The organism is Oceanobacillus luteolus, assembly GCF_042678205.1.
Taxonomy (GTDB): Bacteria; Bacillota; Bacilli; order Bacillales; family Amphibacillaceae; genus Oceanobacillus; species Oceanobacillus luteolus.
Genome location: NZ_JBHUDE010000166.1, coordinates 1 through 87,237 on the forward strand (window position 1 = coordinate 1; position 87,237 = coordinate 87,237).

The following is an 87,237-nucleotide window of genomic DNA, read 5'->3' on the forward strand; positions in this document are numbered from 1 at the left end:
AGAATAACCTCCCAATCTTATATGTTTATTCTAACAATAAAAAAATAAACTGCGAAGCAAGAGCCGTACGCTCTCTCACTTACACAGTTTATTTTACACTCCCTTTTATTTGAAATAATCCTCAAGTCCATAGCTTTTAACTATTTGTTCGAATAACAATTTAGCTTTACTTGCTGTTTGCTGATCTGTTATCTCTGCTAATTTTACATATGCCTCATCCATCGCTTGTTTGGAAAAGATGTCAAGGTCACTTGATTGTAAATAATGCAATATATGGTGAGCTTCCTCTCTTGTTATTGAAAAACCATATTCTCCTGCGTAATGTAAGAGTTCATTGACAGTAAGCTGTCTTAACCTGTTTTTAACAATTTCTTTAATAAAAAAAGACATGTTCCTCCTCCTTTTTATCCTTCTATACGTAAGTTATGCAGGACCACACCCATTCTTGCCAGGAAATAACATCATAAGTATGCTTTGATTCCATAAAATAAAGATGCACCAACTATAAGAGGAGGTCAAACTATGGATGAAAATAAACGAAGCTCCGACATCCAGCCAGCTCCGCATCGAGGCGAAGATAACGACAAACGCAGATATGATGAAGAATACGCAGCAGAAATTGTAGGTCGGGATGTTGGTGTAAATAAAGGAACAGAGACCATCAGCACCTATGGATGGATAGGGATTGTCTTATCCTTTCTTTCCTTTTTAATATGGCCGCTATTATTGGCTGTAGCGGGAATTGTCCTTGGGTTTATGTCTCGTAGTAAAGGCGCTGACACACTAGGTAATATTGCAATAGGTATTGGTGTGCTATCCATCATACTTCGACTATTCATATAACCGAAGAATGTAGAAGAGGTTGTTCACGCAACCTCTTTCTTATGCTAATTATTAGAAATCATTGTATAATGGAAAGTAGTAAAATGAATGAGGAATTATTGTCTCGCTTGTGGTACCCGGGTTCAAGTATTCGAAATCAGATACAATTTTATCGATATCAAGTTCATCCATTTCATTAATCGATTCTGTAATGGAAAGAACTGTATCACCTGGTTTTACCTTAATATGAGCAATCTGATAGTCGGTATGAACATTTGATTCAGCTGGTTTATCATGCGTTACAGATTTAGGTTTTGATAAGTCATCCATTACACTCAAAATGATCAAGAAAAATAATAAAATCAAAGAAAACCTCTTTAAAGCGGACATATTATCACCTTTTTATTTGAAACAAATTTAAAATGTAATACGTAGTACTACTGAAAGGGGGAATTGTTATGGCGATATTTGATTATGAATGGATTGGGTTAATTATTACTTTCTTTGGTACACTTTTTTTGATTGGTGAAGTATTAGTTAATATGCGCGGATTCTTTGCATTACTTGGAGTTGGCTTTATTTCCGTTTATTTTGGTGCTTATGCAGGAACTGATTCGGTTATACTTATGCTTATTATTTATTTTGTTGGATTAGTACTGATCGTTATAGATGGTAAAATAGCTAATGATGGAACTCTTGCCACCATCGGGCTCGTAACCATGTTAACAGCAGTAGGTGTTGCAGCCCCTGACTTGACTACTGCGTTATATGCTATCATTGGAGTGATAATCGGAACTGGAGGTGCCTTTTTCTTTCTCAAAGTATTCAAAAAGAGAGAGATGTGGACGAAAATTGCTCTTAAAGATCAGCTTAGTAAAGAGGCTGGGTATAATTCCATGAACATGGAGTATCAAAAGCTGCTAGGAGAAGAAGGAATTACAATGACCGATTTACGTCCTGTGGGGACGATTAAGGTCAGAGGAAAAACATACAGTGCTCAATCAGATGGAAAATGGATCAAAAAAGATACAAAAGTTACTGTAGTAACCGTAGATGGTACAAAAATACAAGTGGAAGAAAGTTAATATGCAGTTAATATCAGGAAATGCTTAACCCTATTAGGGTAAGCATTTTTTTTGATATTATTCAACAATTAAGTGTCGAATAATGATTATTAATAATAAAAAATGGATATTGTATTAAAATAAAGTAAAATATATAAACAACACTTTACAAATTGGTACATTTAATTTAATAATAGATAGGGTGATTTCGAAAAGAATGTATTTTATGCTCGAAAGGATGAATATGATTGGACATTGATTTACAGTCGCTTATATTTGAATTTATTGGTGGCTTAGGGATATTTCTCCTAGGTATTAAATTCATGGGAGACGGGCTACAACGTACGGCTGGAGATAGACTAAGGGACATTCTTGATCGATTTACAAGTAATCCATTCTTAGGCGTACTAGCAGGGATTGTAGTAACAGTATTAATTCAAAGCAGCTCTGGAACGACAGTTCTTACCGTCGGACTAGTTAGTGCAGGATTTATGACGTTAAGACAAGCTATTGGTGTAATTATGGGGGCAAACATTGGGACTACAGTTACTGCATTTATCATTGGGATTGATATCGGTGAATATGCACTACCTATAATAGCGGTTGGTAGCTTGTTGATTTTCTTCTTTAAGAACCAGAAAGTAAATGCAATCGGACAAGCAGTATTTGGATTCGGTGCATTATTCTTTGGACTGGAACTCATGAGTAGCGGAATGAGTCCACTACGGTCGTTGGAAGCTTTTCATGAATTAACAGTCAGTATGAGTGACACACCTGTTTTAGGAGTCGTAATAGGAACTGTATTTACATTAATTGTTCAAAGCTCATCAGCAACTATTGGTATTCTGCAAGGGCTATTTGCAGAAGGTGCCATCGAACTAAAGGCTGCCTTGCCAGTGTTGTTTGGTGATAACATCGGAACAACCATTACAGCAATTTTAGCTTCTTTAGGTGCTTCAATAGCAGCAAAGAGAGCAGCGTTAACTCACGTTGTCTTTAACTTGATTGGAACAGTTATTTTTCTGGTATTTTTAGGGTTATTTACTTCCTATGTTGCATTTCTACAAAGTCAATTATCATTAAATCCTCAAATGACTATTGCATTTGCTCATGGATCATTCAACATTCTCAACACGGTTATTCAGTTTCCGTTTATCGGTGGTTTAGCGTGGTTGGTTACCAAATTGATTCCAGGTGAGGATACAGTCATTGAATATAAGCCAAAGCATTTAGACCCACTAGTAATACAACAATCTTCTTCTCTTGCATTAGAACAAGCCAAAAAAGAAGTAGTGCGCATGGGAGAGTATGCTTATCATGGGCTGGATGAAACGTTGAAGTATACGACAACTTCTGATAAGAAGCATTCAGAACTTGCTATGCAGATTGAGGGAGCGATCAATAACCTTGATCAAAAAGTAACGGAATATCTTGTTGATATATCTGCAGATTCCATGACAAAAATGGAACGAGATAAACACACATTTTTAATGGATAGCGTACGAGATATTGAACGGATAGGAGACCATTTCGAAAATATTATAGAACTGAACGACTATAGAATTTCACATAAAGTCAATTTGACTGAACAAGCAATGGAAGATTTGAATGTGATGTTTGACTTAACAATTCTAACGGTCAAACAAGCGGTAAAGAGTCTTGAGAATAACGATAGAGAAGCAGCACTAGAAGTTGTTCGTAAGGAAGATCAGATTGACCAAATGGAAAGAAACTACCGTAAGAAACATATCATTCGTGTAAATGAAGGATTATGTAGTGCAACAGCAGGTATTGTATTCGTTGATATGCTCAGTAATCTAGAACGCATTGGTGACCATGCGGTTAATATTGCAGAAGAGATATTAGAAAAAGAAAATTGATGCATTAAATTATGAGGAGGGTTTCCTCCTCATAATTTAAATGCATTTTTTTAATTTATCATGTATAATAAGTCTTGGATATTTTTTAATGTACTACAGGAAAATTGACGAAAAGACAAAAAGATGTTGACATATTTCTTCCTACATGATAAATTATATCTTGTTGACTCTTAAAATTAATTCTTATTCCACAGTAGCTCAGTGGTAGAGCAATCGGCTGTTAACCGATCGGTCGTAGGTTCGAATCCTACCTGTGGAGCCATGGCGGCGTAGCTCAGCTGGCGAGAGCGTACGGTTCATACCCGTGAGGTCGTGGGTTCGATCCCCTCCGCCGCTATAAAGGAAGGCTAAGAAGCTAGGTCTTGTAAATGATACTTGCTTCGATGCCGAAATTAGAAAGTTTGAGAACGCGATGACGCGTTCTCGGCTATCTAATAAAGTTTAGAAATATAAACACAGAGCCACGTATCTTTCGACATTAATCTGCATGATGTTTTATTTATACAAAAGCTAGTAATCTTACTATGATGGCGGTCGTGGCGAAGTGGTTAACGCACCGGATTGTGGCTCCGGCATTCGTGGGTTCAACTCCCACCGGTCGCCCCATATATTTATAAAACGGACCCTTAGCTCAGTTGGTTAGAGCTATCGGCTCATAACCGATCGGTCGCAGGTTCGAGTCCTGCAGGGTCCACCATTTTTTATTCGGAGGTATACCCAAGTCTGGCTGAAGGGGTCGGTCTTGAAAACCGAAAGGCGGGTCAAACCGCGCGGGGGTTCGAATCCCTCTACCTCCTCCATTACATATATTTAAAACATAGCTCAGTCGGTAGAGCAAAGCGTAAACCTCATTGGATATTCTTCTTTGTAGCTTTGCGAGGAGTGCTGCATCGTTGCATGTGCTTGCAACACGACGAGCAACAAACATCTTCGAACTTGCTTCGAAACCATTATGAAGCGAGAAACAAACTCTATATAAATACTATAAAGGCTCGGTAGCTCAGTCGGTAGAGCAACGGACTGAAAATCCGTGTGTCGGCGGTTCGATTCCGTCCCGAGCCACCATTTGAACAACAAGCTTATTGCTTGTTTTTTTATTTAATAATTATTATTTATAACTGCTATAAAAAGCACTACTCGAGAAAAGTGGAAGATAATCGAACTGAAGAATTCCAATTGAGGCAACAACTTTAAATTTGGTTAATTTATAGCTTTGATTAAAATTGTTTAAAATAATAAATTAGGTGCATAAAATTTGCAACAATTTTTAAGCTTTGATACGCTACATATATAGGTAATAAATATATTTTTAGGGAGGAAGATTAGATATGGCAAAATTTGAATTACCAGAATTACCGTATGCATATGATGCACTAGAAAAATCATTTGACAAAGAGACTATGAACATTCATCATACGAAACACCACAATACGTATGTTACAAACCTTAACAATGCACTTGAAGGGCATGCTGACCTACAAGAGAAGTCCCTTGAAGAGCTGATCAGCAACTTGGATGCAGTACCTGAAAGCATTCGCACGGCTGTCCGTAACAATGGTGGAGGACATGCTAACCATAGCTTGTTCTGGGAAATCCTATCTCCTAATGGTGGTGGAGAGCCTACTGGTGAATTAGCTGATAAAATTAATGAGAAATTTGGCAGTTTCGACAAGTTCAAGGAAGAATTCTCAACTGCAGCAACTGGCCGTTTTGGTTCAGGTTGGGCATGGCTAGTCGTTAACAATGGTGAACTTGAAGTTACAAGTACTCCAAACCAAGATTCTCCATTAATGGAAGGGAAAACTCCACTTCTTGGTCTTGATGTGTGGGAGCATGCATATTACTTAAGATATCAAAACAAACGCCCTGACTACATTGCATCTTTCTGGGATGTTGTGAACTGGGAAGAAGTTTCTAAACGCTATAATGAAGCTAAATAAATAATTCTTTGAAACGTGGGGAACTTTTCCCCGCGTTTTATTTTTACGGTGAAAATTAATAAGTCCTCTATTACATCTACTGTTATTATTAATCCTTCAAAATTTCATCGAAAATAACGAAAATGTTAAGATACTATGGTAAAATAAAATGATAATAAACTGTAAAAAAATTAACAGAGGGGAATCATTATGAAAGAAAAGAAGAAAAAAAGAGCACAGCTTCCCTTTCGAACGAATATTATCTTTTTCATTATCTTCTTATTGTTCTCTGCCCTTATATTCCAGCTAGGTGTTGTGCAAATATTGAATGGGGAGGAATTTCAAGAAGAAATTGACCGGACTATTCAAGACATAACTAAGATACCAGTGCCGCGTGGGAAAATTTATGACACGAATGGCAATCTTGTAGTCGATAATAAGGCGTTATATTCCATTACATATACGCCGCCAAAAGGTGTGCAAGCACAAGATAGACTGGAAGTTGCTGAAAAACTAGCAGAATTTATTTCAATGGACAGCAAAGAATACTTAGACAAGATTACTGATCGAGATATACGGGAATATGTTTATCTTAAGGACCTTGAAAAAAACGAAGGGAAAAGTACTGAAGAACAGGAAGAGACTTATGAAGAACGTATTCCTGATGAAAAAAAGGAAGATCTCTCCAATGCTGAACTATACCGTCTAGTTTTGGATTCTATACCGGATGAAGATGTAGCTGTAGAGAACTTTACGAAACAAGAGCTGGAAGTAATCCGAATCAAAAAGGAACTTGATAAAGCTTATTCTCTAACACCGCAAATTGTAAAAAATGAAAATGTAACCCCAGAAGAATATGCACTCGTCTCGGAAAATCTGGATAAATTACCTGGAATTAATGCTACGACGGATTGGGATCGGGAGTATCTATATGATCAAACACTCCGCGGCTCCATTTTAGGAAACGTTACTTCCCATGAAGCCGGTATTCCAGCAGATGAAATTCAGCAGTATATGTCTCGTGGTTATAGTAGGAATGACCGGGTAGGGACGAGTGGTTTAGAAAAACAATATGAGGAAGTTCTAAGAGGAAGAAAAGAACAAATAGAATATACAACAACCAAAACAGGGGTAATCATTGACTCGGAGACGATAGTGAAGGGTGAAAGAGGAAAGGATCTTGTCCTTACCTTGGATATGGAATTTCAACAAGAAGTTGACAGGATTCTAGAAGAGGAATTGGAGAAGGCAATTAAGCTTGATCCATATAATAACAAATTTTTAAATGACGCCTTAGCAGTAGTCATGAATCCGCAGACTGGTGAATTGATTTCCGTATCAGGAAAGACATATAATCGTGAAAAGAATCAAGTTGTAGACGCGGCGAATAAAAATCTTCAAGCAACCTATCTTCCAGGCTCAAGTATTAAGGGAGCGACAGTTCTTGCAGGATTTCAGTCGGGAGTAATTAAACCTGGAACAACTTATTATGATAAACCGATACAAATTAAAGGTACACCACCAAAAAGATCTTTAAACCCAAATATTGGTTATGCAAATGATATTAAAGCACTAAAACAATCATCCAACGTTTATATGTTCAATATTGCTTTACAAATGGGTGGAGAAACACGTATTCCTTTCCCGAATAATAGTCCTACGTCTATTGATATTAATGCGTGGCAGGAATTCAGAAATTATTTCCGTCAATTTGGACTTGGAGGTCCCACTGGAGTAGATTTTCCATATGAGGAACCAGGATTAGTTGGTAAGTCCGAACCGAATGCCGGTCTACTAATGGACTTTGCCATTGGCCAATATGATCAATATACTACATTACAACTAGCGCAGTATGTATCAACCATTGCAAATGGTGGTTATCGGGTTCGTCCGCATTTTGTCAAAGAAATTAGGGAACCTATTGCATCTCAAGAAGAATTAGGTCCTGTTTATAAAAGTATTAATACGGAATACTTGAACCGAATTCAAATGAGCGAATCTGAATTGGCACGTGTTCAAGAAGGTTTTAGACAAGCATTTCAATCGCAAGGTGGAACTGCATATAGCTATTTTGCAGGGAAAGATTACGATGCTGTTGGAAAGACCGGTACTGCGGAACATTCGGTTTGGGAAAATAAAGTTGAATATAAAACAATTAACCGAAGTATTGTTGGTTATGCTCCTCAAGACGATCCCGAAGTAGCTTTTGCGGTAATTGTACCTAATATTGGTATTAATGCCAAAGAAGATGGGAATGTTAGTAATCGGATAGCTGAACGTATTCTTGATACTTATTTCGAAATGCAAGAGGCAGATGAGGAAGATTCAGAGGATGGCTCAAATGAAGATAGTGATGAGTAATTTTATTATCTCATCCTATCTATCCTTCAAATTAGATTTTTCGTAAAATTAACACTGTTTTAATAATCTTCCTGTATAATTAAGTAAATCACATTGATAGGAGGAAGGATATTGACTACTACACGTGAACAATTTCAAACAGAGTTGGATCAATTAAAATCAGATATTATTACGATGGCAAATTTATCTGGAGAAGCCCTTACTAAGGCGGTTGAATCTTTATATGATCAAAGTATAGACCAAGCAAAAGAGATACTGGAAGAAGATAAAAAAATTGATGATCTTGAAGATGATATAAATGATAAATCTGTCTTATTAATAGCAAAACAACAGCCGGTTGCTACAGATCTGCGGCGGATTATTATGTACTTACGTGTCGTTACAGATATTGAGCGGATGGGGGATAATGCTAAAAATATTGCAAAGGCGACAATCCATTTAGATAAAAACCACACGACCATTCCAGAAGGTTTGCGTCAAATGCATGAGATTACAATGGAAATGTTGAAAACGGCAATGCATGCTTTTAAATATGAAGATATCACTATAGCAACTAAATTAGCCGAAACAGATGATAAAGTAGACAAGATGTATAAACAGATTGTAAGTGAGTTGTTGGGAGAAACTGCAACAAATCCTGATAAAATCCAGTATGTCATGCAAGTGGCATTTTGTGCCCGTTATCTAGAGCGTTTCGCTGACCACATCACTAACATTGGAGAGAGTATACTTTACTTAGTAAAAGGAAAAAGCACTAAAATAAATTAAGAAAAAATCCAGTACCCTGATGTTGGGCACTGGATTTTTTTAATTTGTTAACCGCTCAGCAATTTCGTAATGGGACATGCCAGTCTCTAATTCATGGCTGCCCATTTGTATACGTAAAGAATAATCATGCTCATCTAGATACTTACTGAACTCTTTAGCATCCTCAATAATTCCTAGATCTTCAAGCATGTCACTAATTTGGGAAGATGCCATTCCTGGTTCCACCGTAAACGTTACTGTGGAAGCGGTTTGTTTTTCTTTATTTTTCTCTTTCTGTTCTTTTTCTTTGTCTTCCTTTTTATCATTGTCTTTCTCGGAAGCTTTTTCAGTTTGCTTTTCTTTCTCTTTATCGTCTTTAGATGAATCGGCTTTTTCTTTCTGAGTAGACTTATCTTCCTCTGAAGCATCTTCATCATCTACTGTTTCTTCAGCATTTTTTTTATTAGAATTATCTTGTTGAGTAGAAGCTACTGAATAACTGATATACTCCTCTTCAGTTATCACGCGATAACCATCTTCTTCAATTTTTGTAATCATTTCCTCTGTGTTTAAATCTGCTTGTCCACTATTATCTCCCCCAGTGAAGTAAAATACACCAAGTAATATGAGGCCTGCAGTAACTAAACCTACAGAGAATGCTCGCATTGTATGTTTCATACATAACTCCCTTTCTTAATCATGGTTTTTCATTTTCAACCGAACTGGCCGCTTGATTCATGTTACCCGGGAGCAATTCTTCTTCCAGTATTTTAATTTTCTTCTTCATTTGATATGTATCTTGCATTGATGTGATTGAATAATGCTCCAATTGGCTTTCAATTTCCTCTATACGATCATTCATAAAGTAAGAAAGAACGAACAATATCACACCTATGACAAGTATGGTTACAATCGCAATCATCATTTTATTTCCCTCCCTTTAACCACATATTTAGTTATATCATAGATTAGCTCTGGTGAAAACCATTAAAATTTTCTTGGAGTTCTTGAATATTAATTCGAATTCTGTTATTATTGATAAGGTCTAATGAATGCTTATATGTTGAAGATAGTTTGAATAGTTTGGAGGGAAGACCATGCGCGTTAACATTACGTTAGCTTGTACAGAAACAGGAGATCGTAACTATATCACTACAAAGAATAAGCGTACGAATCCTGAGCGTATCGAGCTTATGAAATATTCACCACGCCTTAAAAAACACACATTACATCGTGAAACTAAATAAACAAAAATAAAGCTCTTATCTTCGGATAAGGGTTTTATTTATTTTGCGGCGATATATTAATATATTAAGCAATGATAATCTGCTATGATAAAGGGAAGGAAGGTGAATACATGTCTTTAAATGAACAATATCTTCTATATACTTATGCAGAGGAACTTATCAAGAATCATCAGTTCAATCTACTGTATATGAATGAAAAAAACGATGAAATATGGTTGGAGAAATACGAAAATCGTTCATCAACGGTGGTACGATTAATACATAAGGGGTTTGATTGGAAAAATCATTTAAAACAGGATGTCTCTTTTCTAGTTCAACGAATACAAAATTTAAAGAGAATGTTTGGTAAGAATATCGAAGTCTATAACTTGTATTTCACCACCCATCAACCTGTGGATACGTGGGAAGTATTAAAAAATCCTTTAAGTGCTGAGGGTAAACCGAAAGTAAGTATGAAGGTATATTACTTTGATAAAGATGATTATGAGCAAGAAACGGAAAGATTCCAGCGAGATTTGCTGAATAATCCAGTCAGTTATGATCTTAGTTTACCTGATGCAGCGAAAGAAAATATAATCGCAAAAACAAAAGTCAACTTCATACATTTGATAAATAGTAAAAAGAAGGAAATGCAAAATATTTTCAGTTTTGGTAAACCTGTTTTTACTTACATTTTTATGGTGATTAATGTACTGTACTTTATTTACATGGAAATGAACGGTGGTACAACTTCTACTGAAACGTTGATTCAATTTGGAGCCAAGTATAACCCGGCAATTATATTAGACGGAGAGTGGTGGCGCCTTGTCAGTGCAATGTTTATCCATATTGGTTTTATACATCTTGCACTAAATATGCTTGCCGTTTTTTATTTAGGTGTCGCGATTGAGAAAATCTTCGGTAATGCCCGGTTTGTTTTTATTTACTTTATTGCAGGTATAGGTGGTTCACTCGCCAGTTTTTCCTTTACGACCAGTATAAGTGCCGGAGCTTCAGGAGCTATCTTTGGTTTATTCGGAGCCTTCCTATATTTTGGTGTAATTCACAAGCGATTGTTCTTTCAAACAATTGGAACGAGTATCTTACTTATTCTTGCTATTAATTTAGTGATTGGACTTTCTTTTGAGCAAGTAGATATGGCAGCACATGTTGGAGGCTTGTTAGCTGGTTTCCTTGCTGCAGCAATTGTTGGGATGCCTGGTAAGAAAAGGGCACTTAATCAACTTGCAATAGCAATTGTGACATTACTGCTTTTTATTTTTATTGGTTATTATGGTGTTTCTGCAAATGAAAACAGCCAGTCTTTTCAACTTTTGGAGATACAAGAACATTTGATGAAAAATGAGTTTGATGAAGTAATCAACAAAGCGACAGACGCTCTAAGTTTAGAAGGAGATATGGAAAGTGCACTATTGTTCCAGCGTTCCTACGCCTATATCCAACAAGGCCGCTATAATGAAGCATTGATTGATTTGGAGAAAAGTGTAACGTATCATAATCCTCTTCCCGAAGCATATTATAACCTTGCCTTATTGTATGAAATGAATGGGGAAGATGAAAAGGCTTCGAAAGCAATTGAAGAGGCTATCCGTCTCGATCCAAAAAACGAGGATTTTATTGAAATTCAAGAAAAAATAAAAGGTAAGCCATCGATTGAATGAATACGTGACTGCGAACTAATTAGGATATAAATAATAAAATTAATGATTCTACGTATGAGGAATACCATATTAAAGTAAATTGATTAGTTCGCAGTTCCCGCTTTGTATAAACCCTCATAACTCTTCTTAAACAATCCTTCCTGCCTATTTCCTTTATTGTGTAGTTCCATTATACTTTTCTGTACATATATTTATTTGGTATAATATAAAGTGGTGAAAATATGAAAACAGTATATGATGTTCGTATGCTTCTAAAAAAATTTGGCACATTCATTTATTCGAGAAATCGGATAGGTGACCTTGTATTAATGGAAAGTGAACTTGAAGAACTTGCTAAAATGAATTTTATTTCAAAAGAAGAATATATAAATGGAAAATTAATTTTACAAAAAGAAAAGAATGAGGAAATGGCCAGGGAGAGGGACTAAACATGGAGAAATATATGATAGGTATGGATATGGGCGGTACATCAATAAAGTTTGGTTTATTTACAAGCGATGGAGAATTAATTCATAAATGGAGTATACCAACAAATATAGATAATAATGGATCCGCTATTTTAGATGATAGCTGGAACTCTATGAAAAGTAAATTATCAGAAATGAACATTTCGACAGACAAAGCACTGGGCATCGGTGTCGGCATACCAGGTTATGTGGATAGTCAAACAGGTGTCGTCCACGAGGCGATTAATATTGGATGGAAGAATAAATTGATTACTGAAGAGTTAGAGGGATTATCAGGATTACCTGTTTTTATTGAAAATGATGCCAATATTGCTGTATTAGGCGAGAACTGGAAAGGTGCCGGAAATCAAGCACAGCATGTCATTGCTGTGACACTTGGAACTGGAGTTGGTGGTGGTGTCATTTCTGCAGGGAAAATCCTTAATGGTACCAATGGTATGGCTGGTGAACTCGGACATATATTAATTGAAGAAAATGGTGCATATTGCAATTGTGGCAATCATGGTTGTTTAGAGACTATCGCTTCAGCTACAGGTATTGTTAGACAAGCAAAGGAAGCGATTAGTAAATATCCCGAGTCTTCACTTGCAAAACATTATGAAACTAATAAAAAAGTCACAGCCCGTGATGTTTTTGAATTGGCTGCAGAAGGGGATGTAGCAGCAACAAGTATCGTTGATCGGGTTTCTGATGTTTTAGGTCATACATTCGCTAATATTGGAGTGATATTGAACCCAGAGAAAATTTTGATTGGTGGGGGCGTTTCGCAAGCAGGTGAGCCTTTTGTAAATCGCATCAACTCATATTTCCAGCATTATGCCTTGCCTCGTGTTAAGGAAAGTTGTGAAATAAAGCTTGCTGAATTAGGGAATGATGCAGGCATAATCGGTGGAGCCTTTCTGGTTAGCCAAAATATGGCAGGAAATTAACTCTGGATTTTTTCCTCTTTATCTAGTAAAATATAATCTCAGAATAAAATATTGATAAAATGTAAAAAATATGAAACTTATGCTGCCTGTAATACGTCATATATATAGCTGATTGTAAATGAAAGTTTACAATCAGCTTAAAGAGGGAATAGATTTGTGCTTTTCTAGCCTCAGTCTGTTCTTTTTACTTTTTTGGGAGGATTTAATATGCGAAATAAACAATTAAAAATACCATTATATATGTTAGCCACCTTACTATTTGGCTTAAAAACATATATAGTTTACCGCTTTATGTTTAATATCGAGCTTGAAAATGGAATGCAGGAATTAATTTTATTTATCAATCCGTTTGTATCTGCATTTCTGATCTTTGCAATATCAGTTTGGTTTAAAAAGCAATCGAGACAAATGAAATATCTGCGGTACACCGCATTTATTTTCAGTTTTCTCGTTTTTGCCAATCTAGTATTTTACCGACAGTTCACGGACTTTATTACACTTCCTCAGTTGTTCATGGGAAGTAATATGGCTGATCTAGGTTCTAGTATTCTGACATTGATAAAACCATATGACATTTTATTATTTGCTGACGTAGTCATTATTTGGTACTTCAGTAAAAAAGATGAAAAAATTGGTTCGGTACAATACTTGAAGCGCGGAAAAGTTTTTGCTTTAGCAATGTCATTACTTCTATTAGCAGGAAACTTTTTCCTTGCAGAAATGGAAAGACCACAATTATTCACACGTGCATTTGACCGGGAGTACCTAGTCAAGAATATTGGGTTATTCAACTATCACATCTATGACTTAGTTATTCATTCAAAGGCTGAATCGCAACGCGTATTCGCTGATGGAAATGAAATACCTGAAATTAAAAAATATGTAGATGAAAATGTTATTAGCGAAGAAAAATCTGATCTTTTCGGAGCGGCCGAAGGGAAAAACGTCATTTTTATCAATGCAGAATCCATTCAAAACTTTGTAATTGGTAGGGATGTAAATGGTCAAGAAATTACACCTTTTTTAAATAAGTTGGTTGAAGATGAAGACACGTATTATTTTGACAATTTCTTTGAGCAAACTGGTCAAGGTAATACATCCGATTCAGAGTTTCTTGTAGAAAATTCATTATATCCTTTATCTCGTGGTGCTGTATTTTTCACCCATGGTGGAAATGAGTATCATGCACTACCTGAGATTATAAGAGAAGAAGGATATTATTCTGCTGTGTTGCATGCAAATAATAAAAGTTTCTGGAACCGTGATGGGATGTATCAGAGCCTAGAATATGATCATTTCTATAGTGAAGATGCATATGAAATAAATGAAGAAAATTCAGTGGGCTGGGGATTGAAAGATAAACCGTTCTTTGAACAGTCCATAAAATATTTGCAAGCAATGGAAAAACCTTTTTATACTAAATTTATAACTTTGACAAATCATTTTCCTTTTGAATTAGATGAAGAGGATAAGTCAATAGAACCTTATAATTCCAACTCCAACACACTTAATAATTATTTCCCGGCAGTACGTTATGCAGATGAAGCGATGGAAGAATTTTTCAATCATCTGAAACAAGCTGGTCTTTATGAAGACTCAATTATTATTATAATGGGAGACCATATTGGAATTAGTGCAAACCATAACCGTGCTATGAGTATGTATTTGGATAAAGAAGAAATAACTCCATTTGATCAAGTACAACTTCAAAAAGTACCATTATTTATCCATATCCCAGGGCATGGCGAGGGAGAAGTGATTTCTGAAGTTGCTGGACAAATTGATTTGAAACCAACAATTCTTAGTCTATTAGGTATTGAGCATAAATCAGACATCTATTTCGGTAATGACTTATTTTCCGAAGATAGAAAAGGCTACATTGCTTTAAGAAACGGTGACTTTATCAGTAACGATTATGTCTCTACTGCAGGCATGTGTTACGACGTGAATACAGGTGAACCGATTGAAAGTGAGGAAACAGAATCTGCAGAAGAAAATGATGCAGAAACAACATTTCCTTGTGATGAGATTGAAGAAAAGGTTGATTTGGAATTAAATTATTCCGATGATATCATCTATGGAGATTTATTCCGTTTTGTAGACTTTGGCAAGGAAGAAAAGGTAGAGAATGACTAACATTCTCTACCTTTTTCTTATATAAAAACAGCAGAAGATCTATTGATCTCCTGCTGTTTTCACACGCTATATTTATTAACGCTTTAATCTTAAAGATTAGACAGCTCGGAAATGATTGTTGCGATTGAAAAGAAGCCAAAAGATAATGCTGTAATCGCTGAGAAGAGCAGTGCCAAATAGTTTTTAAATTTTAATTGACGAATAACGGAAACTACCGCAAGTAATGCAACTAACAAGAAAATGATTCCTAATATAATATGGCTCATGAAAAGTTCACCCTCCTTATGTCTATTCTCCTTAGAATAAATTGGAACACTAAGGAATTCCTTTATATTATTATGTAAATACTCTATACTCATTTTAAAGCATATTAATATTTTTGTCGAGAAATAACCTAGCCGAATTGTTTTTGGTTAGACTCTCGATTGGTAGAAGGAGATGGATATAATGGATATTAAAACGATGCCTGTTGGAATCATAGGTGCAAATTGTTATGTTCTTTCTAAAGGGGAAGATGCATTAATAATAGATCCAGGTGGGGATGCGGAACAGATTATTCAATACATTGAAGCAAATAAATTACGTCCGTTAGCTATATTATTGACCCATGCACATTATGATCATATCGGTGGGGTAGAAGAGGTTAGAAATAAGTACCAAACTAATGTTTATATTAATGAAGCTGAGCAAAGCTGGTTAACTGATCCGATGTTGAATGGTTCGTATAAACTAGTGAGTGGAGGGATCACTACTTCTGAAGCAGAAATTGTACTAGAAGAAGGGGAGCTTTCAATAGGACCTTTCAATATTCATGTTCTTCATACGCCAGGTCACTCACCTGGAAGTGTAAGTTTTGTATTTACTGATACAAAACAAGCGATTAGTGGCGATGCTTTATTCAGGCAAGGGATTGGCCGTACAGATTTACGTGGAGGCGATTTAGCGACGTTAGAACATTCCATACGTCAAAAATTATATCAATTGGATGATGACTATGAAGTATTCCCTGGTCATGGACCAAGCACGATGATAGGCTTCGAAAAACAATACAATCCATTCTTTCGTGAGTAAATAGTAGTTCGAAACCTTTGATTTATTGTATTTAAGAATAAAAAATTTCTACATGAGGACCGAGTCAAATCCCTTTCGCTTTCCGCAGGTGGCCGTGAGCTTCGACACAAAGGAAGTGCTAATGCAGACGTTGCCACAGGACGTGGTCGATTTTAGTCTGCCTCGCTACGCTGCGGGGTCTCCTCTGGCCTGTCCTCCTGCACGAGTCTCGAAATATTTGGACTGCTCCTTGTCATAATTTATTGGTCTCACTGGATTCCTTCAATTTCTAAAGCAACGGATGAAACTTAGATGCATATGTATTAATTGTTTTAATAAAATTAATTCCCTTATTCAATGAACCAAATCAACATATTTGCTGGAGCTGCACCCGATACACCGGAGACTCCTGTGGGAGCAGAAGCATCGGTGAGACCCCGCAAGGTGCTTGCTCCTGAGGAGGCTCACCAGCCGCCCACGGAAAGCGAAGGTGTATCGGGGGCGGCGAACTTCGGGAAAAGAGAATCCATTAATCAACAGTTTAAATATATCGTGCAGGAGATATTTTTCATAATAAAAAACCATGCATTCGAACCATGCATGGTTTTTTGGGGTTTTTTAGCTTCCGAAACCTGGTACAAGGATAAATTCGGAGTACCACGTATAACCTACGATAAATACAGTTAAATAAGCTCCGAATAAATACATATACGTCCGTTCAGATAATTTCAAATAGCTTACTGTAAGGAAAAATACTGTTTGGATCAGGGATAAAACCGCTGGTACCATCATGTCGCCAGTATAGAACATTACTGCGAAGATACCTGTCCAAAAAGCAAGCATACGAAAAACACGATCCATGCCCTTTCCCCCTCCTTCTAGTTGACATCTCATAGTTATTATAAACGAGTAAACAAATATTGTAAACGTTTGACCCTATACAATTAAAAGTTTTGCAGTATATGCACAATTACTACATTTATTGACAAACATATTTTGCTTTTCTATCAAGTCAATCGACGTAAATAAAACTTCAAACATACCTTTAATAAAAATACGATGCATCTCACATACCATTTTATGGTTGTTAGTGGCAATTTCCTTGAAAGGGCAGTTATTGATTGAGAAAGAAATACTATTCGTGTTGCTCTCGTATTCGAAGTCCGGATACATTCCGAGAATTCTGCTTGCGTTTTCCAATAGCTTGATTTTATCTTGGATTGTTAACTGTTCGCCCAAATGGTTCAAACTCTTGCGCATTGCTTCTTTTCCATATTTTTTCCCTGTTTCGTAAAGGGCTTTTTTTCCTGGATCACCTAGATCCATCAACGCTTCTAGAGCAATGGATGAAAGAATCTTATAATCACGGGCTGGAAAATTCAATTCAATCACTTCATTCGACAATTGATAGCGTCTCCCAGGTCTTCCACCTTTTCCTGTTTTCTTTAGGTAGGAGGTGACAAGACCTACTTCCTCAAGTTTAGATAGGTGAAGTCTTGCTACATTCGGGTGAATGTCAAATGTATTGCCAATATCAACTACGCTGACATCCTGATGGTTTTCAACTAAATATTGATAAATATAGAATCTGGTAGGGTCACTCATTACATTTGTCACCTTTAATGTGTTTTCCATTTTTTCACCCCACATCATACACATTGTATATACTTTAATTATATTAGAAAATTAATTTGAAAGGTGGTACAGATTGACTTTGTTGAAAAGTTTACATAATTTATGGGGTGAAGAATTCCGCACTAATCAAGTGATTGATTGAGAAAAATTCTTGTTGAGATTGTAGTCTTATTTGAAAGTTTAAATTTCGATAATGTTCAGTAGCATTTCCCAACGTGATCTCGACTTGACCATAGGGAAAAGTATATCTTGCAGTTCGTAAGATTTCTTCTGATTTTCTCTGCTCTTCTATATATTTTACACGAGCCATTTGGAATAAGGTTTCTATTTGATTCTGTTCTATCTGTCTATCTGTGATAAAAAGCTCATTACGATAGGCGATAATACTAGTGCTGATTATGATAAATATAATTGATATGGTAAATAAAACGTGAATGAGAAAAAATCCATTAGGTTTCATTGTAAAATGTGAATGTTCGTTCAAACCTAGCACCTTCTTCGACAGTAATCACTATTTTTATGCCATAAGGTTGACTATAAAATTCTAATCCCTCTATATCACGCAAATAAATTTCATGTCCTCTGTTTTCAACCTGTCTACGAATTAGATTATCGTATTGGCTGATAATAACGATTGCATCATCTTCTTGGATAAGGTGTAAGGCATCTTTCTTAATAAAATAAGAATGTGATGAGATGATGTCATCCCGGATAAAACGGAAAAATTCATGAACAGATAGCTCTTCGTAACTATCGGATGGTTTTGTTGTGATTTGGAGGACATATCCGAGAAAAGGCAGGGTAATAAAAATTAGACTTATCATCGTAAGAAGTGTAACAAGGTTAAATCCTTTTTCATTTGTAAGGTAAGCCATATAGGCAGAAGGATTCTGTCGTTTTTTTTGCATTAATCCAGTATACACATCCTTTCACATAACCTTCTTCCTCGTAAAAATGTAAGCTGAAAACCCTATTCTTAAGTTCTGTTTCAAATGTAGCAGGGAGGAGGGGAGCATCCTCCCATATAAAATGTTGGATTTCTTCATGTAATATAATAGAAGCCCATCTCTTATCTGATAATGTGTCTGTTGCCATCTGCAGTTGTGAATGGATGGGTATAAAAATTAAAATGACTTGAAAGAAGATGGTTGATGCAACTAGTACCTCAATCATGGAGTATCCGTTTTTCCCTCTCAACGTAAAACCTCCCTTTACCGAGCGGAAATACGAAATGTATCCGATCCGTTGGTGTATACATGGGTATCCTGCGAGGTTCAAGAAACGTTCCAGTTTCTTTAAATCTTATCGTTTGTCCTGCTATGGTCGACCAGCCAGCTGGATAATCTCGATCTGCGTAGGTAGGATTTCTACCGTGTAATACACGGTAATAATGATCGTGAAATCTGATGGACATTTGATTTACTCCATGATGACTCGTCTGATTTTGGACGAGTAAAACATCCAATTTCAATTGTTCAATAAATTGTTCCTCTTTTAGATTATTTAAAGTGTTAAATTGAAGTGGAACAGTAAGAATCATCAAGAGAGCTACTATGCTTAAAACAATGAGCATCTCAAGAAAGGTAAATCCATTTTTATTCATTTCAATTTTGAGGTGATTTAATTGTAGCTTTTCCGTTAGAAACCGTTATTTGCGAATCCCCACAAGTCTTCTGATTTTCCTCAAGATAATTGTTTTCAATTAAGGTTTGAATACTGCTGGCAGTCTGACCTTTGTCTAAGTAGTAAGCATCCGCTTGAGCCTGAACAACAGCTACTAACGCATCACACCCCTTATCGTTTACATTTTTCGACTGAGATGTAAGATTGGGAATGATTAGTATCAACAAGACAGAAATAATCAACATAACGATTAACATTTCAATCAACGTAAATCCCTTATTATTTTTAAGCATTTTACATTCTCCTTTTCTAAAAAGTGTTCATTAGTTGAAACATTGGCCACATTAAACTGAGGTAAATGAAAATAATAAAAATGCCCAATATGATATAAAATATCGGTTGAATAACGGTTATTATCTTAATGGTCATCCGTTCCATCTCTTCTAAAAGCATATCGCTATATAAAGTTAAATCCCTCTCAAGTACATCAGTTGTAGCGTTTTTTTGAAAGATGATGGCTAACTGTTCTTCAATCAAAGGAAACTCTCTAAGTAAATTACTAATATGAAAACCATGCTCCAAATTATTTATCAAGAGTGTAGCGTAATAAGAAATAATCGGAAGTCGCTGTTGGTTGGATAATTCATAGAGAATTTCTTTTAAGGAAAGACCTGCTTTAAGCAGTGAACTGAAATGCGTGGCAAATTGAAAGGAAGTTTGTATCCGCAAGTAATGGCGGTAGAGTGGAACTCGTTGAGTCACTTTAACCTGCTCTTCGATTGGCATCTTCTTACTGTAATAATTCCAAAGAATTGTTAATGCAAGAAGTAGAATCGAACAAAATATTAAAGAAAATTGAAGAAAGTCCATGATCCATTTTACAACGGTTATTGTCGTTAGTGCTTGCGATGAGGTTAGGAAAAGTGATTGAAAAGCAGGCAATACATGATAGTTAATGAAAAATAGAATTAAGGAAAAGAAAAACAGAAGCATTAAAGGATAACGTATGATCAATTTGAGTTTCTTCATTGTATTAAACCGTTGTTCCATGACTTCGATGCATTTCTTTATTGCCTCTCTTAGATTGGAGTTTGAGTGGATAAAGGATAGAAACGCACTGACAGAAGAATGGAACTTTGTTTCTTCAAAAATAAGTTCCAATCGTTCACCCTCTTTTAACCTAAAGAGAAAGTGGGAGGAAATATCTGCAAGGTCCTTGTCCCATGCTATTGCTTCTAGTGCATCTTGTAAGGCATAACCATTTGAAATAAAGTGCTCCAATCGTTTAAGAAACCTCATTTGAATTTCTTCTGGCAACATATCTCGTTTCTTTGTCATAAACTTCAGAGAAGAAACCATACGCATATGCTTTCCTCCTTAAGTGGTCAAAAGAATGATACTTATTCGTTACATCTTCTAGTCGAATTGCTCTCGCCAATTCGTCCCCATCTAATAACTCCAAAATTGCTGCTCGTTGAAAGGAATCTTTTCTTTTGATGGGGACTAATTCAATACTGGCAACCGCAAGTAACGATTGTAATAAATCTTGCTGATTGATTCCCATCTCAAGTAAACGGTAAATCGTTCCTGTAGTATTTTTTGCATGTAGAGTGCTTAATACTAAATGGCCTGTCAATGAAGCCTGAAATGCAAATCGGGTTGTAGTTGCATCTCTAAGTTCTCCAATCATCAACACGTCCGGATCATGTCGTAAAGCTGCTTTCAAACCTGTCTGATAAGTGATTCCTGCTTGTTCATTAATTTGGACTTGTATCACTCCATCAATCAGTTTTTCAACTGGATCCTCCAGCGTTATCATTTGATAGGTGTTATTCTCCATTAAGGCTTTTATTAATGCGTAAAGCGTGGTTGTTTTTCCACTTCCTGTAGGTCCGGTAATTAAAATTATCCCTTCTTTTTTTGTCAGCCATTTTTTTAAAGTATTGAGTTGATTTGGGAAAAGAAAAAGTTTATCCAGTGGCAGGAGATTCTCCTCTGGCAAGATTCTGATTGCCAAGCTTTCGAGTGAAGCGAGGGGGAGTGTTGAAAGTCTAAGGGAGTAGCTGCCTAGTGATGAAAAATGGTGGAAAATACTACCGTCTTGTGGCTTTCTTGATTCTCCAATATCCATACCAGCTGTAAATTTAAAATAGGTTAGCAATAGCTCATATTGACTAGTCTGGATGGAGCGGTGGTATACGCGTTTGCCATGAATGCGAAAAAATACGTTCGTTTCCTTACGAGCGGGGAAGAAGTGAAGATCGGTTGCTTTGGTAGTGATAGCGTTATGGAGCAGCTCTTCAACTAAAGGTAAAGCCGGGTTCAAGCCTGAGTCACCTCCTTTTGCTATATGTAATTCGACAACGTTTGCAAAATTCCTGCTTTATTTTTATTTTTTGTATAAAATTTTTTTTGAGGTGTAAGCTATTAAAAAAATCAGGGAGGTTTTATCATGTCTACAAATAACTACTTGAAGTTTATGACAGAGGAAATAGTGAGATATTTAAACAGTTCAAAAGAAGAAAGGAAAGTGAGAAAGGAAGCGGGGAAACAATCGGATTCTGCTATTCTGAACCGTTGGTTTGGGGTGCTTCCATTCTCCTTCAAATTATTCATCAGAGGAAAATAAGTTAAGATTTAGGAAAGTTGTCCAATAAATAAACTATACCACCGCTGATCACTTCGATATTAATTTCTGGAGTATAGCGGTTATTCAATTCCTCAACTTCTTTTTTTAGAATCTTATCGTCCAAATCGTCCTGGTAAAAGTGCTGTAGAAGGGCGATTTCTTCATTTAATGTCTCCATTGCTTCATTTGCCCATTCTTTTGGTTGGTTGTCGATATAATTCAATATGATTTTCTCAAGGCGTTTATATCCGCTTGATAAAGTAATAATAGGGGTGATTGTATAACATAAATCGGAAATTTGCTGTTTGAGGGTAAGTTTCTCCAATTCATCCATCATGTTAACAATCATTTTTCCATTTAATAGGTGAATACCAAGGGAGATTAATTCTTCCTTTTTTTGTCGTCCGCTATAGCTGATTTTAAAGTTGGCCAGCAGCCAAGGGTAGAGGGGTGTATTTATCTCTGCTTCCACCTCTTGAAACAGTAACACATATTTTTCTTGAGATGTGACATGGTTAAATATTTGTTGGAGGCGCGGACTGCCGATATCAATCCATTCTCCCTTCATGTCCCTTTTATCAGGGTCTGTAATCAACGTCAGCGACATGGGGACCCCTTGCTGATTGAGACTCTTCATATAATGCCAGTAGAACGGGCGATTCATCAATGCTTTATCCAATTCCTCAGTAAGCTCCACTTGGATAACGCCAGATTCTTGATTTTGGACATTACACCCATAAGCATTAAAAAATTCGACGATAAAACTTTCTAAATTAGCGATTGTCATAATATTCACCTGCCGCCTTATTTTCATTAGCCATTTGATGAACGATGGATGCTAAGTTTTCCAACTTGATCTTAGCTTCTCCTAAGGAATCAGATTCTGCATAAATCGATTCAATTTCTTTATCAAAGTTATTTATATTTAATTCAGATAAAATTGCATCCAGTTCACCTATAACATTCTCAAATAGTTGTATTTTTTCATAAAGAATGGTCAGTATATGTTCTTCGATTGTATTTTTAATTGCTATATTATAAATTTTGACATCGTTTTCTTGTCCAAATCGATGGATTCGGCCAATCCTTTGTTCTATCTTCATTGGATTCCATGGTAGGTCATAATTAATCAAGTGATGACAAAACTGTAAGTTGATTCCCTCAGCACCTGCTTCAGTAGCTATTAATACTTGTGCACGATCCCTGAATAACTGAATCATCCAATCTTTTTTTCCTCGTTTAAACCCTCCCTGAAAAGGCACGGAGCTGATACCGTGTTGTTGCAAATACCATTGTAAATAAAGCTGAGTCGCTCTATATTCTGTAAAAATGATAACTTTCTCATCACCAATGGACTGGATCAATTCAACGGCTTTATCTGCTTTTGAATGGGCAGGCAATTGACCGATATCTTGTATAATGGATTGGATATCTTCATCTTCCCCATGAGATTCAAGCAACTTGTTTAATGATAAATAACACGCTTCTCTTGAAGAGCACATCTCTCGTAATAATGTCATTTTTGTAAACATATCATTTACTTTTTTCAAGTTATTTAATCGATCGTATACACTGGCTTCATCCTTTGAAAAGTCAACCCAAATTGTATTGATATGGCGATTCGAGGGTTTTAAATCTGTATTTTCTCGCGTGTTTCGAATCATCACCCTTTCTATCAATTGTTTCAAATAAGTATCTGCTTCCACTTTACCTTTATTTCCAGTATATTTTTGTTTGAAAGTTGTCATATCACCAAGGTGACCTGGACGAAGTATCGCAATTAAATTAAATATCTCCATTAAATCATTTTGTATCGGTGTTGCAGTTAATAGTAAACAATATTTTTTCTTAATTTGTCTTACAAATTGATAGTTTTTCGTTTTATGGTTTTTCAGCTTATGTGCTTCATCAATCAAAACAAAATCATATTCATTTGCTAGAATTGCTTCCCGATGTGGTGAACGTTTAGCAGTATCAAGGGAGGAGACGAGTATATAATTTCCATCCCAATTATAATTTTTTCTATGGGAAACCGCAGGGATATAAAATTTTTGATTTAATTCATTGACCCATTGATTAACGAGTGAAGCTGGCACTAATATCAGCGCATTTTTTACGAGTCCACGCAACATATATTCTTTAAGTATCAATCCCGCTTCTATTGTCTTTCCAAGTCCTACTTCATCTGCAAGAATCGCTCTACCATTCATCTTTTCTATTGTTTCCTTGGCCGTCACCAATTGATGATCAAGAAAAGACATATGTGGAAGAAAGTCCAGACTTCTTAATCCAGTAAAGGAGGGGATTATTTTAGCCTGATCTGCCTGGTGTGCAAGTGAAAAAAGTTGATGAGAAGTGAACGGACCATCACTTTCCACTCTCTTCTCTAACTCTTTAATAAATGTCTGATCTGTTTGTAATTTAATAAAATCCATATGATACACCCTTTTTAGCTAATTAAAATTTGGATTTCACTATACCTTTCCTAAAAAATATGGTATTATTCAATGCAAGAATAGAAATTTTCTTATTATAGATGTAGTTTTACCATTAACTGAAAATATATGCCGTGGATGAAGATAAGGGGAGAGATTACATCATTTGATGTAACGCCGAAGGAGCAAGTTGAAGACGAATCTCTCAGGCAAAAAGACTCTTATTGGACACAACTCTGGAGAGCGTTTACATATCCTGTAAACCACCCAAGAAGCAAGTATTTACTTAGAAGATTTTCTATGTAAATATGCAACTTTCTGGTACAAGGACAGAGATTTCTTTAATAAGGAAATCTCTATTTTTTTGTTAAAAAATCTGAATATACTATAATTATTCAGGTTTCATTATTAATGCATAATAAGTTTATTAATTATTTGAGGGGAGTGGACATTAGGTGACTACTTTAAAAAAGACACCAGTTTATCCGGAGTATGAGAAATATGGGGCTAAGACGATTGATTTCGGAGGCTGGGATTTACCGGTTCAATTTTCTGGGATTAAAGAAGAGCATGAAGCGACAAGAACAAAAGCGAGTCTATTTGACGTATCTCATATGGGCGAAATTGTTGTCAGAGGGGAAAAATCTGTTGAATACCTTCAAAAGATGACTACTAATGATATTAGTAAACTATCACCGAAAAAAGCACATTATACATTTTTATGTAATGAAAATGGTGGAGTAGTTGATGATCTGATCGTTTATATGTTGGAGGAAAATAATTACCTTCTTGTCGTCAATGCGGCGAATACTGATAAAGACTACGAGTGGCTCACAAAACATAATAGTTATACGGAAAGTGAACTGGAAATCGTTAATGACTCTGATAACTATGCACAACTCGCCATTCAAGGTCCTTTAGCGGAATCAATTCTGCAAAAACTCACAGAAACGGATCTCTCAGATATTAAGCCGTTCCGATTTGAATCGGATGTGGCTTTTGAAGGAATTGCTGATAAAGCTTTAGTTTCACGTTCTGGATACACCGGTGAAGATGGATTTGAAATTTATATAGCACCAGCAAGTGTCGCTGAACTTTGGAACCTCATTTTAGAAAGTGGTAAGGAAGACGGAATTGTTCCAGCGGGGCTTGGTGCACGGGACACCTTGCGATTTGAAGCCAATTTGCCATTATATGGTCAGGAGCTTTCCGAAACAATTACACCAGTTGAAGCAGGTCTTAAATTTGCAGTAAAAGTGGATAAGGAAGCCGACTTTATTGGGAAAGATGTACTTAAACAACAGATTGAGAATGGTGTAACGAGAAAATTAGTAGGTATTGAGATGATTGATAAAGGAATTCCACGTACAGGCTATGACGTAGTATCTGATGAAAAGGTAATTGGACATGTTACGACAGGTACACAATCACCGACTTTAAAGAAAAATATCGGTCGTGCTCTCCTTGATATCGACTATACCGAAATCGGAACAGAAGTTTTAGTGCAAGTAAGAAAGCGCCAGTTAAAAGCAAAAGTGGTAGCAACACCATTTTATAAACGAGATAAATAGGGAGGACATAGTAATGGAATTTCGTTATTTACCAATGACTGAAACCGACAAAAAGGAAATGTTGGATAAAATCGGTGTATCATCCACTGAAGAGTTATTTTCCGATATCCCACAAGAAGTAAGACTGGACAGGGAATTAAATCTTAAAAAACCAACAAGTGAATATGAGTTGAAAAAAGAACTTACAGAAATGGCAAGTAAAAATGCGAACTTAACAGAGTATCGATCATTTTTAGGGGCGGGTGTATATGATCATTTCATTCCATCCGTTGTTGACCACGTCATTTCAAGACAAGAATTCTATACAGCTTACACACCATATCAACCGGAAATCACACAAGGCGAATTACAGGCTATGTTTGAATTCCAGACGATGATATCGGAATTAACGGCAATGCCTGTCGTCAACTCTTCCTTATATGATGGAGGAACGGCTGTAGTCGAAGCAGTCAATTTGAGTGTTGGCCAGACAAAACGCAAAAAAGTCCTTGTTTCAGCTGCCTTGCATCCGGAATATCGTCAGCTTGTTGAAACCGCTGCGAATGGACAGAAATTAGAAATCGTTGAGATCGATTATAAAGATGGTGTGACTGACTTAGAACAATTGGAAAAGGAACTGGATGAAAATACTGCTGCAGTTCTTGTTCAATATCCTAACTTTTTCGGTCAAATCGAGCCATTGGCAAAGATTAATGAACTGATTAAACAACAAAAGAAAACGATGTTTGTCGTTTCCAGTAACCCATTATCACTTGGGTATTTGACTCCTCCTGGTGAATTTGGCGCAGATATTGTTGTAGGTGATACACAAGTGTTTGGTATTCCAGCACAATTTGGTGGGCCACATTGTGGTTATTTTGCAACGACTCAAAAGCTGATGCGAAAAGTACCTGGTCGCTTAGTTGGTCAAACGGTAGACCAAGATGGAAAACGCGGGTTCGTTTTAACTTTACAAACAAGAGAACAGCATATTAGACGTGAGAAAGCAACATCGAACATCACATCAAACCAGGCGTTGAACGCTTTAGCTAGCTCAGTTGCGATGAGTGCTCTAGGTAAGAATGGTGTTAAAGAAATGGCTAAATTAAATATGCAAAAGGCAAGATATACAAAGCAAAAGTTAGCAGAAGCAAATTTATCAGCTAAATTTGATGGACCATTTTTCAATGAATTTGTAGTTAAACTTTCCAAGCCGGTATCTGTTGTAAATGATGAGTTATTTGAAAAAGGATTTATTGGCGGATTTGATCTTGGCAAAGTATACCCAGAATTGGAAAACCACATGCTGATTGCGACAACAGAAATTCGTTCTAAAGAAGAAATCGATGCTTTCGTAAAAGAAATGAGGGATATCAATGGCTAAAGAGAACTTTCCATTAATATTTGAACGTAATAAAGAAGGTAGAACGTCATTTAATCTACCGCCGCTTGATGTTCCAGAAGTTGATTTGGAAGCGGAACTTGGAGATGAATATGTACGTAAGACGGATGCTGCATTACCAGAAGTCAGTGAGCTGGAATTAATGCGCCATTATATCGGATTATCCAATCGTAACTTCGGTATCCTTTCCGGATTCTATCCGCTAGGGTCTTGTACGATGAAATATAATCCGGTAATCAACGAGGATATTGCAAGACTCCCTGGATTTAGTCATATCCATCCTTATCAGGATCCGAAAACAGTACAAGGTGCACTTGAATTGATGTATGATTTGCAAGTCCATCTTGAAGAGATTACAGGTATGCATGAAATCACTCTACAGCCTGCTGCCGGATCACAAGGAGAGTGGACTGCTTTAATGATGATTAAAGCTTTCCACGAAGCAAACGGTGATCACCATCGTAATGAGGTTATTGTGCCGGACTCTGCCCATGGTACAAATCCTGCTTCTGCTGCAGTTGCAGGTTTCAAAGTAGTTGAAGTGAAGTCCAATGAAAAAGGGCTAGTGGACGTTGAAGATTTGAAAAAGGTCGTTAATGAAAATACTGCAGCACTTATGTTAACAAACCCTAATACTTTAGGTCTGTTCGAAACTGAAATCTTGGAAATGTCAGAGATTGTTCATAATGCTGGTGGAAAAATGTACTATGATGGTGCAAACTTAAACGCAATTATGGGTTATACTCGTCCTGGAGATATGGGGTTTGATGCGGTCCACTTGAACTTGCATAAGACATTTACTGGCCCACACGGTGGAGGGGGTCCAGGATCAGGACCTATTGGTGTATCTGAGGAGCTCGCGCCATTCCTTCCAAAACCAGTAGTCCGTGAAAATAATGGTGAATATGATCTGGATTATGATTTGCCGCAATCTATTGGTATGGTGAAAGGCTATTACGGAAACTTTGGAATAAATGTGCGAGCATATATGTATATCCGCACGATGGGTCCTGAAGGCCTGAAGAAGGTAAGTGAATACGCGGTACTAAACGCAAACTACATTATGCGTAGCCTTGAAGGAGAATACGAGCTTCCGTTTACGCAACATTGTAAGCATGAATTTGTCTTATCTGGTAATAAACAGAAGAAAAACGGAGTGAAGACATTAAACATTGCTAAGCGTCTGTTGGATTTAGGAATTCATCCACCTACAGTTTACTTCCCATTAATTGTGGAAGAGGCAATTATGGTTGAGCCTACTGAAACGGAGTCGAAAGAAACATTGGATGGTTTCATCGATGCAATGCTCCAAATTGCTGAGGAAGCGAAGACTAACCCGGAGATTGTGCAGGAAGCTCCACAGACTACAGCTGTAAAACGTTTGGATGAGGCCACAGCATCGCGTAAGCCAATTTTGCGCTACGTAAGTGAAGAGAATAATTAATCATTCTAATGAAATACACCTGCCTATGAATAGGGCAGGTGTATATTTGTTGATATTATGAATTTATCGAAATGGTAATCGGATAAAAGAGCTATACCGGAAATTATTTTCGCCGGTATAGCTCTTTATTTTGTTCTTATTTTGCCTTGATTTTACCTGTCCAGTTTTTAAATCCGCCTTTTAATTGATAAAGCTCTTTGTAGCCATTTTTATGGAGGATTTGCGCTGCACGTGCAGAACGGCTGCTTTTTTGGCAATATAAATATACTGGTTTATCTTTACGAATTTCGATTAATCGTTGCTTTAATTGAGTAACAGGTATATTTCTGGCGCCTAGGATGTGTCCTGCATCAAATTCTTGTGGCTCCCGGACATCAATCAATTGCGCTTTACGATATCCTTCGATCCATTGATCTTGTGTCAGTACACTTAGATACATTTTCTGTCTATAATAACGGAAAATTGATATAGCTAATAGTACTACTAAAACAATAATTAATACTTCCATTTAATTTCCCCCGTCTTTCACATATCTAATCTGTTTTATTATAAAATACTTTTAATTACATGGAAAGTTTTTGTGCTGTCATTATTTAACTCCATAGTTTTTATTCTTAAAATGTCGAGTTATGTTGCTTATTGGTGTTTTACATAAAAAAACTACGGGATTAAACGATTGACAAAGGTGTTAACACAATATATAGTATGACTTATACATTAATACTACAACATGTTGTTTTAAAACATTGAAGATGTGGTACTTAGTAATTATAACATAAATAATAGAAAAAGATGAGTAAGGGAGCGATTTAATGTCGACAGTTTTAGAAAAAGTAAATGGAATTGATATTGCTTCATTGAATAAGGACATTGAGTTGTTTGATGCTGTCCATCCGATAACCGAAGATATGAAGCTTACCCATTCAGGCGTTTCCAGATTGGTAATGCTTGATAGGTATGCTTACAAGGATACAGAGAAAGTGACACTAAAAGTCGGGGATTTTGTCGTTTTGACTGTAAAATCTGATCCGAAATTCCCAGCAAGAGGATTAGGATTTGTACAAGCGATTGATTGGGAAGCAAATGAAGTGAAAGTCAAAGTCTTAGATGAGTTTTTATCAGCGTTGGACAATGAAGATGAAGTAAAAACTGGTATCATCACCCGTTCCCTAGATGTTATTGATAAACCATTGGAAATCTTTTATGAGCAAATCGCAAAACGAAATGCAACAGGTTTATCAGTTGTTGAAAAATCTGAAGAAAAACAAATGAAATCCTTCGATGAGTTTTATAATGAATTGGCAAGCTTAAACTTTGTACCAGCTGGACGGGTTCTCTACGGTGCTGGGGCAAATACAGAGGTAACTTATTTTAACTGTTATGTGATGCCTTATGTAAAGGATTCAAGAGAGGGTATTTCTGATCACCGCAAACAAGTGATGGAAATCATGTCACGCGGCGGTGGCGTAGGAACAAACGGTTCGACTCTCCGTCCTAGAAATACACTAGCTCGCGGAGTAAACGGAAAATCATCTGGTTCCGTTTCCTGGTTAGACGATATCGCAAAGCTTACACACCTTGTTGAACAAGGAGGTTCACGACGTGGAGCTCAAATGATAATGCTCGTAGATTCGCATCCAGATATTATTGAATTTATCATCTCTAAAATGCAAAATCCACGTATTCTACGATATTTGATTGAGAATACAGAGGACGAGCAAATTAAACGATTAGCTAAAGAAAAGTTGAATTTTAAACCATTAACTGAAACAGAAATAGATCTGTACACAAGTGTTGTGAACTACAAACATTTCCCAGGTTTAGGTGGCTTCACCGAAGATGCTATGCGCGAAGCAGAATTGAAATTGAAGGAAGGCGGAACGTACAGCGTTCATAATCCTGAATTCTTAACGGGTGCAAACATTTCTGTTTGTATTACTAAAGAGTTCATGGAAGCTGTAGAGAATGACGAAATGTATGAACTGCGCTTCCCGGATGTGGAAAATTATTCACCAGAAGAAATGAAGGCATATAATGAAAAATGGCATGAAGTCGGTGATGTGCGTAAGTGGGAAGAAATGGGATATGGCGTTCGTGTTTACCGTAAAATTCGTGCAAAAGAACTTTGGAATTTAATTAATGTTTGTGCAACATATTCCGCAGAACCAGGAATTTTCTTTATAGACAATGCCAATGATATGACAAATGCATCAGCATATGGCCAGCAAGTTGTTGCAACAAACCCATGTGGTGAACAACCATTGGCACCATATAGTGTTTGTAACCTTGCAGCAGTAAACCTTGCTGAAATGGCAGATAAAGAAAATAAGACGGTTAACTTTGAAAAGCTTAAACAAACCGTACGAACAGGTGTGAGGATGCAGGACAACGTAATCGATGCGACTCCTTACTTCTTGGAAGAAAACCGTAAACAAGCACTAGGCGAACGTCGTGTAGGTTTAGGGGTAATGGGGCTGCATGATCTATTAATCTACTGTGAAACGAAATATGGTTCAAAAGAAGGTAACGAACTTGTTGACAAAGTGTTTGAGGTAATTGCAACTACTGCTTATCGTGCATCCATTGAACTCGCAAAAGAAAAAGGAAGTTTTCCTTTCTTAGTTGGAGAGACGGAAGAAGAGACAATGAGATTGAGAGAAGCTTTCATTAATACAGGTTACATGAAGACAATGCCTGAGGATATCCGTCAAGATATCTTGAAATACGGAATACGTAACTCTCACCTGTTGACGGTAGCTCCAACAGGAAGCACAGGTACAATGGTTGGGGTTTCCACAGGACTTGAACCATACTTCTCCTTCTCTTACTTTAGAAGTGGGCGTTTAGGAAAATTCATCGAAGTAAATGCAGGAATTGTTGAAGAGTATCTACAAAATAACCCTGATGTTGATCCTAATAACTTACCAGATTGGTTTGTTTCTTCCATGGATCTAACAGCGGAAGAGCATGCAGATACACAATGTGTAATTCAGCGTTGGGTAGATAGTTCAATCTCGAAGACTGTTAATGCTCCAAAAGGATACACTGTAGAGCAAGTGGAACAGGTGTATGAACGTTTATACAAAGGTGGAGCAAAAGGTGGAACGGTTTATGTAGATGGTAGTAGAGATTCCCAAGTTCTGACTCTGAAAGCTGAAGAAAACACAGTTGGAGAGCAGACAGAGTTATTTGATGAGGAAAATGAAATCGATAAACCGAAAGTAGTATTAATGGACACCATTCAAGAATTAGACTCCACTAATGTTAAAATCGGATCGGAAATCGGGGATACTTGCCCAGTTTGCCGTAAAGGTAATGTTGAAGAAATTGGTGGATGTAATACATGTACAAGCTGTGGTGCCCAATTAAAATGTGGTTTATAATAGCTAATTAAAAGACTTGTTAGTTAGGAAGCAATCTTACGTTAATCATGTAAAGTTGCTCCTTCTAACGGGTCTTTTTTTCATTTCTAAGGATAATTACTTGTTCCAACATAATTTTTACGATATCCTTTATGTAATAGAAAAAATGTTGCGCTATATAAAAAAAGATGCACAATGAAATGGAGTGTTATTATGCCAACGCCAAGTATGGAGGATTATATTGAACAAATATACATCCTCATTGAAACTAAAGGTTATGCCAGAGTATCGGACATGGCAGAAGAACTGGATGTCCATCCTTCCTCTGTTACAAAAATGATTCAAAAACTGGATAAAAGTGAATATGTCAATTATGAGAAATATCGTGGATTCGTTTTAACATCGAAAGGCAAAGAAATGGGTGAAAGGTTGTTATATCGCCATGATTTGCTTGAAGAGTTCTTGGAAATCATTGGAGTGGATAAAGAGAATATCTACAACGATGTTGAAGGAATTGAACATCATTTAAGTTGGAATTCAATTGATCGCATCAGTGATTTAGTCAATTATTTTAAGGCAGATGAGAATCGATTGAAAGATTTAAAAGAAATACAGCAATTATCCAAAAATAAATAAACACGCAAGTTTAGCAGACTCATCCTAACTTTTGCGTGTTTTTTTATGAATAATTTAAATAGATTGCTGATAAGTGAATTTAGGCCTATGCCCCGCACACCCAAAACACCTTCGCTTTCCGTGGGCGGCTCAGTTAAGTATGTAAAGGGTTCATATATGAAAAAATAGTTCTAAAACAACATCTCACCCTAGTAAATATAATACTATCTAAACATTTAGGGGGAGAGTCATGCGGATTGATGCAGTTTTCTCGGGTGGTGGGGTGAAAGCCTATGCCTATATGGGAGTACTGGAGAGCATCGATAATCACCAACTTCAGCTCGAACGCACTGCCGGTACATCGGCTGGTGCGATTGTGTCTGCATTAATAGCTGCTCGCTACTCATATGAAGAAATCGAAAAACTTATTTATGAATTGGATGTTAAATTATTTATGGATCCACCATTAATTACCCAATATCTTCCATTACTAAAATGGCCTTTATTATATTTTCAAATGGGTATCTATAAGGGAGATAAGTTGGAAGAATGGCTCACGGAAAAGTTAGCTGCGAAAAATATTAGAACATTTAAAGATATTAAGGAAGGTTATTTAAAAGTTATCGCCAGTGACTTGTCAATGGGGAGAATTGTCGTTTTTCCGGATGATTTAATGGCATATTACGGAATCCACCCGAATGATTTTCCAGTTGCAAAAGCGGTGCGTATGAGTGCAGGTTTTCCTTTTTTCTTTATGCCTAAGAAGCTTCCAGGAAAAAAAGGAACAAAGAACATTATTGTTGATGGTGGTTTATTAAGTAATTTCCCTCTGTGGTTATTTGGACAAAAAAAGCATCAGCTGCGCCCGGTATTAGGTATAAAATTGACTGAACAAGATAGTGAAGGAAACCAAGAAGAGAAAATTACAAATGCATTCAATATGTTTTATGCATTATTCCATACAATGAAAAAAGCACATGACATGAGGTATATCTCAAAGTCGGAGGAAAACAATATACTTTTTATCCCTGTTGAAAATATTCTAGCTACAGATTTAAATATATCTGATGAGGAAAAGTCGCATTTGGCTGCAGTGGGAAAAGCAAGAGCAGATACTTTTTTAGCAAGATGGCCGAGATGAAGATAGCAAAAACATACCGAAACAGTCTATAAAACCAAATAAAAATGACCGAGTTACTTAGAAAGTTGCTCGGTCTTTTTCTTTAGATTTATTGCCTTCAATGACACGTAAATGGGTAGGTCGTTTTTTCACTTTACGTGCCGTAGCGGCTTTTTTATTTATTGCAGGAACGTGTGCAGTTTTTTTTGGTGCAGCTTGATTGTATTTTGATTTTGATTGTTTGACTGCTTGTTTGTACTTTTTCATTTCGTCGGACGAACCTCTTGATCGGTTGACAAGAAAATAAAGTAACGCAAAAATAGCTACAGCAAAACCAAGCATCATAAACATACTAGTCAAGAAACCTCGAGTATTTCCAAACAACTGCGTGACGAGTCCAAATCCAGCAAGAATCATGATGAGGTAGAATAGGTAAGCTATTTTTTTACGCTTCATGAAGAAGTCCTCCTTTCCATCGAACAAATAATACATACTACTAGCATATACCACAACTTCGCTTTTAGGAAACTCAGAAATTTCCATGTGCTCAATAGGTAAAACCATTACCAGTCTTGACTATCTGCAAAAAACTATACATGAAAGAATGTGAAAGTCTGAATCCCGTAGGAGAATAGGTCCCTTATCTTAATTGTACTAAAAACATCATAATAAAACTATCGGTTTTCAGAATTTTAATTCACAAAATCATGACATTTTAGTCATTCTTCCAATGATAGAAATAGAATTGATTGGTCATACTACAAATGGAGGTGATCGAAGATGGAAAACGACAATAAAAGTGCACAGATTCCTAGTACGGGAACGTTATTTGTGCGAGCGCTAGTTATTGGATTGGTTGGTGGTTTCATCTGGAGTGCATTATTAGCTGTTTCCTATTACTTTAATTTCTCCGAAATTTCACCAAAGACATATTTATTGAAGCCTTGGGTTCAGGAAGGGTGGGTTGACCGCTTCTCCGGACATGTGATAGCGATTATTATAGCAAGTATTTTATCCTTAGTTCCCGCAGTTATTTACCATATGATATTCAGAAAAATAGATTCCATGTGGGTTGGTGTCGGTTATGGAATTGTACTATGGACAATCGTATTCTTTCTTCTGCAACCAATTTTTCCATACACGAAGAGAATGCTGGAACTTGATGCAAATACATGGATAACTACATTATGTGTATTTATATTATATGGTCTGTTTGTGGGATATTCTATTTCCTACGATTACCATGAGATGCAGATAAGGTCCTTGGAGCAAAAGACGGAAAGCTAACGTTACCATTCCTGCAAACATTATGATAAACTAAAAAACATGATATATTATCGATGTATGCGCAGGGAAGGAATGAGAAAATGGTTAAATTACAAAAGCTACGGCAGCAGTTTCAGGACCATGGACTAGATGCTATTCTAATCGCTAGTCCAATAAACAGAAGATACATTAGCGGTTTTACCGGAACTGCTGGTGTAGCAATCATTTCGGAAAACAATGCATTATTCATTACGGATTTCCGCTATACAGAACAGGCGGCAGCGCAAGCTGAAGGTTTCGAGATAATCGAACATAAACAAGGCTTGGAATCAGAAATCAAAAAACAATTGAATGCTCTACAGGTAAAACGTGTTGGATTTGAAAAAGACCATACTACATATGGACAATATGAAACCTATAAAAAAACATTTGATGTAGAATTGCTTCCAGTAAGTGGGCTTGTAGAAAGCCTACGTACAATTAAATCTCCTGAAGAGCTAGCTGTTATGAAGCAGGCAGCAAAAATAGCCGACGATGCTTTTACACACATACAATCCTATATTAAACCAGGGGTAAAAGAAATCGAGATTGCAAATGAGCTGGAGTTTTTCATGAGAAGAAATGGAGCAACCTCCTCAAGCTTCGATACGATTGTTGCTTCTGGATACAGATCAGCAATGCCACATGGCGTAGCATCTGAGAAAGAAATCCAATCTGGCGAATTAGTGACGCTGGATTACGGAGCGCTATACAATGGTTACTGCTCCGATATAACTCGCACAGTAGCGGTTGGAGAAGTCAGCGATGACCTTCGGAAAATTTATGATATTGTGTTAGAGGCAAACATACGCGGGGTAAATGAAATCAAAGCGGGTATGACCGGTAAGGAAGCAGATGCGATAACAAGGGATTATATCAAGGAAATGGGATATGGTGTAAACTTTGGTCATTCCACAGGACACGGCCTGGGAATGGAAGTACACGAAGCACCAAGACTCTCTCATCTATCTAAAGAGACGCTTAAGCCTGGTATGGTAGTTACAGTAGAGCCTGGTATTTATGTTGCAGGTCTCGGTGGTTGTCGTATTGAGGATGATATTGTAATCACGGAAGAAGGAAATGAGCGATTGACCTTCTCCACCAAAGAATTTATTCAACTGTAGAGTTCAAGGAGGAAAATTATGATTTCAGTAAACGATTTTAAAACTGGCTTGACCATTAAAGTAGATGGTGATCTTGTACAGGTTATTGAATTCCAACATGTAAAACCAGGAAAGGGTGCAGCGTTTGTTCGCAGTAAATTACGTAATTTACGAAATGGGAACATTCAAGATAAAACATTTCGTGGCGGTGAAAAAGTAGAGCGGGCACATATAGAAACAAAAACGATGCAGTACCTTTACGGTTCAGGAGATTCATATGCTTTCATGGATACGAATACGTATGAACAAATTGAAATCCCTGCCAACAGATTAGAGCATGAATTGAAATTTATTAAGGAAAACATGGAAGTTTCTATTGTATCCTATGAGGGAGAAATTTTAGGGATTGATCTGCCTAAAAACGTAGAACTTGAAGTCGTGGAAACAGAACCTGGCATAAAGGGAGATACGCAAAGCGGCGGCTCTAAATCAGCTACATTAGAAACGGGCCTGATTGTCCAAGTCCCACTCTTTGTAAACAAAGGTGACAAACTAGTCATCAGTACAGACGAAGGAAAATACGTTTCACGTGCACATTAATACTATATAAAATGAGGGTAGCATGAACATCATGCTGCCCTTTTTGTATTTCTACCCCAAATCCTCTCACTGAATTTTCCTCTATGAATAGATGTAATAAGCATATTTTAATTTGTTCTTCATACATTTTCTATATAGTCTTCAACCGAGAAAGGATAGGAGAAAAAGTTATATGAAAGAGATATTGCGAATTTTTCCACCAGATTTAAAAAGCTGGGTTGCCCTAAGAGTTGGGAACCGCTGGGACAAGCTTGAAGAAATTCGCTGCAGAATCAATCAGCCCATTGAATTGATCTTTGAAGATGAAGTGGAGTGGATAACAGAAGTTTTACCTAGTCAAAATGACGGTATGTTTTTGTTGAATCAATTGAGCGAGTACTCCTTATACCGGTTAGAAAACGAATTGCGAGAAGGTTATATCACCATAGAAGGTGGTCATCGGGTGGGGATTGCGGGAAGAGTCAACACCATGGACGGTTCCGTAAAAACCATACAGAACATCTCTTACTTTAATATTCGTGTAGCAAGACAAAAAATAGGTGTTGCCGAGCCCTTTATACCATTCATTTATGAAGACAACTACGTAAATACATTAGTAATCGGCCCACCCCAGTCAGGGAAAACAACGTTGATCCGCGATATAGTTAGAATTATTTCTTCAGGTTGGAAAGACAAATTTGCAAGGAAGGTTGCCGTCATCGATGAACGTTCGGAGATTGGGGCTTCTATACTTGGCGTTCCACAACATGACCTTGGATTACGGACCGATTTAATGGATGGTTGTCCAAAAGCAGAAGGAATGATGATGATGATTCGTTCTATGTCACCAGAAGTTTTGGTAGCAGATGAAATCGGTGGGGAAAAGGACATCCATGCACTTTGGGAAGCGATCCACTCTGGAGTAACGATTATTTGTTCCATCCACGGTCAGGCTTTAGATGATATTAAGCGACGTCCGCTACTAGAAAATATGGTTAAAGCGGGAGTTTTCAAACGGTTTATTGTTCTTGGCAAACGCACATCTACGTATCATCAAGTGCAGGTTTTCGATTCGAATGGGAAAAGAATTCAACATTATGGGGACAGATGGAAATGAAGTGGCTTGGTGCTGTATTACTGATTATCGCTTCCACATGTATAGGGATGTATATAAGTAATCGATTTGAGAAAAGACCAAAGCATATTAGGCAACTGCAAAGTGCATTGCAGCTTTTGGAAGCTGAAATAACGTATAGTCAATCACCCCTCCAAATGGCGTTTCGTACAATTGCAAACCAGCTGCCATTCCCAGTCAGTCAATTTTTCCATCTGCTTAGTGAAGATATGAAAACAGCTGAAACAGATTTTACGATACTTTGGAATAAGAGGGCAGAGGAGTTGGCCGAATTAGCCAGTTACAGAAAGAATGAGGTTGAGATTCTTAAACAATTTGGCAGTTCACTAGGTCAACATGATTTTATCCAACAGCAAAAACAAATACGTCTTGCTTTGACTCATTTAGAACGTGAACTTGAAGATGCGCGGGACGAGCATCATAAATACAGTAAACTAGCCAGAAGTTTAGGTGTGCTCTTAGGTGTATTTATCGTGTTACTGCTCGTCTAGTCAGAAAGGGGTAAGAGCATGCTCACCGATATATCTGTTTTATTTCAAATCGCAGGCATTGGCATCATCCTTGCTCTGATCCATACGATATTAAAGCAGATGGGCAAGGAAGAAATAGCACAGTTCGCAACTTTAGTTGGATTTATTATCGTTCTCTATATTGTCATTAATGGGCTGAGTGATTTATTTAATCAGATAAAATCGGTTTTTCTATTTTAGGAGAATAGAAGATTTATGAAATTATTCCAATACACTTGTTAATAGCCGAAATGACTTTTATTGGACAAGTAATAAATCCTTAGGAGAAAAATATGGATATATTACAATTAGTTATTATTTCAATAGTTGCTAGTGTAATCTTTATTATTTTAAAAGATATTAATCCAGGTTTTGCGTTTTTTATCATTATTTTAGTGGGAATCATCATTTTCTCTAGTGTCATCCAACAAATCCGTTTAATATTTCAGGTCATCCAATCATTGGGAGAGCAAGCGAGTGTTCCCGGATTATATCTCGAAACCATATTGAAAATTATTGGTATTGCTTATATAGCTGAACTGGGTGCGAGCATGACGAAAGATGCAGGGCTGAACTCGGTTGCTAAGAATATTGAACTTGCTGGAAAAATATTTATTCTTCTACTTGCCATACCTATAATTACAGCAGTAATTGAAGCAATTGTAAATTTTCTGCCTACGGTTTAAGGAGCAAGCATATGACTAAAAAATTAGTTATGGGTTTCATCATCTTATTCATCACTTTATGGTTTCCCATAATCGTTAAAGCAGAAGATGGGGATTTGCAAATCCAAGAACAACTAATTGATGATATCTCATTAGAATCTGTAGAGGAATACTGGGAAAACATTGGTAGTGAATACGGAGGGTATTTACCAGAGGTTGATCGTACGTCGCTGAAAGATTTTATTCGAAATACAGACAGTTTTTCCTTCAAACAAGTTTTCCGAGGGGTTATGGATTTTTTGTTTCATGAACTAATCTTCAATGGTAAATTACTTGGAAGCTTATTATTGCTAACTATATTTTCCATGATCCTTCAGTCCATGCATGCAGCTTTTGAGAAAAGCACCGTAAGTAAAATTGCGTATTTTGTCGTGTTTTTAGTTTTGATTTTTATTGCTCTTTCCAGCTTCTTTACGGTTGTCACTTACGCAAAAGATGCAATCGATACGATGAGCAGTTTTATGATCGGTCTATTGCCACTGATTTTAGGAATCATGGTTACCTTCGGGAACATATTTGCTGTATCGTTTTTTCATCCAATAATTATTTTTCTCATTCATTTCACTGGCGTCTTTATTTCATATTTTGCAATTCCCCTGTTGTCATTTGCTGTGCTTCTAGTCATTATAAGCAGTCTATCTGATAATTATAAAGTAACGAACCTAGCGAATTTGCTTCGCTCTGTAGCGATAAGCAGTCTTGGTGTATTATTTACAGTCTTTCTTGGGGTCATGTCCGTACAGGGTGCAGCTAGTGCGATTCAGGACGGAGTAGCAATGAAGACCGCAAAATTCATCACAGGCAACTTCATACCGGTAGTCGGTAGAACTTTCACGGATGCAGCAGATACTATTTTATCTGCCAGTCTCCTCTTAAAAAATTCTTTAGGTATAGTCGGACTCGTCGTAATACTATTCATTTGTTTGTTTCCAGCTATTAAGATTCTTGTCATTGCTTTTATTTATAAATTGGCAGCGGCAATCTTGGAGCCGCTTGGCAAGGGGCCGATCATTACTACCCTACAATCACTGAGCACGTATATTTTGTATGTATTAGCTTGCCTTCTCGCGGTCTCTTTCATGTTTCTACTTGCGATTGTGCTAATTGTTGCGGCAAGTAATCTGACACTCCTTCTAAGGTAGAGTGATGATAATGGAATTTATATCAGATTGGATTACACAAATTATTATATTTATTTTATTAGCGACTATCATTGATTTACTTACACCAAATCTTGCAATGAGTAAGTATATCAAACTCGTATTAGGTTTAATCTTGATTTTAATTTTACTCACTCCAATCTTTTCGCTCTTTAATTTGGACTTTGAGGGGGCCATAAATAATAACTACAGAAATCTATTTGAAATGGATGGGGAGATGGAAAGAATGGAAAGTTCAATAGAAATGCAAAAAAGTGAAATAGAATCAACACATGATGCATATATTTTAGAAGAAATGGCTGTCCAATTAAAATCTCTCACAAACGAAGAACTGCTTGACGAACATGATGCTCACATAACAGATATAAATTTTCAGTTTGAGGACGAGACAACCAAGACATACGAAGGACTGACAGAGGTTATCGTTTATTTAGAGAAAGGGGCTGACGGGGAAGGAAATATAAAACCAATCGAACAAATCGTGATCAATTCATCAGAAATTGAAGAAGATGGAGAAATGGATGAAAGCATTATCAAACTGTTGAGAGATAAATGGGAGCTGGAAGATAAAAAAATTACTATTCACTGGGAAGGGGGGACATCTTGAAACGACTTCTTGATAAGTTGCTTTCAAATGATTCTGGAAGAGAAAAGATGACTCTAAAACCAAAATACTTTTTGATTATAGGATTAGTTGGCTTGTTGTTAATTTTAATGAGTAACCTGTTGTTTAATAAGAAAGATGAATTAGAACCACAATATGAATCACCGGTAACAGAGCAAAAAACACAGGCTGGAGAAGCAGCAACGAGTCCAGCTTCAGAGATTGACGAATTGGCCCGCAGTTATGAACAAGATTTAGTAACGATGCTCAACAAAATTCAAGGGGTATCAGAAGCTGAAGTAATGGTTAATTTGGATTCATCTGATATAAAAGTGTACGAGCATAACCTCATTTCTGGCACGCAAACGACTAGTGAAGAAGATCAAAGTGGTGGTACCAGACAAGTGGAGGATCGTACAGAAGATATGCAAACGGTTTTAGTCAGGCAAGGGGATACCGAACAGCCTATACTTGTACAAACGAAACGTCCGGATGTAAGGGGTGTTTTCGTTGTAGCAAAAGGTGCTGAAAAAGCAAATGTAAAAAGTTGGATTATTGAGGCAATATCTAGTGTCCTAGATGTTCCTACCCACCGAATTTCTGTAATGCCTAAAGATTAAGGAGGAGTATCATGTTAAAAAAACAAACGGTTTGGTTACTTACGATGTTAAGTTTATTGGTTGTGTTAAGTGTCTTTTATATTATGTCTCCAAATGACGATTTAACCTTAGTGAATCAAGGAAGCGATGAGAATGAAGAAGTAGTGCAAACTGAATCAACCACAGAGGATTCTGCTGAAGCAGAGGTAACTGATATTACAAATGTCACGAGTGATGAATTATTCGATATGATTCGAATGGAAGTGCAAGATGATCGCAGTATGGAAAAATCCCGTTTAGAAGCGATTGTTTCCTCAAGTACGGCTTCAATAGAAGAAAAAGATAATGCTTTAAAAGGGATTGACGAACTGGAAACAATCCAAATGAAAGAGAAGATTCTGGAACAATCCATCGTCTCAGAAGCGGGTTATGAAGATGTCTTGGTTAGAAGTTCCGACGACGATAAAGTGCATGTCCAAGTGCGTGCGGACGAGTTATCCAGCGAAGAAGCACTAAAAATTATGCAAATGGTAAGAGATGAATTTAATCGCGATGTAACTGTTGAAGTAAACTATCAATCTGCTTCTGCTAGATAAATAATCTATTAAAATCCAGACGAATATTCGTCTGGATTTATTATTTCATAGCCGATTCACGAATAACAATCCGTATCCTATGCTCATCGTTCCCCAGGACTGCGTAGCTTAATCACAAATGAAAAGTATTTTAGTTCGATCAGTATTTAATTTATGCTCTATTCCTTTATAGCACCAGCTTCTAATTGTAACTTATAATTTTATTAGCTATAGTCATTCACTACTGATATAATGGATAGATGGAAACCATACTACATATTTCTGTTGTTACACTTGCCTATCGATAAAGCATTGGCTTAGAATAAAGTGAAATGGCATAGGCATAGTGAACATCTAAGTTTTCGATGTAGTTGTGAGGTTTGCATGAATTAAGTAAAATATACCGTATACAAAACATATAAGGGGTGCGTTTACTGATGTTAAAAGTACAAGAGATACGCGAAATCATCAAACTAATTGATGAATCTTCTATTACAGAATTCAATTATGAGTCGAATGGTACAACAGTTACTTTGAAGAAGGGAACGGAAGTTGTATCTAAGGCTGCGAGTCCAGCAACACAAGTGATTGAAGTGCCGGCAACAGCACAAGCTCAAGAACAAACAGTGCAAGTACAAAAAGAAGTGAAACAAGAAACCGTAAAACAAGAGAAACAAGAAGTATCGACAGAAACGGTGGATTACGATTATGAAGTAGTCTCACCAATGGTTGGTACATTCTATTCTGCACCATCACCTGAAGATGATCCATATGTGACAGTTGGAACGAAAGTAGAACCTCAATCCATTGTCTGTATCGTAGAAGCGATGAAGTTATTTAACGAAATTGAAGCTGAAGTGAGCGGAGAAATCGTTGAAATACTCGTGCAAAATGGAGAATTAGTGGAATATGGTCAGCCATTATTCCGTGTAAAGAAATAATAAGGGGATGGAGTAATGATTAAGAAAGTATTAGTCGCGAATAGAGGCGAGATTGCTGTTCGTATTATCCGTGCTTGTCATGAGATGGGCATTGAGGCAGTCGCAATCTATTCGGAAGCAGATAAAGAATCGTTACATGTTCAATTGGCTGACGAAGCGTATTGTATCGGGCCAACATTAAGCAAGGATAGCTATCTTAATTTTACTAATATCTTGAGTCTCGCAACATTGACAGATGTGGATGCGATTCATCCAGGATATGGGTTTTTAGCTGAGAATGCTGACTTTGCTGAAATGTGTGAGGCATGTAATATTACGTTTATTGGACCTACACCTGAAGCTATTCAACGTATGGGCATAAAAGACGTCGCTCGTGAAACGATGAGGCAGGCTAACGTGCCGATTGTTCCCGGTTCAGATGGAATTATTGAAACTGAAGAAGAGGGAAGGGAAGTAGCCGAGAAAATTGGCTACCCAGTTATAATTAAAGCTACTGCAGGTGGCGGTGGTAAAGGTATTCGTGTAGCAAGAAATGAGGAAGACCTGATTAAAGGAATTCGGGTTACACAAAAGGAAGCGGAAACTGCATTTGGCAATCCGGGAGTATACCTAGAGAAATTCATCGAAGACTTTCGCCATGTGGAAATTCAAGTTCTTGCGGATAAACATGGTAATATCATTCATTTGGGCGAACGTGATTGTACCGTTCAACGTCGATTGCAAAAATTAATTGAAGAGACACCATCTCCAGCGATTACACCAGAAATTCGGAAACAGATGGGTGAAGCAGCTGTTAATGCCGCTGCAGCAGTTGACTACGTTGGCGCAGGTACGATTGAGTTTATTTTTGACCGTCAGTCACAGGAATTCTATTTCATGGAAATGAATACTAGAATTCAAGTGGAACACCCTGTTACGGAAATGGTTACCGGTGTTGATCTGATAAAAGAACAAATCAAAATAGCAAATAATGAAAAGCTTAGTCTGAAGCAAGAGGATATCACATTTAATGGATGGTCTATCGAGTGCAGAATCAATGCGGAAAATCCGTACAAGAACTTTATGCCGTCTGCCGGTATGATAGATATGTATCTTGCGCCAGGTGGGTTCGGTATCCGTGTGGATTCAGCAGCATATACCGGTTATACAATTCCACCATATTATGATTCGATGATTGCAAAACTTATAGCATACGCTCCAACAAGAGGCGAAGCTATTAAAAAAATGAAACGTGCGCTCGATGAATTTATTATTGAAGGAATTCATACAACCATTCCATTCCACCGTCAAATCATGGAGCATGAAGTGTTCCAAAATGGAGATTTTAATACGAACTTCCTTGATGAAAACCCAATCGTTGAGAAAAAATGACAACTTACTAAAAAGGTGTGATTTCATGAGTGAACAACCATTATTGAATGTTAGTGACGACACGTCCTTAGGTAAAGTGGAAATTGCCCCAGAAGTAATTGAAGTGATTGCAGGTATTGCAGCAACGGACGTTAAGGGATTATATGCCATGCGTGGCAACTTTGCATCTGGAGTAGCAGAACGATTTGGAAAGCAAACTCATAACAAAGGTGTGAAGGTTGAACTTACGGACACCGGAATTAACATTGACGTATATTGTATTCTACACTTTGGTTCCTCCATACCTAAAGTTGCTCAGGAACTGCAAACGAATATTAGACAAAGTTTGAAGACGATGACTCAACTTGATATTTCGGAGATTAATATCCATGTAGTCGGCATTCATATGGATGAAAAAGAAGATAAAGAGTAAGACACCAAGGCCAGAGCTAATCACTTTGGCCTTCTTTTATTCTGATATGATGGGAATACTATTACATAACGGGAACGTAAGAATCTCCTGTGAGTAGCATTCAAACTGTAAAACATGTTATTATTTGTGAAGAAACGTGTAAAAGGAGCAATAGGATGAAACGAAGAGAAGCAAGAGAAAAAGCATTTCAATTTCTTTTTCAAATAGATATAAATGATGAGGTCGACAATCACATCGTACAAGATTACCTAGAAGAGCAAAATAACGATAAATTCCTCAAGCAGTTGATTGAAGGAGTAATGGATAAAAAGCAGGAAGTAGACGATACAATCTCCAGACATCTTGAAAATTGGTCTCTAGATCGTTTAGCTTCTGTAGAGAGAACAGCTTTACGTCTTGCTGCTTTTGAAATTGAATATCTGGACGACATTCCTACGAATGTTTCAATCAATGAAGCTGTAGAGCTGGCCAATCGTTATGGTGATGAGAAATCAGGGAAATTTATTAATGGTGTGTTATCTAAAATCGTTCAAAAGTGAGGGAATGGAAAATGACTGCTGATATTATAAGTGGAAAAGAATTATCTGCTCAAATTAAACGCAATTTATCTCAAGAGATTCTACAATTGAAAGAAAAAAATCTGGTACCGAAATTAGTAGTTGTCTTAGTAGGGGATAATCCCGCATCTCTGTCTTACGTAAAAGGAAAAGAAAAAGCAGCGGCAGAAGTTGGAATGGATTCTGATTTAATCAGATTACCAGTTGAAACTTCTGAACAAGAACTTTTATCCTTGCTCGATCAATTAAATCAAGATTCTTCCGTTCACGGAATACTTGTCCAGCTTCCGTTACCTGAACAAATTGATGAACAAAAAGTCATTGATCGAATCGATCCTAAAAAAGATGTAGATGGCTTCCATCCTATCAATATTGGAAAAATGATGACTGGTGAAGATAGTTTCTTACCGTGTACTCCTTATGGAATCATTGAGATGATCAAGTCAAAAGGTATTGAAATAGAAGGAAAACATGCTGTTGTCATCGGCAGAAGCAATATAGTAGGAAAGCCTGTAGGACAATTGTTGTTAAATGAAAATGCAACAGTCACTTATTGTCACTCAAGAACAAAAAATATGCGGGAATTTACTCAAAAAGCAGATATTCTTGTAGTTGCGATTGGAAGGGAAAACTATATTAAATCCGAAGATATAAAAGAAGGGGCAGTTATCATCGATGTAGGCATCAATCGGACCGTGGAAGGAAAATTGACTGGTGATGTTGACTTTGAAGGTTGCAAGGATAAAGCAGGATTTATCACACCTGTTCCTGGCGGAGTTGGTCCGATGACAATCACAATGTTATTATCGAATACGATAAAAGCTGCAAAAGGATTGACTGGTATTGAAGGATAAATACTTAACAGTCACTGCATTGACAAGATACATCAAACGCAAGCTTGACCTCGACAGGCATTTACAGGAAGTCTGGTTGAGGGGAGAAATTTCTAATTTTAAACATCATAGCCGTGGTCATATGTACATGACGATAAAAGACCAGGAAACACGCATTCAGGCAGTGATGTTTGCTGGTAACAATCGAAGCTTAAAGTTTTACCCAGAGAATGGGATGAACGTTTTAATTCGGGGTAATGTTAGTGTTTATGAGGCAAGCGGCCAATATCAATTGTATATATATGAAATGGAACCTGATGGAATCGGTGCACTTTATCTAGCTTACGAACAACTGAAAAACAAATTGGAACAGCGAGGTTATTTTTCTGCTGAACGCAAGAAGCCAATCCCGCTTTTCCCTAAGCGGATAGGTGTTATCACTTCACCGACTGGTGCAGCAGTTAGAGACATCATTACAACGATACATAGACGATTCCCTTTGGTTGAAGTAGTGGTTATTCCGGTTCAAGTTCAAGGAGCTTCAGCTGCTGTGTCTATAAGAAACGGAATTGAGACGGCGAATCGAATAGGTGGGTTTGATACTTTGATCGTCGGCCGTGGCGGTGGTTCTATTGAAGAACTATGGAGCTTTAATGAAGAGAACGTTGCAGATGCTATTTTTAATTCCAGAATACCGGTCATTTCTGCAGTCGGGCATGAAACGGATACAACAATCAGTGATTTTGTAGCAGACCTACGTGCACCTACTCCGACAGGAGCGGCAGAACTCGCCGTACCTTCTAAGGATGAATTGAAACAAACGACTATACAGCTTACGCAAAGAATGAATATAGAAATGAAGCGATTAATAGAGACGGAAACCAAACATATCCAAAACCTGACAAATTCCTATGCTTTCCGTTATCCAAAGGAACTACTCAGACAGAAAGAACAGCAGTTAGATCAGAGGATAGAAGTATTAGGCCGAACATTCCAGAATGGAATACAAAATAAAACTTTAATCTTTGAATCACTGTTAAGAAGACTTAATATGCAGCATCCAAAAGAACAGGTTACACAGGCTGCCAAGAAATTATTTGAACTCAAGGATAAAAACGAACGTTATATGAAGCGGATTGTAGATGGAAATAACCGTGAGTTAAGAAGTCTGATCGATAAATTGAGCCTTGTGAATCCATTAGAGATCATGAAACGGGGTTTTGCTTTACCTTATAATCAAGAAGGAGAGCTCATAAAATCCGTAGGTCAAGTGAGGGAAAAGGATACCATCAGCATTAAACTTACGGATGGAAAGATAAAAGCGGAAGTGCTAAAAATAAAGGAGAATCCAGATGACGAAGAAATATGAAGAACTTTCCTTTGAAGAGGCAATGGAACAGTTGGAAAAAATCGTTGATAAATTGGAAACAGGAGATGTTCCACTAGAAAAAGCAATTGAATACTACCAAGATGGTATGATCCTATCCAAATTATGCAGTGATAAAATCAACAATGTTCAAGAAAAAATGGCGAAAATCTTAAATGAGCATGGGGAAGTCACCACTTTCGAAGTGGAGGAGGAAAACTAGGATGCAACTTCAATTAGACAATTATTTAAAGGATTATAAATTGTTATTAGAGAATGAAATACAGAAGCGTTTATCTGTATTGTCTATTCCTGAACAGCTCAAAGCTTCCATGTTCTATTCCTTGCAAGCGGGCGGTAAACGGATAAGACCAATTTTATTGATAGCAAGTTACGAGGCTTTTGACCAAAATATTGAGAAAACAATGTCTTCCGCAATCGCTTTAGAAATGATTCATACATATTCCTTAATCCACGATGATTTACCAGCGATGGACGATGACGATTATCGCCGTGGTCAATTGACAAATCATAAGAAGTTTGATGAAGCTACAGCTATTTTGGCAGGGGATGCATTACTTACCCACAGTTTTGAATTGATTGCAGCAGATCCTCTTTTATCAGATAGAGAAAAAGTTGAATTGGTGAAGAGACTTTCTCAGGCCAGCGGTCCATTGGGAATGGTCGGTGGACAGATTCTTGATATGGAAGCTGAAAAAAATACCGTCTCTTTGGAACAACTTGAAAAAATTCATGATCTTAAGACAGGGGAATTATTAAAATATGCTGTATATGCCGGAGCTTATTTAGGAAAAGCGACAGATGAACAATTAGTTCATTTAACGAATTATGCATATTACTTAGGATTAATTTTCCAAGTACAGGATGACATTTTGGATATTACAGGAACACAAGAGGAAATTGGCAAGCCGGTTGGCAGTGATGAAGGTAATGAAAAAAGTACTTACCCGAAACTCCTCGGTCTTGATGGAGCAATTCAACAAAAAGAGAAGTATGTAAACAAAGCAAAAAGTGAATTGCAATTAGCTGGTGTAACTGATTCGCTTTTAGGTGCTTTAGTCGATTATATAAGTACTCGTAATCATTAATCTAAAATTCAGCCGTTCAATCAAGATGAGCGGCTTTTTTCCTGCTTCATCTAACTAACGGAATTGTATTTGTTTTCGCAGGGACAAGAATTCATGTATAATAAATCAGAATAGCTTATTAATATTAAATGATGAATATAGGATAAGGGATAGGTATATGGCTAAAAAGCGATTAGACGAATTATTATTGGAGCGAAAATTAGTAGATGACATAGATAGAGCCAGAAGATTAATTATGGCTGGTTTGGTTTTTTCGAATCAAGAAAGACTCGACAAGCCTGGAATAAAGGTGGATGAGTCACAGCCACTCCGGATAAAACAAAAGGAAAAATCATATGTAAGCCGCGGAGGATTGAAGTTGGAAAAGGCGATAGAAGAATTCCAACTTGATCTTAAAGAAAGAATTGTTTTGGATATCGGCTCATCCACTGGAGGATTTACAGATTGTGCCCTTCAAAACGGGGCAAAGCTGAGTTATGCCATTGATGTGGGGTATAATCAATTGGATTGGTCATTACGGAAAGATGAACGGGTTATTGTAATGGAACGTACGAATTTCCGTTATGTAACAAAGGAAATGCTAAAGTATGGTGATCCAAACTTTGCTTGCATCGACGTTTCATTTATTTCTTTACGGCTCATATTACCTGTGTTGAGAGAGCTTTTAACCCAAGAAAATGATGTGGTTGCACTTATTAAACCTCAGTTTGAAGCGAAAAAGGAGCAAGTCGGTGAAGGCGGCATAGTGAGGGACCCTGAAGTTCATTTAGAAGTCCTGGAAAGAATAATTGGTTTTGCTGAAAGCGAAGATTTTCTGTTGCATGGTATCACGTATTCTCCAATAAAAGGTACCCAGGGAAATATTGAGTTCTTGGCGCATTTCAAATATCAGCCTGGGATGAAAGTGAATGAACGTACTTTTGATTTGAAAAGTTTAGCCAATAGCGCCCATCACCGTTTGTTGGATAAAGAATGAAGGAATGGTGGTCAGATAAATGAGTAAAATCCAACGTCATATAAAAATACGGGAATTGATTAATGAACATGAAATTGAAACTCAAGATGATCTTGTCGATGAATTGAAAGCACTTGGTTATAATGTGACTCAAGCAACTGTTTCAAGAGATATTAAGGAATTACATTTAGTTAAAGTTCCAACATTAACGGGTAAATATAAATACAGTCTGCCGGCAGATTTGAAGTTTAATCCGGAAGAAAAGCTTAAAAGACTCATGATTGATGCGTTTGTTAATATTGACAATGCGAGTCATTTCATCATCCTGAAAACTCTTCCAGGAAATGCGAATGCAATTGGTGTACTCATTGATAATTTAGACTGGGAAGAAATCATGGGAACCATCTGCGGTGATGATACCTGCTTAATTATTTGCAGAAAGGAAAAAGACGCGGAAGAGATTAAAAACCGCTTTATTAGTATGCTCTAACGTCGAAGAAAAAGAGGTGAACGAACATGCTAACGGAATTATCCATACAAAATTTTGCTATTATCGATGAAATCTCAATAACGTTTAATGAAGGATTAACGGTTCTATCGGGGGAAACGGGTGCAGGTAAATCAATTATAATTGATGCGATCCAGTTGCTTGCTGGAGGAAGAGGTTCCGTAGATTACGTTCGTCATAAGTCAAATAAAGCTGAGATTGAAGGGTTATTTACAATCGAATCCGAATCGCACCCTATATATGATATTGGAAAGCAGTTTGGAATAGAAATATCTGATGAGCAAGTCGTTTTAGAACGAACGATTACAAAGAGCGGAAAAAGTATTTGTAGAGTAAACGGTAAATTAGTTACGCTTGCCATATTAAGGGAATTCGGTAAAACGCTTATTGACATACATAGTCAGCACGAAACCCAATCATTGATGGACGGAGATAATCATATTCAACTATTAGATTTGTATGATTTCCACAACATCAAACAGGCGAAGGATGAGTATACCTATTTATATGAAAAACTCCAACGATTAAAACAACGATATAAACAGTTGAATGAAAATGAGCAAGAAACTGCTCACCGACAAGATTTGCTGGAGTTTCAGTTGAAAGAACTTGAGGAAGCGAATCTAACGCCGGATGAAGATGAAATTCTAGAGAGAGAAAGAAACTCACTTGCTAATTTTGAGAAAGTCTATTCCGCTTTGCAGGATGCCTATAATGCACTATATGGGGAAGGTAAAGGTTTGGAGTGGCTGAATCAAGCGATGATTGCTTTAGATGAGCATGAGAATATTGATCCGTTCATCAATGAAAAAGCGGAGGAAATTGCTAATCATTATTATTCCCTTGAAACACTTGTTTTCGATTTTCGCAATTATATTGATAATTTACAGTATAATCCAGAACGCCTTAATGAAATAGAATCCAGATTAAATGAAATTACTCGACTGAAAAGGAAATACGGTCCTACAGTTAATGAAATGATTACTTATACTGCAAAAATTGAAGAAGAACTTGAGCAGATTACAAATAAAGATGTCCATTTGACAGCATTGGTTGAAGAAATTGAAGAAGTCGAGCAGGATGCAATCCTTGAAGCGAAACAGCTTCACGATTTACGAAAGAAGGCTGCTGAGGCTTTAACGGTTGAGATACAAAATGAATTGAAAAGTCTGTATTTGGAAAAAGCCAAGTTTGAAATTAGTTTCGATAGTGATCTCGAAAATCCAAAGCTTCACAGTGAAGGGTTTGATAACATTCGATTTATGATATCCACTAACCCCGGCGAACCATTAAAGGATTTGACAAAAGTAGCATCGGGCGGTGAACTTTCCCGCATTATGCTTGTGTTGAAAAAAATCTTTGCTAAGCATCAAGGAGTGACGAGTGTAATTTTTGATGAAGTTGATACCGGAGTCAGTGGTCGCGTTGCACAAGCAATTGCAGAGAAGATATACGAAATTTCTAAGGCTTCTCAAGTATTATGCATTACGCATTTACCACAAGTCGCGGCCATGGCAGACACTCACAAATTAATTCAAAAGCATGAAAGAGATGACCGGACATCTACAACAGTCACCGAGTTAAGTGTAGAACAGCAAATGGAAGAACTAAGTCGCATGATTACAGGTACTAAATTGACTGAAACCGCTAAAGAACATGCCAAAGAAATGCTCGAACTTGCAAATGCATTTAAAAAGAAAAATCAATAGGAATATTATCGAGATTAAGCCAGAAAATAACATCACTGGCTTTTTTCTTTTGGTATTATTTTTTTCTTATGCCAGATAGCTTATTCATGAACTCGAGGATTATTCAAGGTAAACTTAAGCAGTTCGCTTATGAATCACCAGTTTAAAAACAAGTCCATCAGGTCAAATTACAGGTACAAAGAAATAATTTGGTATGGGTGAGATACGAGGAGTGTTTAAGATTATGGAAGAACCAACTAAACAATGGATAAGATTAACCTACTCGCTATTCATCAGCTTTATATTCCTTCTGACTTCTACATTTATTAACCCGGTTGGAGCGGAAGAAAGTACGGCACCTGTAATAGAACGTGATGAAACGGCTTTTTCAAATGTACAACCTGTTGATGTGGCTACAAAGGACGAACAGTCATCCAATTTTGAACCGATTAATCGTGAAGAGATTCGTATCATTCCTGGAGGACAGTCAATCGGTGTTCAATTAGAAACAATGGGGGTATTAGTTGTCGGTCATCATTCTATTCAAGGTAAACAGGGGGTACTATCTCCAGGACAAGATGCAAAAGTAATGATAGGTGACATGATTGTTGAAATAAACGGCAATCCAATTAGAGAGATGAATGAAATCAAAACGCTCGTGAATAAAGCTGGTAAACAAAATGAACCTTTAAAAATCAAGTTACGAAGAGGGAACAAACTACATGAAACATCTTTGCAACCCGTTCTAGATAAACGTGACAATGAATATAAGATAGGGCTCTATATTAGAGATTCTGCAGCAGGAATTGGAACGATGACGTTTTATGATCCAGATAGTAAACGATATGGAGCATTGGGACATGTGATTTCAGATATGGATACGAGAAAGCCAATTGATATGGTAAGAGGTACAATTGTTCGTTCCTCGGTTGTTGATATAGAAAAGGGAGACCAAGGAACCCCGGGCGAAAAACATGCAAGATTTTCAGCAGATAGAAACATATTGGGGAGTATTATAAAAAACACTCCACATGGGATTTTTGGTGTACTGGATAAAGGTATTAAGAACGGTAAGTACGATGAACCACTACCCATCACTCGTGCACATGAAGTAAAAGAAGGACCAGCCAAAATACTAACAGTTGTTGATGATGAAAAAGTCGAAGAATTTGATATTGAAATTGTAAGCTCTGTACCCCAGAAAAAGCCAGATATTAAAGGAATGGTAATAAAAATCACGGATCCGAAACTTATGGAGAGTACAGGAGGCATTGTACAAGGGATGAGTGGAAGTCCTATTATCCAAGACGGAAAAATAGTTGGCGCGGTCACCCATGTGTTTGTAAATGACCCGACATCTGGATACGGTGTCCATATTGAATGGATGCTCCAAGATGCAGGAATTAATATAGAAGAGAAAACAGAAACGATGGCTCAGGCTAGTTGAATCCTTTGTCGAACTTGTAACAGACGAGACTCTGTTACAAGTTTTTTGTTTTTCTTGTCGAATATTATCGAATCAAAAAGAAAATTGACGAGAATATAGTGAAATATTTAAATTTACAAATTCTTTTAAAATAAAGAAGGATAATTCATTCTTTTGTAGAATATGTAAAAAGAAAAGGAAATAATAAGGAGGATTCATAGAGTGGAGCGTATATCGGTATGTTTAGTCGATGATAACCCAGAGTTGGTGTCATTAATGGAAGAATATTTTGATGAACAAGAGGATATTGAAGTAATTGGAACCGCTTCTAATGGAAAAGAATGTTTAGAGATGTTAGAAGTTTTGGAACCAGATATACTTATTTTAGATATTATTATGCCTCATATTGATGGTATTGCAGTATTAAATCAATTAAAGTCCATGGAATTGACTAAAACACCTCAAGTCATCATGTTGACAGCTTTTGGGCAAGAGGAAGTAATGAAAAAAGCCGTAGAATTCGGTGCGTCCTACTTTATCTTAAAGCCATTTGATTTGGATCATCTTGCAGACCGAATTCGCACAATCAACACTAATACAGAATTTAAAACAAAAGTACCAAAGCAGAAAAAAGTGACGAAAACACATAATCTTGAAGCAAATATTACGAATATAATACACGAAATAGGGGTACCGGCTCATATTAAAGGATATATGTATTTACGTGAAGCGATAACCATGGTTTATAATGATATTGAACTATTGGGGTCCATTACAAAGACTCTTTATCCACAAATCGCCAAAAAGTTCAATACTACTGCGTCTAGAGTGGAACGGGCTATACGGCATGCTATAGAAGTCGCTTGGAATAGAGGGAATATTGACTCTATTTCGGCTTTATTCGGTTATACAATTAATATTTCAAAAGCAAAACCAACCAATTCGGAGTTTATCGCTATGGTTGCCGACAGATTGCGATTGGAACATCAAGTCAGCTGATAAAAATACCAACGAATGGAAAGTCTATTCGTTGGTATTTTATTTGTACAAATAAATTAGGTATTCTGAATCGAATACAGTAATTTAAAGATAACGTTATATTATTTTACGACTGATTTTTCAACAAAATAGGATTGATATAATGAACGGATTGCACATTCTAGATCCGATGCTTGAATGCCGAACATCATCGATACTTCAGATGAACCTTGGTTAATCATGTCGATATTAACTTTTGCTTTAGTGAAAGCTTCTGTAGCCTGGTTGGCAACCCCGATTGAATTAACAAGTCCTTCTCCTACAACCATGATAATTGCAATTCCTCTTGAAATACTAACTGTATCCGGATGTAGTTCATTCTTGATACGTTCAATGATGACATGTTCTTTTTCCCGAGGCAAGTTTCTTTCTCGGAATATAACTGACATATTATCAATACCTGAAGGAGCATGCTCAAAAGATACGCCTTCATCTTCAAAGATATTTAACAGTTTACGTCCGAACCCAATTTCACGGTTCATCAAATATTTACTTACGAATAGATTGCAGAAACCTGTATCACTTGCAATTCCTGTAACTACTTGCCCGTTTAAATCTCTTTCAGCAACAATTAACGTTCCTTCAGCGGTAGGATTATTTGTGTTTTTAATCGCTACCGGGATCTTCGCGTGATATGCTGGGATCAATGCTTCATCATGAAATACGGAAAACCCTGCATAGGAAAGTTCACGCATTTCCCTATAGGTAAGCTTTGTAATTTTTTTCGGATTAGGAACAAAAGCAGGATTGACAGAATAGACAGAGTCAACGTCCGTAAAATTCTCATATAGCTCAGCATTCACTCCAGCTGCAACTATTGATCCTGTTATATCTGAGCCGCCACGTGAGAATGTTACAAGTTTCCCTTCTTTCGTGTAGCCGAAGAAACCTGGAATTACCAATACTCCTTCGCGTTCCTTTAATTCCCGTATTTTATCGAAGCTTTCCGGTAATATCTGTGCATTTCCTGGTTCATCACTTAGAATTAATCCCGCTTCTTTAGGATTCACATAAGAAGCGTGTATACCTATCTTATTTAAGTATGCGCTGAGCATTTTTGCTGAGCTGTCTTCACCGATTGCTTTTACAGCATCCATCAAACTTTCTTTATTTGGATGTAGTTTTTGAACCTCTTTTAAAGATACTGCAAACTCTTCCAATAAATCACGTGGGAGGTCGAGCTCAGTTACAATCTCGGTTAAACGTTCCATGATGATGTTCAGTTGATGTTCGTATGGTAATTGATTGATGTATGCTTTTCCAAGATCGATTAGCAAGTCGGTCATTTTAGTGTCTTCTTTGTATCGTTTTCCTGGAGCAGACACAACGATAAATTTGCGGCTCGCATCATCCTTTACAATATTTGCAACTTTAATTAACTGGTTAGCACTGGCCATTGAACTGCCGCCAAATTTTGCGACCTTCATTCATTCTCCCCCTGACACAATAAAATATAATTTTCTAATAATCATACCATAAAAAAGTCAAAAAATGACGAAAATGAACAAAAAAGTTTGCAAAATAAAAAACTCTTCTTATGAGAGAGAAGAGTTAATGTAATTTGGAACATTTTAAACGAAAGTATTGATTTTAAGCGTCAATCGAATTACCCTTTTTAACTTTAATATTCCTTTTCCTGTCCCGAAAGATGATAAACCCTCCAAGGAATCCAACTCCCGCTATAAAGAGTAATAACCCGACAGAAAATTGTATCCATGAATACACAAAAATTGTATAAAAGTCATTGAATAATGTATCACGCATCAGTTTAATTCCAATTGCGGCAATAACCCCAGGAATCAAAAGTATAATAATCGCCAAATTTCTAACCATGTAAATTCCCCTTTAGTTCACTTGTAAAATACATCTTATAATAAAGTATAACAAAATAAACATTAATTCGGTATTAAATCGTCATTTGTTCGTTGAAAATACATAATGAACATAGATTACTACTTAGATTTTTTGATACACTTCGCATTCCAAGGTCTTTTTATTAGCCTTCTGAGAAGCGTGAAGTATACTATGCAGTAATTATCACAATCAATTTAACATTGCTAATTAATTCATGTTAAAGTATCATATAGGTATGCAATATAATGCAAAGGTGGTGAGGCGATGAAAAAAGTGTTGATTGTCGGTGCTGGTAGGGGAGGCACAGCCTTAATAAAAATCATCCAATCCACTGCGAGTATGCAAATTGTAGCAGTAGTCGATCATAATGAAACAGCTCCAGGTTTAGCTTTAGCTAAGAAATTACATATCAATACAGGAACTGAATGGAAAGAATGGCTGGATCATGACATCGATATTATGATTGAAGCTACTGGGGATAATACTGTACTGGAAGAAATGATACGTTCAAGAAAAGACAAGACAGTCGTAGTTCCAGGAGCAGTAGCCTACATCATATCGGAACTTGTTGAAGAGAAAGGTGCATTACTCGAGCAAATTAAACTACAAAGTGACAATCAAGAGTTGATTCTCAATCACATTCGTGATGGAATGATCGTAATAGACAATCAAGAAATTATTCGATTTGTGAATGAGAAGGCCGCTGAAATAGTCGGTATCCCTAAGAATGACTTTATAGGTACCCCTATCCAAGATGTAATAAAAAATTCACGTTTACCACAAGTGCTTAAAAGTCGGGAAAAAGAAATTAATAAAAAGTTTACGCTGGATAACGGTAAACAGATTATCTCCACAAGAATCCCACTTATTAGTGAGCGAGGTGAATTGGTTGGTGCCTTTACATTATTTAAGGATATTACGGAAGTCGTCAAACTCGCAGAAGAAAATACCGACTTGATAGAAGTAAAGAATATGCTTGAGGCAATCATAAAATCATCGGATGAAGCAATTAGTGTAGTGGACGAAAAAGGTAACGGCATCATGATCAACCCTGCATATACAAGGATAACAGGTTTAACTGAGGCAGAGGTCATTGGGAAACCTGCCACCGTGGATATCCACGAAGGGGAGAGCATGCATATGAAGGTATTGCAAACAGGCAAAGCCTACCGCGGAGTCCGGATGAAAGTCGGTCAGTATAAAAAAGATGTTATTGTGAATATTGCACCTATTATAGTAAAAGGTAAAATTCGTGGAAGTGTTGGGGTACTTCATGATGTTTCAGAAATCCAAGCATTGACAAAAGAACTCAAGCTAGCAAAGCAACTTATTAGAAGCCTTGAGGCCAAGTATACTTTTGGCGATATTATCGGATCTTCTCCTGAGTTGCAACTTGCCCTGGAACAAGCAAAAGTCGGTGCGAGAACACCAGCCACTGTATTACTTAGAGGTGATTCCGGCACTGGTAAGGAATTGTTTGCCCACGCCATCCATAATGAAAGCATTCGTAAACATAATAAATTTATACGGGTTAATTGTGCTGCCATAAATGAGAGACTGCTCGAAATCGAATTATTTGGTCTGGAATCAACCACGGAACAAGAAACGAAAATCGGTGCGTTTGAAGAAGCTCACAAAGGCAGTGTATTCCTAGATGAAATCGGGGAACTTTCCTTAAATATGCAATCAAAGATATTACGTGTATTGGAAGAAAAAGAAATCATCCGTGTAGGCGGCAGGGAACCAATTCCGGTAGATGTGAGAATAATTACAGCAACTAACCTGAATTTAGAAAGAGCGATTCATAATCGTACTTTCAGGGAGGATCTGTACTATCGGTTAAATCGCTTGCCGATATTTATACCATCACTAAGCGAGAGGAAATCTGATATTCCGGAATTATCGTATCATCTCATTCAAAAACTGAACAGTGATTACGGGAGAAACGTCAAAAGTATTAGTGAAGAAGCAGTTGATTTGTTGGAACAATACCACTGGCCAGGAAATGTGAGAGAGCTTGAAAATATATTAGGTAGAGCGATGATTTTTATGGATAATCAGGAAGAAGTGATTACGAAAGATCACTTACCAAAACTAGAGCAGAACTCGGAAGATGAAAAGCAATCCAATCTACTTTTTCCAGAATGGGAATCATTATCTGAAGCAGTCGAAACGTTTGAAAGGGATTATATTAACAAAGTATATAAGAGTAATGGTTTCAACAAAACAAAAACCGCACAGGCATTGGATATATCCATTCGAAATCTTTATTATAAAATAGAGAAGTATCAGCTTGAATAATGTTATCTAAAAATAGTAAAGCGCTTACATTCAGCCGTTTAAATGTTTTACCAATAAATTAAAACATGGAGGAATCAAAATGGAAATCTTTAACGTCATGGGTAAATACGATTATGAACAATTGATTTTATGTCAAGATAAGGCATCTGGTCTCAAGGCAATTATTGCAATTCATGATACAACTTTAGGTCCTGCTTTAGGTGGAACAAGAATGTGGACGTATGATTCAGAAGAAGCAGCAATTGAAGATGCATTACGGTTGGCAAAAGGTATGACATATAAAAATGCCGCTGCCGGATTAGATTTAGGTGGAGGAAAAACTGTTATTATAGGTGATCCAAGAAAAGATAAGAATCCTGAAATGTTCCGGGCATTTGGCCGTTATATTCAAGGATTGGGTGGTCGTTATATTACGGCTGAGGATGTCGGTACTACAACTGAGGATATGGATCTTATTCATTTAGAAACGGAGTATGTTACAGGCATTTCCCCGAATACACCAGGAGCAGCCGGAAATCCATCACCAGTGACTGCTTATGGAGTCTACCAAGGGATGAAAGCGACTGCTAAAGAAGCGTTCGGAAGTGATTCACTTGAAGGTAAAATTATAGCCGTTCAAGGGGTTGGAAACGTAGCTTATGCATTATGCGAATATCTCCACAACGAAGGCGCAGAATTGATTGTAACAGATATTAACGAGGACTCAGTGAAGCGTGCAGTTGAGAACTTTGGGGCTAAAGCAGTCGGTCCGAATGAAATTTATGGGGTAGATTGTGATATATTTGCTCCATGTGCATTAGGAGCAATTATTAATGATGAGACACTTCCTCAATTTAAAGCGAAAGTCATCGCTGGCTCAGCGAATAATCAATTGGCTGAGGATAGACATGGTGATGCCTTGCATGAGATGGGGATCATTTATGCTCCAGATTATGTAATCAATGCCGGGGGAGTAATTAATGTCGCTGATGAGCTCGCTGGGTATAACAAAGAAAGAGCATTGAAAAAGGTAGGAATCATTTATTCCAATCTTGAGCGAGTATATGAAATTTCTAAAAGAGATAATGTACCTACTTATGTTGCAGCAGATCGAATGGCGGAAGAAAGAATCAATGCAAAACGTCAATCCCGGAGTCAGTTTTTAACAAATGAACGCCATATTTTAAATAGATAGTAAAATGCTTGCTAATGCGAAAGGAGCGGTTCTACATGGCAGAAGATTATGATTTAGTCATACTAGGGGGAGGTACTGGCGGTTATGTCGCGGCTATTCGTGCTTCTCAACTTGGATTAAAGACAGCAATAGTTGAAAATGGAAAGCTCGGTGGTACTTGTCTTCATCGAGGATGTATACCATCAAAAGCGTTGCTTCGGAGCGCTGAGGTTTATCGCCAAACTCTAGAGGCAGCAACTTTTGGGATTGAGACGAAGGATACTCGACTGGACTTCTTAAAAGTACAAGAGAGAAAAAATACTATAGTGGAAAATCTGCACAAAGGTGTCCAGAGTCTAATGAAGAAAGGAAAGATCGATGTCTATCATGGTTTCGGAAGAATTCTTGGACCCAGTATATTCTCTCCAATGCCTGGAACGATATCGGTTGAGTACGAAAATGGAGACGAGAATACAATTTTAACACCTAAAAATGTCATTGTCGCGACAGGTTCACATCCTAGAAGTCTTCCAGGGCTAGATATTGATGGAGAGTACGTGATGTCTTCTGATGAAGCACTGCAAATGGAGGCTTTGCCGGAATCCATCATAATCGTTGGCGGTGGTGTTATCGGAATTGAATGGGCCTCGATGTTGAGGGACTTTGGTGTTGAAGTGACCGTAATAGAGTATGGGAAACAAATCTTACCGACTGAGGACCACGCAATTTCAAGAGAAATGGAACGCTTACTTAAGAAAAAAGGAATAAAATTTGTAAAGGAAGCAAATGTACTCGGTGATACCTTACAAATAGAGAATGGTGTGACGATTAAAGCGGAAGTTAAAGGTGAACCAACTTCCTTTACAGCTGATAAAATCCTAGTTTCTGTTGGACGTGCAGCTAATGTGGAGAACATTGGATTGAATAATACGGATATTCAGCTGGAAAATGGGTTTATAAAAACGAATCAACATTTTCAAACAAAAGAATCACATATCTATGCGATTGGTGATGTTATAGGAGGTATGCAACTAGCCCATGTTGCTTCCCATGAAGGTATCCATGCTGTGGAGCATATCGCTAATCAACAACCGATGCCCATTGATTACGAAGCTGTATCAAGTTGCATTTATTCCAACCCTGAAGCAGCCAGTGTGGGATTAACAGAAGCGGAAGCAAAAGAACGAGGTTTCGATATTAAAGTGGGTAAATTCCCATTTCAAGCTGTCGGTAAGGCACTGGTTTACGGTGAATCGGCTGGATTTGTGAAGATAATAGCAGATAAGAATACAGAGGATGTACTTGGAGTCCATATGATTGGGCCACATGTTACTGATATGATATCAGAAGCTGGGTTAGCAAAAATGCTCGATGCAACCCCGTGGGAAATTGCAGGGACAATCCATCCTCATCCTACGCTATCTGAAGCGATAGGGGAAGCCGCATTAGCTGTTGATGGAAAACAGATTCATGGTTGATGATTGAAGATAGAAGGAGTGAACCGATAATGGGTAATAAACGTCATGAGAAAATTGGCTTAAGCGAGGAACAAGTTTTAGAGATGTACAAAACGATGTTGCTTGCAAGGAAAATCGATGAACGCATGTGGTTATTAAATCGTTCTGGTAAGATTCCTTTCGTAATTTCCTGTCAAGGTCAAGAAGCGGCACAGGTAGGAGCAGCATTTGCTCTTGATAGACAAAAGGATTGGACAGCACCTTATTACCGTGATCTTGGAGTAGTATTAGCTTTTGGCATGACTCCTAAAGACTTGATGTTATCTGCTTTCGCAAAAGCAGAGGATCCAAACTCCGGCGGAAGACAAATGCCAGGACACTTTGGTCAGAAGAAAAACAGGATCCTAACAGGCTCATCTCCAGTTACAACCCAGTTACCTCATGCAGTAGGGGTCGCTTTAGCTGGAAAGATGGAGAAACAAGATTTTGTTTCCTTTGTCACTTTAGGTGAAGGGTCATCAAACCAAGGAGACTTCCATGAAGGGTTAAACTTTGCTGGTGTTCATAAGCTACCTGTAATTACGATGGTTGAGAATAATAAATATGCCATTTCTGTTCCATTTGACAGGCAAGTTGCGAGTGAAAATATATCGATTCGTGCGAGTAGTTATGGAATGCACGGTATAACAGTTGATGGTAATGATCCGATTGCAGTTTATGAAGCGGTAAAAGACGCAAGGGAACGGGCTATAAATGGTGAGGGACCATCATTGATCGAGGCGGTTACCTATCGTCTAACTGCTCACTCCAGTGATGATGATGACCGTACGTACCGTGAAAAAGAAGAAATTGAAGAAGCGAAAAAGCATGATTGTGTACTCACTTTCTCTAATTACTTAAAAGAGGTGGGTGTACTGACAGAAGAACTAGATGAAAAGATACATGCCGAAGTTAAAGAACTGGTTAATGAGGCAACGGAATATGCGGAAGAAGCGCCATATGCTGCACCGGAACATGCTTTACGTTTTGTTTACGAGGAATAGGAGGGAGAAACTGTCATGGCAGTCATGTCTTATATACAGGCGGTAACCACTGCTTTACGAGAAGAAATGCAACGCGATGAAAAGGTATTTATTTTAGGTGAAGATGTTGGTAAAAAAGGTGGGGTTTTCAAAGCTACAGACGGATTATACGAAGAATTTGGAGGAGATCGAGTCCTTGATACACCATTATCAGAGTCTGCGATAGCCGGGGTTGGAATCGGTGCAGCAATGTATGGAATGCGCCCGGTAGCTGAGATGCAATTTGCAGATTTCATTATGCCGGCGGTAAATCAAATTATCTCGGAAGCTGCAAAAATCCGGTATAGATCCAATAATGACTGGAACGCTCCAATCACAATCCGAGCACCTTATGGTGGAGGAGTGCATGGCGCTTTATACCACTCACAGTCAGTAGAAGCAGTATTCGCCAATCAGCCTGGTTTGAAAATTGTTATGCCGTCCACCCCTTATGATGTCAAAGGATTATTGAAAGCTGCAATTCGCGATAATGATCCTGTACTGTTTTTCGAACATAAACGTGCTTATAGACTTATTAAGGGAGAAGTTCCAGACGAAGATTATGTACTACCGATCGGAAAAGCTGATGTGAAAAGAGAAGGTGATGATATTACGGTCATTACTTATGGTTTAGGGGTACACTTTGCACTGCAAGCAGCTGAAAAGCTGGCGGAGGATGGAATCGATACTCATATCCTTGACCTTCGTACAGTCTATCCGCTTGATCAAGAAGCAATTATTGAAGCAGCAAAGAAAACGGGTAAAGTATTGCTTGTAACTGAAGATAACAAAGAAGGTAGTATTATAGGAGAAGTGGCAGCGATAATTGCTGAGAATTGTCTGTTCGATCTGGACGCACCCGTTATGCGCCTTGCTGGACCTGATGTCCCTGCAATGCCATATTCTCCACCAATGGAAAAATTCTTCATGATCAATCCTGACAAAGTCGAAAAGGCATGTCGTGACTTAGCTGAATTTTAATGCAGAAGGAGGTTAAAAAATAATGGCTTTAGAGAAAATTACAATGCCCCAACTTGGAGAAAGTGTAACAGAGGGAACGATTACAACTTGGCTCGTTAAACCTGGAGACAAGATTAGTAAATACGATCCAATTGCCGAAGTAATGACAGATAAAGTGAATGCTGAGGTGCCCTCTTCCTTTTCAGGCACCATCAAGGAATTGACAGCTGAAGAAGGAGAAACTCTAGCTGTCGGAGAAGTGATTTGTCATATTGAAATCGAAGGTGGCGAAAGTGAAATCACTTCGAGCACCAGTAATGAACCTAATGGTAAAACGACGGAAGACACAAAGGAAGCGGATGAAGATCAATCGATGAAAAAAAGATATTCACCTGCGGTATTAAGATTAGCGCAAGAAAATGATATCGATTTGAATCTTGTCAACGGAACTGGAAGAGGTGGCCGAATTACAAGAAAAGATATCGAGAAAATAATTGCAAGTGGCGAGATTCCAACGCAGAAAGAAGAACAAGTGGTTCGGGAACAAGAATCAGCATCTCAACAGCAAGTGCAACCGAAGCAAACAATCAAGAGTGATGAGAATACAACTAAAGCAGGAGATGTTGAAATTCCTGTAACTGGTGTCCGGAAGGCTATTGCACAGAAAATGGTCACTTCTACCACAGAAATTCCCCATGCTTGGATGACTATAGAAGTAGATGTTACTGATTTAGTTCGCTTACGTAACTCCCTAAAAACAGAATTTAAAGCACAAGAAGGTTATAATCTGACTTATTTTGCGTTCTTCGTAAAGGCGGTCGCTCAAGCGTTGAAAGAATTTCCGCAGCTTAATAGCACATGGGCCGGGGATAAGATTATCCAGCGTAAAGACATCAATATTTCCATTGCTGTAGCAAATGAACAAGAATTATTTGTTCCAGTAATCAAACATGCTGACGAAAAATCGATAAAAGGAATTGCCCGTGAGATTAATGAATTAGCTATTAAAGCGAGAAGTGGTAAATTAACATCAGAGGACATGAGTGGAGGTACATTCACTCTAAATAATACCGGTACATTCGGTTCTGTCCAATCGATGGGGATCATCAACCACCCACAAGCTGCGATATTACAGGTGGAATCAATAGTGAAGCGTCCGGTTATCATCAATGATATGTTTGCAGCAAGAGATATGGTTAATCTTTGTTTATCTTTAGATCATAGAATTTTGGATGGATTAATTTGCGGAAGGTTCTTGAACCGATTGAAAGAGATTCTTCAACAAACAAATGAAGAGACTACTTCTATTTATTAGGAAGATAGCGCAAGATGCCTGAGTTGTTTGAATTGAAATAAACAACATTAATTGATAAGCTGATTTATGTAATTTAATTATTTATCAGTATCCTAGAAGGGAGAGATAACGATGGATTTCAACCTATTTATGAATGACATAGTAGATGCCGCTCGTAAAGATATAACTGAAGCCGGCTACGAGGAATTAAAAACACCTGAAGAGGTTGATGAGGCTCTTAAGCGAGATGGTACAACCTTAGTTATGATTAATTCCACATGTGGATGTGCTGGAGGTATCGCTCGTCCAGCAGCAGCTAACTCCATACATTATGATAAACGCCCAGATCATTTAGTGACTGTGTTCGCTGGTCAGGATCGGGAAGCAACAGAGAGAGCAAGAGAATATTTTGAAGGATTTCCGCCATCGTCTCCATCCTTTGCATTGATGAAGGACGGAAAGATTGTCACGATGTTAGAGCGTCATGATATCGAAGGATATAATGCTATTGATGTGACCAATAAGCTTCAAAAGCTATATGACGAACACTGCAACGAAGTTTAAACCACACCAATAGAGACTGACATCATTTCGTCAGTCTCCTTTTTGCTTACATAAATGTAGTTGGTTTTAGTTAGATGACACAATATCTTGATTAGGAATTTAAGTGAACAGGTTATTAGATAAAGAAAGCTAGGCCGGCAGTCAGAGTTGATAAAAGCATTAGTGCAATCATAATATAAATAATTAACTTTGTTCTGCGCTCACGTTTTGACTTTCTTTTTGCATATGATTGTTTCGACATCTTACGGACCTCCTTAACGAGAATGCTACTGTATGTATTTTAACGTGAATTTACACATTGGACAAGTAGAAATCCCTTTGAAATAAGTTTATCACTCAATTGTTGGATATAGGGGGAATGAAATTATGGAAAAGCCTGCAAATGAAAAAGCAAAGTGGGAAGCTCAAGTTGAAAAAACATTAAAGCGCTTTCCTGAACGTAAAGAAAACTTTCACACATCCTCAACAATCCCGGTAGAAAGATTATACGGAACGGAGGAAGAAAATTATGAACTAGGATTTCCTGGTGAGTTTCCTTATTTACGTGGAATCCAACCAACAATGTATCGCAGTCGGTTGTGGACGATGCGTCAATATGCAGGATTTGGTTCGGCAACTGAAACAAATAATCGTTTTCGTTACTTACTAGACCAGGGGCAGACAGGTCTATCCGTTGCTTTCGATCTTCCTACTCAAATAGGTTATGATTCTGATGATGTGATGAGTGAAGGGGAAGTAGGTAAGGTTGGAGTAGCAATTGATACATTGGCGGATATGGAGAGATTGTTAGACGAAATTCCGCTCGATAAGGTAAGTACATCCATGACAATCAACGCCCCGGCAGCTGTTTTATTATGCATGTATATAGCTGTAGGGGAAAAGCAGGGAGTACCTTCGGAAAAATTAACTGGTACCATTCAAAATGATATTCTAAAAGAGTATATTGCGAGAGGCACTTATATTTTCCCTCCAAAACCTTCCATGCGACTGATTACAAATATATTTGAATATTGCCAGAAGAACTTACCTAAATTTAATACGATCAGTATATCTGGCTACCATATTCGCGAGGCAGGATCTAATGCTGTACAGGAAGTTGCTTTTACACTGGCTAATGGAATGGCTTATGTAGAAGCTGCTATGGAGTCAGGTTTAGATGTTGATTCCTTTGCTCCTCGATTAGCTTTTTTCTTTAACGCACATAACAACTTCTTTGAAGAAATTGCAAAGTTCCGAGCAGCAAGAAGAATTTGGGCAAAGATTATGAAAGAGCGTTACAACGCCAAAGATCCAAAAAGCTGGAAGCTCCGTTTTCATACACAGACTGGAGGCTCGACACTTACCGCTCAGCAACCTGATAATAATATTGTGCGGGTAACAATGCAAGCTCTTGCTGCAGTGTTGGGAGGTACACAAAGTCTGCATACAAATTCACGAGATGAAGCGCTGGCGTTACCGACGGAAGATTCAGCAAGGATTGCACTCCGCACACAACAAATCATTGCCCATGAAAGTGGTGTAGCGGACACGGTAGACCCACTTGGTGGCTCATATTATGTCGAGGCGTTAACTGATGAAATTGAAGAGCAAGTGATGAAATATATTGAGCGAATCCAAGAGTATGGTGGAGCTGTTCAAGCGATTGAAGAAGGATATATGCAACGTGAAATTCATCAAAATGCCTATGAGACCCAGAAACGAATTGAAAATGGAGAAGAAATTATTGTAGGTCTAAATAAGTTCAAACTTGAAGAAGAGCTTAACCCAGAACTATTAAAAGTGGATGAAGCACTTGGAAAGGAACAAATCGAAAATTTAGAACAAGTGCGTAGTGAACGTAACCAATCAGAAGTAAATAGACATCTGCAAGAATTACGAAATCAGGCAAAAGACCCGAACGCAAATCTTATTCCATATATTTTAGAAGCCGTGCGAAACTATGCATCTATTGGTGAGATTTGCAATGTGCTTAGAAAAGAGTTTGGTGAGTATACAGGATCTTAAGGGGGAAAGATTGATGGAGAAAATAAGGATATTAATCGCCAAGCCTGGGCTGGATGGGCACGATCGTGGAGCCTTAGTAATTGCTCAAGCGATGCGCGACCATGGAATGGAAGTAATTTATACCGGGTTACGCCAGTCACCAGTGCAAATTGCAACAGCAGCAATTCAAGAAGACGTGGATATCATTGGTCTATCTTCCCTATCTGGTGCACACAACACGCTTTTTCCTAAAGTGATTGAAGAACTGGAGAAACGTAATGCTGGGGATATCCCAGTCATTGCAGGAGGAGTCATCCCGAATGAAGATATCCCGTTCTTGCTGGAGAAGGGAATTAAAAGAATTTTTACGAGTGGCTCTTCAACAGAGGAAATGGCAAGATACATTAAAGCCTTGTTACGGCCGGATGAATTGGCAACACCACCAAAGAAAATTGCTCATATTGGAATCGCCGTCCATAAAATTGAAGATGCATTACCATTTTACACAGATGGTCTAGGTCTCGTAGTCGAATCAATTGAAGAGGTTGAATCGGAAGGTGTTAAGATTGCTTTCTTAAAAGTCGGCGAAACTCGCATTGAATTGTTGGAAGCCCTTCATGAAAGCTCTCCTATTCAAGGTTTTTTAGATAAAAAAGGGGAAGGTATCCATCATATTGCTTTTGAAGTAGATGACATACATGCTAGAATCACCCAACTTAAACATAAAGGGGTCAAATTAATCAACGAAGAACCAAAATCAGGTGCGCATCAAAGTGAGATTGCATTCATTCATCCTAAATCAACCCATGGCGTGTTAGTCGAATTGTGCCAGCAGGCTAAGGGAAGTGAAGAATAATGGACATCTATGATAAAATAAATGAGCTATATGATAAACGAAGACAAGTGGAGTTAGGCGGCGGGGATGAAAGAATAGCCAAGCAGCATGCCAAGGGTAAAATGACTGCAAGGGAGCGAATTGACTATTTAGTAGACGAAGGCAGCTTTGTAGAACTGAACCCATTCATCGAGACACAGACTGCAGATTTCAGCATGAACGGCACCTCCGGTGGAAAAGGTGAGGGAGTCGTTACGGGCTATGCTACAATTAATGGCAGTCCTGTCTATTTGTTTGCCCAAGATTTTACCGTGTTCGGAGGAGCACTTGGAGCGATGCACGGTAAAAAAATAGCAGCGGTTATGGATCTCGCAGCAAAATCAAAGGTACCTTTTATTGGACTAAATGATTCAGGAGGAGCACGTATTCAAGAAGGCGTATCCTCCTTGGATGGATACGGTCACGTTTTCTATCGGAATTCCATTTATTCTGGTGTCATCCCACAAATCTCTGTCATTATGGGGCCTAGTGCGGGAGGAGCAGTTTACTCACCAGCTATTACTGACTTTGTCATCATGGTTGAAGAAACTTCTCAAATGTTCATAACTGGACCAAAAGTAATCGAAGCTGTAACGGGGGAGAAAATCACTTCAGAAGACTTAGGTGGAGCGTACATTCATAATTCAAAGAGTGGAAATGCACATTTGAAGGCAGCGACAGAGGAAGAAGCTTTAGATGCTGTTAAGAAATTGTTGTCTTATATTCCACCTAACTTTGAAAGTAAGGCAAAGCCTTCATCTTATGAAACAAAAGGAATCGAGGAAGAATTACGTCCAGATTTAACAGACTTAATTCCTTTTGATTCCGTTAGGCCATATGATGTAAAGAGTGTTATTGAAGATGTAGTCGATGAGGATAGTTTCTTTGAGATTCATCCAGATTTCGCAAAAAATATCGTCGTTGGCTTTGCTCGAATCAAAGGAGAATCGGTGGGACTTGTTTGTAACCAGCCTAAGTATATGGCGGGAGGACTTGATATTGATTCAAGTGACAAAGCAGCAAGATTCATTCGGTTCTGCGACTGTTTTAATATACCGATTATAACTTTCGAAGATGTGACAGGATTTTTCCCTGGTGTAAAACAAGAACACGGTGGAATCATTCGTCATGGAGCGAAAATACTTTATGCATATTCAGAGGCAACCGTACCGAAAATAACAGTTATAACTAGAAAAGGTTATGGTGGAGCATACGTAGCTTTAAACAGTAAATCAATCGGGGCAGATTTAGTCTATGCTTGGCCAAATGCTGAAATTGCTGTAATGGGACCAGAGGGAGCGGTCAATATTATATATGCTAAAGAAATCGCCGAGAGTGATCATCCTGAAAAGTTGCGCCAAGAAAAGATAAATGACTACCGGGAGAAGTTTGCCAACCCATATGTCGCTGCGGGATTAGGTATGGTAGATGATGTGATCGATCCAAGGGAAACAAGGATCAAGCTCATTCAAGCATTAGAGATGCTTCGAAATAAACAGGAAGAACGTCCACATAAAAAGCATGGGAATATTCCGCTTTAAGGACGGTAAAGTAGTGGAGGCTATATCATGATTACAGTAAATGAAGACAGATTAGTAGAGGAATTTTTAGAACTAGTACAAGTTGATTCAGAAACAAAGCATGAGGAAGAGATTGCTCGTGTCTTAAAACAGAAATTTAGTGCACTAGGCGTCGAAGTGATCGAAGATGATAGTATCGAAAAAACAGGCCATGGTGCAGGGAATTTAATTTGTACATTAAGAGGGACATTACCAAATGTTGAGCCGATTTATTTTACATCTCACATGGATACTGTTGTCCCGGGAAAAAATATAAAACCGGTTATAGAAGACGGATATATCAAGTCTGATGGCACAACAATTTTAGGTGCTGATGATAAGGCTGGATTAGCGGCTATTTTAGAAATGATTCGATTACTAAAAGAAGAGGAGATTCCTCACGGTGATATTCAATTTATAATAACCGTTGGTGAAGAATCAGGTTTGGTTGGTGCAAAGGCATTGGACCCTTCTTTAATAAAAGCTTCCTATGGTTATGCTATTGATAGCAACGGTGAAGTTGGTGATATTATCGTCGCAGCTCCAAACCAAGCAAAGATTTTTGCAACGATTATTGGAAAAACCGCCCATGCAGGTGTGGAGCCGGAGAAGGGAGTATCTGCAATCACTCTTGCAGCAAAAGCTATCTCGAAGATGAATCTAGGTCGTATCGATGAAGAGACAACTGCGAATATTGGAAGGTTTGAAGGTGGGAAGCAAACCAATATTGTAGCAGATCATGTGGAAATTCTTGCAGAAGCACGTTCATTGAGCCGGGAAAAATTAGACAAACAGACAGCTGCCATGAAAGAGGCTTTTGAGAAAACAGCTGAAGAGCTTGGCGGAGAAGCAAGAGTGGAAATTAAACTGATGTATCCCGGATATAAACAAAAGAGTGGAGATCAAGTAGTAGAAGTTGCTAGAAGAGCAGCAAAAGCGATTGGAAGAGAAAGTAAGCTGCTTAAGAGTGGTGGGGGCAGTGACGCTAACATAATCGCTGGTTTTGGTATTCCGACTGTAAACCTAGCGGTAGGTTATGAGGAAATCCATACCACTGACGAAAGAATTGCAATTCATGACTTAGTGAAAATCACTGAATTGATCACTGCAATTGTAAAAGAATCGACAAATTAACATACAAGCACCTTATAAGTCATTTAGTCTGGCTTATAAGGTGCTTTTTCTATGATATAATATAAGAAAGAATCTATAAAGGATGTTTAACATGTCTAAATTGAAGCGACCCACCAAAAGAAGAATAATTTTTCATATAGACATGAATAGCTTTTATGCCTCTGTTGAGATGGCCTTTAACCCGGATTTGAAAGGGAAGCCCATTGCCATTGCGGGTAACCCTGAAGAACGTAAAGGAGTCATCGTAACGAGCAGCTATGAGGCGCGGGCAAAAGGTGTGCGCACGACTATGAATGTTTGGGAAGCAAAAAAGCTTTGTCCAGAATTAATTGTCTTGAAACCAAATTTTGAACGTTATCGAGCTGCTTCACGGGAAATTTTCAAAATGATGTCCGAAATTACTCATCTTGTACAGCCTGTATCCATTGATGAAGGGTATATCGATGTGACAGATGTTCATGATCAAGGCACACCGATTGAAATTGCCCAAAACCTGCAAAAACGTATTCTGGATGAGCTTGATTTACCCTGTAGTATAGGGATAGCTCCGAATAAGTTTCTTGCTAAAATGGGATCAGATAGAAAAAAACCACTTGGCATTACGATTATGCGCAAACGAGAATTACCGATGACATTATGGCCGCTTGCTATTGATGAAATGTATGGAGTCGGTGAAAAGACTGCTGAAAAGTTAAAGTCTATTCATATCCATACGATTGGAGATTTAGCAAAAGCTGATGTCTATCAACTGAAACAACTGTTGGGGATTAATGGTGAACGATTAAAAAACCGAGCAAACGGTGTAGACGATCGTGAAGTAGATCCAGATGCAATTTTTGAATTTAAAAGTATCGGCAACTCACAAACATTGCCACAGGATACGACAGATGTCACTGCAATTAAACAGTTAATCGATCAATTAGCTGAAAAAGTGATTGTTCGAATGCAACGAAAAGAAGTTGTCGGTAAAAGTGTTCAAATCATGATTCGCTACCACGATCGAAAAACGATTACTCGAAGTAGAAAACTAGATAATTATATTGATGCTAAAGATGATTTGGTTTTAATTGCAACAGAGTTGTTTCAGCATCATTGGAATGAAGAACCAATCCGCTTGCTTGGTGTTACCGTACAACATATTGAAGAGAAGCGTAATGTAGGAGAGCAGCTTGATTTATTTACCTATGCAGAAGTTGAGAAAAAGGAGAAATTAAAGCAAACCATCAATCAACTCTCAGAGAAATTTGGTAGTAATGCGTTTAAAGCCTTGCAAAAAAACGATAATAAAGAGCTAAACCAATTTAAGACAAGTTTTCAAAAAGATTTCCTTGACGACTACACAAAATAAATCCCATTCCTAAATGCATTTTATAAATGTCTAGGTATGGGATTTTCTAATTGTATTTGTATTAGGTATCTAAAATATGCATGCAGTAAATACGTGCTGCAGACTCCCAGGAGAATTATTACTGTCATAATTTTAAAATTCGAAAATAATTGATAGGTTATTTCATAATCCTTTTAACGACCGATGTGTTGAATTTACTTCCGGGATAACGGAAAGGCATATCGAATTTCGTGGTTTGTTTTAAAATACCTTTCTTATGGGTGAATGTGTCAAAACCATATTGGCCATGATAAGCACCCATACCACTGTTCCCAACACCACCAAATGGGAGATGTGGATTTGCTAAATGAAACAGAGCGTCATTTATCGCTCCTCCGCCAAACGAGATGAATTCTATAACTTGCTGTTGAATCTTTTCATTTTCTCCAAAGTAATATAATGCAAGGGGCTTTTCTTGGCGTTTAATTACGTATAATGCGTCTTCAATATTTTTAAAGGTAAGAATAGGGAGGAGGGGACCGAAAATCTCTTCTTGCATAATTGGATCATCCCACGTTACCTTTTCTATTAATGTAGGCTCAATTAAGCGAGTTTCAGAGTTGTAATTTCCTCCATGAATGATTGATCCCTGATCAAGCAGCTGCACTAATCTTTCAAAATGTTTATTATTTATTATCTTCGTATATTCCTCATTATAAAGTGGATGTTTACCATAAAGAGCTTTAATATGTTTTACTAGAGCCTTCGTGAATTTAAATTTCACATCTTCATGCAGATAAATATAGTCAGGTGCTACACAAGTTTGTCCAGCATTGGTGAATTTTGCCCAAGCAATTCTTTTTGCTGCTAAGTTAATATTGGCATCTGCATCGATGATTGCCGGACTCTTTCCACCTAACTCCAAAGTGACAGGGGTGAGGTGTTCACTCGCTGCTTTCATAATTTCTTTTCCTACATTTGTACTTCCAGTAAAGAATATATAATCAAATCTTTCTTTAAGTAAGTTTTGCGTTGTTTCTATATCTCCTTCCATGACGCTGAACAATGAGCGGTCAAAAGTGGATTGAATCAATGACGACAGCAGCTGTGAAGTATGCTTGGCATGTTCAGAAGGTTTGATGATTACGCAATTACCAGCAGCCAAAGCGCTGATTGCAGGTGCAAGAGCTAATTGTAAAGGGTAATTCCATGGAGAGATTACAAGCACGACTCCGTAAGGCTCTTTTACAATATATGATTTAGATCCTTTGTGAGATAGGGGGGAAGGCATCTTCACTGGTGCCATCCATTCTTTTAAATTTTTTAATGTAAAATCAATTTCTGAATATAAGAATCCTAGTTCAGTTAGAAACGCTTCATGTTTGGATTTGTTTAGATCTTGTTTTAATGCAAAATAAATTTCTGATTCATTTTCCTTCAACATTGCTTTGAGTTTTTTTAGGTTCTCTCTGCGGTATTCGTAATCTATCGTATTTCCACGAATAAAGAAGGTCCGCTGGTTTTCGACGATTTCTTTTATGTTGTTCATTTTTCTCTCTCCTAAAGTCAACGATTACCTTGCTAGATTGGCACGTTCATATTTTGAAATGGTAAAAATCCATCGCAAGGTCAGTATTTGGGAAAATATTTCTAGCTTCTTTTAAAAGGTCATCATGATCTTGTTCTAGGTAGCGGGAAGATATATGTGTAATGATCAGGTGTTTTACGTTACCCTCTTTTGCCAACATAGCTGCTTGTTCAATAGTGCTATGAAAATACCGATATGCTAAATCCTTTTGCTCAGCATTGAATGTTGCTTCATGGATAAGCAAATCCGAATTCTCTATAAAGGTTGTAAAGTTTTGATTATATCTTGTATCACCAAGGATTGTGATAATTTTCCCTTTTTTATCTGGACCGATAAAATTCTCACGATATAACGTACCGAATTCTTTCGTGTGAACTTGTTCATTTTTCTTTATTTCACCATATAATGGACCGGATGGGATACCTTGAGCCTTCAGTTTTTCAACGAGTAATTCACCAGGCGCATCTTTCTCTACGATCCGAAAACCGAAACTTGGTATACCATGCTCTAATTCTTTTACATAAATAGTGAAGTTATCCTCATCAATGATGGTGCCATCTTTTATTTCCACAATTGAGATGGGATAGTTCAGATGTGATTTACTAACATGAAGTGCCGTTTTGATAAATTCCTTTATTCCTTCAGGTCCATAAACGGTTACTGTATCTTCACCGCCTTGGAAAGATCGGCTGCTCAATAGCCCAGGCAGTCCGAATATATGGTCTCCGTGCAAATGAGTGATGAATATTTTATTGATTTTCCTAGGTTTAATTGTTGTGTGTAAAATTTGATGTTGGGTGGCTTCTCCGCAATCAAACAACCAAATATGGTTCTCTTCCTGCAATAAGTGGAGAGCAATAGCTGATACATTTCGTCCTTTAGAAGGAACGCCAGCGCCTGTACCAAGAAATGTTATTTCCATCCGATTTCCTCCAAAAATATCTTTAGTGCTCTAAATTATTTCCTTGTATTTCGTATTCTGATTGCTTTATCAGGCATATCTGTTATAATACCGTCGATATTTAGTTTTAAGCATTTCCAAATATTAATGCTGCGATTCACCGTATATACGCGAATTGGGAGATTTAATACTTCACTTGATTTAACCAATGCTTTATTTAATAGATTATATCTAATGTGTAATGAACTGGCTCCAAGTCCCTTTGCATAATGTGCTAGGTTACCATGTGATCTTGAACGCAAGAGCGCTATATCGATGCTCTTATCGAGTCGGCGCAACCGCTGGATACTAGCGGCATTAAAGCTGGAAATGGTTGTTCGATCTTTTAGTTTGTATTTGTAGATTGCATCGAGAACTTTAATTTCTATGTCCTCGTAATCTATCTTATTATTTTTAAGTTCTAAATTTAAGTATAACGGCTTACCTTTTGCCCACTGTAGAAATTCATCGAGGGTAAGGATACGTGTGCCTATAAATTTCTTTGAGAAATACATACCGGCGTCAAGTTTTTGTAATTCGTAAAGTTCATAGTCTTTAACAAAGCCAAATCCATTAGTTGTCCGTCCTAATTCTTCATCATGGATTAGAATGGGTACGCCATCTTTTGTTAACTGGATATCCGTTTCGATTCCATCAGCGTTCATTTGATAAGCCAGCTCAAAAGCAGGCATCGTATTTTCAGGCGCATATTTACTTGCTCCACGGTGGGCGATAATTTTCGTCTTTATACGAATCAATCCTCCCATACTTTATTTCATCTTTAATCATGTCAACGTAGGATGACGTTGTTAAGTTTTCAGGAACGATGTTCTTTATATACATTTGATTTTGTAATCTGTTTTAATTTTTCATACACAGTGTCAGGAAGTCCATTGGTAAAGTCTGGACGTGTATTTTCAAGAACTTGCTCTCTTTTGCTTGCGCCAATCGTCACACTTGTCGTTGCCGGATGTTTGATGACATATTTTATTGCAATTTCATTCAAAGGTATCCCTTCAGATGCTTCTGCAATGTTCTCTAGTGTATTCATTAGTTCAGGTCCGGTATAGTCCAAGAATCCTTCTTCGCCTTTCTTGATGAAGTTTTCTTTATAATTTACACTAAGTAATCCTTTAGCTAATGAACCTCTTGTAATGACACTGATATTATGAGCTATTAATTTTTCGAGAATCTCTTCTTCTGGGCGTCTATCGAGTAAACTATACTGCATCATCACCCCATCGATAGAGGACTTTTCGATGTACTTCTGAATTACGTTTGGTCGGATAGATGAAATTCCATAGGCCCTGATCCAACCAGCTTGCTTCAGTTCTTCCATTGCCTCAATTGTATCATCCATTGGATCATTGATCGTGCCGCCATGCAGCATGAAGAAATCGATATAATCCGTCTTAAGACGCTTTAAGCTGTTCTTTACCGCCTCTGTTATATATTCTTTAGAAGGGTCCCAAAACCAATTTTTTGATTCCTTGGAGAAATGGTTCCCGGCTTTAGTCGTTAATATGATATCTTTACGCTTGTCTTTAATTGCTTCCCCAATTATTTCTTCGTTTAAACCGAAGTCATATAAGTCGGCTGTATCCAAATGATTGATTCCCCGATCAAGCGCAGTATCGATAATTTCTTTCGCATGCTTTCTGTCCGTTCCAAGCGACATACAACCCAATGTCAGTCTTGATATATATATGTCTGATTTTCCTAATTGTTGTTTCTCCATCATATCACCTTTCTTATTTGTTAAGGTACCTCTATTATAGGGAAGAATCTTAATGGAAGCCAACCGCAAACTAAGGCAGGCAAAATCGAAATATGCTAAACTGAAAACAAAATAGGTAATAAAGGAGATTATCATGAAGAAGTTTGAAGAGAAAACGATTCATACAGAGAAAATTTTTGAAGGAAAGATTATTGATCTCCAAGTTGACGATGTCCTCTTGCCGAATGGAGAGAAATCTAAACGTGAAATTGTAAAACATCCTGGTGCGGTAGCAGTGATCCCGATAACAGAAGATGGAAAGATTGTTTTAGTTGAACAGTATCGCAAACCATTGGAAAAGACATTGGTAGAGATTCCAGCAGGAAAGCTGAATAATAATGAGCAACCTCTGGCAGCAGCTATCCGTGAATTAGAAGAAGAGACCGGTTACACGACAAAAGAATTATCATTCGTCACATCCTTTTACACATCACCAGGCTTCGCAGACGAACTTGTATATCTCTATGTGACGGATACATTAGAGAAGCTTGACACACCTCCTGCTGGTGATGATGATGAATTTATAGAAATAATTGAATTAACCCTCGATGAAGCGAAACAATATGTAGAAGAGGAAAAAATACATGATGCAAAAACTAATTATGCAATTCTTTATCTGCACTCACTTTGGAGGTAGTGATGAAACTGAAGAAATATTTTGCTGATATGCATATCCATATCGGTAGAGATCATAACGGTAAAGCAGTTAAAATAACTGGGGCAAAAAGCTTGACGCTTACTAATATTCTTATTGAAGCTAGTCAGAATAAAGGGATGGATATGGTTGGGGTAATTGACTGCCACGTCCCAGCTGTCCAGGCTGAAATCAGAGGACTTCTTAATGAAGGGCTAGCTGAGGAATTGATAGATGGGGGAATCCGCTTTGAGACAGTCACCCTGATTATGGGTTCTGAAATAGAAGTCTATGATGAAAATTGTAAGGGCCCCATCCATGTACTTTGCTTTTTTCCGACATTAGCTGCAATTGGTTCGTTTACACAATGGCTCAAGAATAAGATGAGTAATATCAATCTCAGTTCCCAGAGATATTACGGATCAGTGAAAGCATTGCAGTATAAAGTAAAGGAGCTTTCAGGGATTTTCATACCTGCCCATATATTCACCCCATTTAAAAGCTTATACGGTAAGGGCGTAGAACGATCGTTGGAAGAAGTGTTGGATGCTTCCTTGATTGATGGAGTTGAACTGGGATTAAGTTCTGATACTTTTATGGTGAATGGAATTGATGAATTGAGTGGATACACGTTTTTGACTAATTCCGATGCCCATTCTTTAGGCAAAATTGGGAGAGAGTATCAGGAAATTAGAATGGAAGAATCGACATTTAAGGAATTTTTATGGGCTATCCACCAAGTTGATGGCAGGGGAATTAATCGAAACTTTGGAATGAATCCCCGACTTGGTAAATATTATCACACTGTGTGTAAAGACTGTCTAAACGAAGCATCAAAGACTCAACCTTGTGCATATTGTGGTTCCTTAAAAAGAATTAATGGGGTGAAGGATAGGATTCAAGAGTTATCAGGAGGTCATATTTTACCGAAACGTCCCCCTTATATCCATCAAATTCCTCTTGAATACATTCCAACATTGGGGCCGAAAACCTATAGAAAATTATTGGATATCTTTGGAACAGAAATGGATATTATCCATCAAGTTGAATCTAAAGAATTAAAAAAAGTAGTGCCACAAAAGTTGGTCGATGCTATTATTGATAATCGGGAAGGAAGACTAGTGATATCCCCCGGCGGTGGTGGGAAATACGGAAAAGTGGTAAGCAACAGAAAAGAGCTGAAATAAGATGAAGCTCTTTCTGTTTTTTCTATTGGTAAAGTGAATCTAGCACCCTGTTCTATTTTAATATACTCCTTCATAGAATGTTTATAGAAATTTGCTGAAGGAGGATCCACATGCATGAATTGAGAATGAGAATCGCTTTCCATATTAAATCACACGCAATCATCTATCTATTTATGAGTGTATTATTGCTATCAGGCATTATATTTGGTGCAATCATCGTAAATAGTATGAATTTTGCCCAGAAACAGGACTTGTTTTTTTATTTGGAACGTTTTTTTAATTTTACAATTAATGAACAAGGTTTTGATCACTTTACTCTTTGGAAGGCGAGCTTTTTCTATCATTTAAAGTACTTAGCTCTATTATTTCTACTAGGTCTTTCAGTCATTGGCTTACCGTTGGTTTGGGTATTACTTTTCGTTAAAGGCTTGGTCGTGGGCTTCTCTGTCGGTTTTATCGTCAATCAACTTGGAACAGAGGGTTTGCTCTTTGCCTCATTAACGATTGCACCTCATAATTTCATCATCATTCCTGTTTACCTTGTTGCGGGTACACTGTCGATGATTTTTGCGATAATTAGTTTGAGAAAGATATTTTCTCGTAGAAATGTTGATTCACTATGGCAACCCTTTGTCAATTATATTGTCATATTCTCATTTCTTTTAATTATGTCAAGTACAGCTTCTTTCATTGAAGCATACATTTCTAGCGGTGCAATGGAACTCCTGATTAAATCATTTTACTTATAATAAACATTAATTTATAATTATTATTAATATAAAATTGTAATTTATACTTTGACACCTTGTAGAATGGTGCATATAATAAAGTTGGGATATGAGGGAGGCGAACGAGTATTGGAACACCGGATTGAACAAATAAAAAAACAACTCCACGCACAAAATTATAAGCTGACACCTCAACGAGAAGCTACTGTTCGAGTACTATTGGAAAGAGAAGAAGACCATTTGAGCGCAGAAGATGTCTATTTATTAGTTAAAGAAAAATCTCCTGAAATTGGTTTAGCAACTGTATATCGGACATTAGAATTATTATCCGAGTTGAAGATTGTCGATAAAATAAACTTTGGAGATGGTGTTTCTCGTTACGATCTTCGTAAGGAAGGTGCCAAACATTTTCATCACCACTTAGTTTGTATTGAATGTGGTTCTGTTGAAGAAATCGTTAATGATTTGTTGGAAGATGTTGAAAAAATAGTGGAAAAAGACTTCGGCTTTGAAGTGAAAGATCATCGTCTGACTTTCCATGGTATCTGTAGACAATGCCAAGGAGCAGTAGTAAAAGCAACCCAATAAAACGTATAACAGCCTAATCCATTGGATAAGGTTGTTTTTTATTTTGATAATATACATAGACTGCTGCTTAACTAAGTTTAGATTTTTGTGGTTCTAATGAAAGTCCGCAGTCCAAATATCTCTCGCGGAAAGCGAAGGTGTTTAGGGTCTGCGGTCTACTAGAAGAGAATGTCTGAATGATTTAAATTTAACTTTTACAACAACTGTAATCTTTTTTATTACATAATTTACAAAGAATCGTAAAGAGGGTACAGTAGAATTAGTGAGAAATATTATATCTTTCCACATGGACTTTGAGCGTGTTATTTTTAATAGGGAGATGGGATCATGCTAAAAAATGAATTAGAGGACTTTCTGCATTTTTTGCAAGTGGAGAGAGGTCTGGCTGTCAATACACTAACTTCCTACCGACGCGATTTAACAAATTATATAGCATACATAACCAAAGAATTACAAAAAATATCTTGGAATGATGTATCTCGAAATGATATTCTTCAATTCTTATATCACTTAAAGGATAATGGGAAATCGTCTGCTACTATATCTCGCCATATCTCATCGATTCGTTCTTTCCATCAATTCTTAGTCAGAGAACAAATTGTAAAGCAAGATGCAAGTCTACATGTTGAAAAGCCGAAGAAGGATCGTACGCTTCCTGATATCCTTTCCCAGGAAGACATTGATAAACTGTTGGAAATAAATGATCATACTCCGTTAGGCTTACGGACAAAAGCTATGTTAGAACTGCTCTACGCTACCGGACTCAGGGTTACGGAAATGATTAGTCTAAAGACGAATGATTTACATTTAATGATGGGATTTGTTCAATGCTTTGGAAAAGGATCCAAGGAAAGAATTGTTCCTTTGGGAGATACCGCAAAAAAGGCTTTGGAGGACTATTTGGAATTTGGTAGACCTCATCTAGTTAAAGGCCAATCGACCAAAACATTATTTGTTAACCAGCATGGAAGACCTTTATCACGACAGGGCTTCTGGAAGATATTAAAGAAAAGAGCGCTTGAGGCAGAAATAAGAAAGAATATTACACCTCATACGTTACGCCATTCTTTCGCCACCCATCTATTAGAAAACGGAGCAGATTTAAGAATAGTTCAAGAAATGCTAGGCCATGAAGATATTTCGACAACTCAAATCTATACTCACGTTACAAAAACAAGATTAAAGGATATGTATAAAGCATATCATCCAAGAGCATAAGTAAGACAAGGAGGCTAATGAAGAGATGACTTTTAAACGCATATTTCTTATAGTAATGGATTCAGTTGGGATAGGCGAAGCACCTGATGCGAGGGCTTATAATGATGCAGGTGCGGATACCCTCGGGCATATCGCCAAATTTATGGACGGACTGGATATGCCGGTAATGGGTAAGCTTGGACTCTCAAACATTAAAGAAATTAAGGGGATTGAAAAAGCTGAAAAACCCCAAGCATACTACACAAAAATGCAAGAAGCATCGGTTGGAAAAGATACAATGACAGGTCATTGGGAGCTGATGGGCTTACATGTACAACAGCCGTTTCAAACTTTTCCTAACGGCTTTCCTGATGCACTGATCAAAGAGTTGGAAGAACGGACAGGAAGAAAAGTTATTGGAAATAAACCAGCATCTGGGACTGCAATTATTGATGAATTGGGACCAGAACATATGGAAACTGGGGCTCTCATTGTCTATACATCTGCTGATTCTGTATTACAAATTGCCTGTCATGAGGAAATCATTCCGATTGAAGAGCAATATCGGATTTGTGAAATTGCAAGAGAACTGACATTGAGAGAAGAATTCATGGTAGGTAGAGTCATTGCGAGACCGTTTATTGGTACTGCAGGAAACTTTACACGAACTGCCAATCGTCACGACTACGCATTAAAACCTTTTGGAAGGACAGTAATGAATGAATTAAAAGACCATAATTTAGATGTAATTGCCTTGGGCAAAATTTCTGATATTTATGATGGTGAAGGTATAACCGAGGCAATCCGTACGGTGGATAACGAAGACGGGATGACAAAAATAGTGGAATCGATGGATAAAGATTTTACAGGCTTAAGCTTTTTGAATTTAGTCGACTTTGACGCCAAATATGGACATCGAAGAGATCCGCAAGGGTATGGGGATGCATTGGAAGCCTTTGACGATCGGTTACCGGAAGTACTTAATAAACTGCAAGACAATGATTTATTGATTATCACGGCTGATCACGGCAATGATCCAACCCATCCAGGAACAGATCATACTAGAGAATATGTTCCATTGCTTGTTTATCATACAGGTATGGACCAAGGAAAAGAACTACCAATAAGGGAAACTTTTGCAGATGTCGGTGCAACGATTGCTGACAATTTTTCTGTTCCGTTACCTTCACATGGAACAAGTTTTTTAGATGATGTTAAAAGGAGATAACTTAGATGGTCAATGATAAAATTTTGGAAGCTACAACATATATCAAAAATAAATTAAACAGCACACCTACAATTGGTTTAATTCTAGGTTCAGGTTTGGGTGTATTGGCGGATGAAATTACGGAAGCCACTACTATACCATATGAAGAGATTCCGCATTTTCCTGTGTCCACCGTTTCGGGACATGCGGGCCAATTAGTTATTGGTCGATTAAGAGAAAAGCAAGTAATTGCGATGCAAGGCCGTTTCCATTTTTATGAGGGGTATTCAATGGAAGAGGTTACTTTTCCTGTTCGGGTAATGAGGAAGCTTGGTGTATCTCATTTAATTGTAACCAATGCAGCTGGTGGAATAAATGAAAACTATCACGCGGGAGACCTAATGTTCATAACCGATCATATTAATAATATGGGCACAAATCCGTTAATTGGAAAAAATGATGAATCACAAGGCGTGCGTTTCCCTGATATGTCTAATGCTTATGATCCTTCCCTGATTAGCATGGCAGAAAAATGTGCCAATGATAACGGAATAACCTACCGAAAAGGTGTTTATGTTGGAAATACAGGTCCATCTTATGAAACACCTGCAGAAATAAAAATGCTTCGCCTGTTAGGTGGTGATGCGGTTGGCATGTCAACAGTTCCCGAAGTAATTGTGGCAAATCATGTAGGTATGAAGGTTTTAGGGATATCCTGTATATCCAACATGGCTGCAGGAATACTGGATCAACCGCTTTCGCATGAAGAAGTAATTGAAACGACGGATAAGGTTCGTTCAAACTTTTTAGCTTTAGTTAAAGAAATCGTCTCAACTATAAACATTCATGAAAAAGGGTGATTCAAATGAACATGTATAGTCTAATAGAAAAGAAGCGGGATGGAGAAGCATTAACAGAAGAAGAAATTCACTTTGTTGTTTCAGGATATACGAATGGTGATATTCCAGATTATCAAGTAAGTGCCTTACTCATGGCAATTTATTTTCAAGGCATGACGGAAAAGGAACTTTCAAATCTTACAATGGCAATGGTCCATTCAGGTGATACCATTGATTTATCCAAAATTGAAGGAATAAAAGTCGATAAGCATTCTACAGGAGGAGTGGGGGATACAACTACATTAATCCTTGCCCCTTTAGTTGCTTCAGCTGGTGTTCCACTAGCCAAAATGAGTGGACGAGGTCTGGGACATACAGGAGGGACCATTGACAAGCTGGAAAGTGTACCAGGTTTCCATGTTGAACTGTCGACAGAAGAGTTTGTTGAGCTTGTAAATAAAAATAAAGTAGCGGTAATTGGGCAATCTGGTAATATTACACCAGCTGATAAGAAGCTCTACAGTTTAAGGGATGTAACAGCAACTGTAAATGCTATCCCACTTATTGCAAGTTCCATCATGAGTAAAAAAATTGCAGCAGGCTCCGATGCGATTGTTTTAGATGTTAAGACAGGAGCTGGTGCTTTTATGAAAGAGTTGGATGATGCTCGTGCACTTGCAAAATCAATGGTAAAGATTGGCAACCAGTTAAATAGGAATACGAAAGCAGTTATCTCCGATATGAGCCAACCGCTAGGATTTGCAATCGGTAATGCGCTTGAGGTTAAAGAAGCAATTGACACGTTGAAAGGCGCAGGACCAAAAGATTTGACTGAACTTTGCTTAGTGTTAGGAAGTCAAATGCTTGTAGCTGCGAAAAGGACGGATACGCTGGATGAAGCAAGACAAATTTTATCCGACAACCTCAAGAATGGAAAAGCAATATCTGTTTTTGAAACCTTCCTTAAGTCTCAGGGCGGAGATTCGTCGGTTGTCCACAATTCTGATCTTCTGCCAAAAGCGGCACTTCAAGTTGATTTACCATCCAAGTCATCGGGATACGTATCAAAAATAACAGCTAATGAACTTGGTACTGCGGCAATGATGCTTGGAGCAGGAAGACAGACTAAAGAATCAGAGATAGACTTGGCAGTTGGGCTCGTTTTGAATAAAAAAGTCGGGGACTTTGTGGAAAAAGGCGAGACCTTATTAACTATCCATTCGAATAGTGAAGATTTGGACGCTATTAAAGAAAATATTTACCAAAGTATTAAAGTTGATGAAAATAAAGTGGAACCACCAAAGTTAATCTATGAGTTAATTGATGGCTGATTCAATTTAACCCTTATTCATTTATATGAATAAGGGTTTTTTTATTGTGACGGACAACAGAATCGTATAAAAAAACCTCTTTTGGATATCATATTTCTATACTACATTTTTGGAGGTAAATCTATGAATAAAAGCAGGATAGTTATGGGGATCTGTTTTTTACTATTTACTAGTTTTGCTCCTTTACTAGAGGTCAGCGCAGCGTCGGAAGAGAATAATCAACCGAATCTTGCAGAAGAGGCAAAATCGGCTATTTTAATTGAACAGGATACCGGAACCATATTATTTGATAAAGATCCACATGAAAAATTGCCGCCAGCAAGCATGACTAAGGTTATGACCCTCCTATTGATCATGGAGGCTATTGATGATGGCAGCTTGTCATTAGATGAGAAAATCCGCGTGAGTGAAAATGCTTCATCTATGGGTGGTTCACAAATTTTCTTGGAAGCGGGCGAAGAAATGATGGTCGGAGATTTATTGAAGGGGATTGCCATTGCTTCTGCTAACGATGCTAGTGTTGCTCTAGCAGAACGTCTTTCAGGTAGTGAGGAAGCCTTTGTAAAAGAAATGAATGAAAAAGCGAAAGAGTTGGGACTTGAAAATACAAACTTCCAAAATACGACTGGACTGCCGGCCGAAAACCACTATAGTACTGCTTATGATATGGCTATGATGGCCCGTGAACTATTAAAACATGAAGAAGTAACGGAGTATACTTCCATTTATGAAGACTATTTAAGAAAAGGTACAGATAAAGAATTTTGGTTAGTAAACACGAATAAATTAGTAAGATTTTATCCAGGCGTAGATGGATTAAAAACGGGATATACAAGTGAAGCAAAATATTGTTTAACAGCAACTGCGAAAAATAATGATATGCGGGTTATTGCAGTGGTATTAGGCTTTGACAACTCAAAGACGAGGAATGCTGCAGTTTCTTCCATGCTTGATTATGCGTTTAATCATTTTGAAACGAAGAAGCTCTTTGATAAAGGAGATGTAATAACAGATATATCGATGGTGAAAGGTGACAGGAAAAAAACGAATATTGTTACCGCGCAACAAATCAGTACCCTGCATGCCAAGGGGGAGGACACAGAAAATCTGACAACAGAATATGAGTTAAACGAAGAGTTGACACTCCCGATCAAGAAAGGTGATCAGGTAGGAACCCTATATGTTAAAAATGGTGACGAACTGATTATGGAAGCACCATTAACCGTTGAACAATCTATTGAAAAAGCATCATTCTTTACATTATTAAAACGTTCATTGCAAGAAGTGACTGTTTTCGAATAAACAGCGCGAATTATAGAAAATACCAACTACTTTTGTCATGATGCAGGAATTGTTTAAGGAAATACAGAAACATAGAGTGAGGAATAAAAGAGGAGGAGATTATTTTGGGGCTACAATCCTTGTTTTCCGTTAAGGAGGATGTTCTAATTGTAAGATTATCGGGGGAACTAGATCACCATACAGCAGAATCTCTCCGTTCAGAATGGAAAGACATGCTCTACCAACATCCCGTTAAACATGTCCTGTTAAATTTGGATGGTATAACATTCATGGATAGTTCTGGTTTGGGGGTTATTCTGGGGAGGTATAAAGAGGTGTTGCAACTTGGTGGTGAAATGGTCGTTTGCTCTGTTTCACCATCCATCAAACGATTATTTGAGATGGCAGGTTTGTTTAAGATTATCCGACTTGCGGAGAATGAATCCTTTGCATTGGAAACTTTGGGGGTGGCGTCGTGAAAAATAGTATGCAACTTGAATTCTTAAGTGTCAGTGAAAATGAATCCTTTGCACGAGTTGCAGTTGCATCGTTCATCGCTCCGCTCGATCCAACAGTAGATGAGATGACCGAAATTAAAACCGTGGTCTCAGAAGCTGTAACGAATGCAATAATTCACGGTTATCAAAATGAGCCGGATCATTTTATCAAAATTACTTGTACGGTGGATGATTATGAAATCAAACTTCGAATAGAAGATAATGGACTTGGAATCGAAGATATTGAATCAGCTCGTGAACCATTATATACTTCAAAGCCGGAGTTGGAACGCTCTGGTATGGGGTTCACCATCATGGAAAATTTTATGGACCAAGTGGAAGTCATTTCCCATCCGGGCAAGGGTACAATATTGGAAATGTCCAAACAGTTAATTAAAAATAAAACGGTATATAATTAGGATGAATGCCGATGAATCTTAATATGAAAGCCGAATCAAGTAAGCATAAGCTTACGAACGAAGAAGTGAAAGAACTAATATTGCAAAGCCAAAACGGTAATAAAGAAGCACGAGATTTTTTAGTTGAACAAAACGTTCGGCTTGTATGGTCTGTAGTGCAGCGGTTTATTAATCGCGGTTATGATCCAGACGACCTCTTTCAAATTGGAAGTATTGGTTTGATCAAATCCATTGATAAGTTCGATTTATCCTATGATGTTCGTTTTTCCACATATGCCGTCCCAATGATAATTGGGGAAATTCAGCGTTTCATTCGTGACGATGGTAGTGTTAAGGTCAGCAGAACGTTAAAAGAGACAGGCAATAAGATTAGAAGGGCTAAAGACTCCCTAACGAAGAAACTCGGGAGATCGCCGACGGTAAATGAAATGGCAAAGGAATTGGATATTCCAGCAGAAGAAATTATCCATGCCGAAGAGGCGGCAAGAACACCTCAATCCATACATGAGACAGTCTTTGAGAATGATGGTGACCCAATAACATTACTCGACCAAATCTCAATAGAAGATTCGAAGTGGTTTGAAAAACTATCATTGGAAGAAGCGATTCAGCATTTGGATGAAAGGGAACGCCTTATTGTTTATCTACGTTATTATAAGGATCAAACACAAACCGAAGTGGCAGAACGCTTAGGAATATCTCAAGTTCAAGTCTCTAGGATAGAGAAGAAACTATTACAAGAAATAAAGGAATACTTAGGTGTATAACAATCAAGCAGCAAGGAAATCATTTCCTTGTTGCTTTTTTATTATGGTCTTCGAAAACCCTCGGCTACGCCGGGGGTTCCGTAGAGCTTCTAGCGTGGGGTCAAAAAAGGCCTCCTTCATGGTAAAATATGGTTGGTTTC

At 37.6% G+C, this 87,237-nt stretch carries 92 protein-coding genes, 6 tRNA genes and 1 riboswitch; of the genes, 73 read left to right on the forward strand and 25 right to left on the reverse strand.

Going from position 1 to position 87,237, the window contains the following annotated elements; translation table 11 throughout:
• Positions 1 to 105 precede the first annotated feature (105 nt).
• Complete coding sequence (locus ACFSBH_RS20380; RefSeq protein WP_251510090.1) at positions 106 to 390, reverse strand: DUF2624 domain-containing protein; 285 nt, start codon at positions 388 to 390, stop codon at positions 106 to 108.
• A 132-nt stretch (positions 391 to 522) separates the two neighbouring features.
• Between ACFSBH_RS20380 and ACFSBH_RS20385 the strand changes: the two genes are divergently transcribed.
• Entirely contained in the window at positions 523 to 843 is a 321-nt protein-coding gene (locus tag ACFSBH_RS20385; RefSeq protein ID WP_251510091.1) for a hypothetical protein, read from the forward strand.
• 51 nt (positions 844 to 894) lie between these two features.
• Here ACFSBH_RS20385 and ACFSBH_RS20390 read toward each other — a convergent pair whose 3' ends face one another.
• Positions 895 to 1,188 carry a hypothetical protein gene (locus tag ACFSBH_RS20390; protein ID WP_251510092.1) on the reverse strand — a complete coding sequence of 98 codons (294 nt, stop codon included), beginning with the start codon at positions 1,186 to 1,188 and terminating at the stop codon, positions 895 to 897.
• 92 nt (positions 1,189 to 1,280) lie between these two features.
• Between ACFSBH_RS20390 and ACFSBH_RS20395 the strand changes: the two genes are divergently transcribed.
• The 11 genes from ACFSBH_RS20395 (at position 1,281) to phoU (ending at position 8,814) form a co-directional block, all read left to right on the forward strand.
• Positions 1,281 to 1,907, forward strand: a complete 627-nt coding sequence (locus ACFSBH_RS20395; protein WP_379599474.1) for an NfeD family protein — start codon at positions 1,281 to 1,283, stop codon at positions 1,905 to 1,907.
• A gap of 227 nt (positions 1,908 to 2,134) precedes the next feature.
• Positions 2,135 to 3,766: a Na/Pi cotransporter family protein gene (locus tag ACFSBH_RS20400; protein ID WP_251510094.1), complete on the forward strand. Its 1,632-nt coding sequence runs from the start codon at positions 2,135 to 2,137 to the stop codon at positions 3,764 to 3,766.
• A gap of 187 nt (positions 3,767 to 3,953) precedes the next feature.
• A tRNA-Asn gene (locus ACFSBH_RS20405) sits at positions 3,954 to 4,028 on the forward strand.
• A gap of 1 nt (position 4,029) precedes the next feature.
• Positions 4,030 to 4,103: transfer RNA gene (locus ACFSBH_RS20410), tRNA-Met, on the forward strand.
• A 193-nt stretch (positions 4,104 to 4,296) separates the two neighbouring features.
• A tRNA-His gene (locus tag ACFSBH_RS20415) sits at positions 4,297 to 4,372 on the forward strand.
• Between the two features lie 14 nt (positions 4,373 to 4,386).
• Positions 4,387 to 4,463, forward strand: a tRNA-Ile gene (locus ACFSBH_RS20420).
• A gap of 10 nt (positions 4,464 to 4,473) precedes the next feature.
• Positions 4,474 to 4,566 (forward strand) — tRNA-Ser (locus ACFSBH_RS20425).
• 189 nt (positions 4,567 to 4,755) lie between these two features.
• Positions 4,756 to 4,831: transfer RNA gene (locus ACFSBH_RS20430), tRNA-Phe, on the forward strand.
• A gap of 263 nt (positions 4,832 to 5,094) precedes the next feature.
• Positions 5,095 to 5,706 carry a superoxide dismutase gene (locus ACFSBH_RS20435; RefSeq protein ID WP_251510095.1) on the forward strand — a complete coding sequence of 204 codons (612 nt, stop codon included), beginning with the start codon at positions 5,095 to 5,097 and terminating at the stop codon, positions 5,704 to 5,706.
• Between the two features lie 189 nt (positions 5,707 to 5,895).
• On the forward strand, positions 5,896 to 8,046 hold the full coding sequence (locus ACFSBH_RS20440; protein WP_251510096.1) for a peptidoglycan D,D-transpeptidase FtsI family protein: 2,151 nt from the start codon (positions 5,896 to 5,898) through the stop codon (positions 8,044 to 8,046).
• Between the two features lie 111 nt (positions 8,047 to 8,157).
• Positions 8,158 to 8,814, forward strand: coding sequence for a phosphate signaling complex protein PhoU (gene phoU, locus ACFSBH_RS20445; RefSeq protein ID WP_251510097.1), 657 nt, complete (start codon positions 8,158 to 8,160; stop codon positions 8,812 to 8,814).
• A 39-nt stretch (positions 8,815 to 8,853) separates the two neighbouring features.
• Here the strand turns inward: phoU and ACFSBH_RS20450 are convergent, their stop codons facing one another.
• Both ACFSBH_RS20450 and ACFSBH_RS20455 read right to left on the reverse strand, forming a co-directional pair.
• Complete coding sequence (locus ACFSBH_RS20450; protein ID WP_251510099.1) at positions 8,854 to 9,471, reverse strand: hypothetical protein; 618 nt, start codon at positions 9,469 to 9,471, stop codon at positions 8,854 to 8,856.
• Positions 9,472 to 9,490: 19 nt separating this feature from the next.
• A complete protein-coding gene (locus ACFSBH_RS20455) occupies positions 9,491 to 9,718 on the reverse strand; it encodes a hypothetical protein (protein WP_251510102.1) in 228 nt (75 codons plus the stop codon).
• Positions 9,719 to 9,890: 172 nt separating this feature from the next.
• Here ACFSBH_RS20455 and rpmG point away from each other — a divergent pair, with 172 nt between their 5' ends.
• The 5 genes from rpmG (at position 9,891) to ACFSBH_RS20480 (ending at position 15,233) form a co-directional block, all read left to right on the forward strand.
• Positions 9,891 to 10,040: a 50S ribosomal protein L33 gene (rpmG, locus tag ACFSBH_RS20460; protein ID WP_021291115.1), complete on the forward strand. Its 150-nt coding sequence runs from the start codon at positions 9,891 to 9,893 to the stop codon at positions 10,038 to 10,040.
• Between the two features lie 110 nt (positions 10,041 to 10,150).
• Positions 10,151 to 11,701, forward strand: a complete 1,551-nt coding sequence (locus ACFSBH_RS20465; protein WP_251510106.1) for a Wzy polymerase domain-containing protein — start codon at positions 10,151 to 10,153, stop codon at positions 11,699 to 11,701.
• 221 nt (positions 11,702 to 11,922) lie between these two features.
• A complete protein-coding gene (locus tag ACFSBH_RS20470; protein ID WP_251510107.1) occupies positions 11,923 to 12,129 on the forward strand; it encodes a YqgQ family protein in 207 nt (68 codons plus the stop codon).
• Between the two features lie 2 nt (positions 12,130 to 12,131).
• Positions 12,132 to 13,097: an ROK family glucokinase gene (locus ACFSBH_RS20475; protein WP_251510116.1), complete on the forward strand. Its 966-nt coding sequence runs from the start codon at positions 12,132 to 12,134 to the stop codon at positions 13,095 to 13,097.
• Between the two features lie 207 nt (positions 13,098 to 13,304).
• Positions 13,305 to 15,233: an LTA synthase family protein gene (locus tag ACFSBH_RS20480; RefSeq protein ID WP_251510118.1), complete on the forward strand. Its 1,929-nt coding sequence runs from the start codon at positions 13,305 to 13,307 to the stop codon at positions 15,231 to 15,233.
• Between the two features lie 89 nt (positions 15,234 to 15,322).
• Here ACFSBH_RS20480 and ACFSBH_RS20485 read toward each other — a convergent pair whose 3' ends face one another.
• Complete coding sequence (locus ACFSBH_RS20485) at positions 15,323 to 15,499, reverse strand: DUF2759 family protein (protein ID WP_251510121.1); 177 nt, start codon at positions 15,497 to 15,499, stop codon at positions 15,323 to 15,325.
• Positions 15,500 to 15,680: 181 nt separating this feature from the next.
• Between ACFSBH_RS20485 and ACFSBH_RS20490 the strand changes: the two genes are divergently transcribed.
• Positions 15,681 to 16,304, forward strand: coding sequence for an MBL fold metallo-hydrolase (locus tag ACFSBH_RS20490; RefSeq protein ID WP_251510123.1), 624 nt, complete (start codon positions 15,681 to 15,683; stop codon positions 16,302 to 16,304).
• A 597-nt stretch (positions 16,305 to 16,901) separates the two neighbouring features.
• On the opposite strand, the gene ACFSBH_RS20495 is transcribed toward ACFSBH_RS20490, so the two are convergent.
• The 9 genes from ACFSBH_RS20495 to comGA all read right to left on the reverse strand — a co-directional run bounded on the left by ACFSBH_RS20495 (position 16,902) and on the right by comGA (position 21,867).
• Positions 16,902 to 17,144: a DUF2626 domain-containing protein gene (locus ACFSBH_RS20495; protein WP_251510125.1), complete on the reverse strand. Its 243-nt coding sequence runs from the start codon at positions 17,142 to 17,144 to the stop codon at positions 16,902 to 16,904.
• Positions 17,145 to 17,219: 75 nt separating this feature from the next.
• Positions 17,220 to 17,918: a helix-turn-helix transcriptional regulator gene (locus ACFSBH_RS20500; RefSeq protein ID WP_379599482.1), complete on the reverse strand. Its 699-nt coding sequence runs from the start codon at positions 17,916 to 17,918 to the stop codon at positions 17,220 to 17,222.
• A gap of 100 nt (positions 17,919 to 18,018) precedes the next feature.
• Positions 18,019 to 18,402: a hypothetical protein gene (locus ACFSBH_RS20505; protein ID WP_251510130.1), complete on the reverse strand. Its 384-nt coding sequence runs from the start codon at positions 18,400 to 18,402 to the stop codon at positions 18,019 to 18,021.
• Positions 18,368 to 18,826 carry a ComGF family competence protein gene (locus ACFSBH_RS20510; RefSeq protein WP_251510131.1) on the reverse strand — a complete coding sequence of 153 codons (459 nt, stop codon included), beginning with the start codon at positions 18,824 to 18,826 and terminating at the stop codon, positions 18,368 to 18,370. The genes ACFSBH_RS20505 and ACFSBH_RS20510 overlap by 35 nt, the downstream gene beginning before the upstream one ends.
• Complete coding sequence (locus tag ACFSBH_RS20515) at positions 18,774 to 19,115, reverse strand: hypothetical protein (protein WP_251510132.1); 342 nt, start codon at positions 19,113 to 19,115, stop codon at positions 18,774 to 18,776. The genes ACFSBH_RS20510 and ACFSBH_RS20515 overlap by 53 nt, the downstream gene beginning before the upstream one ends.
• A complete protein-coding gene (gene comGD, locus ACFSBH_RS20520; RefSeq protein ID WP_285853476.1) occupies positions 19,084 to 19,521 on the reverse strand; it encodes a competence type IV pilus minor pilin ComGD in 438 nt (145 codons plus the stop codon). Before comGD ends, ACFSBH_RS20515 begins: the two co-directional genes overlap by 32 nt.
• Position 19,522: 1 nt before the next feature.
• Positions 19,523 to 19,834: a competence type IV pilus major pilin ComGC gene (gene comGC / locus ACFSBH_RS20525; RefSeq protein WP_251510134.1), complete on the reverse strand. Its 312-nt coding sequence runs from the start codon at positions 19,832 to 19,834 to the stop codon at positions 19,523 to 19,525.
• A 16-nt stretch (positions 19,835 to 19,850) separates the two neighbouring features.
• Positions 19,851 to 20,906 (reverse strand): type II secretion system F family protein, encoded by a 1,056-nt coding sequence (locus tag ACFSBH_RS20530; protein WP_251510136.1) that lies wholly within the window; start codon positions 20,904 to 20,906, stop codon positions 19,851 to 19,853.
• A complete protein-coding gene (gene comGA / locus ACFSBH_RS20535; RefSeq protein WP_251510137.1) occupies positions 20,827 to 21,867 on the reverse strand; it encodes a competence type IV pilus ATPase ComGA in 1,041 nt (346 codons plus the stop codon). The genes ACFSBH_RS20530 and comGA overlap by 80 nt, the downstream gene beginning before the upstream one ends.
• A gap of 126 nt (positions 21,868 to 21,993) precedes the next feature.
• On the opposite strand from comGA, the gene ACFSBH_RS20540 reads away from it, so the two are divergent.
• A complete protein-coding gene (locus tag ACFSBH_RS20540; protein ID WP_251510138.1) occupies positions 21,994 to 22,170 on the forward strand; it encodes a YqzE family protein in 177 nt (58 codons plus the stop codon).
• Position 22,171: 1 nt separating this feature from the next.
• On the opposite strand, the gene ACFSBH_RS20545 is transcribed toward ACFSBH_RS20540, so the two are convergent.
• Positions 22,172 to 22,957: a YqhG family protein gene (locus tag ACFSBH_RS20545; protein WP_251510139.1), complete on the reverse strand. Its 786-nt coding sequence runs from the start codon at positions 22,955 to 22,957 to the stop codon at positions 22,172 to 22,174.
• Positions 22,944 to 24,605, reverse strand: coding sequence for a DEAD/DEAH box helicase (locus tag ACFSBH_RS20550; RefSeq protein WP_379599487.1), 1,662 nt, complete (start codon positions 24,603 to 24,605; stop codon positions 22,944 to 22,946). Before ACFSBH_RS20550 ends, ACFSBH_RS20545 begins: the two co-directional genes overlap by 14 nt.
• 138 nt (positions 24,606 to 24,743) lie before the next feature.
• Positions 24,744 to 24,836, forward strand: a riboswitch (glycine riboswitch).
• Positions 24,837 to 25,060: 224 nt separating this feature from the next.
• On the opposite strand from ACFSBH_RS20550, the gene gcvT reads away from it, so the two are divergent.
• Genes gcvT through gcvPB form a run of 3 tightly spaced genes read left to right on the forward strand, consistent with a single transcriptional unit; the run spans position 25,061 to position 29,001 of the window.
• Positions 25,061 to 26,176, forward strand: a complete 1,116-nt coding sequence (gcvT, locus tag ACFSBH_RS20555) for a glycine cleavage system aminomethyltransferase GcvT (protein WP_379599489.1) — start codon at positions 25,061 to 25,063, stop codon at positions 26,174 to 26,176.
• 13 nt (positions 26,177 to 26,189) lie between these two features.
• Positions 26,190 to 27,539, forward strand: a complete 1,350-nt coding sequence (gene gcvPA, locus ACFSBH_RS20560) for an aminomethyl-transferring glycine dehydrogenase subunit GcvPA (RefSeq protein ID WP_251510142.1) — start codon at positions 26,190 to 26,192, stop codon at positions 27,537 to 27,539.
• Positions 27,532 to 29,001 (forward strand): aminomethyl-transferring glycine dehydrogenase subunit GcvPB, encoded by a 1,470-nt coding sequence (gene gcvPB / locus ACFSBH_RS20565; protein WP_251510143.1) that lies wholly within the window; start codon positions 27,532 to 27,534, stop codon positions 28,999 to 29,001. The genes gcvPA and gcvPB overlap by 8 nt, the downstream gene beginning before the upstream one ends.
• A gap of 136 nt (positions 29,002 to 29,137) precedes the next feature.
• Here the strand turns inward: gcvPB and ACFSBH_RS20570 are convergent, their stop codons facing one another.
• Positions 29,138 to 29,509 carry a rhodanese-like domain-containing protein gene (locus tag ACFSBH_RS20570; RefSeq protein ID WP_251510144.1) on the reverse strand — a complete coding sequence of 124 codons (372 nt, stop codon included), beginning with the start codon at positions 29,507 to 29,509 and terminating at the stop codon, positions 29,138 to 29,140.
• 304 nt (positions 29,510 to 29,813) lie between these two features.
• Here ACFSBH_RS20570 and ACFSBH_RS20575 point away from each other — a divergent pair, with 304 nt between their 5' ends.
• The 3 genes from ACFSBH_RS20575 to ACFSBH_RS20585 all read left to right on the forward strand — a co-directional run bounded on the left by ACFSBH_RS20575 (position 29,814) and on the right by ACFSBH_RS20585 (position 34,119).
• On the forward strand, positions 29,814 to 32,384 hold the full coding sequence (locus ACFSBH_RS20575; RefSeq protein ID WP_379599492.1) for a vitamin B12-dependent ribonucleotide reductase: 2,571 nt from the start codon (positions 29,814 to 29,816) through the stop codon (positions 32,382 to 32,384).
• Between the two features lie 192 nt (positions 32,385 to 32,576).
• The gene (gene mntR, locus ACFSBH_RS20580) at positions 32,577 to 32,999 is read left to right on the forward strand and encodes a transcriptional regulator MntR (RefSeq protein ID WP_251510146.1); all 423 of its coding nucleotides are present in this window, start codon (positions 32,577 to 32,579) and stop codon (positions 32,997 to 32,999) included.
• Between the two features lie 229 nt (positions 33,000 to 33,228).
• Positions 33,229 to 34,119 (forward strand): patatin-like phospholipase family protein, encoded by an 891-nt coding sequence (locus ACFSBH_RS20585; RefSeq protein WP_379599493.1) that lies wholly within the window; start codon positions 33,229 to 33,231, stop codon positions 34,117 to 34,119.
• A gap of 57 nt (positions 34,120 to 34,176) precedes the next feature.
• On the opposite strand, the gene ACFSBH_RS20590 is transcribed toward ACFSBH_RS20585, so the two are convergent.
• On the reverse strand, positions 34,177 to 34,554 hold the full coding sequence (locus ACFSBH_RS20590) for an SA1362 family protein (RefSeq protein WP_379599494.1): 378 nt from the start codon (positions 34,552 to 34,554) through the stop codon (positions 34,177 to 34,179).
• A gap of 324 nt (positions 34,555 to 34,878) precedes the next feature.
• Between ACFSBH_RS20590 and ACFSBH_RS20595 the strand changes: the two genes are divergently transcribed.
• From ACFSBH_RS20595 to spo0A, 24 genes are all read left to right on the forward strand, one after another.
• Positions 34,879 to 35,385, forward strand: a complete 507-nt coding sequence (locus ACFSBH_RS20595; RefSeq protein WP_379599495.1) for a YqhR family membrane protein — start codon at positions 34,879 to 34,881, stop codon at positions 35,383 to 35,385.
• 80 nt (positions 35,386 to 35,465) lie between these two features.
• A complete protein-coding gene (locus tag ACFSBH_RS20600) occupies positions 35,466 to 36,527 on the forward strand; it encodes a M24 family metallopeptidase (protein WP_251510151.1) in 1,062 nt (353 codons plus the stop codon).
• A gap of 18 nt (positions 36,528 to 36,545) precedes the next feature.
• Complete coding sequence (gene efp / locus ACFSBH_RS20605; RefSeq protein ID WP_251510152.1) at positions 36,546 to 37,106, forward strand: elongation factor P; 561 nt, start codon at positions 36,546 to 36,548, stop codon at positions 37,104 to 37,106.
• Positions 37,107 to 37,278: 172 nt separating this feature from the next.
• On the forward strand, positions 37,279 to 38,202 hold the full coding sequence (spoIIIAA, locus tag ACFSBH_RS20610; protein WP_251510153.1) for a stage III sporulation protein AA: 924 nt from the start codon (positions 37,279 to 37,281) through the stop codon (positions 38,200 to 38,202).
• On the forward strand, positions 38,199 to 38,711 hold the full coding sequence (spoIIIAB, locus tag ACFSBH_RS20615; RefSeq protein ID WP_251510154.1) for a stage III sporulation protein SpoIIIAB: 513 nt from the start codon (positions 38,199 to 38,201) through the stop codon (positions 38,709 to 38,711). Before spoIIIAA ends, spoIIIAB begins: the two co-directional genes overlap by 4 nt.
• 18 nt (positions 38,712 to 38,729) lie before the next feature.
• Positions 38,730 to 38,930 (forward strand): stage III sporulation protein AC, encoded by a 201-nt coding sequence (spoIIIAC, locus tag ACFSBH_RS20620; protein WP_251510155.1) that lies wholly within the window; start codon positions 38,730 to 38,732, stop codon positions 38,928 to 38,930.
• A 92-nt stretch (positions 38,931 to 39,022) separates the two neighbouring features.
• A complete protein-coding gene (gene spoIIIAD / locus ACFSBH_RS20625; protein ID WP_251510156.1) occupies positions 39,023 to 39,415 on the forward strand; it encodes a stage III sporulation protein AD in 393 nt (130 codons plus the stop codon).
• Between the two features lie 11 nt (positions 39,416 to 39,426).
• Entirely contained in the window at positions 39,427 to 40,596 is a 1,170-nt protein-coding gene (gene spoIIIAE / locus ACFSBH_RS20630) for a stage III sporulation protein AE (protein ID WP_251510157.1), read from the forward strand.
• Between the two features lie 10 nt (positions 40,597 to 40,606).
• Positions 40,607 to 41,221: a stage III sporulation protein AF gene (gene spoIIIAF / locus ACFSBH_RS20635; protein WP_251510158.1), complete on the forward strand. Its 615-nt coding sequence runs from the start codon at positions 40,607 to 40,609 to the stop codon at positions 41,219 to 41,221.
• On the forward strand, positions 41,218 to 41,838 hold the full coding sequence (gene spoIIIAG / locus ACFSBH_RS20640) for a stage III sporulation protein AG (RefSeq protein ID WP_251510159.1): 621 nt from the start codon (positions 41,218 to 41,220) through the stop codon (positions 41,836 to 41,838). The genes spoIIIAF and spoIIIAG overlap by 4 nt, the downstream gene beginning before the upstream one ends.
• A gap of 11 nt (positions 41,839 to 41,849) precedes the next feature.
• On the forward strand, positions 41,850 to 42,413 hold the full coding sequence (locus ACFSBH_RS20645; RefSeq protein WP_251510160.1) for a SpoIIIAH-like family protein: 564 nt from the start codon (positions 41,850 to 41,852) through the stop codon (positions 42,411 to 42,413).
• Positions 42,414 to 42,829: 416 nt separating this feature from the next.
• Positions 42,830 to 43,333: an acetyl-CoA carboxylase biotin carboxyl carrier protein gene (gene accB, locus ACFSBH_RS20650; RefSeq protein WP_251510161.1), complete on the forward strand. Its 504-nt coding sequence runs from the start codon at positions 42,830 to 42,832 to the stop codon at positions 43,331 to 43,333.
• Between the two features lie 15 nt (positions 43,334 to 43,348).
• Entirely contained in the window at positions 43,349 to 44,704 is a 1,356-nt protein-coding gene (gene accC, locus ACFSBH_RS20655) for an acetyl-CoA carboxylase biotin carboxylase subunit (RefSeq protein ID WP_379599500.1), read from the forward strand.
• 25 nt (positions 44,705 to 44,729) lie between these two features.
• Entirely contained in the window at positions 44,730 to 45,116 is a 387-nt protein-coding gene (locus tag ACFSBH_RS20660; RefSeq protein ID WP_251510163.1) for an Asp23/Gls24 family envelope stress response protein, read from the forward strand.
• A gap of 155 nt (positions 45,117 to 45,271) precedes the next feature.
• Positions 45,272 to 45,655 carry a transcription antitermination factor NusB gene (nusB, locus tag ACFSBH_RS20665; RefSeq protein ID WP_379599503.1) on the forward strand — a complete coding sequence of 128 codons (384 nt, stop codon included), beginning with the start codon at positions 45,272 to 45,274 and terminating at the stop codon, positions 45,653 to 45,655.
• A gap of 11 nt (positions 45,656 to 45,666) precedes the next feature.
• Positions 45,667 to 46,527 carry a bifunctional methylenetetrahydrofolate dehydrogenase/methenyltetrahydrofolate cyclohydrolase FolD gene (folD, locus tag ACFSBH_RS20670; RefSeq protein WP_251510168.1) on the forward strand — a complete coding sequence of 287 codons (861 nt, stop codon included), beginning with the start codon at positions 45,667 to 45,669 and terminating at the stop codon, positions 46,525 to 46,527.
• The gene (gene xseA, locus ACFSBH_RS20675) at positions 46,517 to 47,875 is read left to right on the forward strand and encodes an exodeoxyribonuclease VII large subunit (protein ID WP_379599505.1); all 1,359 of its coding nucleotides are present in this window, start codon (positions 46,517 to 46,519) and stop codon (positions 47,873 to 47,875) included. The genes folD and xseA overlap by 11 nt, the downstream gene beginning before the upstream one ends.
• On the forward strand, positions 47,859 to 48,095 hold the full coding sequence (locus ACFSBH_RS20680; protein WP_251510172.1) for an exodeoxyribonuclease VII small subunit: 237 nt from the start codon (positions 47,859 to 47,861) through the stop codon (positions 48,093 to 48,095). The genes xseA and ACFSBH_RS20680 overlap by 17 nt, the downstream gene beginning before the upstream one ends.
• Before the next feature lies 1 nt (position 48,096).
• Complete coding sequence (locus tag ACFSBH_RS20685) at positions 48,097 to 48,981, forward strand: polyprenyl synthetase family protein (protein ID WP_379599508.1); 885 nt, start codon at positions 48,097 to 48,099, stop codon at positions 48,979 to 48,981.
• Between the two features lie 157 nt (positions 48,982 to 49,138).
• Entirely contained in the window at positions 49,139 to 49,957 is an 819-nt protein-coding gene (locus ACFSBH_RS20690; RefSeq protein ID WP_251510176.1) for a TlyA family RNA methyltransferase, read from the forward strand.
• 19 nt (positions 49,958 to 49,976) lie between these two features.
• The gene (ahrC, locus tag ACFSBH_RS20695) at positions 49,977 to 50,426 is read left to right on the forward strand and encodes a transcriptional regulator AhrC/ArgR (RefSeq protein WP_379599511.1); all 450 of its coding nucleotides are present in this window, start codon (positions 49,977 to 49,979) and stop codon (positions 50,424 to 50,426) included.
• 26 nt (positions 50,427 to 50,452) lie between these two features.
• On the forward strand, positions 50,453 to 52,153 hold the full coding sequence (recN, locus tag ACFSBH_RS20700) for a DNA repair protein RecN (protein WP_251510180.1): 1,701 nt from the start codon (positions 50,453 to 50,455) through the stop codon (positions 52,151 to 52,153).
• A 223-nt stretch (positions 52,154 to 52,376) separates the two neighbouring features.
• Positions 52,377 to 53,579, forward strand: coding sequence for a SpoIVB peptidase (gene spoIVB, locus ACFSBH_RS20705; RefSeq protein ID WP_379599513.1), 1,203 nt, complete (start codon positions 52,377 to 52,379; stop codon positions 53,577 to 53,579).
• Between the two features lie 201 nt (positions 53,580 to 53,780).
• Positions 53,781 to 54,557 carry a sporulation transcription factor Spo0A gene (gene spo0A, locus ACFSBH_RS20710; protein WP_251510193.1) on the forward strand — a complete coding sequence of 259 codons (777 nt, stop codon included), beginning with the start codon at positions 53,781 to 53,783 and terminating at the stop codon, positions 54,555 to 54,557.
• 101 nt (positions 54,558 to 54,658) lie between these two features.
• Here the strand turns inward: spo0A and ACFSBH_RS20715 are convergent, their stop codons facing one another.
• Positions 54,659 to 56,023: an aspartate kinase gene (locus ACFSBH_RS20715; protein ID WP_379599516.1), complete on the reverse strand. Its 1,365-nt coding sequence runs from the start codon at positions 56,021 to 56,023 to the stop codon at positions 54,659 to 54,661.
• A gap of 163 nt (positions 56,024 to 56,186) precedes the next feature.
• Positions 56,187 to 56,429 carry a DUF2627 domain-containing protein gene (locus tag ACFSBH_RS20720; RefSeq protein WP_379599518.1) on the reverse strand — a complete coding sequence of 81 codons (243 nt, stop codon included), beginning with the start codon at positions 56,427 to 56,429 and terminating at the stop codon, positions 56,187 to 56,189.
• 285 nt (positions 56,430 to 56,714) lie between these two features.
• On the opposite strand from ACFSBH_RS20720, the gene ACFSBH_RS20725 reads away from it, so the two are divergent.
• From ACFSBH_RS20725 to ACFSBH_RS20755, 7 genes are all read left to right on the forward strand, one after another.
• Positions 56,715 to 58,751: a sigma 54-interacting transcriptional regulator gene (locus ACFSBH_RS20725; protein ID WP_251510202.1), complete on the forward strand. Its 2,037-nt coding sequence runs from the start codon at positions 56,715 to 56,717 to the stop codon at positions 58,749 to 58,751.
• Between the two features lie 79 nt (positions 58,752 to 58,830).
• The gene (locus ACFSBH_RS20730) at positions 58,831 to 59,925 is read left to right on the forward strand and encodes a Leu/Phe/Val dehydrogenase (RefSeq protein ID WP_379599521.1); all 1,095 of its coding nucleotides are present in this window, start codon (positions 58,831 to 58,833) and stop codon (positions 59,923 to 59,925) included.
• Positions 59,926 to 59,960: 35 nt separating this feature from the next.
• Positions 59,961 to 61,382 (forward strand): dihydrolipoyl dehydrogenase, encoded by a 1,422-nt coding sequence (gene lpdA, locus ACFSBH_RS20735; RefSeq protein WP_251510204.1) that lies wholly within the window; start codon positions 59,961 to 59,963, stop codon positions 61,380 to 61,382.
• A gap of 29 nt (positions 61,383 to 61,411) precedes the next feature.
• A complete protein-coding gene (locus ACFSBH_RS20740) occupies positions 61,412 to 62,404 on the forward strand; it encodes a thiamine pyrophosphate-dependent dehydrogenase E1 component subunit alpha (RefSeq protein ID WP_251510205.1) in 993 nt (330 codons plus the stop codon).
• A 15-nt stretch (positions 62,405 to 62,419) separates the two neighbouring features.
• The gene (locus tag ACFSBH_RS20745) at positions 62,420 to 63,403 is read left to right on the forward strand and encodes an alpha-ketoacid dehydrogenase subunit beta (RefSeq protein WP_379599523.1); all 984 of its coding nucleotides are present in this window, start codon (positions 62,420 to 62,422) and stop codon (positions 63,401 to 63,403) included.
• A 22-nt stretch (positions 63,404 to 63,425) separates the two neighbouring features.
• Positions 63,426 to 64,697: a dihydrolipoamide acetyltransferase family protein gene (locus tag ACFSBH_RS20750; protein WP_251510208.1), complete on the forward strand. Its 1,272-nt coding sequence runs from the start codon at positions 63,426 to 63,428 to the stop codon at positions 64,695 to 64,697.
• Between the two features lie 111 nt (positions 64,698 to 64,808).
• Entirely contained in the window at positions 64,809 to 65,240 is a 432-nt protein-coding gene (locus tag ACFSBH_RS20755) for a BrxA/BrxB family bacilliredoxin (RefSeq protein ID WP_285853477.1), read from the forward strand.
• Between the two features lie 115 nt (positions 65,241 to 65,355).
• Here the strand turns inward: ACFSBH_RS20755 and prli42 are convergent, their stop codons facing one another.
• The gene (gene prli42 / locus ACFSBH_RS20760; RefSeq protein ID WP_251510209.1) at positions 65,356 to 65,481 is read right to left on the reverse strand and encodes a stressosome-associated protein Prli42; all 126 of its coding nucleotides are present in this window, start codon (positions 65,479 to 65,481) and stop codon (positions 65,356 to 65,358) included.
• Positions 65,482 to 65,606: 125 nt separating this feature from the next.
• Between prli42 and ACFSBH_RS20765 the strand changes: the two genes are divergently transcribed.
• The 5 genes from ACFSBH_RS20765 (at position 65,607) to ACFSBH_RS20785 (ending at position 72,138) form a co-directional block, all read left to right on the forward strand.
• Complete coding sequence (locus tag ACFSBH_RS20765; RefSeq protein WP_379599526.1) at positions 65,607 to 67,244, forward strand: acyl-CoA mutase large subunit family protein; 1,638 nt, start codon at positions 65,607 to 65,609, stop codon at positions 67,242 to 67,244.
• A 13-nt stretch (positions 67,245 to 67,257) separates the two neighbouring features.
• Positions 67,258 to 68,079, forward strand: a complete 822-nt coding sequence (mce, locus tag ACFSBH_RS20770; RefSeq protein WP_379599528.1) for a methylmalonyl-CoA epimerase — start codon at positions 67,258 to 67,260, stop codon at positions 68,077 to 68,079.
• Entirely contained in the window at positions 68,079 to 69,638 is a 1,560-nt protein-coding gene (locus ACFSBH_RS20775) for an acyl-CoA carboxylase subunit beta (protein ID WP_379599530.1), read from the forward strand. Before mce ends, ACFSBH_RS20775 begins: the two co-directional genes overlap by 1 nt.
• Positions 69,639 to 69,665: 27 nt before the next feature.
• A complete protein-coding gene (locus tag ACFSBH_RS20780) occupies positions 69,666 to 70,790 on the forward strand; it encodes a M20/M25/M40 family metallo-hydrolase (RefSeq protein WP_251510213.1) in 1,125 nt (374 codons plus the stop codon).
• Between the two features lie 91 nt (positions 70,791 to 70,881).
• Positions 70,882 to 72,138 (forward strand): DNA polymerase IV, encoded by a 1,257-nt coding sequence (locus ACFSBH_RS20785; RefSeq protein WP_251510214.1) that lies wholly within the window; start codon positions 70,882 to 70,884, stop codon positions 72,136 to 72,138.
• A gap of 157 nt (positions 72,139 to 72,295) precedes the next feature.
• Here the strand turns inward: ACFSBH_RS20785 and ACFSBH_RS20790 are convergent, their stop codons facing one another.
• The 4 genes from ACFSBH_RS20790 to ACFSBH_RS20805 are packed head-to-tail and all read right to left on the reverse strand — an operon-like array spanning position 72,296 to position 76,383.
• Positions 72,296 to 73,666, reverse strand: a complete 1,371-nt coding sequence (locus tag ACFSBH_RS20790; protein ID WP_251510215.1) for an aldehyde dehydrogenase — start codon at positions 73,664 to 73,666, stop codon at positions 72,296 to 72,298.
• Positions 73,667 to 73,712: 46 nt separating this feature from the next.
• A complete protein-coding gene (gene rnz, locus ACFSBH_RS20795; protein ID WP_379599533.1) occupies positions 73,713 to 74,627 on the reverse strand; it encodes a ribonuclease Z in 915 nt (304 codons plus the stop codon).
• 35 nt (positions 74,628 to 74,662) lie between these two features.
• On the reverse strand, positions 74,663 to 75,403 hold the full coding sequence (locus ACFSBH_RS20800; protein ID WP_285853478.1) for a glycerophosphodiester phosphodiesterase: 741 nt from the start codon (positions 75,401 to 75,403) through the stop codon (positions 74,663 to 74,665).
• A gap of 59 nt (positions 75,404 to 75,462) precedes the next feature.
• On the reverse strand, positions 75,463 to 76,383 hold the full coding sequence (locus ACFSBH_RS20805) for an aldo/keto reductase (protein WP_251510217.1): 921 nt from the start codon (positions 76,381 to 76,383) through the stop codon (positions 75,463 to 75,465).
• Positions 76,384 to 76,516: 133 nt separating this feature from the next.
• On the opposite strand from ACFSBH_RS20805, the gene ACFSBH_RS20810 reads away from it, so the two are divergent.
• From ACFSBH_RS20810 to sigF, 12 genes are all read left to right on the forward strand, one after another.
• Positions 76,517 to 77,059, forward strand: coding sequence for an NUDIX hydrolase (locus ACFSBH_RS20810; RefSeq protein WP_251510218.1), 543 nt, complete (start codon positions 76,517 to 76,519; stop codon positions 77,057 to 77,059).
• Positions 77,060 to 77,061: 2 nt separating this feature from the next.
• A complete protein-coding gene (locus ACFSBH_RS20815; protein ID WP_251510219.1) occupies positions 77,062 to 78,243 on the forward strand; it encodes an endonuclease Q family protein in 1,182 nt (393 codons plus the stop codon).
• A 110-nt stretch (positions 78,244 to 78,353) separates the two neighbouring features.
• A complete protein-coding gene (gene spoIIM, locus ACFSBH_RS20820) occupies positions 78,354 to 78,992 on the forward strand; it encodes a stage II sporulation protein M (protein ID WP_251510220.1) in 639 nt (212 codons plus the stop codon).
• A gap of 108 nt (positions 78,993 to 79,100) precedes the next feature.
• The gene (gene fur, locus ACFSBH_RS20825; RefSeq protein WP_251510221.1) at positions 79,101 to 79,559 is read left to right on the forward strand and encodes a ferric iron uptake transcriptional regulator; all 459 of its coding nucleotides are present in this window, start codon (positions 79,101 to 79,103) and stop codon (positions 79,557 to 79,559) included.
• Between the two features lie 327 nt (positions 79,560 to 79,886).
• The gene (gene xerD / locus ACFSBH_RS20830; RefSeq protein ID WP_251510222.1) at positions 79,887 to 80,777 is read left to right on the forward strand and encodes a site-specific tyrosine recombinase XerD; all 891 of its coding nucleotides are present in this window, start codon (positions 79,887 to 79,889) and stop codon (positions 80,775 to 80,777) included.
• Between the two features lie 25 nt (positions 80,778 to 80,802).
• Positions 80,803 to 81,984 (forward strand): phosphopentomutase, encoded by a 1,182-nt coding sequence (gene deoB, locus ACFSBH_RS20835; protein WP_379599538.1) that lies wholly within the window; start codon positions 80,803 to 80,805, stop codon positions 81,982 to 81,984.
• Positions 81,985 to 81,989: 5 nt separating this feature from the next.
• The gene (locus tag ACFSBH_RS20840) at positions 81,990 to 82,823 is read left to right on the forward strand and encodes a purine-nucleoside phosphorylase (RefSeq protein WP_251510225.1); all 834 of its coding nucleotides are present in this window, start codon (positions 81,990 to 81,992) and stop codon (positions 82,821 to 82,823) included.
• Between the two features lie 5 nt (positions 82,824 to 82,828).
• The gene (locus ACFSBH_RS20845; protein WP_251510226.1) at positions 82,829 to 84,133 is read left to right on the forward strand and encodes a pyrimidine-nucleoside phosphorylase; all 1,305 of its coding nucleotides are present in this window, start codon (positions 82,829 to 82,831) and stop codon (positions 84,131 to 84,133) included.
• A 123-nt stretch (positions 84,134 to 84,256) separates the two neighbouring features.
• Positions 84,257 to 85,435 (forward strand): D-alanyl-D-alanine carboxypeptidase family protein, encoded by a 1,179-nt coding sequence (locus ACFSBH_RS20850; protein ID WP_251510227.1) that lies wholly within the window; start codon positions 84,257 to 84,259, stop codon positions 85,433 to 85,435.
• A 104-nt stretch (positions 85,436 to 85,539) separates the two neighbouring features.
• Positions 85,540 to 85,893: an anti-sigma F factor antagonist gene (spoIIAA, locus tag ACFSBH_RS20855; protein ID WP_251510228.1), complete on the forward strand. Its 354-nt coding sequence runs from the start codon at positions 85,540 to 85,542 to the stop codon at positions 85,891 to 85,893.
• Complete coding sequence (gene spoIIAB, locus ACFSBH_RS20860; RefSeq protein ID WP_251510229.1) at positions 85,890 to 86,330, forward strand: anti-sigma F factor; 441 nt, start codon at positions 85,890 to 85,892, stop codon at positions 86,328 to 86,330. The genes spoIIAA and spoIIAB overlap by 4 nt, the downstream gene beginning before the upstream one ends.
• Positions 86,331 to 86,341: 11 nt before the next feature.
• Complete coding sequence (sigF, locus tag ACFSBH_RS20865; RefSeq protein WP_251510230.1) at positions 86,342 to 87,097, forward strand: RNA polymerase sporulation sigma factor SigF; 756 nt, start codon at positions 86,342 to 86,344, stop codon at positions 87,095 to 87,097.
• Positions 87,098 to 87,237: the final 140 nt, after the last annotated feature.

What these genes read in the sequence shown, in the direction of transcription:
- ACFSBH_RS20490 (WP_251510123.1), top strand. Translation starts at nt 15,681, where the DNA reads ATGGATATTAAAACGATGCCTGTTGGAATCATAGGTGCAAATTGTTAT.
- ACFSBH_RS20450 (WP_251510099.1), bottom strand. Translation starts at nt 9,471, where the DNA reads ATGAAACATACAATGCGAGCATTCTCTGTAGGTTTAGTTACTGCAGGC.
- ACFSBH_RS20570 (WP_251510144.1), bottom strand. Translation starts at nt 29,509, where the DNA reads ATGGAAGTATTAATTATTGTTTTAGTAGTACTATTAGCTATATCAATT.
- ACFSBH_RS20815 (WP_251510219.1), top strand. Translation starts at nt 77,062, where the DNA reads ATGAAACTGAAGAAATATTTTGCTGATATGCATATCCATATCGGTAGA.
- comGD (WP_285853476.1), bottom strand. Translation starts at nt 19,521, where the DNA reads ATGAATAAAAATGGATTTACCTTTCTTGAGATGCTCATTGTTTTAAGC.
- mntR (WP_251510146.1), top strand. Translation starts at nt 32,577, where the DNA reads ATGCCAACGCCAAGTATGGAGGATTATATTGAACAAATATACATCCTC.
- sigF (WP_251510230.1), top strand. Translation starts at nt 86,342, where the DNA reads ATGAATCTTAATATGAAAGCCGAATCAAGTAAGCATAAGCTTACGAAC.
- ACFSBH_RS20790 (WP_251510215.1), bottom strand. Translation starts at nt 73,666, where the DNA reads ATGAACAACATAAAAGAAATCGTCGAAAACCAGCGGACCTTCTTTATT.
- spoIIIAE (WP_251510157.1), top strand. Translation starts at nt 39,427, where the DNA reads ATGACTAAAAAATTAGTTATGGGTTTCATCATCTTATTCATCACTTTA.
- xerD (WP_251510222.1), top strand. Translation starts at nt 79,887, where the DNA reads ATGCTAAAAAATGAATTAGAGGACTTTCTGCATTTTTTGCAAGTGGAG.
- lpdA (WP_251510204.1), top strand. Translation starts at nt 59,961, where the DNA reads ATGGCAGAAGATTATGATTTAGTCATACTAGGGGGAGGTACTGGCGGT.
- spoIVB (WP_379599513.1), top strand. Translation starts at nt 52,377, where the DNA reads ATGGAAGAACCAACTAAACAATGGATAAGATTAACCTACTCGCTATTC.
- ACFSBH_RS20780 (WP_251510213.1), top strand. Translation starts at nt 69,666, where the DNA reads ATGATTACAGTAAATGAAGACAGATTAGTAGAGGAATTTTTAGAACTA.
- comGC (WP_251510134.1), bottom strand. Translation starts at nt 19,834, where the DNA reads ATGCTTAAAAATAATAAGGGATTTACGTTGATTGAAATGTTAATCGTT.
- ACFSBH_RS20850 (WP_251510227.1), top strand. Translation starts at nt 84,257, where the DNA reads ATGAATAAAAGCAGGATAGTTATGGGGATCTGTTTTTTACTATTTACT.
- ACFSBH_RS20730 (WP_379599521.1), top strand. Translation starts at nt 58,831, where the DNA reads ATGGAAATCTTTAACGTCATGGGTAAATACGATTATGAACAATTGATT.
- ACFSBH_RS20845 (WP_251510226.1), top strand. Translation starts at nt 82,829, where the DNA reads ATGAACATGTATAGTCTAATAGAAAAGAAGCGGGATGGAGAAGCATTA.
- folD (WP_251510168.1), top strand. Translation starts at nt 45,667, where the DNA reads ATGACTGCTGATATTATAAGTGGAAAAGAATTATCTGCTCAAATTAAA.
- ACFSBH_RS20740 (WP_251510205.1), top strand. Translation starts at nt 61,412, where the DNA reads ATGGGTAATAAACGTCATGAGAAAATTGGCTTAAGCGAGGAACAAGTT.
- ACFSBH_RS20725 (WP_251510202.1), top strand. Translation starts at nt 56,715, where the DNA reads ATGAAAAAAGTGTTGATTGTCGGTGCTGGTAGGGGAGGCACAGCCTTA.
- spoIIIAC (WP_251510155.1), top strand. Translation starts at nt 38,730, where the DNA reads ATGCTCACCGATATATCTGTTTTATTTCAAATCGCAGGCATTGGCATC.
- ACFSBH_RS20385 (WP_251510091.1), top strand. Translation starts at nt 523, where the DNA reads ATGGATGAAAATAAACGAAGCTCCGACATCCAGCCAGCTCCGCATCGA.
- ACFSBH_RS20545 (WP_251510139.1), bottom strand. Translation starts at nt 22,957, where the DNA reads ATGACAATCGCTAATTTAGAAAGTTTTATCGTCGAATTTTTTAATGCT.
- ACFSBH_RS20595 (WP_379599495.1), top strand. Translation starts at nt 34,879, where the DNA reads ATGGAAAACGACAATAAAAGTGCACAGATTCCTAGTACGGGAACGTTA.
- ACFSBH_RS20585 (WP_379599493.1), top strand. Translation starts at nt 33,229, where the DNA reads ATGCGGATTGATGCAGTTTTCTCGGGTGGTGGGGTGAAAGCCTATGCC.
- rpmG (WP_021291115.1), top strand. Translation starts at nt 9,891, where the DNA reads ATGCGCGTTAACATTACGTTAGCTTGTACAGAAACAGGAGATCGTAAC.
- ACFSBH_RS20550 (WP_379599487.1), bottom strand. Translation starts at nt 24,605, where the DNA reads ATGGATTTTATTAAATTACAAACAGATCAGACATTTATTAAAGAGTTA.
- deoB (WP_379599538.1), top strand. Translation starts at nt 80,803, where the DNA reads ATGACTTTTAAACGCATATTTCTTATAGTAATGGATTCAGTTGGGATA.
- spoIIIAD (WP_251510156.1), top strand. Translation starts at nt 39,023, where the DNA reads ATGGATATATTACAATTAGTTATTATTTCAATAGTTGCTAGTGTAATC.
- ACFSBH_RS20690 (WP_251510176.1), top strand. Translation starts at nt 49,139, where the DNA reads ATGGCTAAAAAGCGATTAGACGAATTATTATTGGAGCGAAAATTAGTA.
- nusB (WP_379599503.1), top strand. Translation starts at nt 45,272, where the DNA reads ATGAAACGAAGAGAAGCAAGAGAAAAAGCATTTCAATTTCTTTTTCAA.
- ACFSBH_RS20540 (WP_251510138.1), top strand. Translation starts at nt 21,994, where the DNA reads ATGTCTACAAATAACTACTTGAAGTTTATGACAGAGGAAATAGTGAGA.
- ACFSBH_RS20775 (WP_379599530.1), top strand. Translation starts at nt 68,079, where the DNA reads ATGGACATCTATGATAAAATAAATGAGCTATATGATAAACGAAGACAA.
- mce (WP_379599528.1), top strand. Translation starts at nt 67,258, where the DNA reads ATGGAGAAAATAAGGATATTAATCGCCAAGCCTGGGCTGGATGGGCAC.
- rnz (WP_379599533.1), bottom strand. Translation starts at nt 74,627, where the DNA reads ATGGAAATAACATTTCTTGGTACAGGCGCTGGCGTTCCTTCTAAAGGA.
- ACFSBH_RS20645 (WP_251510160.1), top strand. Translation starts at nt 41,850, where the DNA reads ATGTTAAAAAAACAAACGGTTTGGTTACTTACGATGTTAAGTTTATTG.
- ACFSBH_RS20480 (WP_251510118.1), top strand. Translation starts at nt 13,305, where the DNA reads ATGCGAAATAAACAATTAAAAATACCATTATATATGTTAGCCACCTTA.
- ACFSBH_RS20745 (WP_379599523.1), top strand. Translation starts at nt 62,420, where the DNA reads ATGGCAGTCATGTCTTATATACAGGCGGTAACCACTGCTTTACGAGAA.
- ACFSBH_RS20810 (WP_251510218.1), top strand. Translation starts at nt 76,517, where the DNA reads ATGAAGAAGTTTGAAGAGAAAACGATTCATACAGAGAAAATTTTTGAA.
- ACFSBH_RS20685 (WP_379599508.1), top strand. Translation starts at nt 48,097, where the DNA reads ATGCAACTTCAATTAGACAATTATTTAAAGGATTATAAATTGTTATTA.
- ACFSBH_RS20500 (WP_379599482.1), bottom strand. Translation starts at nt 17,918, where the DNA reads ATGGAAAACACATTAAAGGTGACAAATGTAATGAGTGACCCTACCAGA.
- ACFSBH_RS20720 (WP_379599518.1), bottom strand. Translation starts at nt 56,429, where the DNA reads ATGGTTAGAAATTTGGCGATTATTATACTTTTGATTCCTGGGGTTATT.
- efp (WP_251510152.1), top strand. Translation starts at nt 36,546, where the DNA reads ATGATTTCAGTAAACGATTTTAAAACTGGCTTGACCATTAAAGTAGAT.
- ACFSBH_RS20510 (WP_251510131.1), bottom strand. Translation starts at nt 18,826, where the DNA reads ATGCAAAAAAAACGACAGAATCCTTCTGCCTATATGGCTTACCTTACA.
- ACFSBH_RS20435 (WP_251510095.1), top strand. Translation starts at nt 5,095, where the DNA reads ATGGCAAAATTTGAATTACCAGAATTACCGTATGCATATGATGCACTA.
- ACFSBH_RS20475 (WP_251510116.1), top strand. Translation starts at nt 12,132, where the DNA reads ATGGAGAAATATATGATAGGTATGGATATGGGCGGTACATCAATAAAG.
- accB (WP_251510161.1), top strand. Translation starts at nt 42,830, where the DNA reads ATGTTAAAAGTACAAGAGATACGCGAAATCATCAAACTAATTGATGAA.
- ACFSBH_RS20715 (WP_379599516.1), bottom strand. Translation starts at nt 56,023, where the DNA reads ATGAAGGTCGCAAAATTTGGCGGCAGTTCAATGGCCAGTGCTAACCAG.
- ACFSBH_RS20765 (WP_379599526.1), top strand. Translation starts at nt 65,607, where the DNA reads ATGGAAAAGCCTGCAAATGAAAAAGCAAAGTGGGAAGCTCAAGTTGAA.
- gcvPA (WP_251510142.1), top strand. Translation starts at nt 26,190, where the DNA reads ATGGAATTTCGTTATTTACCAATGACTGAAACCGACAAAAAGGAAATG.
- ACFSBH_RS20485 (WP_251510121.1), bottom strand. Translation starts at nt 15,499, where the DNA reads ATGAGCCATATTATATTAGGAATCATTTTCTTGTTAGTTGCATTACTT.
- ACFSBH_RS20380 (WP_251510090.1), bottom strand. Translation starts at nt 390, where the DNA reads ATGTCTTTTTTTATTAAAGAAATTGTTAAAAACAGGTTAAGACAGCTT.
- ACFSBH_RS20440 (WP_251510096.1), top strand. Translation starts at nt 5,896, where the DNA reads ATGAAAGAAAAGAAGAAAAAAAGAGCACAGCTTCCCTTTCGAACGAAT.
- ACFSBH_RS20395 (WP_379599474.1), top strand. Translation starts at nt 1,281, where the DNA reads ATGGCGATATTTGATTATGAATGGATTGGGTTAATTATTACTTTCTTT.
- ACFSBH_RS20575 (WP_379599492.1), top strand. Translation starts at nt 29,814, where the DNA reads ATGTCGACAGTTTTAGAAAAAGTAAATGGAATTGATATTGCTTCATTG.
- recN (WP_251510180.1), top strand. Translation starts at nt 50,453, where the DNA reads ATGCTAACGGAATTATCCATACAAAATTTTGCTATTATCGATGAAATC.
- ACFSBH_RS20455 (WP_251510102.1), bottom strand. Translation starts at nt 9,718, where the DNA reads ATGATGATTGCGATTGTAACCATACTTGTCATAGGTGTGATATTGTTC.
- ACFSBH_RS20750 (WP_251510208.1), top strand. Translation starts at nt 63,426, where the DNA reads ATGGCTTTAGAGAAAATTACAATGCCCCAACTTGGAGAAAGTGTAACA.
- gcvPB (WP_251510143.1), top strand. Translation starts at nt 27,532, where the DNA reads ATGGCTAAAGAGAACTTTCCATTAATATTTGAACGTAATAAAGAAGGT.
- ACFSBH_RS20470 (WP_251510107.1), top strand. Translation starts at nt 11,923, where the DNA reads ATGAAAACAGTATATGATGTTCGTATGCTTCTAAAAAAATTTGGCACA.
- ACFSBH_RS20530 (WP_251510136.1), bottom strand. Translation starts at nt 20,906, where the DNA reads ATGCGTATGGTTTCTTCTCTGAAGTTTATGACAAAGAAACGAGATATG.
- ACFSBH_RS20600 (WP_251510151.1), top strand. Translation starts at nt 35,466, where the DNA reads ATGGTTAAATTACAAAAGCTACGGCAGCAGTTTCAGGACCATGGACTA.
- ACFSBH_RS20465 (WP_251510106.1), top strand. Translation starts at nt 10,151, where the DNA reads ATGTCTTTAAATGAACAATATCTTCTATATACTTATGCAGAGGAACTT.
- spoIIM (WP_251510220.1), top strand. Translation starts at nt 78,354, where the DNA reads ATGCATGAATTGAGAATGAGAATCGCTTTCCATATTAAATCACACGCA.
- spoIIIAB (WP_251510154.1), top strand. Translation starts at nt 38,199, where the DNA reads ATGAAGTGGCTTGGTGCTGTATTACTGATTATCGCTTCCACATGTATA.
- ahrC (WP_379599511.1), top strand. Translation starts at nt 49,977, where the DNA reads ATGAGTAAAATCCAACGTCATATAAAAATACGGGAATTGATTAATGAA.
- ACFSBH_RS20755 (WP_285853477.1), top strand. Translation starts at nt 64,809, where the DNA reads ATGGATTTCAACCTATTTATGAATGACATAGTAGATGCCGCTCGTAAA.
- ACFSBH_RS20590 (WP_379599494.1), bottom strand. Translation starts at nt 34,554, where the DNA reads ATGAAGCGTAAAAAAATAGCTTACCTATTCTACCTCATCATGATTCTT.
- ACFSBH_RS20660 (WP_251510163.1), top strand. Translation starts at nt 44,730, where the DNA reads ATGAGTGAACAACCATTATTGAATGTTAGTGACGACACGTCCTTAGGT.
- spoIIIAF (WP_251510158.1), top strand. Translation starts at nt 40,607, where the DNA reads ATGGAATTTATATCAGATTGGATTACACAAATTATTATATTTATTTTA.
- accC (WP_379599500.1), top strand. Translation starts at nt 43,349, where the DNA reads ATGATTAAGAAAGTATTAGTCGCGAATAGAGGCGAGATTGCTGTTCGT.
- ACFSBH_RS20840 (WP_251510225.1), top strand. Translation starts at nt 81,990, where the DNA reads ATGGTCAATGATAAAATTTTGGAAGCTACAACATATATCAAAAATAAA.
- ACFSBH_RS20785 (WP_251510214.1), top strand. Translation starts at nt 70,882, where the DNA reads ATGTCTAAATTGAAGCGACCCACCAAAAGAAGAATAATTTTTCATATA.
- ACFSBH_RS20805 (WP_251510217.1), bottom strand. Translation starts at nt 76,383, where the DNA reads ATGGAGAAACAACAATTAGGAAAATCAGACATATATATATCAAGACTG.
- ACFSBH_RS20495 (WP_251510125.1), bottom strand. Translation starts at nt 17,144, where the DNA reads ATGGATCGTGTTTTTCGTATGCTTGCTTTTTGGACAGGTATCTTCGCA.
- ACFSBH_RS20680 (WP_251510172.1), top strand. Translation starts at nt 47,859, where the DNA reads ATGACGAAGAAATATGAAGAACTTTCCTTTGAAGAGGCAATGGAACAG.
- prli42 (WP_251510209.1), bottom strand. Translation starts at nt 65,481, where the DNA reads ATGTCGAAACAATCATATGCAAAAAGAAAGTCAAAACGTGAGCGCAGA.
- spoIIIAA (WP_251510153.1), top strand. Translation starts at nt 37,279, where the DNA reads ATGAAAGAGATATTGCGAATTTTTCCACCAGATTTAAAAAGCTGGGTT.